The 109,276-nt window shown below is 67.9% G+C and carries 112 protein-coding genes and 3 tRNA genes; 60 read left to right on the forward strand and 55 right to left on the reverse strand.

All coding sequences use genetic code 11. The annotated features are described in order from the left end of the window. Positions 1-579: DUF4157 domain-containing protein (locus tag ACK4IU_RS01530; protein ID WP_409730940.1), on the forward strand; the 579-nt coding region annotated here is incomplete at its 5' end. Positions 580-667: 88 nt separating this feature from the next. On the opposite strand, the gene ACK4IU_RS01535 is transcribed toward ACK4IU_RS01530, so the two are convergent. Further along, the gene (locus tag ACK4IU_RS01535) at positions 668-1,390 is read right to left on the reverse strand and encodes a GNAT family N-acyltransferase (protein WP_409730942.1); all 723 of its coding nucleotides are present in this window, start codon (positions 1,388-1,390) and stop codon (positions 668-670) included. Positions 1,391-1,443: 53 nt separating this feature from the next. Between ACK4IU_RS01535 and msrB the strand changes: the two genes are divergently transcribed. Next, positions 1,444-1,836 carry a peptide-methionine (R)-S-oxide reductase MsrB gene (msrB, locus tag ACK4IU_RS01540; RefSeq protein WP_409730944.1) on the forward strand — a complete coding sequence of 131 codons (393 nt, stop codon included), beginning with the start codon at positions 1,444-1,446 and terminating at the stop codon, positions 1,834-1,836. Between the two features lie 27 nt (positions 1,837-1,863). Here msrB and ACK4IU_RS01545 read toward each other — a convergent pair whose 3' ends face one another. After that, entirely contained in the window at positions 1,864-2,361 is a 498-nt protein-coding gene (locus tag ACK4IU_RS01545) for an outer membrane protein assembly factor BamE (RefSeq protein WP_409730946.1), read from the reverse strand. 145 nt (positions 2,362-2,506) lie between these two features. Here ACK4IU_RS01545 and ACK4IU_RS01550 point away from each other — a divergent pair, with 145 nt between their 5' ends. The 8 genes from ACK4IU_RS01550 (at position 2,507) to ACK4IU_RS01585 (ending at position 7,969) form a co-directional block, all read left to right on the forward strand. Then, positions 2,507-3,079, forward strand: a complete 573-nt coding sequence (locus ACK4IU_RS01550; RefSeq protein ID WP_409730948.1) for a YceD family protein — start codon at positions 2,507-2,509, stop codon at positions 3,077-3,079. Between the two features lie 188 nt (positions 3,080-3,267). Continuing rightward, the gene (gene rpmF, locus ACK4IU_RS01555; RefSeq protein ID WP_128516887.1) at positions 3,268-3,474 is read left to right on the forward strand and encodes a 50S ribosomal protein L32; all 207 of its coding nucleotides are present in this window, start codon (positions 3,268-3,270) and stop codon (positions 3,472-3,474) included. A 24-nt stretch (positions 3,475-3,498) separates the two neighbouring features. Then, a complete protein-coding gene (gene plsX, locus ACK4IU_RS01560) occupies positions 3,499-4,635 on the forward strand; it encodes a phosphate acyltransferase PlsX (RefSeq protein ID WP_409730950.1) in 1,137 nt (378 codons plus the stop codon). Further along, the gene (locus ACK4IU_RS01565) at positions 4,632-5,603 is read left to right on the forward strand and encodes a beta-ketoacyl-ACP synthase III (RefSeq protein WP_409730952.1); all 972 of its coding nucleotides are present in this window, start codon (positions 4,632-4,634) and stop codon (positions 5,601-5,603) included. Before plsX ends, ACK4IU_RS01565 begins: the two co-directional genes overlap by 4 nt. Positions 5,604-5,692: 89 nt before the next feature. Next, positions 5,693-5,995 (forward strand): integration host factor subunit alpha, encoded by a 303-nt coding sequence (gene ihfA / locus ACK4IU_RS01570; RefSeq protein ID WP_409730954.1) that lies wholly within the window; start codon positions 5,693-5,695, stop codon positions 5,993-5,995. Between the two features lie 14 nt (positions 5,996-6,009). Next, positions 6,010-6,684: a MerR family transcriptional regulator gene (locus ACK4IU_RS01575; protein WP_409730955.1), complete on the forward strand. Its 675-nt coding sequence runs from the start codon at positions 6,010-6,012 to the stop codon at positions 6,682-6,684. 60 nt (positions 6,685-6,744) lie between these two features. Further along, positions 6,745-6,822: transfer RNA gene (locus ACK4IU_RS01580), tRNA-Pro, on the forward strand. A gap of 67 nt (positions 6,823-6,889) precedes the next feature. After that, positions 6,890-7,969 carry a 2'-deoxycytidine 5'-triphosphate deaminase gene (locus ACK4IU_RS01585; RefSeq protein WP_409730957.1) on the forward strand — a complete coding sequence of 360 codons (1,080 nt, stop codon included), beginning with the start codon at positions 6,890-6,892 and terminating at the stop codon, positions 7,967-7,969. Between the two features lie 22 nt (positions 7,970-7,991). Here the strand turns inward: ACK4IU_RS01585 and ACK4IU_RS01590 are convergent, their stop codons facing one another. From ACK4IU_RS01590 to epmA, 11 genes are all read right to left on the reverse strand, one after another. Further along, positions 7,992-8,192 (reverse strand): hypothetical protein, encoded by a 201-nt coding sequence (locus tag ACK4IU_RS01590; protein WP_409730959.1) that lies wholly within the window; start codon positions 8,190-8,192, stop codon positions 7,992-7,994. A gap of 12 nt (positions 8,193-8,204) precedes the next feature. Next, positions 8,205-8,849: an SMC-Scp complex subunit ScpB gene (gene scpB, locus ACK4IU_RS01595; protein WP_409731170.1), complete on the reverse strand. Its 645-nt coding sequence runs from the start codon at positions 8,847-8,849 to the stop codon at positions 8,205-8,207. Further along, complete coding sequence (locus tag ACK4IU_RS01600; RefSeq protein ID WP_409730961.1) at positions 8,849-9,640, reverse strand: segregation and condensation protein A; 792 nt, start codon at positions 9,638-9,640, stop codon at positions 8,849-8,851. Before ACK4IU_RS01600 ends, scpB begins: the two co-directional genes overlap by 1 nt. Next, entirely contained in the window at positions 9,633-10,628 is a 996-nt protein-coding gene (locus ACK4IU_RS01605; protein ID WP_409730962.1) for a glycoside hydrolase family 3 N-terminal domain-containing protein, read from the reverse strand. Before ACK4IU_RS01605 ends, ACK4IU_RS01600 begins: the two co-directional genes overlap by 8 nt. Continuing rightward, positions 10,625-11,626, reverse strand: coding sequence for an SPOR domain-containing protein (locus tag ACK4IU_RS01610; protein WP_409730964.1), 1,002 nt, complete (start codon positions 11,624-11,626; stop codon positions 10,625-10,627). The genes ACK4IU_RS01605 and ACK4IU_RS01610 overlap by 4 nt, the downstream gene beginning before the upstream one ends. Before the next feature lie 72 nt (positions 11,627-11,698). Then, positions 11,699-13,441 (reverse strand): arginine--tRNA ligase, encoded by a 1,743-nt coding sequence (gene argS / locus ACK4IU_RS01615; protein ID WP_409730966.1) that lies wholly within the window; start codon positions 13,439-13,441, stop codon positions 11,699-11,701. A 69-nt stretch (positions 13,442-13,510) separates the two neighbouring features. Further along, on the reverse strand, positions 13,511-13,987 hold the full coding sequence (locus ACK4IU_RS01620) for a holin family protein (protein WP_409730968.1): 477 nt from the start codon (positions 13,985-13,987) through the stop codon (positions 13,511-13,513). After that, positions 13,978-14,589 (reverse strand): holin-associated N-acetylmuramidase, encoded by a 612-nt coding sequence (locus ACK4IU_RS01625; protein ID WP_409730970.1) that lies wholly within the window; start codon positions 14,587-14,589, stop codon positions 13,978-13,980. The genes ACK4IU_RS01620 and ACK4IU_RS01625 overlap by 10 nt, the downstream gene beginning before the upstream one ends. Before the next feature lie 69 nt (positions 14,590-14,658). Then, the gene (gene ccmE / locus ACK4IU_RS01630) at positions 14,659-15,114 is read right to left on the reverse strand and encodes a cytochrome c maturation protein CcmE (protein ID WP_409731172.1); all 456 of its coding nucleotides are present in this window, start codon (positions 15,112-15,114) and stop codon (positions 14,659-14,661) included. Between the two features lie 116 nt (positions 15,115-15,230). Continuing rightward, a complete protein-coding gene (gene argC, locus ACK4IU_RS01635; protein WP_409730972.1) occupies positions 15,231-16,259 on the reverse strand; it encodes an N-acetyl-gamma-glutamyl-phosphate reductase in 1,029 nt (342 codons plus the stop codon). A gap of 317 nt (positions 16,260-16,576) precedes the next feature. Further along, positions 16,577-17,617, reverse strand: coding sequence for an EF-P lysine aminoacylase EpmA (gene epmA / locus ACK4IU_RS01640; RefSeq protein WP_409730974.1), 1,041 nt, complete (start codon positions 17,615-17,617; stop codon positions 16,577-16,579). Between the two features lie 88 nt (positions 17,618-17,705). On the opposite strand from epmA, the gene efp reads away from it, so the two are divergent. Continuing rightward, entirely contained in the window at positions 17,706-18,272 is a 567-nt protein-coding gene (efp, locus tag ACK4IU_RS01645; protein WP_409730975.1) for an elongation factor P, read from the forward strand. A gap of 162 nt (positions 18,273-18,434) precedes the next feature. After that, the gene (locus ACK4IU_RS01650; protein WP_409730977.1) at positions 18,435-19,214 is read left to right on the forward strand and encodes a formate/nitrite transporter family protein; all 780 of its coding nucleotides are present in this window, start codon (positions 18,435-18,437) and stop codon (positions 19,212-19,214) included. 100 nt (positions 19,215-19,314) lie between these two features. Here ACK4IU_RS01650 and ACK4IU_RS01655 read toward each other — a convergent pair whose 3' ends face one another. Together ACK4IU_RS01655 and murI are read right to left on the reverse strand one after the other, a co-directional pair. Beyond that, the gene (locus tag ACK4IU_RS01655) at positions 19,315-20,055 is read right to left on the reverse strand and encodes a DUF1684 domain-containing protein (protein WP_409730979.1); all 741 of its coding nucleotides are present in this window, start codon (positions 20,053-20,055) and stop codon (positions 19,315-19,317) included. Continuing rightward, on the reverse strand, positions 20,055-20,867 hold the full coding sequence (murI, locus tag ACK4IU_RS01660) for a glutamate racemase (protein WP_409730980.1): 813 nt from the start codon (positions 20,865-20,867) through the stop codon (positions 20,055-20,057). Before murI ends, ACK4IU_RS01655 begins: the two co-directional genes overlap by 1 nt. Before the next feature lie 187 nt (positions 20,868-21,054). On the opposite strand from murI, the gene ACK4IU_RS01665 reads away from it, so the two are divergent. Further along, positions 21,055-21,960, forward strand: a complete 906-nt coding sequence (locus tag ACK4IU_RS01665) for a LysR family transcriptional regulator (RefSeq protein ID WP_409730982.1) — start codon at positions 21,055-21,057, stop codon at positions 21,958-21,960. A 169-nt stretch (positions 21,961-22,129) separates the two neighbouring features. Here the strand turns inward: ACK4IU_RS01665 and ACK4IU_RS01670 are convergent, their stop codons facing one another. Both ACK4IU_RS01670 and ACK4IU_RS01675 read right to left on the reverse strand, forming a co-directional pair. Further along, on the reverse strand, positions 22,130-23,338 hold the full coding sequence (locus ACK4IU_RS01670) for an RNA polymerase sigma factor (protein WP_409730983.1): 1,209 nt from the start codon (positions 23,336-23,338) through the stop codon (positions 22,130-22,132). After that, positions 23,338-23,685: a YciI family protein gene (locus ACK4IU_RS01675; RefSeq protein ID WP_409730985.1), complete on the reverse strand. Its 348-nt coding sequence runs from the start codon at positions 23,683-23,685 to the stop codon at positions 23,338-23,340. Before ACK4IU_RS01675 ends, ACK4IU_RS01670 begins: the two co-directional genes overlap by 1 nt. A gap of 217 nt (positions 23,686-23,902) precedes the next feature. Here ACK4IU_RS01675 and purL point away from each other — a divergent pair, with 217 nt between their 5' ends. From purL to grxD, 5 genes are read left to right on the forward strand one after another with little or no spacing between them, the layout of a single operon-like run. Further along, the gene (gene purL, locus ACK4IU_RS01680) at positions 23,903-26,065 is read left to right on the forward strand and encodes a phosphoribosylformylglycinamidine synthase subunit PurL (protein ID WP_409730987.1); all 2,163 of its coding nucleotides are present in this window, start codon (positions 23,903-23,905) and stop codon (positions 26,063-26,065) included. Further along, a complete protein-coding gene (locus ACK4IU_RS01685) occupies positions 26,065-26,553 on the forward strand; it encodes a GNAT family N-acetyltransferase (RefSeq protein WP_409730988.1) in 489 nt (162 codons plus the stop codon). Before purL ends, ACK4IU_RS01685 begins: the two co-directional genes overlap by 1 nt. A 24-nt stretch (positions 26,554-26,577) precedes the next feature. Beyond that, on the forward strand, positions 26,578-26,814 hold the full coding sequence (locus ACK4IU_RS01690) for a BolA/IbaG family iron-sulfur metabolism protein (RefSeq protein ID WP_409730990.1): 237 nt from the start codon (positions 26,578-26,580) through the stop codon (positions 26,812-26,814). Continuing rightward, entirely contained in the window at positions 26,814-27,071 is a 258-nt protein-coding gene (locus tag ACK4IU_RS01695; protein ID WP_409730992.1) for a hypothetical protein, read from the forward strand. Before ACK4IU_RS01690 ends, ACK4IU_RS01695 begins: the two co-directional genes overlap by 1 nt. After that, positions 27,068-27,427: a Grx4 family monothiol glutaredoxin gene (gene grxD / locus ACK4IU_RS01700; RefSeq protein WP_409730994.1), complete on the forward strand. Its 360-nt coding sequence runs from the start codon at positions 27,068-27,070 to the stop codon at positions 27,425-27,427. The genes ACK4IU_RS01695 and grxD overlap by 4 nt, the downstream gene beginning before the upstream one ends. Before the next feature lie 37 nt (positions 27,428-27,464). Here the strand turns inward: grxD and ACK4IU_RS01705 are convergent, their stop codons facing one another. Genes ACK4IU_RS01705 through ACK4IU_RS01715 form a run of 3 tightly spaced genes read right to left on the reverse strand, consistent with a single transcriptional unit; the run spans position 27,465 to position 28,631 of the window. Next, on the reverse strand, positions 27,465-27,779 hold the full coding sequence (locus tag ACK4IU_RS01705) for an MliC family protein (RefSeq protein ID WP_409730996.1): 315 nt from the start codon (positions 27,777-27,779) through the stop codon (positions 27,465-27,467). Next, positions 27,776-28,141 carry a cell division protein ZapA gene (locus ACK4IU_RS01710; RefSeq protein ID WP_409730998.1) on the reverse strand — a complete coding sequence of 122 codons (366 nt, stop codon included), beginning with the start codon at positions 28,139-28,141 and terminating at the stop codon, positions 27,776-27,778. Before ACK4IU_RS01710 ends, ACK4IU_RS01705 begins: the two co-directional genes overlap by 4 nt. Continuing rightward, on the reverse strand, positions 28,134-28,631 hold the full coding sequence (locus tag ACK4IU_RS01715) for a hypothetical protein (protein WP_409731000.1): 498 nt from the start codon (positions 28,629-28,631) through the stop codon (positions 28,134-28,136). The genes ACK4IU_RS01710 and ACK4IU_RS01715 overlap by 8 nt, the downstream gene beginning before the upstream one ends. A 214-nt stretch (positions 28,632-28,845) precedes the next feature. Here ACK4IU_RS01715 and tkt point away from each other — a divergent pair, with 214 nt between their 5' ends. From tkt to ACK4IU_RS01730, 3 genes are all read left to right on the forward strand, one after another. Then, positions 28,846-30,861 (forward strand): transketolase, encoded by a 2,016-nt coding sequence (gene tkt, locus ACK4IU_RS01720; protein WP_409731002.1) that lies wholly within the window; start codon positions 28,846-28,848, stop codon positions 30,859-30,861. 110 nt (positions 30,862-30,971) lie between these two features. Further along, positions 30,972-31,544 (forward strand): PepSY-associated TM helix domain-containing protein, encoded by a 573-nt coding sequence (locus ACK4IU_RS01725; protein ID WP_409731004.1) that lies wholly within the window; start codon positions 30,972-30,974, stop codon positions 31,542-31,544. A gap of 99 nt (positions 31,545-31,643) precedes the next feature. Continuing rightward, positions 31,644-32,774, forward strand: a complete 1,131-nt coding sequence (locus ACK4IU_RS01730) for an HPP family protein (protein WP_409731006.1) — start codon at positions 31,644-31,646, stop codon at positions 32,772-32,774. Here the strand turns inward: ACK4IU_RS01730 and ACK4IU_RS01735 are convergent. After that, entirely contained in the window at positions 32,771-33,745 is a 975-nt protein-coding gene (locus ACK4IU_RS01735) for a DUF808 domain-containing protein (RefSeq protein ID WP_409731008.1), read from the reverse strand. The genes ACK4IU_RS01730 and ACK4IU_RS01735 overlap by 4 nt on opposite strands. A gap of 186 nt (positions 33,746-33,931) precedes the next feature. Between ACK4IU_RS01735 and gap (ACK4IU_RS01740) the strand changes: the two genes are divergently transcribed. The 4 genes from gap (ACK4IU_RS01740) (at position 33,932) to ACK4IU_RS01755 (ending at position 36,540) form a co-directional block, all read left to right on the forward strand. Then, positions 33,932-34,933: a type I glyceraldehyde-3-phosphate dehydrogenase gene (gene gap / locus ACK4IU_RS01740; RefSeq protein WP_409731010.1), complete on the forward strand. Its 1,002-nt coding sequence runs from the start codon at positions 33,932-33,934 to the stop codon at positions 34,931-34,933. A gap of 30 nt (positions 34,934-34,963) precedes the next feature. Then, a complete protein-coding gene (locus tag ACK4IU_RS01745; RefSeq protein WP_409731012.1) occupies positions 34,964-35,107 on the forward strand; it encodes a glyceraldehyde-3-phosphate dehydrogenase in 144 nt (47 codons plus the stop codon). 82 nt (positions 35,108-35,189) lie between these two features. Then, the gene (gene gap / locus ACK4IU_RS01750) at positions 35,190-36,191 is read left to right on the forward strand and encodes a type I glyceraldehyde-3-phosphate dehydrogenase (protein ID WP_409731014.1); all 1,002 of its coding nucleotides are present in this window, start codon (positions 35,190-35,192) and stop codon (positions 36,189-36,191) included. Positions 36,192-36,363: 172 nt separating this feature from the next. Next, entirely contained in the window at positions 36,364-36,540 is a 177-nt protein-coding gene (locus ACK4IU_RS01755; RefSeq protein ID WP_409731016.1) for a hypothetical protein, read from the forward strand. A 9-nt stretch (positions 36,541-36,549) separates the two neighbouring features. Here the strand turns inward: ACK4IU_RS01755 and ACK4IU_RS01760 are convergent, their stop codons facing one another. The 4 genes from ACK4IU_RS01760 to ACK4IU_RS01775 form a co-directional block, all read right to left on the reverse strand. Beyond that, complete coding sequence (locus tag ACK4IU_RS01760; RefSeq protein ID WP_409731018.1) at positions 36,550-37,560, reverse strand: sensor histidine kinase; 1,011 nt, start codon at positions 37,558-37,560, stop codon at positions 36,550-36,552. 83 nt (positions 37,561-37,643) lie between these two features. After that, the gene (coaD, locus tag ACK4IU_RS01765) at positions 37,644-38,138 is read right to left on the reverse strand and encodes a pantetheine-phosphate adenylyltransferase (RefSeq protein WP_409731019.1); all 495 of its coding nucleotides are present in this window, start codon (positions 38,136-38,138) and stop codon (positions 37,644-37,646) included. 72 nt (positions 38,139-38,210) lie between these two features. After that, on the reverse strand, positions 38,211-38,645 hold the full coding sequence (locus tag ACK4IU_RS01770) for a CBS domain-containing protein (protein ID WP_409731021.1): 435 nt from the start codon (positions 38,643-38,645) through the stop codon (positions 38,211-38,213). A gap of 56 nt (positions 38,646-38,701) precedes the next feature. Beyond that, the gene (locus ACK4IU_RS01775; RefSeq protein WP_409731023.1) at positions 38,702-39,610 is read right to left on the reverse strand and encodes a LysR family transcriptional regulator; all 909 of its coding nucleotides are present in this window, start codon (positions 39,608-39,610) and stop codon (positions 38,702-38,704) included. A 161-nt stretch (positions 39,611-39,771) separates the two neighbouring features. Between ACK4IU_RS01775 and ACK4IU_RS01780 the strand changes: the two genes are divergently transcribed. From ACK4IU_RS01780 to ACK4IU_RS01790, 3 genes are all read left to right on the forward strand, one after another. Further along, positions 39,772-41,271 carry a CoA-acylating methylmalonate-semialdehyde dehydrogenase gene (locus ACK4IU_RS01780; RefSeq protein WP_409731025.1) on the forward strand — a complete coding sequence of 500 codons (1,500 nt, stop codon included), beginning with the start codon at positions 39,772-39,774 and terminating at the stop codon, positions 41,269-41,271. 79 nt (positions 41,272-41,350) lie between these two features. Further along, on the forward strand, positions 41,351-42,001 hold the full coding sequence (locus tag ACK4IU_RS01785) for a Crp/Fnr family transcriptional regulator (protein ID WP_409731027.1): 651 nt from the start codon (positions 41,351-41,353) through the stop codon (positions 41,999-42,001). A 73-nt stretch (positions 42,002-42,074) separates the two neighbouring features. After that, entirely contained in the window at positions 42,075-42,284 is a 210-nt protein-coding gene (locus tag ACK4IU_RS01790; RefSeq protein WP_149586663.1) for a DUF2892 domain-containing protein, read from the forward strand. A 16-nt stretch (positions 42,285-42,300) separates the two neighbouring features. Here the strand turns inward: ACK4IU_RS01790 and uvrA are convergent, their stop codons facing one another. Continuing rightward, complete coding sequence (gene uvrA / locus ACK4IU_RS01795) at positions 42,301-45,165, reverse strand: excinuclease ABC subunit UvrA (RefSeq protein ID WP_409731029.1); 2,865 nt, start codon at positions 45,163-45,165, stop codon at positions 42,301-42,303. 160 nt (positions 45,166-45,325) lie between these two features. On the opposite strand from uvrA, the gene ACK4IU_RS01800 reads away from it, so the two are divergent. Continuing rightward, positions 45,326-45,685 carry a rhodanese-like domain-containing protein gene (locus ACK4IU_RS01800; protein ID WP_409731031.1) on the forward strand — a complete coding sequence of 120 codons (360 nt, stop codon included), beginning with the start codon at positions 45,326-45,328 and terminating at the stop codon, positions 45,683-45,685. On the opposite strand, the gene ACK4IU_RS01805 is transcribed toward ACK4IU_RS01800, so the two are convergent. Beyond that, positions 45,682-46,836, reverse strand: coding sequence for an MFS transporter (locus ACK4IU_RS01805; RefSeq protein ID WP_409731033.1), 1,155 nt, complete (start codon positions 46,834-46,836; stop codon positions 45,682-45,684). The two genes, ACK4IU_RS01800 and ACK4IU_RS01805, sit on opposite strands and share 4 nt — an antisense overlap. A 218-nt stretch (positions 46,837-47,054) precedes the next feature. Here ACK4IU_RS01805 and ACK4IU_RS01810 point away from each other — a divergent pair, with 218 nt between their 5' ends. After that, positions 47,055-47,522 (forward strand): DUF6647 family protein, encoded by a 468-nt coding sequence (locus ACK4IU_RS01810; protein ID WP_409731035.1) that lies wholly within the window; start codon positions 47,055-47,057, stop codon positions 47,520-47,522. An 85-nt stretch (positions 47,523-47,607) separates the two neighbouring features. On the opposite strand, the gene ACK4IU_RS01815 is transcribed toward ACK4IU_RS01810, so the two are convergent. The 4 genes from ACK4IU_RS01815 to ACK4IU_RS01830 all read right to left on the reverse strand — a co-directional run bounded on the left by ACK4IU_RS01815 (position 47,608) and on the right by ACK4IU_RS01830 (position 51,534). Further along, positions 47,608-48,165 (reverse strand): methyltransferase domain-containing protein, encoded by a 558-nt coding sequence (locus ACK4IU_RS01815; protein ID WP_409731037.1) that lies wholly within the window; start codon positions 48,163-48,165, stop codon positions 47,608-47,610. Continuing rightward, the gene (gene lpdA, locus ACK4IU_RS01820) at positions 48,165-49,562 is read right to left on the reverse strand and encodes a dihydrolipoyl dehydrogenase (protein ID WP_409731039.1); all 1,398 of its coding nucleotides are present in this window, start codon (positions 49,560-49,562) and stop codon (positions 48,165-48,167) included. Before lpdA ends, ACK4IU_RS01815 begins: the two co-directional genes overlap by 1 nt. A 76-nt stretch (positions 49,563-49,638) precedes the next feature. Further along, the gene (locus tag ACK4IU_RS01825; protein ID WP_409731041.1) at positions 49,639-50,223 is read right to left on the reverse strand and encodes a DUF924 family protein; all 585 of its coding nucleotides are present in this window, start codon (positions 50,221-50,223) and stop codon (positions 49,639-49,641) included. Between the two features lie 60 nt (positions 50,224-50,283). Continuing rightward, positions 50,284-51,534 carry an MFS transporter gene (locus tag ACK4IU_RS01830; protein WP_409731174.1) on the reverse strand — a complete coding sequence of 417 codons (1,251 nt, stop codon included), beginning with the start codon at positions 51,532-51,534 and terminating at the stop codon, positions 50,284-50,286. A 176-nt stretch (positions 51,535-51,710) separates the two neighbouring features. On the opposite strand from ACK4IU_RS01830, the gene ACK4IU_RS01835 reads away from it, so the two are divergent. Then, entirely contained in the window at positions 51,711-52,445 is a 735-nt protein-coding gene (locus ACK4IU_RS01835; RefSeq protein WP_409731043.1) for a GNAT family N-acetyltransferase, read from the forward strand. 12 nt (positions 52,446-52,457) lie between these two features. Here the strand turns inward: ACK4IU_RS01835 and ACK4IU_RS01840 are convergent, their stop codons facing one another. The 3 genes from ACK4IU_RS01840 to ACK4IU_RS01850 are packed head-to-tail and all read right to left on the reverse strand — an operon-like array spanning position 52,458 to position 57,189. Then, the gene (locus ACK4IU_RS01840) at positions 52,458-52,808 is read right to left on the reverse strand and encodes a DUF3147 family protein (protein ID WP_409731045.1); all 351 of its coding nucleotides are present in this window, start codon (positions 52,806-52,808) and stop codon (positions 52,458-52,460) included. Next, positions 52,805-53,854: a tRNA preQ1(34) S-adenosylmethionine ribosyltransferase-isomerase QueA gene (gene queA, locus ACK4IU_RS01845; RefSeq protein ID WP_409731047.1), complete on the reverse strand. Its 1,050-nt coding sequence runs from the start codon at positions 53,852-53,854 to the stop codon at positions 52,805-52,807. The genes ACK4IU_RS01840 and queA overlap by 4 nt, the downstream gene beginning before the upstream one ends. Beyond that, a complete protein-coding gene (locus tag ACK4IU_RS01850) occupies positions 53,851-57,189 on the reverse strand; it encodes a hypothetical protein (RefSeq protein WP_409731048.1) in 3,339 nt (1,112 codons plus the stop codon). Before ACK4IU_RS01850 ends, queA begins: the two co-directional genes overlap by 4 nt. A gap of 168 nt (positions 57,190-57,357) precedes the next feature. Here ACK4IU_RS01850 and ACK4IU_RS01855 point away from each other — a divergent pair, with 168 nt between their 5' ends. From ACK4IU_RS01855 to ACK4IU_RS01875, 5 genes are all read left to right on the forward strand, one after another. Continuing rightward, on the forward strand, positions 57,358-57,819 hold the full coding sequence (locus ACK4IU_RS01855; RefSeq protein WP_409731050.1) for a peroxiredoxin: 462 nt from the start codon (positions 57,358-57,360) through the stop codon (positions 57,817-57,819). Between the two features lie 75 nt (positions 57,820-57,894). Continuing rightward, positions 57,895-58,710, forward strand: coding sequence for a ferritin-like domain-containing protein (locus ACK4IU_RS01860; protein ID WP_409731052.1), 816 nt, complete (start codon positions 57,895-57,897; stop codon positions 58,708-58,710). A gap of 169 nt (positions 58,711-58,879) precedes the next feature. After that, on the forward strand, positions 58,880-60,217 hold the full coding sequence (locus ACK4IU_RS01865; RefSeq protein WP_409731054.1) for a DUF5930 domain-containing protein: 1,338 nt from the start codon (positions 58,880-58,882) through the stop codon (positions 60,215-60,217). Beyond that, on the forward strand, positions 60,207-60,713 hold the full coding sequence (locus ACK4IU_RS01870; RefSeq protein ID WP_409731055.1) for a polymer-forming cytoskeletal protein: 507 nt from the start codon (positions 60,207-60,209) through the stop codon (positions 60,711-60,713). Before ACK4IU_RS01865 ends, ACK4IU_RS01870 begins: the two co-directional genes overlap by 11 nt. Positions 60,714-60,759: 46 nt before the next feature. Further along, positions 60,760-62,166, forward strand: coding sequence for an MFS transporter (locus ACK4IU_RS01875; RefSeq protein WP_409731057.1), 1,407 nt, complete (start codon positions 60,760-60,762; stop codon positions 62,164-62,166). On the opposite strand, the gene ACK4IU_RS01880 is transcribed toward ACK4IU_RS01875, so the two are convergent. From ACK4IU_RS01880 to ACK4IU_RS01895, 4 genes are all read right to left on the reverse strand, one after another. After that, positions 62,159-62,926 (reverse strand): DUF2189 domain-containing protein, encoded by a 768-nt coding sequence (locus ACK4IU_RS01880; protein ID WP_409731059.1) that lies wholly within the window; start codon positions 62,924-62,926, stop codon positions 62,159-62,161. The genes ACK4IU_RS01875 and ACK4IU_RS01880 overlap by 8 nt on opposite strands. A 49-nt stretch (positions 62,927-62,975) precedes the next feature. Continuing rightward, entirely contained in the window at positions 62,976-64,103 is a 1,128-nt protein-coding gene (prfB, locus tag ACK4IU_RS01885) for a peptide chain release factor 2 (protein WP_409731176.1), read from the reverse strand. Positions 64,104-64,190: 87 nt separating this feature from the next. Continuing rightward, the gene (locus ACK4IU_RS01890; RefSeq protein WP_409731061.1) at positions 64,191-66,749 is read right to left on the reverse strand and encodes a penicillin-binding protein 1A; all 2,559 of its coding nucleotides are present in this window, start codon (positions 66,747-66,749) and stop codon (positions 64,191-64,193) included. A gap of 101 nt (positions 66,750-66,850) precedes the next feature. Beyond that, the gene (locus ACK4IU_RS01895; RefSeq protein ID WP_409731063.1) at positions 66,851-68,011 is read right to left on the reverse strand and encodes an N-acetylmuramoyl-L-alanine amidase; all 1,161 of its coding nucleotides are present in this window, start codon (positions 68,009-68,011) and stop codon (positions 66,851-66,853) included. 200 nt (positions 68,012-68,211) lie between these two features. Between ACK4IU_RS01895 and ACK4IU_RS01900 the strand changes: the two genes are divergently transcribed. Both ACK4IU_RS01900 and ACK4IU_RS01905 read left to right on the forward strand, forming a co-directional pair. Further along, positions 68,212-68,967, forward strand: a complete 756-nt coding sequence (locus ACK4IU_RS01900; protein WP_409731065.1) for a DsbA family protein — start codon at positions 68,212-68,214, stop codon at positions 68,965-68,967. A 128-nt stretch (positions 68,968-69,095) separates the two neighbouring features. Beyond that, the gene (locus ACK4IU_RS01905) at positions 69,096-69,431 is read left to right on the forward strand and encodes a DMT family transporter (protein WP_409731067.1); all 336 of its coding nucleotides are present in this window, start codon (positions 69,096-69,098) and stop codon (positions 69,429-69,431) included. Between the two features lie 13 nt (positions 69,432-69,444). Here the strand turns inward: ACK4IU_RS01905 and ACK4IU_RS01910 are convergent, their stop codons facing one another. Further along, positions 69,445-70,653: an MFS transporter gene (locus ACK4IU_RS01910; protein WP_409731068.1), complete on the reverse strand. Its 1,209-nt coding sequence runs from the start codon at positions 70,651-70,653 to the stop codon at positions 69,445-69,447. Positions 70,654-70,741: 88 nt separating this feature from the next. Between ACK4IU_RS01910 and ACK4IU_RS01915 the strand changes: the two genes are divergently transcribed. Continuing rightward, on the forward strand, positions 70,742-71,632 hold the full coding sequence (locus ACK4IU_RS01915) for a LysR substrate-binding domain-containing protein (RefSeq protein ID WP_409731070.1): 891 nt from the start codon (positions 70,742-70,744) through the stop codon (positions 71,630-71,632). Between the two features lie 90 nt (positions 71,633-71,722). Here the strand turns inward: ACK4IU_RS01915 and ispG are convergent, their stop codons facing one another. From ispG to hemA, 3 genes are all read right to left on the reverse strand, one after another. Next, positions 71,723-72,847 carry a flavodoxin-dependent (E)-4-hydroxy-3-methylbut-2-enyl-diphosphate synthase gene (gene ispG / locus ACK4IU_RS01920; RefSeq protein WP_409731072.1) on the reverse strand — a complete coding sequence of 375 codons (1,125 nt, stop codon included), beginning with the start codon at positions 72,845-72,847 and terminating at the stop codon, positions 71,723-71,725. A 71-nt stretch (positions 72,848-72,918) separates the two neighbouring features. After that, complete coding sequence (locus tag ACK4IU_RS01925; RefSeq protein WP_409731074.1) at positions 72,919-74,142, reverse strand: helix-turn-helix domain-containing protein; 1,224 nt, start codon at positions 74,140-74,142, stop codon at positions 72,919-72,921. A gap of 119 nt (positions 74,143-74,261) precedes the next feature. After that, entirely contained in the window at positions 74,262-75,494 is a 1,233-nt protein-coding gene (hemA, locus tag ACK4IU_RS01930; protein WP_409731076.1) for a 5-aminolevulinate synthase, read from the reverse strand. Positions 75,495-75,688: 194 nt separating this feature from the next. Here hemA and ACK4IU_RS01935 point away from each other — a divergent pair, with 194 nt between their 5' ends. Beyond that, positions 75,689-77,071: a dipeptidase gene (locus ACK4IU_RS01935; RefSeq protein WP_409731078.1), complete on the forward strand. Its 1,383-nt coding sequence runs from the start codon at positions 75,689-75,691 to the stop codon at positions 77,069-77,071. Next, entirely contained in the window at positions 77,071-77,511 is a 441-nt protein-coding gene (locus tag ACK4IU_RS01940) for an N-acetyltransferase family protein (RefSeq protein WP_409731080.1), read from the forward strand. The genes ACK4IU_RS01935 and ACK4IU_RS01940 overlap by 1 nt, the downstream gene beginning before the upstream one ends. A 53-nt stretch (positions 77,512-77,564) precedes the next feature. On the opposite strand, the gene ACK4IU_RS01945 is transcribed toward ACK4IU_RS01940, so the two are convergent. The 5 genes from ACK4IU_RS01945 to ACK4IU_RS01965 all read right to left on the reverse strand — a co-directional run bounded on the left by ACK4IU_RS01945 (position 77,565) and on the right by ACK4IU_RS01965 (position 79,980). Beyond that, positions 77,565-77,828, reverse strand: a complete 264-nt coding sequence (locus ACK4IU_RS01945) for a DUF1344 domain-containing protein (RefSeq protein ID WP_409731082.1) — start codon at positions 77,826-77,828, stop codon at positions 77,565-77,567. Between the two features lie 206 nt (positions 77,829-78,034). Further along, positions 78,035-78,256, reverse strand: a complete 222-nt coding sequence (locus tag ACK4IU_RS01950) for an RND transporter (RefSeq protein WP_409731084.1) — start codon at positions 78,254-78,256, stop codon at positions 78,035-78,037. Between the two features lie 174 nt (positions 78,257-78,430). Then, a tRNA-Asp gene (locus tag ACK4IU_RS01955) sits at positions 78,431-78,507 on the reverse strand. A 401-nt stretch (positions 78,508-78,908) separates the two neighbouring features. Beyond that, positions 78,909-78,985 (reverse strand) — tRNA-Asp (locus ACK4IU_RS01960). Between the two features lie 59 nt (positions 78,986-79,044). After that, entirely contained in the window at positions 79,045-79,980 is a 936-nt protein-coding gene (locus ACK4IU_RS01965; protein WP_409731086.1) for a pirin family protein, read from the reverse strand. 332 nt (positions 79,981-80,312) lie between these two features. On the opposite strand from ACK4IU_RS01965, the gene ACK4IU_RS01970 reads away from it, so the two are divergent. The 6 genes from ACK4IU_RS01970 (at position 80,313) to ACK4IU_RS01995 (ending at position 88,319) form a co-directional block, all read left to right on the forward strand. Then, on the forward strand, positions 80,313-82,301 hold the full coding sequence (locus tag ACK4IU_RS01970; protein ID WP_409731088.1) for a CocE/NonD family hydrolase: 1,989 nt from the start codon (positions 80,313-80,315) through the stop codon (positions 82,299-82,301). Positions 82,302-82,402: 101 nt separating this feature from the next. Next, entirely contained in the window at positions 82,403-83,998 is a 1,596-nt protein-coding gene (locus ACK4IU_RS01975; protein ID WP_409731090.1) for an ABC transporter substrate-binding protein, read from the forward strand. A gap of 10 nt (positions 83,999-84,008) precedes the next feature. Beyond that, on the forward strand, positions 84,009-84,965 hold the full coding sequence (locus tag ACK4IU_RS01980) for an ABC transporter permease (protein WP_409731092.1): 957 nt from the start codon (positions 84,009-84,011) through the stop codon (positions 84,963-84,965). Continuing rightward, entirely contained in the window at positions 84,962-85,777 is an 816-nt protein-coding gene (locus tag ACK4IU_RS01985) for an ABC transporter permease (protein ID WP_409731094.1), read from the forward strand. The genes ACK4IU_RS01980 and ACK4IU_RS01985 overlap by 4 nt, the downstream gene beginning before the upstream one ends. After that, complete coding sequence (locus ACK4IU_RS01990) at positions 85,770-87,404, forward strand: ABC transporter ATP-binding protein (protein ID WP_409731096.1); 1,635 nt, start codon at positions 85,770-85,772, stop codon at positions 87,402-87,404. The genes ACK4IU_RS01985 and ACK4IU_RS01990 overlap by 8 nt, the downstream gene beginning before the upstream one ends. A gap of 81 nt (positions 87,405-87,485) precedes the next feature. Continuing rightward, the gene (locus tag ACK4IU_RS01995; RefSeq protein ID WP_409731098.1) at positions 87,486-88,319 is read left to right on the forward strand and encodes an alkaline phosphatase family protein; all 834 of its coding nucleotides are present in this window, start codon (positions 87,486-87,488) and stop codon (positions 88,317-88,319) included. A 17-nt stretch (positions 88,320-88,336) separates the two neighbouring features. Here ACK4IU_RS01995 and ACK4IU_RS02000 read toward each other — a convergent pair whose 3' ends face one another. Then, positions 88,337-88,642 carry a hypothetical protein gene (locus ACK4IU_RS02000; RefSeq protein ID WP_409731100.1) on the reverse strand — a complete coding sequence of 102 codons (306 nt, stop codon included), beginning with the start codon at positions 88,640-88,642 and terminating at the stop codon, positions 88,337-88,339. A gap of 243 nt (positions 88,643-88,885) precedes the next feature. Between ACK4IU_RS02000 and ACK4IU_RS02005 the strand changes: the two genes are divergently transcribed. Then, the gene (locus tag ACK4IU_RS02005) at positions 88,886-90,904 is read left to right on the forward strand and encodes a BTAD domain-containing putative transcriptional regulator (RefSeq protein ID WP_409731101.1); all 2,019 of its coding nucleotides are present in this window, start codon (positions 88,886-88,888) and stop codon (positions 90,902-90,904) included. A 44-nt stretch (positions 90,905-90,948) separates the two neighbouring features. Here the strand turns inward: ACK4IU_RS02005 and ACK4IU_RS02010 are convergent, their stop codons facing one another. Next, a complete protein-coding gene (locus tag ACK4IU_RS02010; RefSeq protein ID WP_409731103.1) occupies positions 90,949-91,329 on the reverse strand; it encodes a hypothetical protein in 381 nt (126 codons plus the stop codon). A gap of 144 nt (positions 91,330-91,473) precedes the next feature. Here ACK4IU_RS02010 and ACK4IU_RS02015 point away from each other — a divergent pair, with 144 nt between their 5' ends. The 3 genes from ACK4IU_RS02015 (at position 91,474) to ACK4IU_RS02025 (ending at position 94,839) form a co-directional block, all read left to right on the forward strand. Further along, positions 91,474-92,532 carry a YcaO-like family protein gene (locus ACK4IU_RS02015; RefSeq protein WP_409731105.1) on the forward strand — a complete coding sequence of 353 codons (1,059 nt, stop codon included), beginning with the start codon at positions 91,474-91,476 and terminating at the stop codon, positions 92,530-92,532. Between the two features lie 13 nt (positions 92,533-92,545). Continuing rightward, the gene (locus ACK4IU_RS02020) at positions 92,546-94,213 is read left to right on the forward strand and encodes a peroxidase family protein (RefSeq protein WP_409731107.1); all 1,668 of its coding nucleotides are present in this window, start codon (positions 92,546-92,548) and stop codon (positions 94,211-94,213) included. A gap of 137 nt (positions 94,214-94,350) precedes the next feature. Next, a complete protein-coding gene (locus ACK4IU_RS02025; RefSeq protein WP_409731109.1) occupies positions 94,351-94,839 on the forward strand; it encodes a hypothetical protein in 489 nt (162 codons plus the stop codon). Between the two features lie 6 nt (positions 94,840-94,845). Here the strand turns inward: ACK4IU_RS02025 and aroB are convergent, their stop codons facing one another. Together aroB and ACK4IU_RS02035 are read right to left on the reverse strand one after the other, a co-directional pair. Further along, the gene (gene aroB / locus ACK4IU_RS02030; RefSeq protein WP_409731110.1) at positions 94,846-95,964 is read right to left on the reverse strand and encodes a 3-dehydroquinate synthase; all 1,119 of its coding nucleotides are present in this window, start codon (positions 95,962-95,964) and stop codon (positions 94,846-94,848) included. After that, positions 95,961-96,506, reverse strand: a complete 546-nt coding sequence (locus ACK4IU_RS02035; RefSeq protein ID WP_409731112.1) for a shikimate kinase — start codon at positions 96,504-96,506, stop codon at positions 95,961-95,963. Before ACK4IU_RS02035 ends, aroB begins: the two co-directional genes overlap by 4 nt. Positions 96,507-96,706: 200 nt before the next feature. On the opposite strand from ACK4IU_RS02035, the gene ACK4IU_RS02040 reads away from it, so the two are divergent. From ACK4IU_RS02040 to ACK4IU_RS02055, 4 genes are read left to right on the forward strand one after another with little or no spacing between them, the layout of a single operon-like run. Next, a complete protein-coding gene (locus ACK4IU_RS02040; RefSeq protein ID WP_409731114.1) occupies positions 96,707-96,844 on the forward strand; it encodes a hypothetical protein in 138 nt (45 codons plus the stop codon). Continuing rightward, positions 96,831-98,399, forward strand: a complete 1,569-nt coding sequence (locus ACK4IU_RS02045; RefSeq protein WP_409731116.1) for a hypothetical protein — start codon at positions 96,831-96,833, stop codon at positions 98,397-98,399. Before ACK4IU_RS02040 ends, ACK4IU_RS02045 begins: the two co-directional genes overlap by 14 nt. A 6-nt stretch (positions 98,400-98,405) precedes the next feature. Then, positions 98,406-99,350, forward strand: coding sequence for a site-specific tyrosine recombinase XerD (locus ACK4IU_RS02050; RefSeq protein ID WP_409731118.1), 945 nt, complete (start codon positions 98,406-98,408; stop codon positions 99,348-99,350). A 16-nt stretch (positions 99,351-99,366) separates the two neighbouring features. Then, entirely contained in the window at positions 99,367-100,671 is a 1,305-nt protein-coding gene (locus ACK4IU_RS02055; protein WP_409731120.1) for an HlyC/CorC family transporter, read from the forward strand. Here ACK4IU_RS02055 and ACK4IU_RS02060 read toward each other — a convergent pair. Together ACK4IU_RS02060 and ACK4IU_RS02065 are read right to left on the reverse strand one after the other, a co-directional pair. After that, entirely contained in the window at positions 100,643-101,209 is a 567-nt protein-coding gene (locus tag ACK4IU_RS02060) for a flavodoxin domain-containing protein (RefSeq protein ID WP_409731122.1), read from the reverse strand. The two genes, ACK4IU_RS02055 and ACK4IU_RS02060, sit on opposite strands and share 29 nt — an antisense overlap. A 67-nt stretch (positions 101,210-101,276) precedes the next feature. Next, positions 101,277-102,068, reverse strand: a complete 792-nt coding sequence (locus tag ACK4IU_RS02065; protein WP_409731178.1) for a gamma-glutamyl-gamma-aminobutyrate hydrolase family protein — start codon at positions 102,066-102,068, stop codon at positions 101,277-101,279. A gap of 198 nt (positions 102,069-102,266) precedes the next feature. Between ACK4IU_RS02065 and ACK4IU_RS02070 the strand changes: the two genes are divergently transcribed. After that, on the forward strand, positions 102,267-102,650 hold the full coding sequence (locus ACK4IU_RS02070; RefSeq protein ID WP_409731124.1) for a DUF305 domain-containing protein: 384 nt from the start codon (positions 102,267-102,269) through the stop codon (positions 102,648-102,650). Positions 102,651-102,704: 54 nt separating this feature from the next. Then, positions 102,705-103,661, forward strand: coding sequence for a D-erythronate dehydrogenase (denD, locus tag ACK4IU_RS02075; protein WP_409731125.1), 957 nt, complete (start codon positions 102,705-102,707; stop codon positions 103,659-103,661). Between the two features lie 17 nt (positions 103,662-103,678). Here the strand turns inward: denD and ACK4IU_RS02080 are convergent, their stop codons facing one another. Next, a complete protein-coding gene (locus tag ACK4IU_RS02080) occupies positions 103,679-104,881 on the reverse strand; it encodes a pyridoxal-phosphate-dependent aminotransferase family protein (protein ID WP_409731127.1) in 1,203 nt (400 codons plus the stop codon). A 100-nt stretch (positions 104,882-104,981) separates the two neighbouring features. Between ACK4IU_RS02080 and ACK4IU_RS02085 the strand changes: the two genes are divergently transcribed. From ACK4IU_RS02085 to ACK4IU_RS02095, 3 genes are all read left to right on the forward strand, one after another. Continuing rightward, positions 104,982-106,757: an ABC transporter ATP-binding protein gene (locus ACK4IU_RS02085; RefSeq protein ID WP_409731180.1), complete on the forward strand. Its 1,776-nt coding sequence runs from the start codon at positions 104,982-104,984 to the stop codon at positions 106,755-106,757. Between the two features lie 39 nt (positions 106,758-106,796). Further along, the gene (locus ACK4IU_RS02090) at positions 106,797-107,564 is read left to right on the forward strand and encodes a YgfZ/GcvT domain-containing protein (protein WP_409731129.1); all 768 of its coding nucleotides are present in this window, start codon (positions 106,797-106,799) and stop codon (positions 107,562-107,564) included. Between the two features lie 235 nt (positions 107,565-107,799). Then, entirely contained in the window at positions 107,800-108,126 is a 327-nt protein-coding gene (locus ACK4IU_RS02095) for a DUF6280 family protein (RefSeq protein WP_409731131.1), read from the forward strand. A 76-nt stretch (positions 108,127-108,202) separates the two neighbouring features. Here the strand turns inward: ACK4IU_RS02095 and ACK4IU_RS02100 are convergent, their stop codons facing one another. Continuing rightward, a complete protein-coding gene (locus ACK4IU_RS02100) occupies positions 108,203-109,204 on the reverse strand; it encodes a hypothetical protein (protein WP_409731133.1) in 1,002 nt (333 codons plus the stop codon). Between the last annotated feature and the right edge of the window lie 72 nt (positions 109,205-109,276).

Consider the following 109,276-nt stretch of genomic DNA (forward strand, 5'->3'; position numbering starts at 1 on the left):
CCCACCCCGGTTGCGCCCGGCGGCCTGCCTTGGCACGCTCGGCCCATGCCGGTCCGCCTCGCCCTCGCCCTCTCCCTCCTCCTCGCCCCCGCCGCCGGGGCGCAGGGCCTGACCTTTCCCTTCGATGCGACCGGCAGGGCGGCGCTCGAAACCGGCCTCGACATGGCCGCTGCGTCTCTCGCCAACGCCCTCGTCTTCTCCCGCGATGCCGCCTGGGAAGCCGGGACCCAGCCCATGCCGCCCCACATCCGCCAGGCGCTCCTCGCCTGGTATCCGGCCGACCTCCTCGACAGCATCGAGTACCGTGTCGGCATCGCCGAGGATTCGACCCTGCAATCCCTCGCCATGCGCTACGGCGAGGCCAATGCCGTCACCCTGATCGACACCATCGTCTTCGCCGACCCGAAGGAAGCCGAGAGCGACATCGCCCTCTGGGCGCATGAGGTGAAGCACGTCGAACAGGTCCGCCGCTGGGGCCTGATGGGATTTGCGCAGGCCTATGTCCGCGACCACCAGTCGGTCGAGGCCGAGGCCTATGCCATCGGCGCCGAGGTCAAGGCGCGGCTCGGCGGCAACTGATCCGCCGGCGCAAGTGTTAACGCCAGGTGAACGCCCGCGCGCAACCCGTTGAATTTGCTTGATCCAGAATCCTGTCCACCGTGGACAGCTAGCCCGCCACCGCCCGCAGGCTTGCCGCCCGCGCGGCCGGCACCCGGTCCACCTCGACGCAGGTGAAGACATGCAGCGTGTCCAGCTCCCGGTCCACCACCGCGTGATCCGAGACCCAGCCCCCCATCCCCAGATAGGTCCGCAAGAGGGGCGGCAGCCCCGCCAGCGCCGCCCGCCTGTCGCCAACCGGCCCGGCCTCGGCCAGCGCCACCACCTCCTCGGCCTTCCGCCCGGGCAGATGCTCCACCGGCCCCACGAACTCGGCCGCCAGCAGCGCCAGCCCCGCCCGGTGCCGCGTCCAGTCCGCCCCCCGGAACGAGGTGCAGCCGACCAGAAGCCCCGCCTGCCCCTCGTCCACGATCCGCGTCATCGCCCCCCACGCGAGCCGCAGCACGTCGGGATGCACGCCCCCCGGCGCCACGCAGAACCGCCCCATCTCGGCGATGGGCTTCGCATAGCCCGACAGCGGCCCCACATCGTAGAACCGCGCCGCATAGCCCTGCGCGAGCCCCGCCCCCCAGCCGAACAGCATCACCCGGAAATAGGCCAGCATCCCGCCCTCGCCTTCGACGACGACATGCGCCGACAGCGCATCCTGCGCGTCCTCCTCCCGGCCCGAGACACGCGGAAAGGCGGTGGACCGGAAGGCCATGACCCGCGCCATGTCGGCCCGCCCCCCGGCCAGCCGCGCGATCAACTTGCCTTTCCGGATCGGCTCCACGACTTTTCTCCCGGCCCCTCGCGGATTACATGGATCGGACAAAGGAGACCCGCATGGACAAGATCGTCAAGACCGACGCCGAATGGCAGGCCCAGCTTTCCGACCTCGCCTACAAGGTCACGCGCAAGCATGGCACGGAACGCGCCTTCACCCACGACGATTTCCCGAAGACCCCCGGCACCTTCCGCTGCGTCTGCTGCGGCGCGCCCCTGTTCGACCAGGCGACCAAGTTCGACAGCGGCACCGGCTGGCCCAGCTTCTACGCCCCCATCGACCCCGAGATGGTGGGCGAACAGGAAGACCGCAGTTGGTTCATGCGCCGGACCGAGGTGCACTGCAACCGCTGCGACGCGCATCTCGGCCATGTTTTCCCGGACGGCCCCGCGCCTACCGGCCTGCGCTACTGCATCAACGGGGTCGCGCTGACCTTTGAGCCCGAGGACTGAAAGTCCGGCCCTGCCACTGATCGACGATCACTGTCCCCGACGGCTGAAGACGTCGGCAGCCTGCACCCGACCGAAATTGCCCAGGAGCTGCTGGATGAAGGTCCGGCTCTTGACGTTCGTCTGCGTCACCCGGCGCGACAACTCGATCACCCGGCCATCCTCCAGCCCGTAGCGGGCGATGTTCTCCACCACTCCCTTGTCCGAGAAGGTCACCGCCAGAACCTGGCGGTCGACCTCCTTCGGTTCGCGCGGGCCTACGGTCTTGTAACGGCTCTGCACATAAAACCAGCCGACATCGTTGAGAAGGCCCGAGGTCGAGGGGCGTCCGATCTTCTGGCCAACCGTCTCGCGGGTATCCTTGCCGACCTCGATCTGCGCCAGGTCTTCCTCGGCTGGCACATAGCCGTGGTTGCGATAGATCGGCGAACACGCCGCGACAATTGCCGCCACGACCAGGACCAGCCCCTGCCTGCGCGCAAGGTGGCAGGCCGCAAGGACCGACCGCGCCAACCGGAAATCTGCCATCCCTGCCCTCATGCCCATAACAACGCCGGTGCCCGACGCGGGTTCTTCAAAACCCTTGGCGTTCGGGATAACAGACTAAGTGCCCCGAGTTCAAGAATGGAACGCCGCACCCGTGATGGTCCGGCCCAGCCGGAAAGGCCCCGCGATGTCCGATCCCGCCTCCGCCGCCCCCGTCCGGTTCCGCACCGGCGCACTCAGCCCTCGCAAGCCGACCCGCTTCCGCTTTCTGCCCGATGCCCCGGCCCGGGCGGCGCTGGCCGAGGATCTCGACCTGCTGGCGCTGCACGCGCTGGAACTCGTGGGCGAGATCCGCCCGGTGGGCCGCGACGAACTGGTGCTCGAGGCGCGGCTGACTGCCCGCGCCGACCAGGCCTGCGGGATCACCCTGGCCCCGGTCCCCGCCGTCATCGACGAACCCGTCCGCCGCCGCTATGTCGCGGGGCTCGCCACGCCCGAGGGCGACGAGGTCGAGATGCCCGAGGACGACACGACCGAGCCGATGCCCGAGGTGATCGACCTGTCCGACATTGCGGCCGAGGCCCTGGCGCTGGCCCTGCCGCTTTTTCCCCGGGCGCCGGGCGCCGAATTCGGCCAGGCGCTGCACGCCGAGGACGGTGTCACCCCCCTGTCGGACCCCGATCTGAAGCCCTTCGCGGGCCTGCAGGGCCTGGCCGCGAAGCTTGCGGCCAAGGGCGATCCGCGCCCGGAGGAAGGTTGATCCGACCCCCGTGCAACCGTTGCTGCGGGGCTGCGAAAAGGGGCTTGCGCCGCCCCGAAATCCGAGTATGTTCCGCGCCTCGTTCAAGCTGCGCAGCAGCATCCGTCACCTGTTGCCGAATCCGGCCGGATGGTGCTTATGCGCAAAGGAAATCCGGGGCGCATGTCCCCACTGCCCGAGGTTGAGACATGGCTGTTCCGCAGAACCGCACCACGAAATCCCGCCGCAACATGCGCCGTGCGCATGACGCCCTGGTTGCCGCGAACCCGAACGAATGCCCGAACTGCGGCGAGCTGAAGCGCCCGCACCATGTGTGCAGCGCCTGCGGCCACTACGATTCGCGCGAAGTCGTCTCGATGGCGCGGGAAGTCGATCTGGACGAAGACGCGGCGTAAGCCGCGCAACGCGCGCGTGACCCGATGGCACTCGGACCCGAGTCTGCGTCTGCCCCGGCCACCGAGCGCGTCGTCATTTCAGTTGACGCCATGGGTGGCGATCGCGGGCCGGCAGCCGTCGTTGCCGGCCTTGCCGATTCAGTCAGAAGCTTTCCCCGCCTCGACGCGATCCTCCACGGCGACGAGACGACGCTGCGCCCGCTCGTGGCCAGGCATCCCGGCCTTGCCGGCCGGGTGACCATCCGCCATGCCGAGCGCGTGGTGAAGATGGAGGACAAGCCCGCCCAGGTCATGCGCCACGGCCAGGGCACCTCGATGTTCGCCACCATCGACGCGGTGAAGGATGGCGAGGCGGCGGCGGCGGTTTCCTGCGGCAACACGGGCGCGCTGATGGCGGTGTCGATGCTGCGGCTGCGCAAGCTGCCCGGCCTGAACCGACCGGCTATCGCCAGCCTCTTTCCTACCCCCACCCCGGGCAAGATGAACGTGATGCTGGACATGGGGGCGGACGTGAAGGCCGACCCGGCGGACCTGCTGCAATACGCCTTCATGGGCGCCTCCTATGCCCGCAACGGCCTTGCCATCGTCAAGCCGCGGGTGGGCCTCCTCAACGTCGGCACCGAGGATCACAAGGGCCGCGCCGAGCTGCACGAGGCGCAAGCGCTTCTCGCCCGCAGCGCCGAAGCGGGCAGTTTCAGCTACATCGGTTTCGTCGAGGGCACCGACATCCTGTCCGACCGGGTGGACGTGATCGTCACCGACGGCTTCACCGGCAACGTGGCGCTGAAGGCGATCGAGGGCACGGCGCGGCTGGTTGGCGACCTCCTGCGCCAGACGCTGACCTCGACCTTGATGGCCAAGCTGGGCGCGGTGCTCGCCTCGGGCGCCTTCCGGCGGCTCCAGATGCGCATCGACCCGCGCCGGGTGAACGGGGGCGTGTTCCTCGGCCTGAACGGCACCGTGGTCAAGTCGCACGGGTCCGCCGATGCGACCGGGATCTCCGCCGCCATCGGATTGGCCTACCAGCTGGCACAGGTGCGTTTCCTCGAACGGCTCGCCGCGCGGGTTGCATCCGCCGAAGCCGCGGGGCAGGATGCCGCCCGTGAGGAGGCCGACCGCGACGCCGCGGGGCCAGCGACCGGAGGCAATCCGACCGAATGACGATACGCGCCGCAGTCAGGGGCGTCGGGCATTACCTGCCCGAACGTGTCGTCCCGAATTCCGAATTCGAGGCCATCGTCGATACCTCGGACGAATGGATCCGCACCCGCTCCGGGATCGAACGGCGCCATTTTGCGGCTGACGGGCAGATGACCAGCGACCTCGCCACCCGCGCCGCGACCGCCGCGCTGGCCGATGCCGGCATCAGTGCCGACCGGGTGGACGCGATCGTCGTCGCCACCTCGACCCCCGACCTCACCTTCCCCTCGGTGGCGACCATGGTCCAGGCGGCGCTGGGGATCACCCGCGGCTTCGCCTACGACATCCAGGCCGTCTGCGCCGGATTCGTCTATGCCATGGCCAATGCCAACGCGCTCATCGTCTCGGGCCAGGCCAGCTGCGTCCTCGTCATCGGGGCCGAGACCTTCTCGCGCCTGATGAACTGGCAGGACCGGGGCACCTGCGTCCTGTTCGGCGACGGGGCGGGGGCGGTCGTGGTCGAGGCCAGCGAGGGCACCGGCACCACCGCCGACCGCGGCGTGCTGGCCACCGACCTGCACTCGGACGGGCGCTACAAGGACATCCTCTATGTCGATGGCGGCACCTCGACCGGCACGACCGGGCACCTGGTGATGGAAGGCAGGGAAGTCTTCCGCCATGCCATTGAAAAACTGGCTGAAACCGCCCATGCCGCGCTCGACAAGGCCGGGCTGACCAGCGCCGATGTGGACTGGATCGTTCCCCACCAGGCCAATATCCGCATCATCGAGGGCACGGCCAAGCGCATGCAGGTGCCGATGGACCGGGTCGTCGTCACCGTGCAGGACCACGGCAACACCTCGGCCGCCTCGATCCCGCTGGCGCTCTCGGTCGGCAAGGCGCGGGGCCAGATCAAGCCCGGCGATCTTCTGGTGATGGAGGCGATCGGCGGCGGTCTCGCCTGGGGCTCGGTGGTGCTGCGCTGGTAGGCGCCTTTAAGCACGCGCCACAAGTGGTTGATATTGACTCGGAAATCCATCCGCCGCATCCTCATGCGACAAAGACGTGGGGGGATGAGATGAGCGAGAAGACACTGACCCGGATGGACCTCAGCGAAGCCGTCTTTCGCGAAGTCGGTCTCAGCCGCAACGAATCCGCACAGCTGGTCGAATCCGTGCTTCAGCACATGTCCGACGCGCTCGCCGCAGGCGAGACGGTGAAGATCTCGTCCTTCGGCACCTTCTCGGTCCGCTCCAAGACCGCCCGCATCGGCCGCAACCCCAAGACCGGCGAGGAGGTCCCGATTTCCCCCCGCCGCGTCCTGACCTTCCGCCCCTCGCACCTCATGAAGGACCGCGTGGCGGCCGGAAAGAAGCGCTGAAAGGGGCCTGAGGCGTGGACAAGTCGCCCGAGGCCTTCCGCACCATCAGCGAGGTGGCCGAACATCTCGACACGCCCGCGCATGTGCTGCGTTTCTGGGAAAGCCGCTTTCCGCAGATCAAGCCGGTCAAGCGCGCGGGCGGGAGGCGCTACTACCGGCCTTCGGACGTGGCGCTGCTGACCGGGATCAAGCGGCTTCTGCACGACGAAGGGCTGACGATTCGCGGCGTGCAGAAGATCCTGCGCGACCATGGCGTGCGCCAGGTCGCCGGGCTGACCGACGACAGCGTGACACTGGACGACCTGGCCCTGACCCCTGCCCCGCCCGCGCCCGAACCCGTGCCCGAAGCCGGCTTCATCGCCGTCGAGGAGGACAGCGAGCCCGAGGCACAGGTCAGTGCGCCACAGGCCCCGCCCGCCGCACCATCCGCCGCCCCGGCCGCCCCCGTGCAGACCGGCCTGCCGCTCTTCGACGCGCCGCCCGCCTTCGGCACGGCCACGGCAGCCCCCGCCGCACCCGCCGCGCCGCGCAAGCCCACCCGGCGCGACGACGTGACATTCGCCAGCCTGATCAGGGCCTTGCCGCCCGGCGCCCTGCGCCCCCGCACGCCCGAGATCGCCGGCATCGCGCAGCGGCTGCGCGCCTTGCGTGACCGGCTCGCCGCCCGCGCCGAAGGTGGCAGCGACTGAGCCCCTCATGCGCTTTCCCGCTTGCACCGGCCCGGAATACCGGTATGTATCCCCCCGTGTCGGGCCGTAGCGCAGCCTGGTTAGCGCGTCCGTCTGGGGGGCGGGAGGTCGAGAGTTCGAATCTCTCCGGCCCGACCATCGAAAACCCGCCCGCCTGCCCTCCGGCAGCGCGGGCGGTTTCACATCCGGCCTGCGGGAGGGCGACATGACATCCGGTGTGCTGCCCGCCCAGACCCTGCGCCGGCTGATCGCCGAAGGCGCGCTGTCCGCCGCCCCTGCGATCCGCGACGACCAGATCCAGCCCGCCAGCCTCGACCTGCGGCTTGGCTCGGTGGCCTACCGGGTGCGGGCCTCGTTCCTCGCCGGCCACGGCCGCAGGGTGCAGGACCGGCTGGAGGAATTCACCATGCACCGGGTGAACCTTGTCGAGGGCGCGGTGCTGGAAAAGAACTGCGTCTATGTCATCCCGCTCGCCGAGCGTCTGGCCCTGCCCCCGGGCGTGACCGCCGTCGCCAACGCGAAAAGCTCCTCGGGCCGTCTCGACCTCCTGACCCGCACGATCACCGATGGCGGCAGCGAATTCGACCGCATCCCCGAGGGCTACACCGGCCCCCTCTATGCCGAGGTCTGCCCGCGCAGCTTTTCGGTCCTGGTGCGCGAGGGCCAGCGGCTGAACCAGATCCGCTTCCGCCAGGGTCAGGCGGTGCTGTCGGACGCGGACCTTGCCGCGCTCCATGCCACCGACCCGCTGGTGACGGGCGAGGCGGTGATATCCGAGGGCCTCGGCTTTTCGGTCGATCTGAAGCCCGCCACGGGCACGCTGGTCGGCTACCGCGCCAAGCCGCATACCGGGGTCGTCGATCTCGACCGCATCGGCCATTACCCGGCGCAGGACTTCTGGGAAGAACTGCATACGACCGACGGCCGCATCATCCTCGACCCCGGCGCCTTCTACATCCTCGTCAGCCGCGAGGCGGTGACGATTCCGCCCGACTACGCCGCCGAGATGGCGCCCTACCTCGCCATGGTCGGCGAATTCCGGGTGCATTATGCGGGCTTCTTCGACCCCGGCTTCGGCCATGCCGCCGCGGGCGGCGCAGGCTCGCGCGGGGTGCTGGAGGTGCGCTGCCACGAGGCGCCCTTCGTCCTGGAGCACGGGCAGGTGGTGGGCCGGCTGGTCTATGAACGCATGGCCGAACGGCCCGAGACGCTATACGGCGCGGGCATCGCCTCGAATTACCAGGGTCAGGGCCTGAAACTCGCCAAGCAGTTCCGGTCGGGTTGACCGGGCCGGAGGCTCGGCGCCGCTAGCGCCACAGCCGGCGCGCGATGTTCTGGAACTTCCGCGCCCGTGCCGCAAGATCGCGCGCCTGTTTCGCCTGCTGCCGCTCTTCGGGCGTCATCTCGGCCTCGGGCTTGCCCCTGCGCGCGATGTGGTCGAGGCCTGCATCCATCGCGCTGCGGAACAGCATCCGGGTCAGCCTGTTCCAGAGCCCGTTCAGGTCCATCCTGACCTCTGTTCAGTCTTCGAACAGCTCGCTCTGCCCGGTCGCGGCCTCGTCCTCGTCGTCAGATGCCAAAGCCTGCCCGGGCGCGGGGCGGTTGTCCAGCAGGCCAGCCGCCCGCAATTCCTTCAGCCCCGGCAGGTCGCGGGCGGATTCGAGGCCGAAATGGTCGAGGAAGGTTTCCGTCACCACGAAGGTGACCGGCCGCCCCGGCGTCATCCGGCGCCGGCCGAGGCGGATCCAGTCCAGCTCCAGAAGCTGGTCAATCGTGCCCCGGCTCACGGCAACGCCACGGATTTCCTCGATTTCGGCGCGCGTCACCGGCTGGTGGTAGGCGATGATCGCCAGCGTCTCGATCGCCGCGCGCGACAGTTTCCGCGTCTCGACCGTCTCGCGCCGCATCAGGAACCCCAGGTCCGGTGCGGTGCGGAAGGCCCAGGCATCGCCCACCCGCACCAGATGCACCCCCCGCCCCTCGTAGCGTTTGCGCAGATGCACCAGCGCCTCGGCCGGGTCCGAGCCATGCGGCATCCGCGCCACCAGTTCGGCCACCGAAACCGGCTCGGCGCTGGCGAAGAGGATGGCCTCGACCATCCGCTCCTGCTCGCCCATGGGGGGCGCGTCGAACAGGCTGCCTTCGTCCTCGTGCTCCTCGCGCATCATCCGTCCTTCAACCGCAACTCGATGGGCGCGAAGGTCTCGCCCTGGCGCAGGCTGATCTGGCCCCGTTTGGCCAGTTCCAGCACCGCCGCGAAATGCGCCGCCAGCGCCGAGCGGCGGGCCATGGGACTCACATCCCAGCCCTCGGGCAGGAAGCTGACCAGCGTGGCCCAGTCCCCGGCATAGCCGATCAGCCCGCGCATCCGCTCCAGCGCCTGTTCCATCGTGAACACATGTTCGCGATCCATGACGAAGGGGCGGAACTCGTCCTTCGTGCGGATCCGCGCATAGGCGCGCATCAGATCCAGCAGCGAGGCGGTCCAGACCACCTTGCGATGATGCGTCATGTCCTCGGGCACGCCGCGGGCGAAGAAGTCGCGCCCCAGCTGGTCGCGCCCCATCAGCCGCGCCGCCGCGTCGCGCATCGCCTGCAAGCGTTCCAGCTGGAAAGCCAGATGCGCCGCCAGATCCTCGGCGCTTGGCCCCTCGTCGCCCGGTTCCGGCGGCAACAGGAGGCGCGACTTCAGGAAGGCCAGCCAGGCCGCCATCACCAGATAATCCGCCGCCAGCTCGATCCGCAGGCTGCGGGCGCGTTCGACGAAGCCCAGATACTGCTCGGCCAGTTTCAGCACCGAGATCTTCCGCAGGTCCACCTTCTGCGTGCGGCTCAGCGTCAGCAGCAGGTCCAGCGGCCCCTCGAAGCCATCGACATCGACGATCAGCGCCTCGGCCGCCAGCCGGTCCTCGGGCGCGAGGCGCTCGGGCTGATCCCAGTCTTCCGCCTCAGCCATGCGCCAGCTCGGCCAGCGCCGCCTTCACATCCACCTGCCCCACCCGTCGCGCCGCGATCGCCGCCTCGGCTCGGGCGCGGGTCTCGGGGCCCATGGTTCCGGCCGCCCCCGCCACCGCGACCATCTCGGCGAGGTCGCCCTTGCAGTGCAGCGCGATGTCCACCCCCGCCGCAATGGTCCGCGCCGTGCGCTCGGCGAGCGTTCCCGACAGGGCCTGCATGTTCAGGTCGTCCGACATCAAGAGGCCCCGGAACCCGATCTCCTCGCGGATCGCCCGGATCACCGCGGGCGATTGCGTCGCCGGGCGGTCGGGGTCGATCGCGGCAAAGACCAGATGGGCGGTCATCGCCATCGGCAGGTCGGCCAGCGCCCGGAACGGCGCGAAATCGACAGCCTGCAACTCGTCCCGCGACACGGTGACCGTGGGCAGGTCGTGGTGCGTGTCCACATGGCTCAGACCATGGCCCGGCATGTGCTTCATCACCGGCAGCACGCCGCCCGCCAGCAGCCCCTCGGCCACCGCGCGCCCGATCCGCGCCACCGTTTCCGGGTCGCGGCCATAGCAGCGGTTCAGAAGGAAGGGGTGCGTCTCGGGCCGCGCCACGTCCAGCGTCGGGATGCAATCGGCGTCGATCCCCACCGCCGCCAGTTCCGCCGCGATCACCATGGCGCGCAGGCGCATCTGCCGCTCGGCCGCCGCGACCGACCCGGCGGCCTCTACCGTGTCGAGCGGCGGCGTCCATTCCCGCCAGTGCGGCGCACGCAGCCGTTGCACGCGTCCGCCCTCCTGATCGACCAGGACCGGGGCCTCGCGCCCCACGGCCTCGCGCAGGTCATGGCTCAGGCGGCGCAGCTGGGCGGGATCCTCGACATTGCGGGCAAATAGGATGAAGCCGAAGGGATCGGCGTCGCGGAAGAACCGGCGTTCGTCCGGCAGAAGCACAGGCCCGGCACAGCCGAAGATCGCGGCGCCCGTCCCGACGCTCATTTGTGCGGAACCGGAATGCAGGTCGCGCCTTCCGAGACGAAGGCCGAGCAGAAGCGGCGTGCATCGTCCTCGCCGTCGAAGCCGTGGCCACGCAGCCGGTAGAAGGTCCGCCCGCCGCTTTCAGCCGGCTGGACGACCATCCCCTTGCCAGCCATCAGTTCCCCGAACCGCACCTGCAACTGTGCCCAGGCCGCGCGCGCCTCGTCGGCGGTGTCGAAGGTGCCGAACTGCACCAGCCGCGTGCCGGGCGCGATCGACGCCGGATCGACCTCGTTCGCCGCGGGCAACGCGGCAGCGGCAGTGGATGCAGCGGGTGCCGCGACCCGCGCCACGGGTCGCGCCCGGGGCCGGATCGAGACCGCCATCCCCCCCTCCGGCACCGGTTCGCCGGCCAGGTCGATCTCTTCCAGGTCCGGCGCGTTGTCCGCCGACGGATCGTAGAGTGCGGCATCCGGGATCTCGCCCAGGGCCTCGGCCAGGGCTGCGTCGATGGCGATTTCGGTCGGATCGGCGCTTTCGGTCGGCGGCACGGCGGCCAGCGCCAGGTCCCGGTTGCCGGCAGCGCCGCCGGTCGGTGCCGATGCCTCGGTCAGGCCGGGGGTCAGCATCCCAGCGAGTCCGGCGGTATCCTCGGGTTGCAGGTCCATCGGACGCGGCGCCAGCACCAGCCTTTCGGGCGGGGGCGAGGCGGCCCCGGTCTCCGCCAGTTCGTTCACCGCAAGCCCCTGGTGATCGGCGATGGCCCCGCCGGGGTCGGCCGGGGCGACGCGCATCGGCCCTTCCAGAGCCTGGATCACCGGGACGCCGTTCACATCCCGCACCGCAAGCCGATAGCCCCAGACGCCCAGCCCGATGACCAGGGCCAGCGAGGTTACGGCTCCGCCGATGTTGACAAGCCTTTGCAGGCGCACGGCGAGGTCGGGATCGCGCAGCCCACGCGGCGCCACGGCCTCGTCATGTGAGAAGCCGCCGCCGAAGTCATAATCCGCGTCCGCCATCTGCTGCCCCTGCCTGCGGGACGGTTGATCCGTCCCTGCACTCGCGCCTATCGCCGGCCCGGGCGCCTGTCCTCAGCGCATTTCCTCGACCGGAGTGACGCCAAGGATACCAAGGCCTGCGCAAATAACAACGCCCACGGCCCGGGCTAGGGCGATTTTCGCCGCAGAAATTGCGGTATCCTCCTGGATGAACCGCAAGCTGTCGTCGTCATTGCCCTTGTTCCACAGCCCGTGGAAGTCCGAGGCGAGCTCGTAGAGGTAGAAGGCCACCCGGTGCGGCTCGTGCCCCTTGGCGGCGATTTCCACCAGCCGCGGCCATTCTCCCAGCTTGCGGATGACCTCAAGCTCGGCCTCGTGGCCGAGATGCGCCAGATGCGCCGACGAAAGCGAGGCATCGCTCACATCCAGCCCCGCGTCGCGTGCCTTGCGCAGGATCGAGTTCACCCGGGCATTGGCATACTGGACGTAGAAGACCGGGTTGTCCTTCGACTGTTCGGTCACCTTGTCGAAGTCGAAGTCCAGCGGCACGTCGTTCTTGCGGGTCAGCATGACGAAGCGGACGACATCCGGCCCCACTTCGTCGATCAGGTCGCGCAGCGTGACGAAGGTCCCGGCGCGCTTCGACATCTTGACGACCTGGCCGCCCTTCAGCAGCTTGACCAGCTGGATCAGCTTGATGTCCAGGTTGACCCGGTTCTCCGACAGCGCGCTGACCACGGCCTTCAGCCGCTTGACATAGCCCGAATGGTCCGCGCCGAAGATGTTGATCAGCTCGTCGAAACCGCGCTGCACCTTGTTGTAGTGATAGGCGATGTCGGGGGCAAAATAGGTCCATGAGCCGTCCGATTTCTGCACCGGCCGGTCCTGGTCGTCGCCGAAGGCGGTGGACCGGAACAACGTCTGCTCGCGCGGCTCCCAGTCCTCGGGCGCCTTGCCCTTCGGCGGCTCCAGCACGCCCTGGTAGATCAGCCCGAGGCCGCGCAGGCGTTCGATGGCCGCCTCGATCTGGCCGGTGCCGTAAAGCGCCTTCTCGCTGGAATAGACGTCCATCGTGACTCCAAGCGCCGCAAGGTCGTGCCGGATCATCGCCATCATCATGTCGGTGGCGAAGGTCCGCACCTCTTCCAGCCATTCGCTTTCCGGCTGGTCCAGCAGCCGGTCGCCGTGCATGGCCTTCAGCGCCTCGCCGACCGGGATCAGGTAGTCGCCGGGATAGAGGCCCTCGGCGATCTCGGGGCTCAGCCCATGCGCCTCGCGGTAGCGTTCATAGGCCGACCGGGCCAGCACATCGACCTGCCCGCCCCCGTCGTTGATGTAATACTCCCGCGTGACCGCATAGCCCGCGAAGTCCAGCAGAGAGGCCAGAGCGTCGCCCACCACCGCGCCGCGCGCATGGGCCACATGCATCGGCCCTGTGGGGTTGGCGCTGACGAACTCGACGTTGACCTTGCGGCCCCCGCCCATCGCCGACCGCCCGAAATCCGTCCCCTTGACCAGCACCTCGCGCACCAGCCCCTGCCAGGCCGCGGGCTCGAGCCGCAGGTTCAGGAATCCCGGTCCCGCCACATCGGCCCCGGCGATCCGGGGGTCCTCCATCAGCCTCACCGCCAGCGCATCGGCAATCGCGCGGGGCTGCATCCCGGCAGGCTTGGCCAGCACCATCGCCGCATTTGTCGCCATCTCGCCATGCCCCGCGTCGCGCGGCGGCTCCACCGCGACCTGCGACAGGTCCAGCCCCGAAGGCAGCACGCCCGACGCCATCAGCGCCTGCAACTCGGCCACCACAAGCTCACGGATATCGGCGAACAGGTTCATTTGATCACATCCTCTGATACCCAAGGCCATGCCAGAGGCCCGATCAGAGGTCAAGGATCGGCGGCAGGATCACCCCCGCCGCCAATCCTCCAGCGCCGCGTTCTCCTCGGGTGCGGCCCCCGCCTCCGCCGCATAGGGCGACACCACCGCCCGGTTGCGGAAGTAATGCGTCTCCCGCGCGCCGAAGTAGAAGGCGACGATCGCCCCGAGAAGCCACCACAAGGGTTCGGGCACCGCGTTCAGCCCCACCATGCGGAAGGCGAAGGCCTGCGGATCGACCATCGCATAGACGAACAGACCGATGGTCCCGAAGGCAAGGAACGGCCGCGGCAGCCGGTTCAGCCCGTTCACCATCCGGTCGAACCAGGACAGCGCGGGGTGCTGGTATTCCTCCCCCAGCTGGCGCAGGGCCGCCATCTGCGCCTCGGCCGAATATTCCATCCGCTTGGTGGCACTGGGCACGAAGACCTCTGCCACCCCCTTCGCCGCCTCCCCCAGCGCCGTCACCGCCCCGGGCGCGCCCACCAGCTTGCCGATCACCCCCATTTGGCCACCCGTGCCCGGTGTTGCGCCTCGGTCAGCCGGTATTTCGGCGCCATGAACTCCTCGGCCCGCACGATCCAGCCGCCCTTCCCGCCATCCTTGCGCCGCGCGAATTTCCGGCTCGCCGGGCGGGCGTCGGCCAGGGCGTAATAGTAGTTCCGCCGCGCAATCGCATAGGCATCCGCCAGATGGGTCGGAGCCGCCTCATACGCCATCTGCGCCGCCCGGATCGTCTGCGGCCCAATCGTCCCGTCCGGATCGCAGGGGAACCCCATGTCGGTCAGCAGGCGCTGCAGGATCTTCACCGCATTGCCGCCCGCATTGACATACATGTCGAAGACCGACGCCTGGATCGCCTCCGGCAAGGCCGCGATCCCCGGGCGCCTGTAGTAATGCTCCAGATAGATCTCGACCGCCTGCTTGCGGGTCAGCGCCCTCACGTCGGCCACATCGATCCGCGTGTCGCGGTTCACATCGATCCCCAGACGCCGCAGCGTCCCGATGGTGACACCATAGTTGGTGGCCCCGCCTGGATCGTCCGGGTCGTTCACGAAACCGCCCTCGCGGCCCACGATCTCTTCGGCAATCTGACGAACATCCGGCATCGGCACCCCCGCTCAACCCGAGGGAAGCCTGGCAAACCGCCGTTAACGCCGCCCTTCGGCAGCGCGCGCTCAGCTTTCGGGCTTGGCGTTCGGGTCGACGTAGACGCCTTGCTCCTTCAGCGCATCGACCACTTCCTTCGGCATGTAGGTCTCGTCATGCTTGGCCAGCACTTCGGTCGCAACGAAGGTGTCGCCCTCCATCCGCCCCAGCGCGACCATCCCCTGCCCTTCGGCAAAGAGGTCCGGCAGAATGCCATTGTAGCGCACCGGCACTGTCGCATTGGTATCGGTGACGGCAAAGGAAACCTCGGTGCCCTGCCCGCGCTGGATCGAACCCTCGACCACCAGCCCACCGATCCTGAAGGTCTCGCCCGGGCCGGGCGGCGCCTCCAGAACCTGCGTGGGCGAGCGAAAGAAGTTGATCCCGTCGCGCATGGCATAGCCGACAAGCCCGGTCGCACCAATCAGCGCCACCGCCGCCAACGCGACGATCTGGACGCGCCGCTGCTTCTTCAGCCCCTTCAGACCCCGGAATTCCTTCTTCTCGCTCATTACCCGCGCCCCTTGCCGTTCTCCGGCCCATGCCAAGCCCAAGGTGGGCATACCTTGATGCGCGTCAAGTCCTACGGGAAAAACGGGGCTCAGGGGAAGACCGGCGCCAGCATCAGACCTTCGGTCTCGGGCAGCCCCAGCATCAGGTTCGCGTTCTGGATCGCCTGCCCCGAGGACCCCTTGGTCAGGTTGTCCAGGACCGAGACCACCACCGCGCGCCCCGGGATCCGGTCGCCGATCACCCCCAGATGGCAGAAGTTCGACCCCGCGATGTCACGGGTCGAGGGCAGCGACCCGAAGGGCAGGACCTCAAGGAAAGGCTCGTTTTCATACGCCTTTTCAAGTACCTGATGCACGGTCTTCGCATCGCCCTTCACATAGACCGTCGCCAGGATCCCCCGGTTCATCGGCAGAAGGTGCGGCGTGAACTGCACCCGCACGGGCCGCCCCGCGACCTTCGAGAATTCCTGGTCGAACTCGCCCAGGTGCCGGTGCTTGCCGCCCGCCGAATAGGTGTGGGTGCCGCCGGACAATTCCGCGTGAAGCAGGTTCTCCTTCAGGCTGCGACCCGCCCCCGAGACGCCTGCCTTCAGGTCGATCAGGATGTCGTCCAGGTCGATGCAGCCCGCCGCGATCAGGGGCCGCAGCGCGAATTGCCCGGTCGCCGCGTTGCAGCCCGTGCCCGCCACCAGCCGCGCGGACCTGATCTCGTCGCGGTAGAACTCGGTCAGGCCATAGACCGCTTCCTTCTGGATCTCCACCGCCGCATGCGGCTGGCCATACCACTTCTCGTATTCCGCCGGATCGCGCAGCCGGAAGTCCGCCGACAGGTCCACGATCCGCAGGGTCTTCGGCAGTTTCGCGATCACCTCCTGCGTCGTTGCATGCGGTAGCGCGCAGAAGCACAGATCGACCCCGGAAAAGTCGATCTCGTCGATCTTCTGCAACCGGGGCAGGTCCAGATGCCGCAGGAACGGAAACACCTCCGCCATGCTCATCCCCGCCTTGCGGTCTGCCGACAGCGCGACGATGCGCATGGCGGGATGCGTCGCGATCAGGCGCACCAGTTCCGCGCCCGTATAGCCCGAGGCCCCGAGGATGGCGATGCGATGGGTCATGGCGCGGCTCCCGCAGAAGAAACGCGCCTTCTTTGCGCCCCTTGCGCCCTCAATGCAAGACCGCCGAATGTCACCGGCACAATTCCGGCCTGTGGCTTGCCCTTTTCTGAAATACTCCCGCCGGAGGCATGCAACGGAGGAGACGAGGCAAGGCCGACCCCTTTCGCGCCCTCCTTGCAGCCAGCGCCTCCCCTCCCCCTTCGTGGGGAGGGGCCGGGGGTGGGGGGCCGCCGCCGAACATCCTTTCCAGATGGTTTACGTCCGCGGCCATCCTTCTGATTCAGAATTGAAATCGGAAAATGTCCACCGTGGACAGATCACGGCACCGGGGTCCACATCACGTCATCGATCCGAGGGGCGCCGGTGGCCAGCATCACCACCCGGTCGAACCCCATCGCGATCCCGGCGGCTGCGGGCATCCCCTCCAGCGCCGCCAGGAAATCCTCGTCCAGGGGATAGCTCTCCCCATAGACCCGCGCCTTCTCGGCCATCTCGGCCTCGAACCGCCGCCGCTGCTCGCCCGGGTCGGTCAGCTCGCCGAACCCGTTCGCCAGCTCCACCCCGCAGGCATAGACCTCGAACCGTTCCGCCACCCGTGCATCCCCCGGCACCTTCCTTGCCAGGGCAGCCTCTGCCGAGGGATACCGGTCCAGGATAGTCACCCGCCCCTGCCCCAGCTTCGGCTCCACCTTCTCCGAAAGGACCCGGCTCAGCATGTCCGACCAGGTATCGTCCGAGGCTCGCCGCAGCCCGATCCGGTCCAGTTCCTGGCCGAGGGCTCCGGCATCCGTGGTCCCGTCCGCCCGGATCGAGGCCATCAGATCCACCCCGGCATGGGTGGCGAAGGCCTCGGCCACCGACAGCCGCTCCGGGTCCGGAAACGGATCGCAGACCCGGTCCCGGAACCGCAGCACCGGCGCCCCCGCCTCGCGCGCGGCCAGCCGCAGGAAGGCCATCGTGTCAGCCATCAGGACCTCGTAGCCCTCGCCCACCCGATACCATTCCAGCATCGTGAACTCCGGGCTGTGCAGCGCCCCCCGCTCGCGGTTCCGCCAGACGTGGGAGAAGGCATGAATCCGGGTCTCCCCCGCCGCGAGAAGCTTCTTCATCGCGAACTCGGGCGAGGTGTGAAGGTACATCCTCCGCCCCACCCCGTCGTTGCCGATGGCCTGCGTGGAAAAGCCGTGCAGGTGCGCCTCGTTCCCCGGGGAGATCGCCAGCGCGGCCGGGTCCACCTCGGTGAACCCTTCCGCCGCCAGCCAGCCCCGGATCGCGGCCTGGATCCGGTTGCGGGTCGTCAGGACCGGGCGGCGGTCGGCGTGGCGAGAGGGGTTCCACCAGGCGGATGCGGGATTCATCTGGAAATTCCGGTTGGGATCGGTTAGGGGCGCGGGCAGATGCGGGTCCTTCAGGGACCGCGCCCCCGATATAACAAGGACCCGACCTTTGAAAGTCATCGCCTCCTCGCTCCGCAAGGGCAACGTCGTCGAGATGGACGGCAAGCTCTATGTCGTCCTGACCGCCTCGAACTTCCACCCCGGCAAGGGCACCCCCACGACCAGCGTGGACATGCGCCGGATCTCGGACGGGGTGAAGGTCTCGGAACGCTGGCGGACCACCGAGATGGTCGAAAAGGCCACGGTGGACGAGCGCGAGTACGACTACCTGTACGAGGACAGCGAGGGCTTCCACTTCATGGAGCCGAACACCTACGAACAGGTCGTCGTGACCGAGGACGTGATGGGCGGCAACAAGCCCTACCTGCAGGAAGGCATGCGCTGCTACCTCAAGACCTTCGAGGGCGTGCCGATCGCCATCGAGGTGCCGCAGAAGATCACCGTCGAGATCGTCGAGACCGAGCCGGTCACCAAGGGGCAGACCGCCTCGTCCAGCTACAAGCCCGCGATGACCTCGAACGGGCTTCGGGTCATGGTGCCCCCCCATATCGGGCCGGGCACGCGGATCGTCATCAACACCGACGACGACTCTTACGTCGAGCGGGCGAAGGACTGATCTGTCCACGGTGGAAAATCTGCGGTTTCGATGCATTGTCAGCAGCTTGGCCGCGGACGTTAGGGAATTGCAAAGGTTTGGAAAGGCATGCCGCGGGGCATGCCTTTTCGCTTTTCCGGGGGCCGCAAGCGGCTATTGTGGCACCCGAAAGAGAGGTTTGGGATGCCCAGCGACAGCCATGACGCCTACAGACCGGCCGAGATCGCGGCGCTGATCGAGACGGCAGGCGTGGCCAAGGCCGCGCTGCCCCTGCACCGGATGGCCACGCTTGCGCTTCTGGCCGGGGCCTTCATCGGCTTTGGCGCGGCCTTCTGGTGCGTGGCCATGGCGGGCGCCGACCCCGGCTTCGGGCCGCACCGGGTGCTGGGCGGCGCGGTCTTCGCGCTGGGGCTGATCCTGGTCGTCGTGGGCGGGGCGGAACTCTTCACCGGCAACGCGCTGATGGTGATGGCGGCGGTGGACCGCCGGATCACCCCCGGAGCCCTCATGCGCAACTGGGGCATCGTCTATGTCGGCAACCTGGTCGGCGCAGCAGGGTTGGCGCTGGCCTTCGGGCTGACGGGCCTTCTGGACGGACCGATGGGCGCCACGGCGGCCAAGGCGGCGACGGCGAAGGCCGCCCTGCCCCCGCTGGAAGCTTTTGTTCGCGGCGCGCTGTGCAATGCGCTGGTCTGCCTCGCGGTCTGGCTGAGTTTCGCTGCGCGCACGGCCACGGACAAGATCCTGGGGGTCCTCTGGCCGGTCACCGCCTTCGTGGCGCTGGGGCTGGAACATTCGGTGGCGAACATGTTCCTGTTTCCGGCGGGCGTCTGGGCGGGGTCCGAGGCCGCGCCGGCCGGGATTCTGGGAAACCTTCTGTGGGTCAGCCTGGGCAATGTGGTCGGCGGCGCGGGCGGCGTGGCGCTGGCCTACCGCTTTGCCTACGGCGCAATGCGGGCGTGAGGGCGGTGGGCGGATCGCCCCCCTACCACTCCCGCGCGAGGCAACGGAGGCTGCCAGGGATGGGCGCGCCGGACGGTGCGCTGTCGCGCACCCTACGATCTCACGGCGCGAGTTCCCCGGCCTCGATGCGGAACGGCAGGATGTTGCCGGGCGGCGGCAGGGGGCAGATCGCGAAATCGGTGAAGGCGCAGGGCGGCGATATGGCACGGTTGAAGTCGAGGGTGATCTCGGTCCCGGATGGATCCTCGCCGAAGAGGAAGCGGCAGGCCGGGTAGGTCTCGCCCGCCGTCGCGTCCCGGAAGACGAACATCGGCTTGCCCACCTTCCAGTGCGTCGGCATCAGGGTGATGGTCTGCCCCATGTGCCGGAAGGTCGCCCGGTGCGTGATGGTCACGGCGGCGGTCGAGCCGTCCTTCATCGCCACCTCGGCAGCCTGCGGGGCCAGGCTTTGCCACTCGGCCCGGATCGTCCAGGCCGGATCCTCGGGGTAGTGGCGCAGCGCGACCTGCGGCGCCAGCGTCAGATCGCGCACCCGCAGCGCCGGAACGCCGTCAACCGTATGGATTTCCAGCAGGAATGGATCCACGCGCAGCTGCGGAAAGGCATCGGGGACCGGCAGGAAGGGCTGCGGCGCCTGTCCCGGCCGGGCAAAGCTGGCGCCCGCCTCGGTCAGGTAGAGCGTGCCGAGGAGGTCGGGGCCGGAGGGAAGCCGCAGCCCCTGCGCCGCCCCGACCAGGTGGCGGCCGGGGGCAAGCTCGATCCGGGCGACCAGGTTCAGCCAGCCGTCCGGCGCGGTCAGGGCGGCAAGCCGCTCCGCCCGCCAGGCGGCCAGCGGCAGCATCAGGCCGCCTCGAAGATGATCTTGCGGCGCAGGAACTGGGTGGCCTTGTTCGAGACATAGGCCGGATCGCCGGTGGTCAGGAACCTGGACCGGGTGCCGGTGCCGAGGAACTGCGGGCGGCGGGTCAGGTAGTCGGCGAGGCTTTCTGCCACCAGATTGGCCTGGGAATAGACCTTCACCCCCGGCCCCAGCGCATCCTGGAAGGCCTTCTCCATCAGGGGATAATGCGTGCAGCCCAGGATCGCCGCCTCGGGTGCGGGCATCCGGCGCTTCAGCGCCTCGACATGGGAGCGCACCAGCGCCTCGGCCAGGATCTCGTCGCCCTGCTCGATCGCGTCCACCACACCGCCGCAGGGCTGGGCCTCGACATCGACGCCGATGGCGCGGAAGGCAAGCTCGCGCTGGAAGGCGCGGCTTGCCACCGTGGCAGGGGTGGCGAAGAGGGCCACATGCTTCACCGCGACCTCGCGCGGGGGCGAGTTGTCGCCCCATTGCCGTTCGGTCAGCGCCTCGATCAGCGGCACGAAGACGCCGAGCACGCGCTTGTCCGGGGGCACCCAGGTTTCCTGCATCCGTTTCAGCGCGGCGGCCGAGGCGGTGTTGCAGGCCAGGATCACCAGGTCGCAGCCCTCGGCCCAGAGGCGTTCGGTCGCGGCACAGGTCAGGTTGAAGATGTCATCGGCGGTGCGCACCCCATAGGGCGCATGGGCATTGTCTCCGAAATAGACAAAGGGCACCTCGGGTAGGCGCTTTGTCAAGGCATCAAGAACAGTCAACCCGCCAAGGCCCGAATCGAATACGCCAACTGCCATGCCTGCCGCTTTCCCTTGCGCGCGATCGTGCCGCGCCTGCCCTTTCCGAAATCATAAGATGGACCGTGGCAGGGCGAAAGACCAAAGCAAAGCCGTCAAGATGGGGACAAGCGGGCTTTACATCCGTGGGCGATTCCCTATCTGCGACGGGTCGTGCTAGGGTTCGAGTGGATTTTGGAGAATTCGGATGGACTGGGACAAGCTGAGGATCTTTCACGCGGTCGCGGAAAAGGGCAGCCTGACCCATGCCGGCGAGGTGCTGCACCTGTCGCAATCCGCCGTCAGCCGCCAGATCCGGGCGCTGGAGGAAAGCCTGTCGGTGACGCTCTTCCACCGCCACGCCCGGGGGCTGATCCTGACCGAACAGGGGGAACTTCTGTTCGATGCGACCCAGCAGATGGTGCGGCGTCTGGATGCGACGGCGGCGCGGATCCGCGACAGCGAGGACGAGGTCTTCGGCGAGTTGCGCGTCACCACGACCACCGGCTTCGGCACGCTGTGGCTGGCACCCCGGCTGGCGCGGCTTTACGAAAAGTATCCGGCCCTGAAGATCGACCTGATGCTGGAAGAGCGCGTCCTTGACCTGCCGATGCGCGAGGCGGATGTGGCGATCCGCATGAAGGAGCCGAGCCAGGCCGACCTGATCCGCAAGCGGCTGATGCAGATCCGCATGCAGCTGTTCGCCACTCCGGAATATCTGGCGGCACATGGCACGCCCGAGACGATGGACGATTTCAGCAGCCACCGTCTGATCTCGCAACATGCCGGCACACCCCAGGTGGCGGCAGGGGCGCTTCTGGTGGCGGACCTGATGACGCATGACATCCCCTCCACCCTGACGGTGAACAACTATTTCGGGGTGTTGCAGGCGGTCTTGAACCACCTGGGGATCGGGGTCCTGCCCGATTACCTGACCGAGGATTTCCCGAACCTTGTCCGCGTCCTGCCGGACGTGCAAAGCGCCGAGGTGCCGGTGTTCCTGGCCTATCCCGAGGAACTGCGCCATTCCAAGCGCGTGGCCGCCTTCCGCGACTTCGTGACCGAAGAGATCATGGCCTTCCGCCGCCGCCAGTCCGAGGATGCCGCAGCCTGATTGCTGCCATGCAGCATCTGCATAGCGGCCTTGCCCAAACGTCGGGCATTCCGGACTTGTTTGCGCAAGCATGCGGCACTATCTGAACTCTCGAAGCGGCGATGAGCTTGGCTCTTGCCCCTTCGTACCTCCCTGTTGGACTTGGCCGGGCGCAAGCTCGGCCTTTTTTTTATCGCGTCGCGTCGAGGGCGTCGAGCCGCGCCTGCAGGAAGGCGCGGTCGGCGGGCGAAGCGGCCCGGGCAATGGCCTGGGCATAGGCCCCGCGCGCCAGGCCGGTCTGGCCGGTGCGGGACAGGACCTCGGCCCGGGCGGCGTGGAAGGGTTGGTAGTCGATCAGCTCTGCCGCAATCGCATCGAGGATCTGCAATGACACATCCGGGCGCCCGGCCTCGGCGATGGCGACGGCGTGGTTCAGGCGGATGATGGCGGTCGGCTCGTGGTCGAGAAGGCGCCCGTAGAGGGCCGCGATCTGCGGCCAGTCGGGAGTGTCGCCCGCGTGCAGCGCGGCGATGGCGGCCTTGATCTGGAACGGCCCGGGGGACCGCCGTGCGATGGCGCGGTCAAGAAGCGCCGTCCCTTCCTCAAGCATCGCGCGGTCCCAGAGCCTGCGATCCTGCGCGGCGGGCGGCAGAGTGACACCTTCCGGCGACACGCGCGCCCCGGCACGCGCCTGCGTCAGAAGAAGGAGCGCGAGGCAGCCTTCGACTTCGGGCTGGTCCGGCGCGAGATTTAGCAGAAGCCTCGCGAGTAAGATCGCCTCTGCGCAGAGGTCCAGGCCAGCTTGCGGACCCTGGGCGTAGCCCGCGGTGAAGATGAGGTAGACGACGGTCAGGACCGAGTTCAGCCGGGCGGGCAGATCCTCTGGCCCCGGGATGGCAAAGGGGATACGCGCGGCGGCGATCTTGGCCCTGGCGCGCGACAGGCGCTGGCCCATCGTCGGTTCGGCGTCCAGAAAGACGGCCGCGACCTGCGGGGTGGTCAGGCCGCAAAGGCTGCGCAACGTCAGGGCAACGCGGGTCTTTTCCTCCAGCGCGGGGTGGCAGCAGGTGAAGATCAGGCGCAGGCGGTCGTCGGGGATGGTCTGGGGGTCGGGGTCCGCGGCTTCTTCGGCGGCCAGGACGGCAAGGGTGGCGCGGTGGCGGGCAAGGGTCGCATCGCGGCGGTAGCCGTCGATGGCCTTGCGCAGGGCGGCCCGCAGCAGCCAGCCCGTCGGACTGGCCGGAAGCCCCGCCCTGCCCCAATGCACCAGCGCCGCAGCGGCGGCATCCTGCAGCGCATCCTCGGCGCGCTGAAAGTCGCCGGTGCGCGCGATGAGGGCGGCCAGAAGCCGCCCCCGGTTCCGTTGCAGGACCCTTGCCAGGAGGGCCTGTGGCGACATCAGTAGTTCATCACCGGGCGCACCTCGACCGAGCCGTAGCGGGCGGCCGGAATCAGCTCGGCAAAGCGCAGCGCGGCGTCAAGATCAGGGGCCTCGATCAGGTAGAAGCCGCCGAGGTGTTCGCGGGTCTCGGCAAAGGGGCCGTCCATCGTCTCGACCTTTCCGGCGCGCTTGCGCAGCGTGGTGGCGGTCTCGACGGGTTGCAGCCCTTCGCCGGACAGAAAGGTGGCGATGCCGGGGATCCCGGACCCAAGCGTCATGTATTCGCCCATCATGGCGTCGAATTCCGGCGTGCCGGGGGCGGGCTCGGCCCCGGGCGCGGCGTAAAGCGTCAGAAGGTATTTCATCGGCGATCCTTTAGTCTGTCGGTCACGCGGCGGGATTGCCGCGCAATCCTAGACCAAGGACGCGCGGCAGGAAGAAATTTCGACATTGCCGGCGGCGGGGCACAAATTTCTTCGACGAAGAATTTTGCGGCACAGAGGGTGGGGGTGGTTTGCCCTTGCCACTCCTTTACCTTATGAGGCGGGCCAAGCCGCAAAAGTGCCTGCCCAAGGGGATGCCATGCAAGAGCCCGCCATCACGCCGGAACTGATCTCCACCCACGGAATCAAGCCCGATGAATGGGAACGTCTGCTGGACATTCTGGGGCGGCAGCCGACTTTCACCGAACTTGGCATCTTTTCGGCGATGTGGAACGAGCATTGTTCCTACAAGTCCTCGAAGATCCATCTGAAGAAGCTGCCGACCACGGGCCCGCAGGTGATCTGCGGACCTGGCGAGAACGCAGGAGTCGTCGATATCGGCGACGGACAGGCGGTGATCTTCAAGATGGAAAGCCACAACCACCCCTCCTACATCGAGCCGCACCAGGGCGCGGCGACGGGCGTGGGCGGCATCCTGCGCGATGTCTTCACCATGGGGGCGCGGCCCATCGCGGCGATGAACGCGCTGTCCTTCGGCCTGCCGAGCCACCCCAAGACCGCGCATCTGGTCAAGGGCGTGGTCGAGGGGATCGGCAGCTATGGCAATGCCTTCGGCGTTCCCACCGTGGGCGGCGAGGTGCGCTTCCATCGCGCCTACAACGGCAATTGCCTGGTGAATGCCTTTGCCGCGGGCCTCGCGGATGCGGACCGGATCTTCTACTCGGCCGCCTCGGGCGTCGGCATGCCGGTCGTCTATCTGGGCGCCAAGACGGGCCGCGACGGGGTGGGCGGGGCCACGATGGCCAGCGCCGAGTTCGACGACACGATCGAGGAAAAGCGCCCTACCGTGCAGGTCGGCGACCCCTTCACCGAGAAGCGGCTTCTTGAAGCCTGTCTGGAACTGATGGCCTCCGGTGCGGTGATCTCGATCCAGGACATGGGGGCTGCAGGGCTCACCTGCTCGGCGGTCGAGATGGGCGACAAGGGCGGGCTTGGCATCAAGCTGCAACTCGACGACGTGCCGCAGCGCGAGACGGGGATGACCGCCTACGAGATGATGCTGTCTGAAAGCCAGGAGCGGATGCTCATGGTGCTGAGGCCCGAGAAGGAGGCCGAGGCGCGGGCGATCTTCGAGAAGTGGGATCTGGACTTCGCCATCGTCGGCGAGACGATCCCCGAGGACCGCTTCCTGATCCTGCACGGCAACGAGGTGAAGGCGGACATCCCGCTGTCGAAGCTGTCCTCCAGCGCGCCGGAATACGACCGTCCTCATGTGCCGACCCCTGCCGCCGCACCGCTGGGCGAGGTGCCGCAGATCGGGGCCATCGCGGGTCTGAAGGCGCTGATCGGCAGCCCGACCTATGCCCACAAGGCCTGGGTCTTCGAACAGTATGACAGCCAGGTCGGCGCCGACACGCTGGTCACGCCGGGCCTGCCGGCGGGCGTGGTGCGGGTGCACGGGACGCAGAAGGCGCTGGCCTTCACCAGCGACGTGACGCCGCGCTATGTGAAGGCGAACCCGGTCCAGGGCGGCCGGCAGGCGGTGGCCGAGGCCTACCGCAACCTGACCGCCGTGGGCGCGCGGCCGCTTGCCACCACCGACAACCTCAACTTCGGCAACCCGGAAAAGCCCGAGATCATGGGCCAGTTCGTCGGCGCCCTGCAGGGCATCGGCGAGGCCTGCCGGGCGCTCGACATGCCGATCGTGTCGGGCAACGTGTCGCTCTACAACGAGACCGACGGCCAGCCGATCCTGCCCACGCCGACCATCGGCGCGGTGGGGCTGTTGCAATCCATGGACGAGCTGATCGCGGGCCGCCCGGAAGAGGGCGATCTGGCGGTCCTGGTGGGCGAGACCAAGGGGCACATGGGCCAGTCGGCGCTTCTGGCCGAGGCCTTCGGGATCGAGGCGGGCGATGCGCCCCCCGTCGATCTGGAAGCCGAGCGGCGCCATGGCGAGTTCATCCGCGCGCACCGCCGCCTGATCCGTGCCTGCACCGACCTGGGCGACGGCGGCCTCGCGCTGGCCGCCTTCGAGATGGCCGAAGGCGCTGGCCTGGGCGTGACACTTGAGGCGCGGGACACCCCTGCCCTCTTCGGCGAGGATCAGGCGCGCTATCTGGTCGCGGCCCCGACCGAGGATGCCGAGGCGCTGGTCGCGGCAGGCAAGGCGGCGGGCGTGCCGGTCGCGGTCGTCGGGCGCTTCGGCGGGCCGCTGGTCGATTTCGGCGGCGACAGCGCGCCGCTGGCAGACCTTTCGCGGCTTTACCGGACGGCCTTTGCCGCGGCGCTGGGTCTGTGATGCTGCGACCGGCCGGTGAGGCTGACATCGCCTTCATCCGCAGCCTGACCACGCGGCCCGACTACGCGCCCTTCATCGGCGACGCGGACGAGGCTCAGCTTCGGGCCTGGATCGCCGATCCCGCGGTCCGGGTGCTGATCTGGGAGGGTGCGGCGCGCGGCTTTGCGATTTTCCGCAGCGTCGGTCAGCCGGTGGTCGAACTGTTCCGCATCGCGCTCGACCGCGCGGGCGGCGGGCACGGCGACGCCTTCTTCCGCGCGCTGGTGGACCATGCCTTCCGCGACCTCGGCGCGGAGCGGCTGTGGCTGGATGCCAGCGCCGAGAACCCGCGCGCCGTCAGGGTCTATGCCCGCGCGGGCTTCCGCGAGGAGGGACGGCTCCGCGCGCACTGGTTCCGCCCTGCCCTGGGTCGGGCGGTGGATCTGATCCTGATGGGGATGCTGCGGTCGGAATGGCAGGCCCTTGAACCGCCCGCGCCGCAGGCCTAGGTTCCAAGGCAAAGGAGACGCCCGATGCCCATCGAAGCCCGCGACATCGAAGCCCTGATCCGGGAAAGCTTTCCCAACGCGAAGATCAGCGTGCAGGGTGACGACGGCGCGCATTTCGCGGCGGAAGTCATCGACGAGTCGTTCCGGGGCATGAACCGGGTCCAGCAGCAGCGCGCGGTCTATGCGGCGCTGAAGGGCAAGATGGATGGGCCGAACGGCGCGCTTCACGCGCTGGCCCTGACGACGAAGGCGCCGGACTGATGGCGCTGGGTGCGGGTCTGGGCGGGTCGGGCGTCGGCGGGCTGGTCACGGCGATCCTGCCGCTCGTGGGGATCGTCACCATGCTGCGGGCGCGCCGGCAGCGCAGGAACGGCACACCGCCTCCGGTGGACGAGGCCTCCGAAAGGCGCCGGGCGGCGACTTTGGAAAGCGAGCGGCGCATGGCCGCCTATCTGGCGCAAAGCCGGTCGGGCGGTCATGAGGCCGATGGGGATGACGAACAGGAGATCAGGCGATGAGCGCCGAGGCGATGATCCGCGAGACGATCGAGAAAAACGATGTGGTGCTGTTCATGAAGGGCACCAAGATGATGCCGCAATGCGGGTTCTCGTCCCGCGTGGCGGGGGTCTTGAACTTCATGGGCGTGGAATACCAGGACGTGAACGTGCTGGCCGACCCGGAGATCCGGCAGGGGATCAAGGATTTCAGCGACTGGCCGACGATCCCGCAGCTTTACGTCAAGGGCGAATTCGTCGGCGGCTGCGACATCGTCACCGAGATGACCCTCTCGGGCGAGCTGGACCAGCTCTTGGAAGCCAAGGGCGTGGCCTTCGACAAGGCGGCCGCCGACAAGATCCGCGAAGCCAACGCCTGACGCCGAGGCTGGCGGGGGCACCAGTGGGCGAACCGCCCTACCCTGCGTTGCAGGTCAGAAGCGGCGTCTCGCCCTCGGGTGTCTTCCAGTACAGGGTGGCCTCGTCACCCTTCGTCCACCAGACATAGCCGGAGCCGTCCGAGGGCCAGCCGTAGCGCGCACCTGACGCGGCCGGCTCGCCAACCAGCGTGATCTGGCGGCCATCGACATGGATCACCGCAAGGTTTTGATCCGGGCCGTTCACATAGGTCGCCGGAACCTGGACACCCCGGTCGCAGCCATAGGTCAGGGTAGAAAAGTCCTGCGCGACGGCGACCGAAGGCAGGACCGCAAGCAGCCAGAGCGCCCTCATCCGCGCACCTGTTCCTCGATCCGCGCCGCCATGGCCTCGGCCCGGGCGGCAATCTCGGCGAGGGTATCCGAGACCTGTTTCGGCACCACCGCCACATCGCGCGTAGCAACCGGACGCGCCTCCAGTTCGGCCACCCGGGCGCGCAGGCTGCGCAATTCGTCCTCGACCGCGGCGGTCTTGTCGGCCAGCATCAGGCCTGCCATCAGCAGCATCTTCGCCTCGGGCAGGCGGCCCAGCTGAGAGACGATCGGTTGCGCCTCGGCGTCCAGCATGCCCGCGGCCGCGCGCAGGAAATGCTCCTCCCCCGGCTGGCAGGCGACCTGGAACGAGCGCCCGCCGATGATGACTTCCAGATCAGGCATGGCTGGCCTCCGTCAGATGGGGTTCGAGCGCGGCAAGGATTTCGTCCATTTCGGCGATCTCGGTCAAGCGCAGGGCGCGGAGCGCCTCCAGCTCGGCCAGCATCGCCTTGTTGATCTGGCCGGGGTCGGCCACGCCAGAGGCCTGTGCGGTGCGCAGCGCCTCGAGCTGTTCGCGCAGCGACGCATTGACCCGGCGCATGCGCTGCAATTCCAGACCCTGCACGTCCAGTTCCTGCGTCAGACGGTCGATCTTGTCCTGAAGGTCACCCTTCGCCTCGCGCGCCGAGGCCGCACGCAGGCGGGCCTGCAACTGGGCGTTCAGCGCCTTCTCCTCATCGAGCTGGGCGCGCAGCTGTGCCTCGGTCGCGCCCGCCGCCGCGGCGGGGCCGGACGGCGCGGCGCGTGACAGTGACGGCAGACGGTCCAGACCCTTGCCGATCCGTTCCAGTGCCGCGGCGATCCGCTTTTCCAGTTCGGTGATTTCCTGCATCCCTACCCCCTGCACCCGGGCGCAAACCTGCGCCCGCACCCCTAGACGACCCTGTCCCGAATCGCCCGACCGATACTTCCGCCGATCTTAGCGCGAAACCCGGGAAAGGCGACCGGCCTTTCTTCCCAAGGCCTTGGGCAGCAAGCTTGATCTTGCCGGTCGCGCTGGGTAGGACGCTTGCGCGACCCCCTGCCCTTGTCGAAGGAAAAGCCCCGTGGACATCCAGACCCTCCGCCAGAAGAACCCCGACCACTGGATGCGCGCCACAGCGATCCGCGCGCTGGCGCTGGATGCGGTTGCGGCGGCGAACTCGGGCCATTCGGGGATGCCGATGGGCATGGCCGACGTGGCGACGGTCCTGTTCGAGAAGCATCTGAAGTTCGACCCCAAGGCCCCTCGCTGGCCGGACCGCGACCGGTTCATCCTGTCGGCAGGGCATGGGTCGATGCTGATCTACGCGCTGCTCTACCTCACCGGCTACGAGGACATGACGCTGGACCAGATCAAGGCGTTCCGCCAGTGGGGCGCGATCACGGCGGGCCACCCGGAATATGGCCATGTCGCAGGCGTCGAGACGACGACGGGTCCGCTGGGCCAGGGGATTTCCAACGCCGTGGGCTTTGCCATGGCCGAAGAAAACCTGCGAGCGCGCTGGGGGGCGAAGATCCAGGACCACCACACCTGGGTCATCGCCGGTGACGGCTGCCTGATGGAGGGGGTCAGCCAGGAAGCCATCGGTCTGGCGGGCAAGCAGCAGTTGTCGCGGCTGATCGTCCTTTGGGACAACAACGGCATCACCATCGACGGCAAGGTCTCGATCGCCGACATCACCGACCAGAAGGCGCGCTTTGCGGCGAGCGGTTGGGACGTGTTCGAGTGCGACGGGCATGACCCGACCGACATCGACCGGGCGCTGACGGCGGCCAAGGCCAGCCCCCGCCCGGCGATGGTCGCCTGCAAGACGCATATCGCCCTTGGCCACGCGGCGCAGGACACCTCCAAGGGCCATGGCGCGCTGACCGACAAGGCGCAGCTACAGGCGGCGAAGGATGTCTATGGCTGGCCGGGCGGGCCGTTCGAGGTTCCAGCCGACGTGAAGAAATGGTGGGAGTCGCTTGGCGCCCGTGGCGCCAAGGCGCGCGCCGAGTGGGAGGCGCGGCTGGCGGCCCTGTCGCCCGCGAAACAGGCCGAGTTCGCCCGCATCTTCGCGCTGGAGGCGCCGGCCAAGCTGGCCTCGGTCATTCGCGGCGTGAAGAAGCAGGCGGTGGCCGATGCGCCGAAGCTGGCCACCCGCGCAGCCTCGGAAAAGGTGCTGGCGGCGGTGAACCCGGTCGTGACCGAAACCATCGGCGGCTCGGCCGACCTGACGGGATCGAACAACACCAAGACGCCGGACCTGGGCGTCTTCACACCCGAGGACCGCAAGGGGCGTTACGTCTACTACGGCATCCGCGAACACGGCATGGCGGCAGCGATGAACGGCCTTGCGCTGCATGGTGGTGTGCGCCCCTATGGCGGCACGTTCATGTGCTTCACCGACTATGCCCGCCCCTCGATGCGGCTGTCGGCGCTGATGGGGGTGCCGGTGGTCTATGTCATGACGCATGACTCGATCGGTCTGGGCGAGGACGGCCCGACCCATCAGCCGGTCGAGCATCTGGCGATCAGCCGCGCCACGCCCAACACGCTGGTCATCCGCCCCGCCGACCTGGTCGAGGTGGCCGAGGCCTGGGAGATCGCGCTGACCGAGAAGACCCGGCCCACGGTGCTGGCGCTGAGCCGCCAGAACCTGCCCGCCGTGCGCAAGACCCACACCAACGCCAACATGGTTTCGAAAGGCGCCTATGTGCTGGCCGAGGCCACGGGCAAGCGCCAGGCAATCCTGATGGCCACGGGGTCCGAGGTGGAAATCGCGCTGAAGGCGCGCGCCGCGCTTGAGGCCGAAGGGATCGGCACCCGCGTCGTCTCGATGCCCTCGATGGAGCTTTTCGCCGAACAGGACGAGGCCTGGCGCCGCAAGATCCTGCCCCCCGGCCCGGTGCGCGTCGCCATCGAGGCGGGCGTCCGGCAAGGCTGGGACCGCTGGCTTCTGGGCGAGCGGGGCCGCGAGGCGAAGGCCGGCTTCGTCGGCATGTCCTCGTTCGGCGCCTCGGCACCGATGGAGCGGCTTTATGCCGAGTTCGGCATCACCGCCGAGGCAACCGTGGCCAGGGTCAAGGCGCTGCTCTGAGCCTTTGGTTTAGGATCGGCGATTAAGCGGCGGCTTAGGGCCGCCGCTGTTTTTTGGCTGACCTTGGGGGTCCTGCTGGCTAGGGTCCGACCCACAGGGAGGGTCGCCGGATGCGATTGCTGAAAACCGTTCATGGTTGGCTTGGGGTGATCGTGTTGCCCTGGGTCATCGTCATCGGCCTTACCGGCCTGTTCCTGAACCACGAAAGGCTGGTCATGGGCTGGCTGGAGGGCGAGGGCTACGACGAGGCCCAGTTCAACAACTGGCCCAGCGCGCGGGCGCTGACTGTCGGCGAGGCGCAGGCCGTGGCAGAGGCGGTCCTTCCGGGCGCCGACATCAGGCTCAACGAGGACAAGACCTATCACGGGCGCGAGGTGGCGACGTTCGACGCGGGCGAGACCCGGGTGATCGTCGCGCTGGCGACCGGGCATTACTGGGTCAAGACAGACTTCGCGCGAACGACATACGCCCCGGACGGGACGGTGCTGGAAGCCAAGATCTACTGGGAAGGCATCTTCAAGCGGCTGCATGTGCGGGGCTGGCTGACCGCGACCCTCGGCACCTGGCTGGCCGATATCACCGCCGCGGCGATGGTGGTCTTCGGGCTGACCGGAATCGTGCTGTTCCTGATGCCGCGGTTGCGCCGCAGGCAGAACCATCGGCGCATGCGTCAGGCGGGATGAGCCGCACCAGGTCGCTGCGCAAGGGCCGCCCGTCGCGGGCGGCCTTTTCATTTGCGCCGGCCCGGGTCAGGGTTCCCCGTGAGCGGGGGGAGAGGCGACATGGCGGGATGGCGGGGCGTGATGCCGGCGATGGCCGGGCCGAGGGCGCTGGACCTGGCGCGGGCCGGGTGCGGGGCGGCGCTGGGGTTGCTGCTGACCGGCCTCCTCCTACGTGGCGCGGGGATCGGCTGGCTGATCGCGCCCTTCGGCGCCTCGGCGGTTCTGGTCTATGCGGTGCCGAACAGCCCCCTGGCGCAGCCCTGGTCGGTGGTGGTGGGCAATGGCGCGTCGGCCGTCGTGGCGCTGACGCTGACTGCCCTCTTGCCCCCGGCGGACTGGGTGGTGCCGCTGGCGGTCGGCACGGCCATCGCGGCCATGCTGGTCCTGCGGGCCTTGCACCCTCCGGGGGGCGCGGTCGCGCTTCTCCTGTCGCTGGGAGGCTCGGGCGGCTGGGGTGCGAGTCTGGCGACGGTCCTCGCCGGGTCCGTGGCGCTGGTCGGCGTCGGGGTGCTGTGGAACCGCGCCACGGGTCGGGCCTATCCCTTCCGCCAACCGGCGCAGGCCGGGGCGCATGGCACCACGGACCCGGCCCCGCAGGCGCGGATCGGGGTCGATCCCGCCGAATTGCAGGCGATCCTCGAGGACTACCGCCAATCGGCGAACCTGGGCGTCGCCGACCTCGCCCGGCTTGTCGGGGCGGTGGAACAGGCCGCCGCCGCGCGGCGCCTGGAACGGTTCACCGCCGCGGACATCATGTCGCGCGACCTGGTGACGGTAGAGCCCGAGGCGCCCCTTTCAAAGGTGGCCGACCTGTTCCGCCGGCATGGCTTCACCTCGCTTCCGGTGACCGAGGGCCCCCGGCTGGTCGGCGTGATCTTCCAGATCGACCTGATCCGCCGCGCGCAGGACGATGCCTTCCGCCAGCACCACGGCCTGCTGCGCAGCCTGACGCGGCTGGTCGACAGGGGCAGGGCGCGGCCTCCGAAGGCGGGCGCGATCATGGAAACCGGCGTGGCGCGGGTCGCGGCGGACACGCCCGTCGGCGCGCTGCTGCCGCTTCTGTCCGACGGCGGCAGCGAGGCGGTGCCGGTCCTCGACGGTGCGCGCCTTGTCGGGATCGTCACGCGGACCGATCTTGTGTCGGCGCTGGCGCGGCGGCTGGCGCTGGGGGCCGCACCGGCCGAGCCCTAGTGCGCCGCGGCCTTCTTCCCGGTCAGCGCCGCCCAGAGCGGCCCGATCACCCGCGTCGCGACCGGGATCAGCAGGACGCCGAGGATCAGGCCGAACACCCCGTCCAGCGCCGCCGTGGTCAGCCAGCCGACGACGCCCGCTGCGGCCGGCACGGCATGGGCCGCGGCCTCGGCGATGTGGTGGATGGTCTCGTAGGGCCAGGGCCAGAGATGCGTGACCTCAAGCCCGTGGACGACGATGTTGCCCCCGACCCAGAGCATCGCGGCGGTGCCCAGGGTGGACAGGAAGGCCATGAGCCGGGGCATCCCCTTGACCAACCCGCGCCCGAGCGCCCTGCCCGCCCCCGTCCGCCCCGTGGCGGCCATGTGCAGGCCCACGTCGTCCATCTTCACGATCAGCGCCACCGCGCCATAGACCGCGACGGTGATGAGTGTGCCGACCACCGCCAGCGTCACCGCCTGAAGCCAGAAGCTGGGGCTTTCGATGGTGGCCAGCGCGATGGTCATGATCTCGGCCGACAGAATGAAATCGGTCTTGATCGCGCCGGCGACCTTTTCCTCTTCCAGATGGGTCGGATCCCTGGTGTCGAAATCCTTCTCAACTTCGCGGTCGGCATGGGGCGCGAAGGCGTGGAGCAGTTTCTCGGCGCCTTCAAAGCACAGGTAGGCGCCGCCCAGCATGAGAAGCGGCGTGATGACCCAGGGCGCGAAATGGTCAAGCGCAAGGAGACCCGGAAGGAGGACGACCAGCTTGTTGCGGAGGCTTCCCAGTGAAATGCGCCAGATGATCGGGAGTTCCCGGTCGGCGGAAAAGCCGTGGACGTATTTCGGCGTCACCGCGGCATCGTCGATCACCACGCCCGCGGCCTTGGTCCCCGCCTTGGCGGCCGCGGCGGCGATGTCGTCCACCGAGGCCGCCGCCACCTTGGCGATGGCCGCCACGTCGTCAAGAAGTGCGAGAAGTCCGCTCATGCCCTGCCCCGGATTGCGCTCAACCGATGATGTAGCGGCAAACGCGGGATTCGGCAAAGCGGAGCGGGGGGTTAGCGCAAACAGGCGAAGATTGCGCTAACATCATGAAACTATGTCGTTTTCCGCCTTGCATGTGATGCTGGACCGGCTAGGGCAGGACCAGCGCATCCAGAGGGGAATTTTCGCATGACCGTGACTGTCGGCATCAACGGCTTCGGCCGCATCGGGCGCTGCACGCTGGCCCATATCGCGGAATCGAACCGCAACGACGTGCAGGTGGTGGCGATCAACGCCACCGGGCCGGTGGAGACGAACGCGCATCTTCTGCGCTACGACAGCGTGCATGGCCGCTTTCCCGGCGTGGTGAAGGTGACGGAGGACGGCCTTGACCTCGGTCGTGGGCCGATCCGCATGATGTCGAGCTATGACCCTTCAGAGCTGGACTGGCAGGGCGTGGACGTGGTGCTGGAATGCACCGGCAAGTTCAACGACCGCGACAAGGCGGCGGTGCATCTGGGGCGCGGGGCGAAGCGGGTCCTGGTCTCTGCACCGGCCAAGCGGGCTGACCTTACGGTGGTCTATGGCGTGAACCACCGGAGCCTCCTGCCCGAACATCTGGTCGTCTCGAACGCTTCCTGCACCACGAACTGCCTGGCTCCGCTGGCCAAGGTGCTGAACGACGCCATCGGGATCGAGAGCGGGATCATGACCACGATCCACAGCTACACGGGCGACCAGCCGACGCTGGACCGGCGGCACAAGGACCTCTACCGCGCGCGGTCGGCGGCGATGGCGATGATCCCGACCTCGACCGGGGCCGGCAAGGCCATCGGCGAGGTGCTGCCGGAACTGGCGGGCAAGCTGGAGGGCAGCGCGATCCGGGTGCCGACGCCGAACGTCAGTGCGGTGGACCTGACCTTCATCGCGGCAAAGTCGGTCACTGTGGCCGAAGTCAACGAAATCGTAAGGGAGGCCTGCGCAGGCTACATGGGCATGGTCATGGCCTATGATCCCGAACCCAAGGTGTCGATCGACTTCAACCACACGCCGCAGTCCTCGATCTTTGCGCCGGAGCAGACCAAGGTCGCCGGGCGTTCCGTTCGCGTGCTGGCATGGTATGACAACGAATGGGGCTTCTCCTGCCGGATGGCCGACGTGGCCGGCGTGATGGGGCGGCTTGCGCAGTAGCGGGGCACGTGGCCCCGGCAGGGGACCGTCTTGACCAATACCATCGCGCTCTGGCTCGGGCTTGTCATCGTGGCGGGGATCATCGCCGACTTCGCCCTGAACGGCGGCGCAGCGCTGCTGTTTCTGGCAAGGAAGTTCCTCGACCTGATGGAATGGGTGGAATTCTGGAACTGAGACCGTCAAACTCCGGTTGCAATTCTCGCTGATATCGCTTTGTTAGCGCTATCGGGAACGCCCCAGCTTCGGAGGAAGAGTCATGGCCGTCAAGGTTGCCATCAACGGGTTCGGACGCATCGGTCGCAACGTGTTGCGTTCCATAATCGAGTCGGGACGGACCGACATCGAAGTCATCGCGATCAACGACCTGGGTCCGGTCGAGACCAACGCGCATCTCCTGCGCTACGATTCGGTGCACGGCAAGTTCCCGGCGACGGTGACCACGGGTGCCGACACGATCGACGTGGGCCGCGGGCCGATGCGGGTGACGGCGCTGAAGAACCCCGCCGACCTGCCCTGGGGCGACGTGGACATCGTGATGGAATGTACCGGCATCTTCACGTCCAAGGAAAAGTGCCAGGCGCACCTGGAAAACGGGTCGAAGCGCGTGCTGATCTCGGCCCCAGGCGACGGGGCGGACAAGACCATCGTCTATGGCGTGAACCACCACACGCTGACCAAGGACGACATCGTCGTCTCGAACGCCTCCTGCACCACGAACTGCCTGTCGCCCGTGGCCTATGTCCTGAACAACGCCATCGGGATCGAGAAGGGAATGATGACCACGATCCACAGCTACACCGGCGACCAGCCGACGCTGGACACGATGCACAAGGACCTCTACCGCGCCCGCGCGGCGGCGCTGTCGATGATCCCGACTTCGACGGGGGCGGCGAAGGCTGTGGGGCTGGTGCTGCCGGAGCTGAAGGGCAAGCTCGACGGATTCGCCATGCGCGTGCCGACGCCGAACGTGTCCGTCGTGGACCTGAAGTTCATCGCAAGGCGCGCGACCACGGTCGAAGAGGTGAACGCCGCGATCAAGGCCGCCGCCGACGGCCCGCTGAAGGGGATCCTCGGCTACACCAACGAAAAGCTGGTGTCCTCGGACTTCAACCACGACCCGCATTCCAGCGTGTTCCACATGGACCAGACCAAGGTGATGGACGGGACCTTCGTGTCGATCCTGTCGTGGTATGACAACGAATGGGGCTTCTCCAACCGCATGGCTGACACGGCCGTGGCGATGGGCAAGCTGATCTGAACCCATTGACAGAACAGGAAAAAGGGCGCCGGATGGCGCCCTTTTTTGCCGCGCAAGCCATGCATTCTGCGCATAGCCGCACCGCAGCATTGTCCGTTGTTTGCGCTAACGGGCCGCTTATCTTGCGTCTTGCGAGAAGGAAAAGCAGACCTCTCGCAGATATAGAAGGACGATGAAGATGATTTCCGTATATGAAATGCTGAAGACCGCAGCCGCCAATTACGCGCTGTACCGCAAGACCCGCGACGAGATCGCGAACCTGCCCGCCGACATCGCGCTTGACCTGGGCCTGCTCCCCGGCGACGCCGACAAGATCGCGCGCGAAGCCGTCTATGGCAAGGCGGCCTGACCGAAACGGTCAGTAGTCGAATTCCAGGCGGGCCTCGGTCCCGCCCTCCGGGCGGCGCTCCATCACCAGGGTGCCGCCCAACTGTTTGGCGAACTGCCGCGCGATCGACAGGCCCAGGCTGTGCGCCTTCTCGATGTCGAAACCGTCGGGCAGGCCCTGCCCGTTGTCCCGGATCTGCAACAGCGCCTTGCCCTCGTCCGGCCTTGCCCCCAGCGTCACGCCGATCCTGCCGGCGCTGTCCCCCGGAAAGCCGTGTTCCAGCGTGTTCGCGACCAGTTCGGTCGCGATCAGCCCCAGCGGCACCGAGACATCCGGCCCGACCAGAAGCGGATCGGCCCGCACCTCCAGCGAGACGCGATCCGCCGCGCCCGCGCTTTCCAGGATGTCGCGCCCGGTGTCGGCCAGGAACCGTGCCATGTCCACGGTCTGGCCCGAGGGGTCGTGCAGGTTGCGCATGATCCGGGCGACGAGGTCGATGCGGCGAACCGAATCCTCCAGCGCAAGGCCGGCGGCCTCGTCGCTCACCGCCCGGCGTTGCAACTTCATCAGCCCCGACACCGTGGCAAGATTGTTCGATACCCGGTGCTGCAACTCGTGGAACATCAGCCGACGCTGTTCGGCAAGGGTCGCATTGGCCTGTCGTTCGACCTCCAGCGCACGCATCGCCTTCTGGACCCCATGGATCAGCAGGATGATGGTTCCGGCGATGACGACAAAGAACGAAAGCGCCAGCACGCTGGCTCCGTCCAGCGCAAGACTGTTGAGGGGGGCGATAAAGAAATACCAGGCGGCCAGGAGGCTCGCCACGGCAATCGCGCCCCCTGGCGCCGTGCCCAGGAAGTAGGCACCAAGGATGATGGCCGGAAGGAAGGTCAGATAGGGAAACCCGGGCGGCAGCGCGCCTTCCAGCTCGTAGCGGAGGGCGAAGGCCAGTAGAAAGGCCAGCGTGGCGCCACCCCAGCGGAGCCAGGCCGGCAGAGCGTTAGGATCCCAGTGACTGATCCTTTCAGTAAGCCTCAAGCTCGTCCCCCGGCGTCCTTGCGCTGCGTTCCTGTCACGACATTCCCTGCGGTTCCGAGAGTTCAGGGCCCCGCGGCACGCCGTCAGCCCCTCCGCTTGGCTTCCAAGGAAAGCTGAACCGCGGGCGTGACGAATTTCGAGACATCACCGCCCAGGCGCGCGATCTCCTTGACCAGCTTCGAGGCAATCGCTTGCCGGCGGGCATCCGCCATCATGAACACCGTCTCGATGCTGGCATCCAGAGCGCGGTTCATCCCGACCATCTGGAACTCGTATTCGAAATCCGCCACCGCCCTGAGGCCGCGGATGATGATCCCGGCCCCCACGTCGCGGGCGCAGTCGATCAGCAGATTCTCGAAGGGGTGGACAACGATCTCGCCGCCCGTGCGGGCCTGGATCGCGCTGCACTCGGCCTCCACCATGGACACCCGCTCTTCCAGGGAGAACATCGGCCCCTTGTCGCGGTTGATCGCCACCCCGATCACCAGCCGGTCCACCAGCGCCATCGCCCGCTGGATGATGTCGATATGGCCGAGCGTGATCGGATCGAAGGTTCCCGGATACAGACCGATGCGCATGGCTCTCCTCGCCGCCCCAAGACCTGCGCACGCAACAATATTGCGCGCGCCGGTGCAAGCGATTTCCCGACGTCAGAAGCCCTTGATCATGCCTTCCAGCGCATCCTTTTCCGCCGCAAGCTCCATCAGCCGGGCCTTGACCACGTCGCCGATGGAAATCAGCCCGACCATCTCGTCGCCCTCGACCACCGGCATGTGACGGAAACGGCCGTCGGTCATCCGGCCCAGCACGCTGTCGGTGCCTTCAGTGCGGCTGCACGAGACGATCTTCGCCGTCATCAGCGATTCCACCGGATCGGTCAGGCAGGCCGCGCCGCGCTTGCCAAGCTCGCGCACGATGTCGCGTTCCGAGACGATGCCGCGTGCCTTCTTGCCATCGGCCGAAACGATCACCGCACCGATGCGGCGGGACGACAGGATCCCTGCAACTTCCTGGACCGTGCTTCCCGGCGCCACCGTAACCACCTTGAAGTCACCCTTGGATGCGAGGATTTGCTGAACGAGCATGGGACGGCCCCTCCCTCTGACCGGAGGTCAAGCGTCGGACCGGACAGGGGATTCTGTCAAGCGCAGCTTTCATCCCCCCTTAGCGCCGCCTCCAGCCGCGCCATCTCGGACCGCGCCTCGCGGGTCAGCTGGTCGGCGAAACGGTTCAGCCGGTCGAGCCGCGCGTCGCTCTCGTGCCGGATCAGCCAGAAGGCGCGGGTGAGGCTGATCCGGTCGGTCAGGATCCGCGTCAGATTCGGCGCTGCGGGCAGCGCGAAGTCGTGCACCACCCCCACCCCTGCCCCGGCCCGCAGCCAGTTCAGCTGCACCGAAACCGAGTTGGACGTCAGCACCGCCGGCCCGATCCCGATCTCGGCCAGGTAATCCAGTTCCTTGTCGAAGATCATGTCGGGGATGTAGCCGACGATGCGGTGACCTTTCAGGTCGGCGGGCGCGCAGATCGGCGGGGCGGCGGCCAGGTAGTCGCGGCTGGCAGCCAGGTGAAGGCGGTAGTCGGTCAGCTTCTGCACCGTCAGCCGCCCGGCCTCGGGGCGGCTCACGGCAATCGCCATGTCCGCTTCGCGCTTGGACAGGTTGAACACCCGCGGCAGGGCGACGATCTGTACTTCGAGCCCCGGATTGGCGTCGCAGATCCGAGCCAGCACCTGCGGCAAGAGGTAGTTCGCGCAGCCGTCCGGCGCGCCGAGGCGGATGAGGCCGGTAAGACCGCCGGGGCCGGACAGGCTCTCCTCGGCGCCGAGCGCGGCGCGTTCGGCCGCCTCGGCATGGGGGATCAGCCGCGCCCCCTCTTCGGTCAGCGCATAGCCCTGCGGGGATTTGGTGAAAAGCCGCGTCTTTGTCGCCTCTTCCAGCCGGGCGATGCGGCGCCCAACGGTGGCTGGGTCGATCTTCAGCCGCTTGCCCGCCGCCGACAGGCTTTCCGTCCGCGCCACGGAAAGGAACACGCGCAGATCGTCCCAGTCCACGGAAAACTCCTCGTGCGCTTTCGCTTCTCGTCGTACGCCCCCGACGAGCGCATGAAATGCGACGAGGGGGCGTGCGATTTTGCAAAACCCTTTTGGGAGATTGCCGCTTTGTCTGGCGTTTGTGCAAGGGTAAAAGGCGCGGCAGGCAAAGGGAGGATTCCATGCAAGAGATCGGTCACTGGATCAACGGAAAGCGCGTCGCCGGCACCTCGGGCCGCTTCGCCGATGTCATGAACCCCGCCACCGGCGAAGTGCAGGCGCGTGTTGCGCTGGCCACGCTGGCCGAACTCGACCACGCCATCCAGGAGGCCGCCAAGGCCCAGGTCGGCTGGGCCGCCACCAACCCGCAGCGCCGCGCGCGGGTGATGATGGCCTTCGGGGCGCTCATAAACGCGAACATGGACAAGCTGGCCGAGATGGTGGCCCGCGAGCACGGCAAGACCATCCCGGACGCCAAGGGCGACGTGCAGCGCGGCCTCGAGGTGATCGAGGTCTGCATGGGCGCGCCCGCCATGCTGAAGGGCGAGGCGATGGACAGTGCCGGCCCCGGCATCGACCTTTACGCCATCCGCCAACCCCTTGGCGTCGTTGCCGGAATCACGCCGTTCAACTTCCCTGCGATGATCCCGCTGTGGAAGATCGGCCCGGCGCTGTCCTCGGGCAACGCGATGATCCTGAAGCCTTCGGAACGGGTGCCCTCGACCTCGCTGTTCCTGGCCGAACTCCTGCAACAGGCCGGCCTGCCGGATGGCGTCCTTCAGGTCGTCAACGGCGACAAGGAAGTGGTGGACGGCATCCTGGATCATCCCGTCATCCAGGGCGTGGGCTTCGTCGGCTCCACACCCATCGCGCAGTACATCTACGGCCGCGCCGCGGCCAACGGCAAGCGCGCCCAGTGCTTCGGCGGGGCGAAGAACCACATGATCATCATGCCGGACGCCGATCTCGACAAGGCCGCCGACGCGCTGGTGGGCGCGGGCTATGGCGCGGCGGGCGAGCGGTGCATGGCGATCTCGGTTGCCGTGCCGGTCGGCGAAAAGACGGCCGACGCGCTGATCGAGCGCCTCGTGCCGCGGATCGAGAAGTTGAAGGTCGGCCCCTATACCGCTGGAAACGATATCGATTTCGGCCCGGTCATCACCAAGGCATCGAAGGACCGCATCCTGGGCCTGATCGACTCGGGCGTCGAACAGGGCGCGAAGCTGGTCGTGGACGGGCGCAGCTTCAAGCTGCAAGGCTACGAGAACGGCTTCTTCGTCGGGCCGTCGCTCTTCGACCATGTCACCCCCGACATGGAGATCTACAAGCAGGAGATCTTCGGGCCGGTCCTGTCCACCGTCCGCACCAAGTCTTATGACGAGGCGCTGAAGTTGGTGATGGACAACGAATACGGCAACGGCACCGCGATCTTCACCGCTGACGGCGACACCGCGCGCGACTTCGCGAGCCGGGTGAACGTGGGGATGGTCGGCATCAACTTCCCGATCCCGGTGCCCTTGTCCTATTTCAGCTTCGGCGGCTGGAAGAAATCGGCCTTCGGCGACCTGAACCAGTACGGGCCCGATGCCTTCCGCTTCTACACCAAGACCAAGACGGTCACGGCGCGCTGGTTCTCGGGCATCAAGGAAGGCGCGAGCCTGAACTTCAAGGCACTGGACTGACCGCGCCGCAACCGACGCAAGGGGGCCTCCGGGCCCCCTTTTCGCTTGCGCCGCGCCCGCCGACCGGCATGATCGCCGCATGTGGACCCTGCCCCCCGATCTTGCCTGCGACCTTGCCCCCGAAAGCTGCAAGCTGCTGACAGACCTGCCGAATCGGGTAGTCCCAAAGGGCCAGGTCCTGTTTCGGGCCGGCGATCTGGCGCAGGGCTTCGTCATCGTGCTCTCGGGCCGGATCGAGGTGCGCCTGACCGCCGCCTCGGGGCGTGAGATCCTCCTGTATGCGGTGGAACCCGGCGAAAGCTGCGTGCAGACGACGCTTGGCCTGATGGGGGACGAACCCTATTCCGGCGAGGCGGTGACGGCCTCCGAGGTCGAACTGGTGCTGATCCCCCGGCCCATCTTTGCCCGGCTTCTGGACAGCGATCCGGGCTTCCGCGCCTTTGTCCTGCGTGCCTTCGGGCAGCGCATGGCGGAACTGACGCAGCTTTTGGAGCGAGTCGCCTTCGGCCGGGTCGAGGTGCGGCTGGCCGAGGCGCTTCTGGACCTGGCTGATGGCGAGCTGGTACAGGCCACCCAGGCAGAACTGGCCGCCCGCATAGGTTCGGCGCGCGAGGTGGTATCGCGCCGGCTGGAGGCCTTCGCCCGCCAGGGCTGGGTCAGCGTCGAGCGCGGCCATGTCCGCCTGCACGACCCCGAGGAAATCCGCCGCCTGGCCGCTCAGGCAGTGTGATCTGGTCACAGACCGACTCGGTCGCCTTGTGCTATTCAGGAAGCATGGCCATGACGGCCGCAAGGAGGCTGAAATGTTCAAGACCAATGTAGGCGGCGTGGACCGCGTGCTGCGAATCGTGGTGGGCATTGCCCTGCTGGTCTGGTTCTTCGTCGACCGGGGTGAGGGCTTCTGGCACTACGCCAAGCTGATCGGCGTCGTGCCGCTGGCCACGGGCCTGTTCGGCACTTGCCCGCTCTATTCCATTCTCGGGATCTCCACCTGCCCGATGAAGAAGGCGTAACGAGTGCGGCGGCGGATCACTCCGCCGCCATTTTCCTCGGCTTGAGCAGGTCCTTCAGATAGCGGCCGGTGTGGCTGGCCGCGACCTTCACCACGTCCTCGGGCGTGCCGGTCGCCACGATCTCGCCGCCGCCATCGCCGCCCTCGGGGCCGATGTCGATGACCCAGTCGGCCGTCTTGACCACGTCAAGGTTGTGCTCGATCACCACCACCGTATTGCCCTGATCCACAAGGGAATGAAGAACTTCCAGGAGTTTCCTAACATCCTCGAAGTGCAGGCCCGTGGTCGGCTCGTCGAGGATGTAGAGCGTCCGACCCGTCGCCCGGCGGCTGAGTTCCTTCGACAGCTTCACCCGCTGCGCCTCGCCCCCTGACAGGGTCGTCGCCTGCTGGCCGACCTTGATGTAGCCAAGGCCCACCTCGCAGAGCGCCTCCATCTTCTCGCGGATCGCGGGGACGGCCTGGAAGAAGTCGCGCGCATCTTCGCAAGTCATCTCAAGAACGTCGGCGATGCTCTTGTTCTTGAACTTGATTTCCAGAGTCTCGCGGTTGTAGCGGTGGCCCTTGCAGGTCTCGCAGGTGACATAGACATCGGGCAGGAAGTTCATCTCGATCTTCAGCACGCCGTCGCCCTGGCAGGCTTCGCAGCGCCCGCCCTTGACGTTGAAGCTGAACCGCCCCGGCCCGTAGCCGCGCGCCTTTGACTCCGGCAGGCCCGCGAACCAGTCGCGGATCGGCGTGAAGGCCCCGGTGTAAGTGGCTGGGTTGGAACGCGGAGTCCGCCCGATCGGCCGCTGGTCGATGTCGATCACCTTGTCCAGATGCTCGAATCCCTTGATCGTCTCGCAGGGGGCCGGCGTCTCGTGTGCGCCGTTCAGGCGCATGGCCGCCGTCTTGAACAGCGTCTCGATGGTCAGCGAGGACTTGCCGCCGCCCGAGACCCCGGTCACGCAGATGAACTTGCCCAGCGGGAAATCGACGGTGACGTTCTTCAGGTTGTTGCCCGTGGCGCCCACCACGGTCAGCATCTTGCCGTTTCCCTTGCGCCGCGCCTTCGGCACCGCAATCTCCCGCGCGCCGGAGAGATACTGGCCGGTCAAGCTGGCCGAATCGGCGGCCACCTCGGCGGGCGTGCCGTGGCTGACCACCATCCCGCCATGCACCCCGGCGCCCGGTCCCATGTCAAAGACATAGTCGGCCTCGCGGATCGCGTCCTCGTCATGTTCCACCACCAGCACCGTGTTCCCCGCATCGCGCAAGTTCTTCAGCGTGGTCAGAAGCCGGTCGTTGTCGCGCTGGTGAAGGCCGATCGAGGGTTCGTCCAGCACATAGAGCACACCCGTCAGGCCCGATCCGATCTGCGAGGCAAGGCGAATCCGCTGCGATTCCCCGCCCGACAGGGTGCCCGCGGCGCGGCTCATCGTCAGGTAGTTCAGGCCGACATTCACAAGGAATCCAAGACGTTCGCGGATTTCCTTCAGAATGGCCCGGGCGATCTCGTTCTGCTGTTTCGTCAGCGTCGCGGCCACGCCTTCCACCCAGGCGAAGGCCTCGGTGATTGACATTTCGACCACCTGGCCGATGTGCAGCCCGGCAATCTTGACCGCCAGCGCCTCGGGCTTCAGCCGATAGCCGCCGCAGGCCCCGCAGGCGCGGTTCGACTGATAGCGCTCCATCTCCTCGCGGCTCCAGGCGCTGTCGGTCTCGCGGTAGCGGCGTTCCATGTTGGGGATGATCCCCTCATAGACCCGCTTGACCTGATAGACCCGCCCGCCCTCGTCATAGCGGAACTCGATCTCCTCGCCCTTCGAGCCGCGCAGGAACAACTCCTTGATGTTCTCCGGCAGGTCCTTCCACTTGGCCTTGAGGTCGAAGCCGTAGTGCTTGGCCAGGGCCTCCATCGTCTGGGTCAGATAGGGCGATTTCGACTTGGCCCAGGGCGCGATGGCGCCTTGCAGCAGCGTCAGGTTCTGGTCGGGCACGACAAGGCGTTCATCGAAGAACAGTTCCATCCCAAGGCCGTCGCAGACCGGGCAGGCGCCGAAGGGTGCGTTGAAGCTGAACAGGCGCGGCTCGATCTCGGCGATGGTGAAGCCGCTGACGGGACAGGCGAATTTCTCGGAATAGGTGATGCGGGTGGGCTCCTCGCCCTCTTTCAAATCGGCCAGTTCGATGACCGCGATCCCGTCGGCGAGGTTCAGCGCGGTGCGGAAACTGTCGGCAAGCCGCGTCTCGATCCCCTCGCGCACCACGATCCGGTCCACCACCACGTCGATGTTGTGGCGGAACTTCTTGTCGAGCGTTGGTGGCTCCTCGAGCTCGTAGAAGGCCCCGTTGACCTTGACGCGCTGGAAACCCTGCTTGCGCAGTTCCAGGAACTCCTTCTTGTATTCCCCCTTCCGGTCCCGGATGATCGGGGCGAGGAGATAGGCGCGCGTCCCCTCCTCCATCGCCATCACGGCATCCACCATGTCCTGCACCTGCATCGCGGTGATCGGCAGGCCGGTCGCGGGGGAATAGGGCGTGCCGACGCGGGCAAACAGCAGGCGCAGGTAGTCGTAGATTTCCGTCACCGTGCCGACGGTAGAGCGCGGGTTCTTCGAGGTCGTCTTCTGCTCGATGGATATGGCCGGCGACAGGCCCGAGATGTGGTCCACGTCCGGCTTGCCCATCATGTCCAGGAACTGCCGGGCATAGGCCGACAGACTCTCGACATAGCGGCGCTGCCCTTCCGCATAGATCGTGTCGAAGGCTAGCGACGACTTGCCGGACCCCGACAGCCCGGTGATGACCACCAGCTTGTCGCGCGGAATATCGACATCCACGCCCTTGAGGTTGTGCTCGCGCGCGCCGCGCACTTCGATGAACTTCTGTTCCGCCATGGCCGACCCCAAAGGTGCAGGCGCAAGACATAGGACGGTTTCGACGAGTCTCCAACCGGAAAAAGTGAACGTAGCATGAACATGCTGCCGACGCGAAAAAGGGGCTTCACATTTTCATCTAGCAAGCTATATAGGTGAAAATCCACAACCGAGGTGCTCCATGTTCTCCTTTCTCCGTCCGGGCCAGACCACTGCACGTCCCAGCATCGCCGAAGTCGCCGATCTGGTCGCGCAGGAAAGAATGGTTCTGCTCGACGTGCGCGAAGTCGCCGAGGCCAAGGCCTCGGGCATCGCCAAGGGCGCGCGGCTGATCCCGCTGTCGATTCTGGGCATCAAGGCCGATCCGAAGCACCCGGACTGCGAACTGCCGCACGGGCTACCCATCGCGGTCTATTGCGCCTCGGGCGGGCGGTCGGGGATGGCGGCGGATGCGCTAACCCGGCTGGGCTACGGTCCGGTCTACAATCTTGGCGGCCTGCGCGACTGGGCGGCAGGCGGCGGCCAGGTCGTCGCCTACTAGAGCCGCAAGCGGCGGGCCTTCTGGACCGCGTGAACGGCGATTCCCAACGCTGAAAGCGTGACGGCAGCGATGGTCAGCCCGGCCGGCCCGGCGCTGGCCATGAGCGTGGCCAGAACCGGCGTGCCGGTCGTGGTGCCCAGATTGCCCAGTTGCGCCACCGCCCCGGCGGCGCGGGCGCGGTCCTCGGCGCTGGCGTTCAGCTCGGGGATCGCAGCAAAGCTCGCCCCCTGCACGATGCCGAGCGCGGCCGAAAGCAGGAAGCCCCCCGCCACCATCCCGGCCCCCTGCCCCCAGAACAGCCACAGGAGCAGGAAGCCGGGGATCGCCACGGCATAGCCCGCCTGGACCAGCCGGACCGCGCTCATCCGGCCCAGGAGCCAGACCCCCAGCGTCAGCGAGACGGCGATGGAAACGAGCGGCATCCCCGCCGCTATCAGCGCGCGGTGGGTCGCGGGCGTTTCGGGCGGCAGCAGTGTCAGGACGGCGACGTAGAGGAAGGTATAGCAGCAGAACCCCATCGCCGGGGCCGCGAGGCGGGGCGAAGCGTAGATCCGGGCGTGCTGGGCCAGGAGGTTGTCCATCGGCAGCGCCTGGCCCCGGGGGTCGGGCGGCAGGGTCAGGGCGAGGATCGCCGCCAGCGCGGCCATCCAGGCGGCGTGGCCGAGGAAGAGGCCGGTCGGCGTTGCCATGGGTCCGATCAGCGCGAGGATCGTGTAGGTCACCCCGAAGAACGACGACCACAGCGTCATCGCCAGCGGCCGGCGGTGTTCGGGGGCAAGCGCGGCGATCATCGTCGGCCCGACGACAACGATGGCAAGGTGGCTTGCCCCTTCCACGATCCGGCTGGCCAGCATCAGGGGGTAGGCGGGCAGCAGGCTTTGCAGCGCCGACATCGCCGCCCCTGCCGCCAGCGCCGCGACGATGGCCCGGCGCGGGCCAATCCGGGCGACCAGCAGGCCGGCGGTGGTGCCGAAGATCAGCCCGACCATGCCGACGATCGACACGACGAGGCCAAGCGCGACTTCTCCCCCGCCGCCGTAGGTGGTGCGCAGGGTCTCGTAGAGGATCGAGATTTTCCCGAACTGGGCGGCGGCGCCAAGGCCGGCGGCCCAGAGAAGGAGGACGAGAAGCATGGGGGGAAGCGGGCGCATGGGGCAGTCGTAACCGGAACGATCGCGCGACGCCAGAGCCTGTCCCGCTTGGACAGATCGGGATAATCCTTCGGCGTCAGATGTTTGGCTGCGGGCGCCAGGGAATTCGCAAGAGTCTTCGCACGGCGACTCGGCCCGCTGCGGCCTTGTCGCAAAACGTGACTTCACAGCTTCATGTCGGACTTGCAAAGTTTTCATGAAAGTTCAGCATGGCTTTCATGACACCTCTTGCCGCCGCCCTGCTGGCCACCGCCCTTCTCCTGGCCCCCGCGGCCCGGGCCGGCGAGCGATGCGCGCTGGTCGCCGGGCTGAATCGCGTCCTGACCGACAGCACCGCCTACGCGCCGGTCCCCTGCCCCGAGATCGGCTTCTCGGCGCTGGAGGGCGCGGCGGGCCTGCGCTCGCAGGCCGGGGCCTATTTCCCCGAGACCGGGCGGATCGAGCTGGCGCCGGATCTCGACCTGACCACCGCCTACGGGCAAAGCTTCCTCCTGCACGAGATGGTCCATGCCGCGCAGTTCGCGGAAGGTGCGGACGCCCGCGCGCCCTGCCCCGCCGCGCTGGAGGCCGAGGCCTACCGGGTGCAGGCCGATTTCCTGCATCGCGCCGGGCTGACCCGCGACGCGCTGCTGACCCGGATGCTGGGTGACCAGCTGGGCACCTGCGGGGCCGCGCCGGACTACTGACCGGCGGCTCCTCGTCGGCTTCGCCGCTCGTCGCTGTAGGTTCCCCACCGACGAGGACCCGAAGGCGAACGAGGAGGCGCAGGGGTCAGTCCTTCTGCGCCATGGCCCAGGTGACAACCGGAAAATCGGGATCGTCGGTCAGGTCGTCGTCGTCGCGCAGTTCCGGCGGCCAGGGAGTTTCGAGGTTCCGCCGCGCGACATGGCGGTTGCCCCATTGGTGCGCCTGGATCCGGTCCGCGGCGAACCCGGCCTCGATCAGCAGGTTCTTCAACCCCCGCGCCGTCCAGCGCGAACAGTCCACCGGGGCGGCGTGGTAGGGGATGAAGAAGGGCACCGCGAGCCAGAACCAGCCGCCCCTGCGCAGCATCCGGTAGATGTTGCGGGTCGCGGCATGGGGGCGGTCCACATGTTCCCAGACCTGGTCCGCCATGATGAGGTCGAAGCGGACCACCTTGCCCGCCCCGTCCAGCATCGGCCCCTTGCAGGGGTCGAATTTCCAGCGGTTCAGCGCAAGATAGCTGCGGAACGGAAAGCTCTGGCCCCATTTTCCCGACAGTTCCAGCACATCCAGCCGCTCGGGGCCGAGACTGGTGATCCAGTCCCGGCTGGCCTTCTGCACCACGACGCGGTTCAGCGACCGCATCAGATGTGCAGCGCGCGTCCGTAGGCGTCGAGCACGGCCTCGTGCATCATCTCGGACAGGGTCGGATGCGGGAAGACGGTGTTCATCAGGTCTTCTTCCGTCGTCTCGAGCGTGCGGCCCACGACATAGCCCTGGATCAGTTCCGTCACTTCCGCGCCGACCATGTGGGCGCCGAGAAGCTCGCCGGTCTTGGCGTCGAAAACGGTTTTCACCATGCCTTCCGGTTCGCCAAGCGCGATGGCCTTGCCGTTGCCGATGAAGGGGAAGCGGCCGACCTTGACCGTGTAGCCCGCGTCCTTCGCCTTCTGCTCGGTCAGGCCGACCGAGGCTACCTGCGGGTGGCAATAGGTGCAGCCGGCGATGGAGTTGGGCTTGATCGGGTGCGGATGGCCGCCCGCGATCAGTTCGGCGACCATCACGCCCTCGTGGCTCGCCTTGTGCGCCAGCCAGGGCGCGCCCGCGATGTCGCCGATGGCGTAAAGCCCGGGAACCCCGGTGCGGCAGAATTCGTCGGTCACGACATGGGTGCGGTCGATCTTCACCCCCAGCGCCTCGAACCCGAGGTTTTCCACGTTGCCGACGATGCCCACAGCCGAGATGACGGTGTCGAAGTCCTGCGTGGTGACCTTGCCGTCCTGTTCGATATGCGCGGTCACGCCCTTGCCGGGATGCCGGTCCAGCTTCTTGACCGCGGCCTTTTCCAGGATCTTCATGCCCTGCTTGACGAACTGTTTCTTGGCAAAGGCGCTGATCTCGGCATCTTCAACCGGCAGGATGCGGTCCATCACCTCGACCACAGTGGTATCGGCGCCAAGCGTGTTGAAGAAGCTGGCGAATTCGATACCGATGGCGCCCGAGCCGATCACCAGAAGCTTCTTCGGCATCCGGCTGGCGACCAGCGCGTGCTTGTAGGACCAGACCAGATCGCCGTCGGCCTCGAGCCCCGGCAGCTCGCGCGCGCGGGCGCCGGTGGCGAGGATGATGTGCTTCGCCGTCAACTCCTCGCTGCCCTTGTCGGTCTTGACGCTGACCGTGCCCTGCTTCGGCAGCGTAGCAGTGCCCATGAACACGGTGACCTTGTTCTTCTTCATCAGGTGGCCGATCCCGCCCGAAAGCTGTTTCGCCACCGCGCGGCTGCGCGCGACGACGGCGGGCAGGTCGTAACCGATTGCTTCCGCCTTCAGTCCGAATTCCTTGGCGCGGTGCATCAGGTGGAAGACCTCGGCGCTGCGCAGAAGCGCCTTCGTCGGGATGCAGCCCCAGTTCAGGCAGATGCCGCCCAGATGTTCGCGTTCGACGATGGCGACCTTCAGGCCCAGCTGGCTGGCCCGGATGGCGGCGACATAGCCCCCCGGTCCGGCACCGATCACGATCACGTCGAAGCTTTGGGCAGCCATCTTTCCCTCCTCCAGAAAAAGTAGTTTGCCATTAAACTATATGGAAACCCCTAGCAACGCTGGGGCTGCCGTGGCCCTATGCATCGGGCGCATGGCTTTTCAGCCGATTTACAACGGCCATGTAGCCGCCCTCGTCGAGATATTTCTGCTCTTCCGGGCTGCTGATCCGTCCCAGCGCGGCATTGCGGGTGGGAAAGCGACCGAAGCGGGCGATAACCTCCTGGTGCGCGCGGGCGTGCAGCGCCATCTCGGGGTCCGAGGCGACGCGCTCGGTCAGAAGCCGCACCGACAGAGCCTGGTCCTCCGGGTCCTCGGAATGCTCGAAGGGCATGTAGAAGAACTGCCGTTCGGGTTCGGGCGCGCCAAGGTCCCAGCCGGCCTGCAGCGCCTTGCGGGCGGCGGCGCGGGCCTGCGGGTCGGTCGCGAAGGCCAGCGCCGTGCCGCGGTGGATGTTGCGCGGGATCTGGTCGGTCAGGATCAGGTAGGCGAGCGTGCCAACCGTGCCCTCGGCCCAGTGCTCCAGCCCGCCGTCACGGGCCGCCTGCCAGAGATCGGCAAAGCGATCGCGGCAGAGGCTGTCGATCTCGTCCCCGCCCGCATACCAGCCCTCGGGGCCGATCTCGTGAAGCCAGAAGTCCAGAAGAGCGATCGGATCGGACATGGCAGCCCCCCTTTCCCGGCAAAGACTTGCAGGGAAAGCGCGCCGGCGCAATCGAAGATGTCAGGCGGCCTTGTCGGCGGGCGGTTCGTCCTTGACGGCTTCCTCCAGCACCGCCTCGACCGCCAGTGGCGAGGCGCCCGGCGAGACGCTGCGGAAGGCGCCGGTGACGGTCGGCGCGGCGCGGCGGGTCATGCGGTAGAGCGCGTAGGCGGCAAGCGCGACGTAGAGCAGCCCGATGAACAGGAAGAAGCCCGAGGGGCCGACCTCCTCCATCATCCAGCCGGTGGCGGTGGGGCCGAAGATCGCGCCGAAGCCGTTGAGGAAGATCAGCCCGGCCGAGGCTCCAGCCATCTGCTCGCGCGGGAGGAAGTCGTTGGTATAGGCGATCAGCAACGCATAGACCGGGTTGGTGATCCCGCCCAGCACCATGCCGACCGCGACCAGCGCCGGGAAGGGCAAGGTTACGAAGGCCGCCAGCGCCATGGCCAGCGCCGCCACCGCCGACAGGCCCATGATCAGCGTGCGGCGGTCCATCCGGTCGGAGGCCCAGCCGACGGGATATTGCAGCACCAGCCCGCCCACATAGATCGCGCCGACAAAGACCGAGATCTGCCCGACCGTCAGCCCCTGCTGCGCGCCCCAGACCGCCGCCATCCCGAACATGGCCGAGAAGATGCCCCCCGTCAGCAGCATGCCCACGCAGCCCAGCGGCGAGATGCGGAAGAGCCGCGCGAAGGACACCCGCCGCGATCCGTCGAAGGCGGGGGCCGGCGTGGGGGCCAGCAGGATCGGCAGGAAGGCCAGCGAGACCAGGACCGAGGGCAGGATGAACAGGGTGAAGCCGCTCGGGTCGGGCAGGTTCAGGATCACCTGGCTGGCGATGATGCCGATCATCTGCACGATCATGTAGGCCGACAGCGCCTGGCCCCGCGTCTCGTTCGAGGCGGTGTTGTTGATCCAGCTTTCGGCGGTGATGTAGATGCCCGAAAAGCAGAACCCTGCCAGCACGCGCAGCGCCGTCCAGGCCATCCAGTCGGGATAGACCGGGTAGATCACGAGCACCGCCGAGATCAGCGAGCCGAGCGCGGCAAAGACCCGCACATGCCCCACCCGGCGGATCATCCGCGGCGCGGCCCAGGAGCCGAAGAGGAAGCCCAGGAAATAGGCCGCCATCACATAGGACAGCTGATAGGTGGTGAAACCTTCCAGGTTGCCGCGGATACCGAGGAGCGTGCCCTGCACGCCATTGCCGACCATCAGGAGCATCACCCCCATCAAGAGCGGCCAGGAATGGGTCAGAACCTTCAGCATCGCCCCTTGCGCCCCCGCGGACTGCCCGCCGCCTTCTGCCTGCCCGAACTTCGCCCGCATGGCAAGCCGCCCCCGATACCGTCCGGCAGGATTGTTTCGGGTACAGCCGGTTGAATCCCGGCGCCAAGGCCCCATCTGCTACGAAACCCATCGATTCCAGCCGCAGGAGAACCGCCATGGCGCGACCGGACAATCTAACCTCCAGAAAGCGTTTCGATGGCGTGCTGACGGGGCCGGAGCTGGCCATGGCGCGGGCGGCGGGCATGGACCTCGCCTATTGCCCGCTGCAACAGGGCTGGGTCGCCCTTGGCGCGGCCGAGGACGGAGAGACGGGACCGCCGCTGTCCTGGCATGTGGGCCGGCTGCCGCTGTTCAAGCAGATGCCGGGCCGGCCGGTGCATCCTCAGCCCGAAAGCCTGACGTTGCGAGTCTGGGTCGAGGACGACCTGCCCGCCTATCGCGCGCTGCTGTCGGACCCCTCGCTCTGGACCTGGATGCTCGAGGACCGGCCACGGCAGCTGGATGACGACACCTGCCGCGCCCTGATCGCGCTGTCCACCGAAGGCACGCACCACAAGGTGCGCGTGGCGACGCTGGCCGGTCAGCCGGTCGGTCAGGTGCGGCTGGAATACGGGGCAGATCCCGGCACGGGGGAGCTGAGCTACTGGCTGGGTGCGCCCGCGCGCGGCAAGGGGCTGGGGCGGCAGATGGTTGTGCGCTTCCTTGGCCGGCTGGCAGCCCGCCGGCCGGACATCCGCCGCATCACGGCGCGGGTGCATCCCGAGAACCGCGCCTCGATCCGCCTGCTTCAGGCCTGCGGCTTCACCCCCTGCGACCGCGACAGGCTGGGTCTGGCGCCGCGGGGGCGCGACGACGGCAGCTGGCTGGGCTTCCTGCGACAGTCGGGTTGAGCCTGGGGAGGCTCAGATCGGCAGGCCGAGGCGCGGCGCAAGCCACAGCAGCAGAAAGTACAGCCCGACGGTAACGGCACAGCCGATGCCGAGCGACAGCCAGAACCCGAGGCCCTGACGCATCAGCCAGGGCAGGATCAGGAACATCGGCAGCGAGGGCAGCACATACCAGAAGGTCGCTTCGGCATGGCTGGCGATCCGGGCCCCGTCGCCAGTATCCCGCCAGAGCCAGATCATGCCCAGAATCGACACCAGCGGCAGCGAGGCGACCAGCGCCGCGAAGCCCGGACTGCGCCGCGCGATCTCGGAGATGGCCGCGATCAGGATGCCGGACAGGATGGCCTTCAGCGCGAAGTAGCTCATTTGGTGCCCTCGGGGATCAGGAGCGAACTGTCGCCGTAGGAGAAGAAGCGGTAGCCCTCCCGGATCGCGTGGTCGTAGATGCGGCGGATGCGGCCGTGACCCATCAGGGCGGCCACCAGCATCATCAGCGTCGATTTCGGCAGGTGGAAGTTGGTCATCAGCGCGTCGGTGACGCGGAACCGGTAGCCGGGATAGATGAAGATGTCGGTCTCGGCCTCGAAGGGCTGGACCGTGCCCGAGGCATCCGCCGCGCTTTCGATCAGGCGCAGCGCGGTGGTGCCGACCGGGATCACCCGCCCGCCCGCGCGTTTCGTCGCGTTGATCTCGGCCGCCGCCGCCGCCGAGACCCGGCCCCATTCGGCATGCATGCGGTGGGTGGTCACGTCCTCGACCTTCACCGGCAGGAAGGTGCCCGCGCCGACATGCAGCGTGACCTCGGTGAACTCCACGCCCCTGTCGGCCAGCCTCCGCAGGAGATCCTCGTCGAAATGGAGCGAGGCGGTTGGTGCCGCGACGGCGCCCGCGTGGCGGGCGAAGACCGTCTGGTAATCGGTGCGGTCCTGGTCGTCGGCCGCGCGCTTGGCGGCAATATAGGGCGGCAGGGGCATCACCCCCGCCTCGGCAAGGGCCGCGTCGAAATCCTCGCCGGTCAGGTCGAAGGACAGGGTCAGGTCGGTTTCCGACTTCTCGACGACTGTCGCGGAAAGCCGGTCGGAAAAGCGGATCACCTCGCCCGGCTGCACCTTGCGCAGGGGCTTTGCCAGGGCCCGCCAGCCGCCCCCGGCGCGGGGCTCCAAGAGCGTCACCTCGACCTTCGCCACCGCCTCGCCGCGCTGGCGGGTGCCGAAGAGGCGCGCGGGCAGGACCTTGGTGTTGTTCAGCACCAGCCGGTCGCCGGGGCGCAGGATGTCCACCAGGTCGAAGACATGCCGGTCGGCGATCCCGTCCCCCTCGGCCAGCAGAAGCCGCGCATGGGTCCGGGGCCGGGCCGGCCGGGTGGCGATCAGCCACTCGGGCAGGTCGAAGTCGAAATCGGAAAGCTTCATCCGCCCGAGCCCCCTTCGGCAGCGGGCAACTTCGGCGGGCGCTGGCGGAAGATTTCGCGGAACATGCCCGGCGTCAGCACCGACAATGGGTTGACCGAGACGTTCGGCGCCTCGGCCGTGCCGGTCAGCCGGTAGTTGAAGCCGAAAAGCCCCTCGCCGCGCCGTGTCAGGATCTGTCCCACCCCGTTGACCAGATAGATCGGCGAGATCACGCCCTGAAGGTCGATCCGGCCCGAGCCGCTGAGATAGAGCCCGGCGAAGGAAATGCCAAGCGAGGCGCCGACGGCCGAGCCTTGCGTGATCTCCACGCCCGCCGGCGTCATCACGAAGGTCACCTCCCCATTGTTGAACGCGAGGCCCGACCCGTTCATCTGTTCCAGAAGCCCCACGACCGAGATCGCCGAGAGGAGTTCGGCCAGCGCCGGGGCGCCCTGCACGCGCAGACGCTCGAAGGTGGCCTTGCCGTTGTATGCGCCCTTCGGCCCGCGCGGGACCAACGACAGGTCCAGCGACCCGCCGCGTCCCTTGTCGAAGATCCCCGCCGCCGCCATGACCGCGCCGGCGTTTTCCGAGGTGATGCGGACGGCGGTGCCGCCCTTGACCGGCCCGACCATCCCCCGGATTTCGGCTGCGCCGTTGACCCCGGCAACGAAGCTGCCGTTCAGGCCGCCCTTGGAACCGAAATCGCCGCGGAAGCCGGTCAGCCGGATCCCGTCGGAGATGCGCAGCGCGTCGAGCCGCACCTTTACCGGCCCCCCGGTTCCGCCGTTGCCGTCCGGCATCCGCCGCAGGTCGAGCGTGCCCCCGGTGACCGACACATCCGGCGCGGCATTCCGGCCACGGCCGGTCAGCGTGACACCCGCGCTCAGCCAGTCTCCGGCCACGACCTTGTCGAACACTGCCTTGTCCAGCCCGCCGCCATCGCGCGTCGTGACCGTGCCGCGCGCCTCCAGCCCGGGGCCTTTCAGCGTCATGCGGTCCACCACCGGGTTTCGCGACAGTGTCGCCTCGAGGTCGAGCGAAGCCCGCGTCTTTGCCGCCTTGGACCAGCCCAGGGCATCCAGCCGCAGCGCAAGCCCGGTAAGGTTCGAGGTCAGCGTCAGTTCCGGCGGGCGGTCCTTGACCAGCGCCAGGTCGATCGCGGCCGGGCCCTCGCCCCGGACCGACCCGGCCGGCAGTTCCACCCCGAAATCGCGCAGGACCGCGTCGGACAGCATCACCGTGCCGTTGACCCGCGCCCGGCCCTTCTGTTCGGGGCCGAAGCCTTGCAGGTAGGTCAGGTCCACCGGCATCCGGTCCAGCCGACCCGCGGCCGAAAGCTTCAGGCCCTCGGTATCGACCGCGACCACGACCTCGGGCGCCGAGAGGATCCGACCCGGCACCAGCGCGGGCGAGGTGAAGTCGCGGATCTTGCCTGCGACGGTAAAGCTGACCTCCTCGAAGGGGATCTTCGGCTTCAAGGGCATGATGACCGTGGCCCGAAGCTCTGCCCGTCCGTCGCCCAGGTTGTAGGGTTGGCCGGCCTTGGAGAAGAAGCTGAAGGGCTCCTGGTCCAGAAGCGACAGGGTGGCTGTCAGGCTGGCCGAGGTCACCAGATCGACCCTTGCCGTCGCGGGCCGCTGGGTGATGTCGGGGATCTGGAACACCGTGCCGTCCGCCTCGATCCGCCCACCTTCGGGCGCGATGACATGCCCCTTCGCCAAGGCAACGATGTAGCTGCGGTTGTCCAGCGTGGAATGGCCCTTCCCGTTCAGGATCGGCGGCAGGGTGCGGACAAAGCGGACATCGGTATCCGAGAACTCGTAGGCGAGGTTGAAGACCGGCTGCGCGCCGGGCTTCAGCCGCAGCGCCGCCTGGACATCGGTCAGCTGCCCCTGTCCCACGTTCTCGGCGAACCACTCCCGCGTCCTGGGCACCACCGAAACCGGCCAGACCTTCAGCAGCCGCTCGGTCTCGATCTGGTTCAGATGCAGGTCCAGCGCCCCGGTCCAGCCCGCCTCATCGGCCGAAACCGATCCGGACAAGAGCAGCCGCTCGGTCCCCTCGACCAGGGAAAGCTGGCCGATGTCGGCGCGGAACGGGTCCAGCTTCAACCGCAGGTCCAGCGCCCCCTTGCCGAAGCGGACCGGGGCCTCGAACAGGCCCTCGGGGTCGAGCATCACCTCCTCAAAGGCTATCTGGGCTTCGATGCTTTCCGGCAAGGCTCCCGGCGCAAGCGGTTGACCGTCGCGGCCAAGCAGATCGCCATGCCCGGTGGCCTTCAACCGAAGCGATGCGCTTTCCACCGTCAGCCCGTCCAGCCGGATGCGCGCGGACGCCGGATCGTAGCCAAGCGACAGCGCCGCTCTGTCGAAGGCCACCGGCCGCGCGCCCTGCCCCGGCGACAGGCTGCCCGAGGCAAGGCCAAGCCGACCCGAAAACCCGGCAAAGCGCCCGCCCTCGTCCAGCCGTGCCTCGATCTGGCCCGAGATCGGCGCGTCGACGAAACCGAGGAAGGCCAGAGGCGGCGCCATGGCCGCAAGGTCGGTTGCGGCGATGTTGTCGACCTTTGCGGTCAGCCTGGCGGTTTCCGCCGTCTTGTCGGACACCAGCGTCAGCACCGCCTGCGCCGGATCGGTGCCGTCCAGCAGCGTGAGCCCGAGTTCCGCCGAAAGCGTGGCCTGCCCGTTCTCGATGACCAGGCGACCGTCGCCGACCTGCCAGCTGCGGCCGGCGCGTTCGTCGGTCAGCGACAGGCTCAGGCCCTCGACCTCGATCACCCGCAACGAGTACAACGCCGGGCTGGAAAACACCCGTTCGGCAGCGTCCAGAATCTCGGACGGGTCGCGCGCCCCCGCCTCCGGCATGCGATCGTCGAGTTGCAGGTCGACCGCGCCGGTCACATCCCGGCGCACCGCCAGCCGGGCGCCGGTCAGCCGCAGGTGGCTCGGCCGGACCTTGCCGGACAGAAGCGCGCCGGGATCGAAGGCCACCGTCGCCTCGGGCAGGGTCAGGAGCGACCGGCCGTTGCCGCCGATCAGGCGGATGTCCTGCAACCGGAAGCGCGGGAAGAAATCGCCCCCCACCGCCAGTTCCACACCGCCCAGCGACAGCGCTGTCCCCGGCGGCAGGCGCGCACCGGCGAGATTATCGTTCAGTCGCGACTCGATCTCGGCCACGCCCCATGTCGGCACCTGCAATGTGCGGCCGGTATGGGCCAGCGTGAGGTAGACCAGCGTCAGCGCGATCAGGACGAGGGTCAGGATCACGGTCAGGCTCAGCCGTCCCCGTCCTCGCGTCGGGCGACGGGGGGGCCGGACTGCCCGTTTCTGGCGCTCGGGCTCGGCAACGGCCATGGTCCCGCCGTCCGCTCCCGCCCTCTGGTCGTCCATCTGAGCTGGCGCCTCGCTGCCCGTGGTGCGCGCCCCGCGTCGGGGCTTGTTGATTGCTGCTCTGCTGCCTTTATCTTTGCGCGAAGACAACTAGATGGAAAGTCACATTCCCTTTTCGGCAAGGAGCCGCGCATGATTTCCGCAGGACAGACCGCCCCCGATTTCACCCTTCCCCGCGATGGCGGCGGCACGGTCACGCTCTCGGCCCTGCGGCCGGGCAAGGTGGTCCTGTACTTCTACCCCAAGGACGACACGCCGGGCTGCACACTGGAAGCCCAGGACTTCAACGCCCGCCTGGCCGATTTCACCGCCGCCGGGACGACGGTGATCGGCGTGTCGAAGGACAGCGTGAAAAGCCACGACAAGTTCTGCAAGAAACACGGACTGTCGATCATCCTGGCCTCGGACGAGGCGGGCCACACCTGCGAGGATTACGGCGTCTGGCTGGAGAAGAGCATGTATGGCAAGACCTACATGGGGATCGAGCGGACAACCGTGCTGATCGACGGCGAGGGGAAAGTGGCGCGGGTCTGGAACAAGGTCAGCGTCAAGGGCCATGCCGACGAGGTGCTAGCGGCCGCACGAGCACTGTGAAATAAACCCGGTTCGCGCAAATTCCTTCGAGGGAATTTGCAAATCTTTTCGAAAGGATTTGCGGGAGCCCGAGCGATGTCCCTCTCTCTTGCCGAAATGGCCGTGGACGTGCTGACCACCGCCGACGGCCGCGCCAAGACCGCGCTCGGCCGTTCCCATGCCGCGCGCTGGTTTGCCGCGCGCGAGGCTGGCACCCCCCTGCCCATCGGCCGGGCCGAGCCGCCCCGGCGCCCCGCCCGCCCCGACCGGCCCGAGCTGCTGGCGCCGAAGGATGTGCCCCGCCGCCGCCCCGGCAGCCGCGAGGGCCGCATCGCGCTTCTGCACGCCGTCGCGCATATCGAGCTGAACGCGGTCGACCTGCACTGGGACATCATCGCCCGCTTCACCGACCATCCGATGCCGGCCGGTTTTTACGACGACTGGGTGAAGGCCGCCGACGAGGAAGCCAAGCATTTCAACCTGATCTGCGATTGTCTCGAGGCGATGGGCAGTCATTACGGCGCCCTGCCCGCCCATGCTGGCATGTGGCGCGCGGCCGAGGACACGGCCGGGGACCTTCAAGCCCGACTGGCCGTGGTGCCCATGGTGCTGGAGGCGCGCGGCCTCGACGTGACGCCGGGCATGATCGAGGTCTTCCGCAAGCATGGCGAGACGCAGGCACTGGCCGCGCTCGAGGTGATCTATGCCGAGGAGGTCGGCCATGTCGCCTACGGGTCGAAATGGTTCAACTGGCTCTGCGGACGGGCGGGCACGGACCCCAAGGAGGTGTTCCACGCACTGGTCCGCCGCCACTTCCACGGTGCGCTGAAACCCCCGTTCAACGAGGAAAAGCGCGCCGATGCCGGCCTGCCGCCCGACTTCTACTGGCCCCTTGCCGAAGAGACTGCCTGATCGGCGGTTTCTTGCCGATGAAAAGTCCGTCCCGCGCGGAAAGTCCCTGAATATGGTCAAAATTGTTGCGGGCCTGAAATGCGGTGGATAATCAGGGTCGAACCCGGGGTGCAGACCTTGAGGTAACGTAGCGAAGCCTCTGCCAAGGCTATGAACGGATGACCCCAACGTGCTGAATCGCCTCGCCTATCGCTTTCACCAGAGCCTTGAGCGGCACTTTCCCGAGCAACGGCTGTTCCTGAAGTCCGATACCGAGACCCGCTTTATCCGCCTCCGTCCGGGGACGCAGATCATCGCGCTGGTCGGCGGAACTCTTGCGCTGGCCTGGACCATCGTTGCCACCGCCCTGATCATGATGGACTCGATCGGTGCCGGATCGGCGCGCGAGCAGTCGGTGCGCCAGCAGGCGCTTTATGAACAGCGGCTGAACGCGCTGTCCTCCGACCGAGACCTGCGCGCCGAAGAGGCGGCGCGGGCGCAGGAACGCTTCAACATCGCACTCGCCCAGATCTCGGAAATGCAGGAGAAGCTCCTCGCCTCCGAAGACCGCCGGCGCGAGCTGGAGACCGGCATCGAGGCGATCCAGGGCACGCTCCGTGAAGTCATCAAGGAACGTGACGTCGCCCGTGGCGAGGTCGAGCGGGTGACGCTGGCACTGAACGAACAATCGGGTGTCGCGACCGAGGCCGGCCGGGTCGCGGATGCGATGGCGACGCTGGAATTCCTGACCGGTGCCCTTGGTGACGCTGCCGAGGAGCGCAACGCGGAACGCGCCGAGGCCGAAGCCGCGCGCGAAGAAGCCCGCCTGATCGCCGACGCGAAAGAGGCGCTGGAACTCCGCAACGACGCGATCTTCGCCAAGCTCGAAGAGGCGCTGACCGTCTCGGTCGAACCGCTGGACAAGATGTTTCGCGAGGCCGGGATGTCGCCCGACGACCTGATCGGCGCCGTGCGCGAGGGCTATTCCGGCCAAGGCGGCCCGCTGACGCCGATCTCGTTCTCGACCTCGGGCGGCATCGTCACGCCCGAGGAAGCGCGCGCGAACGCGATCCTCGGCGGGCTGGACCGGATGAACATGTATCGCATCGCTGCGTTCAAGCTGCCCTTCGCAATGCCGGTGAAGGACGCTTTCCGCTGGACCTCCGGTTTCGGGTATCGCCGCGATCCGAAGGGCGCCGGCACCCGGATGCACGAAGGCACCGACATGGCCGGCAGCTACGGCACGCCGATTTACGCCACCGCCGATGGCGTGGTGATCCATGCCGGCTGGGACAACGGCTATGGCCGGCTGGTGAAGATCCGCCACGACTTCGGGGTCGAGACGCGGTATGCCCATCTCAGCCAGATCCGGGTCGAGGTCGGCCAAAGGGTCTCGCGCGGCGACCGGATCGGTGATATGGGCAATTCAGGCCGGTCCACCGGGACGCATCTTCACTACGAGATCCGTCTCAGCGGGGCACCGATCAACCCGATGACCTTCATAAAGGCAGCGAAGAATGTTTTCTAAGAGCCGCATCAACGAGCCCGGCCCCAAGGCTGACGCCGACAAGCCCAAAGCCCCGGAGGCCCCGATGACCAAACCCGCGATGGACTTCACCGCCTCGGCGCCGAAGGGCAAGGCGGGGGCCTCGGTCCTGTCGTCCGACCTGACCGTGGTCGGCAACCTGCGCACCACGGGCGACATCCAGGTCGAGGGCACTGTCGAGGGCGACATCCGTGCGCATCTCCTGACCGTGGGCGAAAGCGCCACCATCCGCGGCGAGATCGTCGCCGACGACATCGTCGTGAACGGCCGGGTGATCGGCCGCGTCCGTGGCCTGAAGGTGCGGCTGACCTCGACCGCGCGGGTCGAGGGCGACATCATCCACAAGACCATCGCCATCGAATCCGGCGCCCATTTCGAAGGCTCGGTGCAGCGGCAGGAAGACCCGCTGGCCAATGGCCGCCCGGGCACCGCGCCCCGGCTGGACGTGACCGCCGCCGCCGCCAGCGACGCCGAATAAGCCAGACCCGATCATGACGCTTGCGCGGGCATCGGAGGGCACTCCGGTGCCCGTTTCCTTCTGTGCGGACACCGACCGCCGGGTCATCCTCTGGGCCGCGATCCTCGCCTCGTCGATGGGGTTCATCGACAGCTCCGTCACCTCGATCGCGCTGCCCGCCATGCGCGAGGCGCTGGGGGCCTCGCTTCCGCAGGCGCAATGGATCAACGCGGCCTATCTGCTGGCCGTCTCCTCGCTGGTGCTGGTCGGGGGCGCGATGGGCGACCGCTTCGGCATCGCGCGGATCTTTTCGCTGGGCATCCTCGTCTTCGTTGCCGGATCGCTCGCCTGCGCGGTCGCGGTGACGCCGGAACAGATGATCGCCGCCCGCGCGGTCAAGGGCGTGGGGGCGGCGATGATGGTGCCGGGATCGATGGCGATGGTCTCGCGCGCCTTCCCCCGGGCCGAACGCGGCCGGGCGCTGGGTCTCTGGGCGGCGGCCTCGACCCTGACCACGGCGATGGGGCCGGTCCTGGGCGGCATGTTCGTCACCTGGGGCGGCGAGATCGGCTGGCGGCTGGTCTTTGCGCTGAACCTGCCCCTGGGCCTGGCCGCGCTGGCGCTGGTCCGGGGCCGGACGCCGGGCGATGTCGGCAAGCCGGGGGTGCGGGTGGACCTGGCCGGGGCGGGGTTGGCGACGCTGGGCCTCGGCCTGATGGCCTGGGCGCTGACCGAGGCCGCGGCGCCGGTCTGGGTGCCTCTGGCAGCCCTGGCGAGCCTTGCCGCCTTCCTGGCCTGGGAGGCGGTGACGCCTGCCCCGATGCTGCGCCTCGGCCTGTTTCGCAACCGCACGCTGAGCGTCACCAACATCGTGACCTTCGTCCTGTATTTCGCGTTGAACGGGGTGATGTTCTACCTGCCCATGGCCGCCGTGACAGCCTGGGGCGTGACCGCGCTGGAGGTGACGGCGGCCTTCCTGCCGATCTCGGTCCTGATCGGAGTGCTGTCGGCCCCGGCGGGCCGGATGGCGGACCGCTGGGGCGCGGGGCCGCTGATGGCGGCGGGCTCGGCGCTGGTGGCGCTGGCCTATGCGGGCCTGTGGCATTTCGCGCCGGACGGGCGGTTCTGGGCCCATGTCGTGCCCTTCACCGCGCTGGCGGGGGTCGGGCTGGGCCTGACCGTCGCGCCGCTGACGGCGGCGGCGATGCAGGGGGCCGAGGATGGCGAACAGGGCGCGGCTTCGGGCATCAACAACGCCGTGGCGCGGGTCGCGGGCCTGGTCGCGGTGGTGCTGCTGGGCCGGGTGGCAGCGGCGGCCTACGGGCCGGGCGCGCCCGGGTTCGGCCTTCCCGGCGAGACGCCCGAGCATCTGGCGGCGACCGGGGCGGCCTTCGGCAGCGTGGCGCTGGTGGCAAGCGGGATGGCGGCCCTTGCCGCCGTTCTGGCGCTGTTCGTCGCCCGACCCGTCAGGTGATCGCGCGGCGGTAGAGGTGCCAGCTCGCGTGGCCAAACAACGGCAGGACCACGAATAGCCCCAGGAAGGCGGGCAGCATGCCAAGGAACAGGCAGACCGCGATCAGCGCGCCCCAGCCCAGCATCACCCGGGGGTTTTCCCGCACCAGCGCGAAACTGGTCAGCATGGCGGTGACGAAATCCACCTCGCGGTCCAAGAGCATCGGCAGGCTGACCACGGTCAGGCAGAACAGAAGCGTCGCGAAGGCCGCGCCCACCGCCGTGCCGAAGGCCAGCATCGCCAGCCCCTGCGGCGACAGGAACACCGCCAGCGAGGACGAGACATTGGTCATCGTCGCGTTCCCCAGGAACAGCGCGAAGATCATGTGGGCGAGAAAGTTCCAGAACAGGAAATAGACGACGATCACCGCCGCCATGGCGGGGATCTGGCGATCCTTCTGGTGGAAGATCACGCCGAAGATCTCGGAGGCGACCAGCGGCTCGCCCTTTTCCAGCCGGCGGGAAATCTCGTAGAAGCCACAGGCGATGAAGGGCCCGAGGATCGGAAACCCGGCGCTGGCGGGCAGCGTCCACCAGACCTGGCCCTTGGTCGTCATAGCCCACACGATCAGCCAGCCGCCCAGCACATAGACCGCCGAGAAGACCAGCCCCAACAGCGGCGCCCGCCTGAAGTCCCGCCACCCGGCCGCAAGGCTGAACCGCAGGTCGGAGGTCTCGACCAGGTTGATCTCGGGCGCGGCGGGCGGATGGGTGACGCTCATGCCGCAAGTCTAAGCGCGGCGCGAAGCGTCGGGCAAGGATTTTGCAGCGTCAGTCGACGTCCGCGATCTCGCCCCGCTTCTTGCCGCTTGCGTTCAGCGCCAGCGTGGCAGCCATGAACCCGTCCAGGTCGCCGTTCAGCACCCCTTGCGTGTCCGAGGTCTCATACCCCGTCCGCAGGTCCTTCACCATCTGGTAGGGCTGTAGGACATAGGAGCGGATCTGGTTGCCCCAGCCCGCGTCGCCCTTGTTCTCGTAGGCCTCGTTGATGGCGGCGTTCCGCTTGTCCAGTTCCATCTGGTACAGGCGGCTCTTCAGCGCCTTCATCGCGATGTCGCGGTTCTGGTGCTGGGACTTGAGCGAGGAACTGACCACGATCCCGGTCGGAAAGTGGGTGATCCGCACGGCCGAGTCGGTCTTGTTGACGTGCTGGCCTCCCGCGCCCGAGGACCGGAAGGTGTCGATGCGGATGTCCTTGTCCTGCACCTCGATCTCGATGTTGTCGTCCACCACCGGATAGACCCAGACCGAGCAGAACGAGGTATGCCGCCGCGCCGCCGAGTCATAGGGCGAGATGCGGACCAGCCGGTGCACCCCGGCCTCGGTCTTCAGCCAGCCATAGGCGTTCTTGCCGCTGATCTTGTAGGAGGCCGACTTGATCCCCGCCCCTTCGCCTTCGGTCTCCGATTGCAGCTCGACGGTGTAGCCATGCGCCTCGGCCCAGCGGACATACATCCGCGCCAGCATCGCCGCCCAGTCGCAGCTTTCCGTTCCGCCCGCACCCGCGTTGATTTCCAGGAAGGTGTCGTTGGCGTCGGCCTCGCCGTCCAAGAGCGCCTCAAGCTCCTTCGCCTGGGCCACCTTCACCAGCTCGGCCAGCGCCTTCTCGGCCTCGGCGACGATCTCGGCGTCGCCCTCGGCCTCGCCCAGTTCGATCAGTTCGACATTGTCCTTCAGGCCGCTCTCGATCAGCTTGTAGGAGGCAACCGCATCCATCAGCGCCTGGCGGTCGCGCATCAGCTTCTGCGCCTTGGCCGGGTCGTTCCACAGGTCCGGCGCCTCGATCATGGCGTCGAACTCCTCCAGCCGGTGCGGCGCGGTCTCCCAGTCCATCCGCTGGGCCAAGAGCTTCAGCGTCTTTTCGATCGCTTCGACATTCGCTTGGGTTTCGGCACGCATCGGTCGGGTCCAGTCCTTGATCTCGCGGGCGGTCATAAGGGTTTGACCGCGCCCCGGCAAGGGCGCGGCCGGAAGGCGGCGTCGGTGTCAGTAAAGCCCGCCGGACGAGACGGTGCCGAAATCGGCCTTCTTCGGCACGACAACCTGCTTGCCCTGGGAATTGGTCACCGTCTTGCCCTGGTCGCCCTGGCCCTCGCCCTCGCCATAGGCAAAGAGGGGCAGATTCTCACCCATTGCAAAACCGCCGTCCACCACGTTGCCAAGGCCGATCAGCGCCTCCTCGCCTTCGCGGAAATATTCCGAGACCACGTTGTCGCCGGTGGCGTCGTCGGGCAGTGGCATGCCGGTATAGCGGTCGATCTTGCGGAAATAGCCGCCCGGCGGCACCTTGAACTCGCCACCACCGTATTTCTTGATGGCGGTCTTCATGAAGCGTTCGAACACCGGGCCGCAGAACCCGCCGCCCGAAGCACCGCCGCCCAGCGTGCGCGGCTGGTCAAAACCGATGTAGCAGCCAGCGGTGATGTTCGAGGTGTAGCCGATGAACCAGACATCCTTGGCGTCATTGGTCGTGCCGGTCTTGCCGGCCACCGGCACCGGCAGGTTGATGCCGCGCGCGGTGCCGCGCTGGACCACGCCCTGCATCATGCTGGTCAGCTGATAGGCGGTGATCGCGTTCATCACCCGCTCGCGGTTGGTGGTGATCCTGACGCCCTGCCCGTCCGGGAGATCGGCGGCGGCGCAATCCTCGCAGACGCGCTGGTCGTGACGATAGATCGTCTTGCCGAACCGGTCCTGCACCCGGTCGACCAGCGTAGGCTCAACCCGTTCGCCGCCATTGGCAAACATGGCATAGGCCGCCACCATCTTGAACAGTGTCGTCTCCTGCGCACCCAGAGCGTTCGCCAGATAGGGGCCCATCCGGTCATAGACCCCGAAGCGTTCGGCATAGCCCGCAACCGTCTGCATGCCGATTTCCTGCGCGATCCGCACCGTCATCAGGTTCCGCGACTGCTCGATCCCGGTGCGCAGCGGCGCGGGGCCGTAGTACTTGCCCGAGGCGTTCTTCGGCGTCCACAGGCCCTGCGGCGTGTCCACCTCGATCGGCGCGTCCACCACGATCGTCGCCGGCGTGAAGCCCGAATCCAGCGCCGCGGCATAGACGAAGGGCTTGAAGCTCGACCCCGGCTGGCGCGTCGCCTGGGTGGTGCGGTTGAACACCGAATCCTGGTACGAGAACCCGCCCTGCATCGCCAGAACGCGGCCGGTGTTGACATCCATCGCCATGAAGGCGCCCTGCACCTCGGGCACCTGGCGCAGCGACCAGCGGTTGAAGGTGCCGTCCTTGTTGGTGACGGTGCGGACCAGCACCACATCGCCGACCGACACCAGGTCGCCCGCGACCTTGGCCTTCGGGCCAAGCTTGCCGTCCGGCAACCGCTTGCGCGCCCATTTCACGTCCTCGGCCGGGATGAAATGGCCGTCCTCGTCGTCCATCACGCCCTCGATGCCGATCCGGGCGCTGGTCTCGCCCACCTCCAGCACCACGGCCGGGAACCAGGCGGCCACGTCGCGCGGCACATCGACCTTGGCCAGAGCCTCGCGCCAGGCCACTTCGGAGCCCAGCACCTCGGCGGGCAGGGTCTTGCCGGTCCCGCGCCACACGCCCTGGCTGCGGTCGTACTCTTCAAGGCCCTGCCGCAGCGCGGCAGCGGCGGCAGCCTGCAATTCGGGGTCCACCGTCGCGCGGATGGTCAGACCGCCGGAAAAGAACTCCTGCTCGCCGAACACGCCCGACAACTGGCGGCGGATCTCGTCGGTGAAATAGTCGCGGGGCGGAAGCGCATCGCGGAAGGCCTCGAAATCGCCGTTCTGCACCGATTGCAGCGGCATGTCCTTTTCGGACAGGTAGGTGGCCTCGTCGATATAGCCGTTCTGCCACATCTCGCGCAGCACATAGTTGCGCCGTTCGGTCACGCGCTCCTTCGCAGTCACGGGGTGATACTTGCCCGGCGCCTGCGGCATCGCGGCCAGCATCGCGGCCTCGTGCGGGGCAAGCTCGGAAAGCGGCTTGTTGAAATAGGTCTGCGCCGCCGCCGCCACGCCATAGGAGTTCTGGCCGAGGAAGATCTCGTTCAGATAAAGTTCCAGGATCTTGTCCTTGGACAGCGTCTGCTCCAGCCGGGTGGCCAGGATGATCTCCTTGATCTTCCGTTCGACGCTGCGCGAGCCGTCGAGCAGGAAGTTCTTCATCACCTGCTGGGTGATCGTCGAGGCCCCGCGCATGCTTTCGCCCCGGCTTTTCACCGCCTCGATCAGGGCAGCGACCATGCCACGCGTGTCATAGCCGTGGTGCTTGTAGAAATTCTTGTCCTCGGCCGAGATGAAGGCCTGCTTCACCAGGTCGGGGATGTCCTCGCTGGCCACGAACAGCCGGCGTTCCTGGGCGAACTCGTCGATGATCCGGCCCTCGCCCGAATAGATCCGGCTGATCGTCGCGGGCGTGTATTGCGCCAGGTTCTCGTGGCTGGGAAGATCGCGGGAATACATGTAGAAGATCCCGCCCAGCGTCAGCGCGGCAAAGATCAGCCCCAGCGTGACCGTGGTGAAGATACCGCCCAAGACATTGCCGACGAAACGAAGCACCCGGAACTCCCGCTGATTTCGACCCGCAGTATAGCAGACGCGCGCCCGCGTCAAAACCTTGGCCGGTCACAAGTGGCGGCGCGGGCGGCGTTTCGCAAGGCTCAGGGCGCGGCCAGCGCCCGCAGCGTCCGGTCCTCCCCGGACCATGCGACGATGCCCTGCACCACCGCCGCGGCCAGCCGTGCCCGCCAGGCCGGATCGGACAACCGCTTGAAGTCGCGCTCCGAGGACAGGAACCCCACCTCCAGAAGCGCAGAGGGGATGTCGGGCGATTTCAGCACCGAAAATCCGCCCGACTGGCGCGGATGGCGGTGCATGCGGATCTCGGCCGCCCTGATCGCGCCCACCACCGCCTCGGCCAGCCGGTCGTTGCGCGGCCGCGTCTCGGTCCGGGCCATGTCCATCAGCACCTCGGCCACCTGATCATCCTGGTTCGACAGGTCCACCCCGGCCAGAAGGTCGTCGCGGTCATGCCGTTCGGCCAGGGCCGCCGAAGCCGCGTCGGACGCCTCGGGCGCAAGCGTGTAGATCGTCGCGCCCTGCGCGTCGCCTTCGGCCAGCGCGTCGGCATGGAGCGACAGGAACAGGTCCGCCTCGGCCTCGCGCGCGATCGAGGTCCGGGTCTCCAGCGGCACGAAGACATCCTCGTCGCGCGTCATGACCACGCGGAAGCGCCCGTCGCGCAGAAGCGCCTCCTTCAGCTCGCGCGCGAAGGTCAGCATCAGTGCCGCCTCGCTGATCCCGTCGCGTTCGGCCCCCGGGTCGATGCCGCCATGCCCGGGATCCAGCACCACCGTGATCGGCCCGGCGCCCGCCACCGGCGGCGGCTCCAGCTGCACGGCATCCGGCAGGCCCCATTCCGGCAGATCCGGCCGCGACGCCTCGGTCGCGAAACTGGCCGCATCGGTCGGCTCCAGCCGGATGTCGATCCGCGTGGCGCTGCCGGTCGTCATCTCGGCCCGCGCCAGCCGATGCGGCCCGTCCAGTTCCAGCACCAGCCGCGACCAGCCCGGCCGGAAGGACCCCGCCCGCATCGCCAGCGCCGGGCGCACCATGGCCAGAACCTGCGCCCCCGCCCAGTCCACCTCGCGCGTGTCGATCACCAGCCGCGGCGGGCCGTCCAGCATCCGCACCCGCCAGGGCACCGGCTGGCTCAGGGTCAGCTTCAGGTCCAGCCCATCCCCCGTCGCCACCAGCGCCGAGCGCATCGGATCGACCCGGGCCAACGCCGACAGGCCCTCGGCCGCGGCCGGCAAGGGCATGAGCAGCAGCAGAATAAGACAAAGCCGGTGGATCGGTCGCATGGCCGCGTTATCGACGCTTGGGCGCGGGATGTAAATTCCGCCCCGCGCCGCTCTGGCGCCGGCGTTGCCCCCGGATCACAAAGCGGCGAGTGGCTTGTCACCAACCGGCCCCGCCCCTATCCTCGCGTCCGCCAGACCCGGCCATTGCAGGAGACCCTATGACCCGCCTCGCCCTCGGCCTGTTCGCCGGCCTTGCCAGCCTGCCCGCCTTTGCCGAGACCCAACCGGTCGCGCCTGCGATGACCGATGCGGAACGCGCCGCCTTCCGCGAGGAGGTGCGCGCCTATCTTCTGGAAAATCCCGAGGTACTGATCGAGGCGATGGATGTCCTCCAGTCGCGAGAGCAAGAGGCTGCCACCCTGCGCGACGTGCAGATGGTGGCCTCGCTGGGCGACGAGATCTTCAACAACCCCAACGACTGGGTCGGCGGCAATCCGGAGGGCGACCTTACCCTGGTCGAGTTCATGGACTATCGCTGCGGCTATTGCCGCAAAGCCTACGAGGAAGTGGACAAGCTGATCCAGACCGATGGCAAGATCCGCTTTGTCGTCAAGGAATTCCCGATCCTGGGCGAGGCCTCGCTCATGTCGGCGCAGTTCGCAATCGCCGTGCGCCAGCTGCATGGTGACGAGGCCTATGCCAAGGCGCACGACGCATTGATGACGCTGCGCGGCGAACCCACGCCCGAGACGCTGGCGCGACTGGCCGGCGACCTCGGACTGGACGGAAAACAGATCCTCGACCGCATGGGCGCGCCCGAGGTGATGCAGGTCATCAAGGACAATCACGCACTGGCCGACAAGATGCAGATCACCGGCACCCCGGCCTTCGTACTGAAGGACATGGTGATGCGCGGCTATGCGCCGCTGGACGTGATGCGCGATTTCGTGGCCGACGCCCGCTCCGACGGCTGAGCAAGGGCGGGAGGGTCGGCCGGTGGCTGTCCACTGTCCGTTCCGGCGGTGCAAGGGTCGCAGTTGAACGCGACCGTCGCCGCCGTCTCGCACAGGGTAGCGGGTAATGTCACCTATCGAGCAGGCGCATGACCCGGACCTATCTCATCCTTCTGGCAGCCATCCTGGCCGAGGTCGTCGCCACGACCGCCCTTGCCCGCTCGGAAAGCTTTACCCGGCTTGTGCCGTCGCTTCTGGCGATCTGCGGCTATGCGCTCGCCTTCTGGCTCTTGTCCTATCCGCTGCGGGTCATGCCGACCGGCGTCGTCTATGCGATCTGGTCAGGCATGGGGATCGTGCTGATCAGCACCGTGGCCTGGATCTGGTATCGCCAGGCGCTTGATTTCGCGGCGATCCTTGGACTTGCCTTCATCCTTGTCGGAGTGCTGATCGTCAACCTGTTCTCGAAGTCGATCCCGCACTAGGCCTGCACGCGGCTCATGCCTCGACCGGGACAGGCTCGGGCCGCACCGCCTGCGCGACCCAGAGCCCCAGACCCAGCACCACCAGCCCCATGCCCACCGCCGCGAAGGTGCCCGCCAGACCCAGCCAGGCCACCAAAGGCGCCGAGACCAGGGGCGAGGCGAACTGGCCCAGGAAGAAGGCCGTGGTCAAGAGGCCCGCGCCCCGCCCCCGCATCGTCGCCGGCACCCGCGCCATGAACCAGGTGGTGTAGTTGGGCATCGAGATCCCCATTCCAAACCCCGCGATCAGCGAACCCAGCAGCACCCCGTGCCAGTCGCTTGCCGTGGCATGGGCCAGAAAGCCCAGCCCGATCAGGACAAAGGACAAGCCGAAGATGGTCATGGCGCTCAGCCTGGCGCGGATCCGGCCGTACATCAGCGACACCGGGGCCGAGACCGTCACCAGGGCCGCCATCAGCGCGCCGACGACCAGCGGGCTGTGCACCCCCAGCGCCTCGAGGTGGAAGGGCAGCCGGGTCGGCGTGACGTAGAACGCGACCTGGAACAGGAAGGCGAGCGGCGCGATGAAGGCATAGGCCGCCCAGGGGAAACGGTCGGTCGTGGCGGCAAGGGCCTGCGGGCGGGCGCGCTCGGCCGCGATGCGGCGGGCATGGGGGCCAAGCGCCAGGAAGGCCAGCGCGGCGATGGGCAGGATCAGGCCATAGACCGCGAAGGCCCCGCGCCAGTGCCAGCTGGCCAGAAACCCGCCAAGCAGCATGAAGACGATGCCCGCCAGCGAAATCGCCGCGCCCTGCATCCCCAGGAACCGCGCTCGCGCCGGTCCCTGCCAGAGGTCCGAGGCCCAGGTCATGCCGAGGTTCATCGTGCCGGCCACCCCCAACCCCAGCGCCAGGCGCCCGATCAGCATGCCCCAGAGGCTCTCGGCCCAAAGGCCGGAGGTCCCCCCGATGGCATAGAGACCCGCCGTCAGGAGAAGCAGCTTCTGCCGGTCCCAGCGGTCGATCAGAAGACCCATCCCCCCGGCCGACAGCACGATGGCCAGCGAGGGCAAGGTCACGATCAGCCCGGCCAGCGTGTCAATATGGGGGATGTCGGCATAATGCGCGCGCAGGCCCGGCAGCGAGGACGCGACGGTCGCGTTCGCCATGATCGTCATCGAGGCCAGGCCCAGAACGGCAAGGGTCACCGCGCGCGAGGGCGGTGCTTCGGAAGTCGGTTGCATGCGGAATCCCTGGAACGTGTCTTGCGCACCCTGCCAAAATCCATGATCATGGACCAGACAGCTATTATTGCAAGGTGCGTTCCGAATTATGGACAATGATCTTGACCTCACCGCGCTCCGCGGCTTTCGCACCGTGCTGCGCGAGGGCTCGTTCTCTGCCGCGGCGCTGGCGCTCCGGGTGCCGAAATCCACCCTGTCGAAGCGCGTCGCGGATCTTGAGGCCGACCTAGGCGTCCGGCTGATCGAACGCTCAACCCGCACACTTCGGCCCACCCAGGAAGGCGAGGTGCTGGCCGCCCGCGCCGACCGGCTTCTGGGCGAGGCAGAGGACATCCGCCGGGCGCTCGGCGAATCCGGCGGCACCCCGCGCGGGCATCTGCGGCTGGCGGTGCCGCAAAGCTTCGGCAACCTCCTGATCGGCGCCATCGCCGCCCGGTTCCGCAAGCTCCATCCCGAGGTGACGCTGGAAATCCATTTCCTCGACCGCGCGCCCGACCTCTTGGAGGAAGGCTTCGACGGCTGCCTCCGCTTTGGCCCGCTGGAGGATTCCAGCCAGGTCGCCCGCCGCCTGACCCATGGCCAGGCGATGATGGTGGCCGCGCCCGACCTGCCCGGTCTCGACAGCCTGCGCCGGCCCGAGGATCTGGCCCGCTTCGACCTTGTCGGCCTTGCCATGCCCTGGCCGGGCGGCCTGCCCTTGCAGAACGGAGAGGAAGAGGTCGTCCTGCCCTTCGAGCCGCCCTTGCGGCTTGGCTCGCACCTGGCGGTGCGCGACGCGGTGGTGGCGGGGGCGGGCATCGGCGCCCTGCCCGGCATCGTCTGCCGCCCCGACCTCGCCGCCGGGCGCCTCGTGCGCGTGTTGCCGGACTGGTCCACACCGCGGAAGGCGATCTATTTCGTCTATCCCTCGGCCCAGTCCGTCACCGCGCGGCTGCGCGCCTTCATCGACCACCTGGTGCGGGAAATGGGCGAGGACTGATCCGGCGCGTCCGGACAACTCCTCGAGCACTTCGTGCACTCGTCGTGAGCTTCCCTGGCGAGGAGTGCACGCAGTGCTCGCCGAGCCGCGCTATTCCGCCGCCAGCTTCTCGGTCGCCTCGATCTCGGCGGCCTTCTTCTCGACCAGTTCGACGATGTGGTCGATCATCCGGTCATTCGACAGAGTGTGGTCCTGCTTGCCGGCCAGATAGACCATCCCCTTCCCCGCGCCGCCGCCGGTAAAGCCGATGTCGGTCATCAGGGCCTCGCCCGGGCCGTTCACCACGCAACCGATGATGGACAGGCTCATCGAGGTCGTGACATGCGCCAGCCGTTCCTCAAGCGCCGCGACGGTCTTGATGACATCGAACCCCTGCCGCGCGCAGGACGGGCACGAGATGATCGTCACTCCCCGGTGCCGCAGGCCCAGCGACTTCAGGATCTCGTAGCCGACCTTGACCTCCTCGACCGGATCGGCCGAGAGGCTGACCCGGATCGTGTCGCCGATCCCCATCCACAAAAGGTTGCCCAGACCGATGGCCGATTTCACCGTGCCGGACACCAGTCCCCCCGCCTCGGTGATCCCCAGATGGATCGGCGCGTCGGTGGCATCGGCCAGCTGCTGGTAGGCGGCGGCGGCCAGGAACACGTCCGACGCCTTCACGCTGATCTTGAACTCGTGGAAATCGTTGTCCTGCAACAGCCGGATGTGGTCGAGTCCCGATTCCACCATCGCCTCGGGGCAAGGCTCGCCGTATTTCTCCAGGAGGTGCTTTTCCAGGCTGCCCGCGTTCACCCCGATGCGGATGGAACAGCCGTGGTCCTTGGCCGCGCGCACCACCTCGGCCACGCGCTTCGCATCGCCGATGTTGCCGGGGTTGATCCGCAGGCAGGCCGCCCCCGCCTCGGCCGCCTCGATGGCGCGGCGGTAGTGGAAATGGATGTCGGCGACGATCGGCACCGGGCTTTCGGCGACGATCTCCTTCAGCGCCTTCGTCGAGGCCTCGTCCGGCGTCGATACGCGCACGATGTCCGCACCCGCCACGGCGCAGCGCTGGATCTGCTCGATGGTCGCCGCCACGTCGGTGGTCAGCGTGTTGGTCATCGTCTGCACGCTGATCGGAGCATCGCCACCGACCAGCACCTTGCCCACGCGGATCTGCCGCGACGCCCGTCGCGCGATGTTGCGCCAGGGGCGGACGGGGTTGTGAGTCATGGGTCGGGCTTCCCTTGCAATGCCCGCGCAGCATAAGGCGCGCGACGGCCTGCGGCAATGGGCGGCGGGGCCTACTCGCTGACCGTGGGCGCCTGCAGGACCGGCGTCGCATCCGCCGTGGCGAAATTGGCCAGATCCTGATCCTTGCTCAGATCGGCCCGGGCATAGGTCTGGGTCAGCGCCTCGGGCGACAGCTTGATATCCTTGGCGACATTGGCGCCAGGGGCGGCGGGACCATAGGGCACGCCATCCACCACAAAGTAGATGGAACCCGAATTGCCGGTGCGGAACACGGCGGCGGTTTCCAGGGGCGGCACGACATAACGTTCGCCGGCGTCGAGGATCTTCTCGAACAGCACGGTGCCGTCCGCGGCGTTGACCCGAACCCACGATGGGCGCACGGCCAGGACCTCGATCCCTTCCTTTGCCTCCGCGATGACCTGGACATCGCTGCCCAGCGCCTCGTCTATCGCGGCGTCGACGACATCGACCTCGGCCACCTCGGCGAGAACCCCGGTCTGGCGCGGATTGATCGCGGCGATGGGCCCGTCGCGCGAGGTCAGGACCGGCACGTCCAGCGCCTGCGGGCGATAGAGGCGGTCCATCACATCATTGGCGGCAGCGCCTTCTGCACTGGCCACCGCCTGCCCGGCCGGTTCGGCCGGACGGCTGGCTACCATCTGCGGCGCAGCCGTGTCGGCATTCGAAAGAGGGTCGATCTGGGCGACCACGGTCGGGGCCTGGTCTACCGGGGCAAGTTGCACGCGCTGGACTTCCTGCAGCACCGACCAGCCGCCATAGCCGATGGCCCCGATCAGGGCGACCAGCACCGCAATGGACCCGACGGCGCCAGGTTCGATCCGGCTCCAGATCGCCTCGCCGCGCGGGATGAAGCTTGCGTTCGGATCGCCCAGCGGATCGGCGACATCGCGCCGGGCCCGGGCCTTGACGATCTGCTGCGGTGCAGCGGCGGCGGAGAGGCCATGCGACACGGAATAGCCCGCCTCGGCGCAGAAACGCTCGAAGGCCCATTCCGGGTCCATCGCCAGATAGCGGGCGTAGGACCGGATGTAACCAGGGACGAATCCAGGCGTCTCGAAAGCCGATAGGTCGGCGTTCTCGATGGCCGCGATGTAGGTGGCCTTGATCTTCAGCTCTCGCTGAACATCCAGCAGCGACTTGCCCAGCGTGGCCCGCTCGCCACGCATCAGGTCGCCCAGACGCAACTCGAAGTCGTCAAAGCCCTTTGGCTTGTCCTCTTCGGTCGTCGAAGGTTTCGCCCTCCAACCGATCATGCGCGCCCTGTCCCCTTCGGTGCACCACTCTGCGCGGTCGCCTTCCCCAGCGACTCACTGCCTTGTTCTATTGGGCAATCCTTACCACAGGACAAGGCCTTTTCCACGGGGCAAACAGTTCAGGCAACCGCCTCGGCGCGATTCAGCGCACACTGCGCCCAAAGCGCATCCATCGCGCGCACCAGCCGGTCGATCTCGTCCGGCCCATGCACCGGCGAGGGAGTGAAGCGCAGGCGCTCGGTCCCCCGCGGGACGGTGGGAAAATTGATCGGCTGGACGTAGATGCCGTGGTCCTCAAGGAGCATGTCCGACAGCATCTTGCAATGCACCGGGTCGCCGACATGGACCGGGACGATGTGGCTGCCATGGTCGATGATCGGCAGGCCCAGCGCCTTCAGCCGGGTCTTCAGGATGCGGGCCTGGGTCTGATGCTGCGCGCGCAAGGCAACCCCGCCCTCGCCCTTCAGGAACCGGACCGAGGCCGCCGCCCCCGCCGCCACCGCGGGCGGCAGGCTCGTGGTGAAGATGAAGCCCGGCGCGTACGAGCGCACCGCGTCCGCCAGCCGGGCCGAGGCCGCGATGTAGCCGCCGAAGACGCCATAGGCCTTGGCCAGCGTGCCGTTGATGATGTCCACCCGGCCCATCTGGCCGTCACGCTCGGCCACCCCTGCCCCGCGCGGGCCGTACATCCCGACGGCATGGACCTCGTCCAGGTAGGTCAGCGCGTCGAATTCCTGCGCCAGGTCGCAGATTTCCCGGATCGGGCCGAAGTCGCCGTCCATCGAGTAGATCGATTCGAAGGCGATCAGCTTCGGCGCCGCCGGGTCGTCCGCCGCCAGAAGCTCGCGCAGGTGGGCCAGGTCGTTGTGCCGGAAGATCCGCTTCGCCCCGCCGCCGCGCCGCACGCCCTCGATCATCGAGGCATGGTTCAGCGCGTCGGAATAGATGATGAGGCCCGGAAAGATCGTCCGCAGCGTCGAAAGCGTCGCGTCGTTGGCGATATAGGCCGAGGTAAAGACCAGCGCGGCCTCCTTGCCGTGCAGGTCGGCCAGCTCGGCTTCCAGCGCCTTGTGCCAGACGGTCGTGCCGCTGATGTTGCGCGTGCCGCCCGACCCCGCGCCGGTGGCCTCCAGCGCCGCGTGCATCGCAGCCAGCACCTCGGGATGCTGGCCCATGCCGAGGTAATCGTTGCCGCACCAGACCGTGATGTCCTTCTGCGTCCCGTCCGGGCGGGTCCAGACCGCATGGGGAAACTGGCCCTTGGCGCGCGCGATGTCGATGAAGGTGCGATAGCGCCCCTCGTCGTGCAGGCGTTGCAGGCTGGCGTCGATCGCGTCGTCGTATCTGGTCATGCGTTCCGGTTCCTTGTGCGACGGTTCTGTCCCATCCGCCGCAGGGGTGCCTTGATGTCGGTCAATCGGCGCATCGGCGCCAGAAGGCGAATTGTCACTCCCTTCGTTCCAGCCCCTCTTAGCGCAGCCCGCCCGCTCTGGACAGTGCCAAGCCGCCTGCTAGGCTGCTTCCCGATCACATCCGGGAGAGTGAAATGCCCACCCCGTCGCTGGACGCCGTGCTTGACCGCATCGACGAAACCCTGCCGCAGTCGCTCGACCGGCTGATGACGCTTCTTCGCATCCCCTCGATTTCGACCGACCCTGCCTACAAGGCCGACTGCGCCCGCGCGGCCGAACATCTGGCCGCCGACCTGTCCTCGCTCGGCTTCGACGCCCGCGCCGCCGCGACCCCCGGTCACCCGATGGTCGTGGCCCACGGCGGCGAAGGGCGTCGGCACCTCCTCTTCTACGGCCACTACGACGTGCAACCCGTTGATCCGCTTGAGCTCTGGCACCGCCCGCCCTTTGATCCCGAGGTGCAGGAGACGCCGAAAGGCCCCGTGATCCGCGCCCGCGGCGCCTCGGACGACAAGGGGCAGCTGATGACCTTCATCGAGGCCTGCCGCGCGTGGAAGGACGTGCACGGGTCCCTGCCGGGCAAGCTGACGATCTTCCTGGAAGGCGAGGAGGAATCGGGCTCGCCCTCGCTCATCCCCTTCCTCGAACAGCACCGGGACGAGCTGTCCTGCGACCTCGCGCTGATCTGCGACACGGGGCTTTACGACGAACACACCCCGGCGATCACCACCATGCTGCGCGGTCTGTGCAAGGCGGAATTCACCATCCGCGCGGCGAACCGCGACCTGCATTCCGGCATGTATGGCGGGCTGGCGCAGAACCCGCTGCACCTGATGGCGCGGCTTCTGGCGGGCCTGCATGATTCGCAGGGCCGGGTGCAGGTGCCGGGCTTCTACGACGACGTGGACGAACTTCCCGACGCGCTGCGCCAGCAGTGGCAGGCGCTGGCCTTCGACCATGCCGCCTATCTGGCCGAGGTCGGCCTCTCGGTCCCCGCCGGCGAACAGGACCGCACGCCGCTGGAGCGCATCTGGTCGCGCCCGACCGCCGAGGTGAACGGCATGTGGGGCGGCTACACCGGGGCGGGCTTCAAGACCGTGCTGCCGTCCGAAGCCCATGCCAAGGTCTCGTTCCGCCTCGTCTCGCGCCAGGACCCCGAGAAGATCATCGCCGCCTTCAAGGCCTGGGCGGAAGGACAGATGCCCGCCGATTGCGAGATCCTCTGGCACGGCGGCAGCGACGGCGCGCCTGCGAGCGTGATGGAAATCTCCGACCCCGCCTTCGAATCAGCCCGCGCCGCACTCACCGAGGAATGGGGCAAGCCCGCCGCCTTCATCGGCTCGGGCGGGTCGATCCCGGTCGCGGGCTATTTCAAGACCATCCTCGGGATGGACGCGATGCTGATCGGCTTCGGCAAGGATGACGACAACATCCACAGCCCGAACGAGAAATACGACGTGGAGTCCTTCCACAAGGGCATCCGTGCCTGGGCCCGGATCCTCGCGCGGCTCGCGTGATGGTTGAAATACGCGACGCAACCCCTTCGGACGAAGGGGATTTCCTGCGACTCTGGCAGGGGTTCACCGAAGGCTACAACCTCACCCTGCCGGATGGGGTGACGGCCTTCACCTGGGCGCGGCTGATGGACCCCGCCAACCCCCTGACCGCGCGGCTGGCCTGCATCGACGGCGTGCCGCAGGGCTTTGCCATCCACCAGCACCACCCCTCGACCTGGGTGATGGGCGACGACGGCTATCTGGAAGACCTCTTCGTCGCTCCCCAGGCGCGCGGACAGGGGCTTGGCCGTGCCCTGATCGAGGATCTCATCGCCATCGGCCGGGCGCGGGGCTGGCAACGGCTCTACTGGCTGACCGAGATCAGCAATACCACGGCGCGCAGGCTCTACGACAGCTTCTGCGCCGATGACGGGCACATCCGCTACCGGATGCGGCTCTGAACGAAAACGGGGGCCTGCCGGCCCCCGTTTCCCGTTCCGTCGCGGATGGACGGTCACGACTTCTCGATGGTCACGGCGCTCGCCTCGTGCACCGCGCCCTTCATGTCCCAGATCACCGATACCTTCTCGCCCGCCTTCAGGCCGGGATCCTTGAACCCCTTGGGCAGGACGTAGCTGACCCCGTTGTCCAGCGTCAGGGTCATGGTCTTGGCGTCGAAGCTCTTGACCATGCCCACGGTCGTCGTCGGCGCCGCGATCGCGGCCGAGCCGATGGCGGTCATCAGGACAAGGGTGGCAGGAAGGATGAAGGAACGCATGTTCAGTCTCCGGTTTCGGCCCGCAGCGCGGGTCCGCAGTTCGGGTGTCATCCCGGTCCGTCGCGTCGGTGAGAGGTTTCACCCGGCGGACCCTGACGCCCGGCCCGTCAGATACACCCGACCGGATGTTGCGCACAGGGGGTCTCACAGAGGTGTTCCCGGCCGAAACTACCCGTGATCCGCGCAATTTTCTTGCGCCTGCGGCCCTAGCTCCGGACCAGCGCCATCCGCACCAGCTTGGCGATCAGCAGGAGCCATGGCGCCGCGTGCAGGGCGAGATCGAACCAGTCGATCGGCTTCACCAGCTCGCCCGCCGCCAGCATCTTCAGCTTCTCCCAGATATGCGGCTCGGGCAGGAACGGGGCGAGGCCCAGGGTCAGGGCGGCAAGGATCAGGATCGACAGGGGGATCTGGTCAAGGAAGGCCATGGGCAGAGGTCCGGTTCGGTCGGGCCACGCGGGCCGCGGGGTTGCAGGTGGACAGGCTATCCCTTGTGGCGCCCGGCCACCAGCCGGGAGGGGACGGTCATTCCGTCGCACAGGAAGCCACCACTGTGCGCACCGAAACGGTCCGCATCTCCGTGAACTGTGTGTGGGCAAAGCTGGCGCGGTGGACGGGGCTCGAACCCGCGACCCCCGGCGTGACAGGCCGGTACTCTAACCGACTGAGCTACCACCGCGCGTGGCGGGTCAGATAGTAGGTCGCGCGGTGGGCGTCAAGCGGGAAAGGTGCCGGCACCGCCGCCATGTTCCGCAGGGTTGGAGCCGATGCCTGCCGAAGCCGGCGCTCCGCCCCGACGGCGAGTCGCGATCAGCGTCGCCATCGACCGGGACGACGCCGGGACCGTCTCCCGCGGCGCCAGCGTCTCCACCCGGGCGCGCCTCTTCGCCATCGGCGGGATCCAGGTCTCCGCCGCAGCACTCCCCGTGCCCGGACTCGTCTCGTGTGGACAAGAGAGGAGACGCGGAGGCGGAGGTTAAGAAACCCCTAACGTCCGCGATCAATGCACTGAAATCACGACGAAATCGGGAAATGTCCACCGTGGACACCTGCTGGGCTCGTCAACCGGTCAGGGAAGGCTGGCGCGGTGGACGGGGCTCGAACCCGCGACCCCCGGCGTGACAGGCCGGTACTCTAACCGACTGAGCTACCACCGCGCGTGGAGGGCGGGATAGACGCTTCCCCCGGGGGCGTCAATGGGGGAAGCGCGGGTTTTTCACCGCTCGGGGGCGGGGATGAACTCCCGGTCGTCGCCGGGGGGCAGGGAGAAGCGGCCGTGCTGCCAGTCCCCGGCCCGCCAGGCCTCTTTCGCGGCCTCGATCTTCTCGCGGCTGGAGGCGACGAAGTTCCACCAGATGAAGCGGGGGCCGTCCATCGTGGCGCCGCCGAGAACCATCACGCGGGCACCCTGCGGGCCGGCCTTGACCGAGACCCGGTCGCCGGGGCGGAAGACGAGCATCCGGCCGGCCTCGAAGGTCTGGCCGGCGCAGGTGACCTCGCCGTCCAGGACGTAGACCCCCCGGTCCTCGTGGTCGTCGGGCAGCGGGATCGCCGCGCCGGGGGCGAGGCGGGCGTCGGCATAGAAGACCTCGGAAGGCATCTCGAGCCCCACCCTCTCGCCCCACGCATGGCCGAGGATCAGGCGAACCTGTTTCCCCTCGCCTTCCAGCTCGGGGAGCTGGTCCTTCCCGACATGGGCGAAGGCGGCGGCATCTTCCTCGCGGTCCTTCGGCAGGGCGAGCCAGGTCTGCAGGCCCAGCATCGACATCGGCTGGCGCCTCGCCTCGCCGTCGGTGCGTTCGGAATGGGTGATCCCCTGGCCCGCCAGCATCCAGTTCACGGCGCCGGGTTCGATCCAGGCGTCGGTGCCGAGGCTGTCGCGGTGGTGGAGGCGGCCCTTCAGGAGGTAGGTCACGGTCCCGAGGCCAATGTGGGGATGGGGGCGGACGTCGATGCCGTCGCCGGTCAGGAACTCGGCCGGGCCCATCTGGTCGAAGAAGATGAAGGGGCCGACCATCTGCCGCTGGGCCGAGGGGAGGGCACGCCGGACCTCGAACCCGCCGAGGTCGCGGGCACGGGGGATAATCACGGTCTCGATGGCATCGACCGAGTCGCCGATCGGGATAGAGGGGTCGAGAAGCGGGTTCCACATGGGCGTTCTCCTTTGCTGACAAAGGTAGGACCTGGGCGGCGGAATTTCATCCCGATCTGCCCGCGCGGAGCCTGTGCGGGGGTGAACAGGCCAGGGTGTCCACGGTGGACAAACGCGGGATTTCGCTTTTATTCAATGACTTGCTTGCGGGCGTCAGGAGAATGTTAACCCTGCCCGCAAGGCCCCTCCAGGGGCTCGTCGTCGCCTTCGTCGCTTCTCGCCGGGGCAGCGCCGACGAGACGCCGAAGGCGCACGAGGAGGTCTCACACGAGGCTTGAGTTGCACGAACGAATAATATCCGATGGTCCCGGAGAATCTCGAGGAGGTGGCGCGTGACGGTCCGGTCTGAATTTCCCGAGGCGATCACCGAGATCGAGGACCTGGGCATCCCCCTGCCCGACGGCACCCGCCTGTCGGCCCGGATTTGGCTGCCGAAGGATGCGCACAGCCGCCCGGTTCCCGCGGTTCTGGAATACATCCCCTATCGCAAGCGCGACGGCACCCTGCCCCGCGACGAGCTGATGCATCCCTACGTCGCCGGGCATGGCTATGCCTGCGTCCGGGTGGACATCCGCGGCAACGGAGACAGCGAAGGGCTGATGGCGGACGAATATTCGCCGCAGGAGTTGCAGGACGCCTGCGACGTGATCGCCTGGCTGGCGCGCCAACCCTGGTGCAGCGGCACGGTGGGCATGATGGGCAAGAGCTGGGGCGGGTTCAACTGCCTGCAGACGGCCTTCCTGCAACCGCCCGCGCTGAAGGCCGTCATCAGCGTCTATTCCACCACGGACCGTTTCGCCGACGACATCCATTTCAAGGGCGGCGCGCTTCTGGGCGAGAATTTCGGCTGGGGGTCGGTGATGCTGTCCTATTCCTCGCGTCCGCCGGACCCGCTTCTGCGCAACGACTGGCGCGAGACCTGGCTGCGGCGGCTGGAGAACCAGCCCTTCCATGCCCCCGGCTGGGCGGCGCACCAGACGCGGGACGCCTACTGGAAGCACGGCTCGATCTGCGAGGACTGGGACCGGATGACCACGCCGATCCTCTCCATCGGCGGCTGGAACGACAATTACATGAACACGGTCGCGCATCTTATGGAGAAGGCGCGCGGGCCGGTGAAGGGGATCATCGGGCCCTGGGTGCACCAGTATCCGCACACGGCGGTGCCGGGGCCGCGGATCGGCTTCCTGCAACTCGCGATCCGCTGGTGGGACCGCTGGCTGAAGGGAGTGCAGAACGGGGCCGAGGATGATCCGGCCTGCCGCGCCTACATGCTGCATTCCGCGCCGCCGAACCCGAGTGCAAAGCATCGGGATGGCCACTGGATAGCGGAGGCCGAGTGGCCGACGCCTCGGGTCGGCCGACAGGTGTTGCCGGTTTCGGACGCGGGCCTCGGGGTGGCGGGGGCGCTGTCCGCCAGCGTCTGCACGCCGCAGCATCTGGGGATGGCGGCGGGCGAGTTCTTCCCGATGGGGCTGAATGCCGAGATGGCGGGCGATCAGCGCACGGATGACGCGCTGTCGGTCTGTTTCGATGGCGCGCTGCTGGCCGATCCGCTGGAGCTGCTGGGGGCGGCAAGGCTGTCGCTGCGGCTGGCGTCGGACAAGCCCATGGCCGTCCTCGTGGCGCGGCTCTGCGACGTGGCGCCGGACGGGTCCTCGGTGCGGATCGCGCATGGCATCCTGAACCTCTGCCACCGCAACAGCGCCGAGGCGCCGGAACCGATGGTGCCGGGCGTGCCGGAGGACGTGGTGCTGGTGCTGGACCAGATGGGCTATCGGGTTGCGGCGGGACATCGCCTGCGGCTGGCCCTGTCCACGACCTACTGGCCCTTTGTCTGGCCCTCGCCCGAGGCCGCGACGCTGGAGATCACCGAGGCCAGTCTGGACCTGCCCGTGCATCGGGGGACGGGAACGGAATGGGAGCCGCCACCGGCCGAGACCGCAAAGCCCTGGGCGCACCGGGTGCTGCGGCCGGGGTCGGCCAGCCGCCGGGTGGAGAGCGACCTGATTGCCGGCACCCATGCGCTGGTCGTCGCGGAGGACACGGGCGACACGGAAAACCTGGACCACGGGCTGGTCAGCGGCGAGACGACGACCGAGCGCTGGGAGATCGGCGCCGATCCCCTGTCGGCCCGGGCTGAGATCGCCTGGGAGCAGCGCCTGTCGCGCGGCGACTGGCGGGTCAGGACGCAGGTCCAGACGGTGATGACCGCCACGGCGTCGCATCTGCGCATGCAGGCCCGCCTGACCGCCTGGGAAGGCGAGGCGCCGATGTTCCAGCGCGACTGGGACGAGGAGGTGGAACGCAAGTTTGTCTGACCCCGCATGCAGAAAACGTTTGGCGACACGCGGGGTTCGGGGTCTATTGATCGGCAAGTCAACAAAGAATCCCCGGCATGGGGACCAGTAGGGAGACGACCATGAACGACAAGGTGAACCAGCTGGACTGGATGGTGGCTCAGGCGAAGGCGGGCCGGATGAGCCGGCGCGAGTTCGTCGGACGGACGACGGCCCTGGGCGTGTCGGCGGGGCTTGCCTCGGCGCTGTTCGGCAAGGCGGTGCAGGCCCAGGCCAAGAAGGGCGGCGTGCTGCGCGCCGGCATGCAGGGCGGGGAATCGACGAACAGCCTCGACCCGGCGCTGGCCGCGTCCGAGGTGCCCTTCGCGGTCAACATGACCTGGGGCGAGATGCTGGTGGACGTGGCCCCGGACGGGTCGATCGACTACCGGATCGCCGAGGAGATCAGCTCGAACGCCGATGCGACGGAGTGGAAGTTCAAGATCCGCCAGGGGGTCGAGTTCCATGACGGCAAGACGGTGACGGCCGAGGACGTGGTGGCCACGCTGAAGCGGCACACCGACGAGAAGAGCCAGTCGGGCGCGCTGGGCATCGTGCAGGGCATCGCCGAGATGGTGGCGGAAGGCGACATGGTGACGCTGAAGCTGGCGTCGGGCAACGCCGACCTGCCCTATCTGATGGCGGACTATCACCTGGTGATCCAGCCGGGCGGCGGCATCGACAACCCGGCCGCCGGGATCGGCGCGGGCGCCTACAAGGTGGCGGTGAACGAGCCCGGCGTCCGCCATGTGTTCGAGCGGCATCCGAACTACTGGGATGCGGCCAATGGCGCCCATGCCGATCAGGTCGAGATCATCGTGATCAACGACAACACGGCGCGGACGGCGGCCTTGCAGTCGGGCCAGATCCACATGATGAACCGGGTCGATCCGAAGATCGTGGCGCTTCTGAAGGGTGCGCCGGGGATCACGATCGAGCATGCTCCGGGCCGGGGGCACTATGTGTTCATCATGCATGTGGACAAGCCGCCCTTCGACAACAACGACCTGCGGATGGCGCTGAAGCTGGCGATCAACCGCAAGGAGCAGGTGGAGAAGATCCTCGGCGGGCTGGGGTCGGTCGGGAACGACTTCCCGATCAACGCCGCCTATCCGCTGTTCGACGACACGATCCCGCAGCGCGAATACGATGCGGCGGCGGCGGCGGACTACTACAAGAAGTCCGGCCATGACGGCAGCCCGATCATCCTGCGCACTGCTCCGGGCGCCTTCCCCGGCGCGGTGGATGCGGCGAACCTCTTCGCGGCCTCGGCCAACGCGGCGGGCATCCCCCTGCAGGTGCAGCTGGAACCCGACGACGGCTACTGGTCGAACGTCTGGAACGTGCAGCCCTTCTGCGCCAGCTACTGGGGCGGGCGGCCGGTGCAGGACCAGATGTATTCGACCGCCTACCTGTCCACCGCGGAATGGAATGACACCAAGTTCAGGAACGCCAAGTTCGACGAGCTTCTGGTTGCGGCCCGGGCCGAGCTGGACGAGGGCAAGCGCAAGGCCATGTATTCGGAAATGGCCCATATCCTGCGCGACGAGGGCGGCCTGATCCTGCCGATGTTCAACGACTGGGTCGAGGCACGGCGCGAGGAAGTCGCAGGCTGGCAGCCGGACCCGAACGGGGAACTGATGAACGGCAAGGCGCTGATCAAGTGCTGGCTGGCCTGAGGCCCGGTCCGTGCATCCGATCATGAAACTGGTGGTCCAGCGCATCGCGCTGGGCCTCCTCCTGCTCCTCGCTGTCTCGGCGGTGATCTTCCTGGGCGTCGAGGCGCTTCCGGGCGACACCGCGCAACAGATCCTGGGCCAGTCGGCCACGCCGCAGGCGCTTGAGAACCTGCGCGAGAAGCTGGGGCTGAACGAGCCGCCGCTCACGCGCTATTTCACCTGGCTGGGCGGGGTCCTGACCGGGGATCTGGGCAAGTCGCTGACCAATGGCGTCGATATCGCCCAGGCGATCGGGCAGCGGCTGGGCAACACGCTGTTCCTGGCCGGATGCGCCGCCGTGATCGCCGTGCCGCTGGCGATCCTTCTGGGCCTGATCGCCGCGCGCTATGCCGGGCGCTGGCCCGACAAGCTGATCTCGGCCGTCACGCTGACCACGATCAGCCTGCCCGAATTCGTCGCGGCCTATTTCGTCATCTTCCTTCTCACCCAGCTTTTCCCCTTGTTCCAGCCGGTCGCCATGGTCTTTCCGGGCATGAGCTTCTGGGCCAAGCTGCACGCGATCGCCCTGCCGGTCATCGTGCTGGTGCTGGTCGTCCTTGCCCACATGATGCGGATGACCCGGGCGGCGATCCTGAACGTGATGCAGTCGGCCTATATCGAGACCGCCGAACTCAAAGGCCTGTCGCCGATGACCATCATCTGGAAGCACGCCTTCCCGAACGCCATCGCGCCGGTAGTCAGCGTGGTCATGCTGAACCTGGCCTACCTCGTCGTCGGCGTGGTCGTGGTCGAGGTCGTCTTCGGCTACAACGCGCTGGGCCAATACCTCGTCGATCACGTCACCAAGCGCGACCTGCCGGTGGTGCAGGCCGTGGGGCTGATCTTCGCCGCCGTCTACATCTTCCTGAACATGCTGGCCGACATCATCGGCATCCTTGCCAACCCGCGCCTGAGGCACCCGAAATGAGGATGCCGCTTTCCGCCCTGATCGGCCTGGTCCTGACCGGCACCTTCCTCTTCATCGCGATCTTCGCGCAGTGGATCGCGCCCTATCCGCTGGACGACAGTTCCGGCGGCCAGTGGGAAGGCTTCTCGTCCGCGCACTGGCTGGGCACCGACACCATCGGCCGCGATATCCTGAGCCGGCTGATCTATGGCGCGCAGGTCACGATCTTCGTGGCGCTGGCCTCGTCGCTTCTGGCCTTCGCGCTGGGGGCCTTCCTCGGCTTTCTCGCCGCGGTCAAGGGCGGCTGGATCGACCAGCTTCTGTCGCGGCTGGTCGATCTGATGATGGCCATCCCCTCGCTGATCGTGGCGCTGGTCATGCTGTCGGTCCTGCCCCTGAACCTGACCGTGCTGATCCTGGTCATGGGCATCCTCGATTCGACCCGCGTCTTCCGGCTGAGCCGCGCGGTCGCGGTGGACATCGCGGTGATGGACTATGTCGAGGCCGCGCGGCTGCGGGGCGAAAAGGGCGGCTGGATCATCTTCCGCGAGATCCTGCCCAATGCGCTGTCGCCGCTGGTGGCCGAGTTCGGGTTGCGCTTCATCTTCGCGGTCCTGTTCATCTCGACGCTCTCGTTCCTCGGCCTCGGCATCCAGCCGCCGCTGGCGGACTGGGGCGGCATGGTGAAGGAGAACAAGGACGGCCTTATCTACGGCAAGTCGGCGGCGCTGTTGCCCGCGGCCGCCATCGCCGCGCTCGCGATCAGCGTGAACCTGGTCGCGGACTGGATCCTGACCCGGACCTCCAGCCTCAAGGGAGGGCGCGGTGGCTGATCCCCTGTTGCAGATCAAGGGCCTGGTGATCGAGGCGACCTCCTATCCTCCGGGAGAGCCGCCGAAGACCGTGACGCTGGTGCATGGCGTGGACCTGACGCTGGAGAGGGGCCGCGTGCTGGGGCTGATCGGCGAATCCGGGGCGGGCAAGTCCACCATCGGCCTGTCGGCCATGGCCTACGGGCGGGGCGGCGTCCGGCTGACGGGGGGCACGATCCACCTGAACGGGCGCGAGATCCGGCTGGCGGATGCGCGCAGCCTGCGGCGCCTGCGCGGGCGCGAGGTGACCTATGTCTCGCAATCGGCCGCCGCCAGCTTCAACCCGGCCAAGCAGATCATGGAGCAGGTGATCGAGACCTGCCTGAGCCATGGACTGTGCAGCAAGGCCGAGGCCGAGGCCCGGGCGCGGGGGCTGTTCCGCAAGCTCGGCCTGCCGAACCCGGACACGATCGGCAACCGCTATCCGCACCAGGTCTCGGGCGGGCAGTTGCAGCGCTGCATGACGGCGATGGCGCTGTGCCCGAAGCCGGACCTGGTGATCTTCGACGAGCCGACGACCGCGCTGGACGTGACGACGCAGATCGACGTGCTGGCCGCGATCAAGGAGGCGATCCGGGACACCGGGGTGGCGGCCTTGTACATCACGCATGACCTTGCGGTGGTGGCGCAGGTCGCCGACGAGATCATGGTGCTGCGCCATGGCCGGATGGTTGAACTGGGCGAGACCGGCCAGATCATCCACCGGCCGGTGCAGGACTACACGAAGGCGCTGGTTTCGGTCAGGGGCCTCGACCATGCCGAAAAGCCCCCTGCCCCGCCGGTCTTGCAGGTGCAGAATGTAACGGCGCGTTACCGGGGCACGAATTTCGACGTGCTGAAGAACGTGTCGATCGATCTGCCGGCGGGTCAGACCCTGGCGGTGGTGGGGGAGTCGGGGTCGGGGAAATCGACGCTGGCGCGGGCGATCACCGGGCTGTTGCCGCCGTCCCAGGGCCGGATCACCTTTGCCGGGCGCGAGCTGTCGGCGGATCTGGCCGGGAGGACGAAGGACGACCTGCGCGAGATCCAGATGATCTACCAGATGGCCGACACCGCGATGAACCCGCGGCAGACGGTGGGCACGATCATCGGCCGGCCGCTGGAGTTCTACTTCGGCATGAAGGGGGCGGAACGGGACAGGCGGGTGCAGGAGCTTCTGGACCAGATCGAGATGGGCAAGGGCTTTGCCGACCGCTATCCGGCGGAACTGTCTGGGGGGCAGAAACAGCGGGTCTGCATCGCGCGGTCGCTGGCGGCGAAGCCGAAGCTCATCATCTGCGACGAGGTGACGAGCGCGCTGGATCCGCTGGTGGCGGACGGGATCCTGAAGCTGCTTCTGGCGCTGCAGGCGCAGGAGCATGTCGCCTACCTGTTCATCACCCATGACCTGGCGACGGTGAAGGCGATTTCCGACAAGATCGCGGTGATGTTCAAGGGCGCGGTGGTGCGCTACGGGCAGAAGTCCGACGTGCTGACGCCGCCGTTCGACGATTATACTGATCTCCTCCTGTCCTCGGTGCCCGAGATGGAGCTGGGCTGGCTGGAGCAGGTGATCGCGCACCGCAAGATGGAGAGCGCAGGGAACTGAACCGCCGCTCGTCGTTGGACTGCGTCCCTCCTCGCTGGGGGCCTCCCGACGAGAAGCCGAAGGCGCACGAGGAGGCTTTTCTTGACCAAATTGCTGCTCATTATCCTGGACGGGGTGCCTTACCGCAACTGGCGGCGGCTGTTCGGCAACCTGGAAGGCTGGGTCGAACAGGGCGAGGCGCGGGTGCGGCAGATGCGCTCGGTGCTGCCCTCGACCTCAGCCTCGTGCTACGCCTCGATCCACACCGGCCTGCCGCCGCAGGTGCACCGGATCTGGGACAATGCCGACATCCGGCGGCTGGAGTTTCCCGATGTCTTCGGCGCGTTGACGAAGGCGGGTCTTAAGACCGGGGCGGTGACGCACAGCTACTGGTCGGAGTTCTTCAACCGCGCGCCCTTCGACGTGGTGCGCGACATCGAATACGACGAACCCGAAGGGCCCATCACTCATGGCCGGTTCCACACCATGCACGGTTATGGGCACGCGAACCAGATGACGCCCTCGGACTACGACCTCTTCGGCACGCTGACGCGCCTCTGCGAGGTCAAGGGCATCGACTACGGCATCCTGCACACCTGCACGCTGGACAGCATGGGGCACCGCTTCTTCCACGACTGCGAGGAGATGGACCACGCCTGCGGCCATCTCGATGCGGTGCTGGCCCCCTTCATCCACCGCTGGCGGCAGGCGGGATACGAGGTGATCGTGACCGCCGACCACGGCCAGGACGCGCGCGGGCACCATGGCGGGACGGGCGAGGAGCAGCGCGACTTCGCCTTCTACTATTTCGGCACAAGCCCGCTGCCGCCCGAGGATCAGGTGCTGGACCAGCTGGCGCTGGCGCCGTCGATCCTGACGCGGATGGGGGTGCCGGTGCCCGCGACGATGACGGCCGCGCCTTTCCTGACCGGCTGAAAGGCGCGGCCGCAGGGCTATTTCGCGGCCGGTCCGAGCGTCAACCGGACTTCGGACGCGCAGGCCATGTAGCTGGCGCGGGCGGAATGGCCGTTGCCCGCAGAGGACCGGCCGGTCCGCTCTTCGGCGGCCACCCGGCGCAGCGCGAGGCAGGTCTGGACCTTGTCGGTGTAATCGGCCCTGAGGGCCTGGCATTCGGCCGAGGCCGAGCCGGTGGCGCCGGTCAGGGGGCAGTTTTCCGGCATCCGGGCGGCGGTCTCGGCCAGAAGGGGTGTGGCGCCTGCCGCGAACAGGGCAAGCAGCGACGCGATGAGGGTTTTCATCCCGATCTCCGTTCAAATGGATCTGTCTGAAAATGCGCTTCCCCTTCCCCGGATCGCGGCGAAGGACAGGGTCTGGTCTAGGGCATCAGCGTGATTTTCGCGTGACACCAGCGCCAAATCGGTAGCGGGCCGGGCAACCCTGGCGCCGGAACGCTGGATTAGGGTGGATTTCCCGATCGTCGTCTGTTGAAAGGCCGCGTGTCTCTGTGCATCGTTAACCTCCGTAATCCCGAACGGTATCGCATGTTTCGCTTCCAGGTTGATCTCCTCGGTGCCTGCCGGGTCGCGCGTGTCGCGACCGGAGAGGAACTGGCGTTCCGGACGCGGAAGACGCGGCTGCTTCTTGGCCTTCTCCTGCTGTCGCCCGGCCAAAGGATGAACCGCGAACAGCTTGCCTCGCTCCTCTGGGACCCCGCGCCCGAATCGCTGGCGCGTTCCAGCCTGCGGCAGGCGCTGCGCGAGCTGAAGGAAGTGCTGGGACCGGAGAACGAGGACGTGGTCGAGGCCGACCGCTTTTCCGTCGGTCTGAAGGCTCAGGCCTTCGACCTGGACGTGCGCCGGTTCCGCGAGCTGATCGCGACGGCGGTGCATGACCAGAACGCGCTCCTGTCGGCTGCGGCACTGTGGCAGGGAGAGCTTTTCGGCCCGGCCCAGCCCAGCGCGCCGGTCTTCGAGGCCTGGTTGCAGATCGAACGGTCGCAGCTGCGGTCGGTCCTGACCTCGGCCCTGACCGACCAGCTGGAAAAGCTGATCGCAGCCAATGCCTTCACCGATACACGCATCGCCGAGGAATTGGTGCGGGTGGAACCCAGTCACGAACTGGCGCACCAGTTCATCATGCGGTTCCACGCCCAGCGCGGCGACCAGTCGGCGGCCTTGCGGCAATACGCGCTTTTGCAACAGGCGCTGGCCGAGGAACTGGACAGCGAGCCGAGCGAGGCCTCGAATGCGCTGCTGGTCGCGATCAAGAGCGGCGAGGTCTCGTTGCAACGTCCGGCCACGGCGCCGGTGGCACCGGCCGCGCCCCTGACGCGCAGCGGCCCGCCGCGGATCACCATCCGCCCGCCGCTGACCCGCTACACCGACAACAGCAAGGACTATCTAGGCGAGGGCTTTGCTTTCCTGGCCAAGTCCTGCCTGTCACGGTTCCGCTGCTGGATCGTCATCCCCTGGCCATCGAGCGGCTTCGACTCGACCACCGCTGTGGACTTCACCGCCGTCGGCCAGGTGATCGACGCCGATTTCGCAGTGGACTGCGTGCTGGACTGGCGCACGGGCAGCGGCAAGCTGTTCGTCACCCTGATCGACTGCCGAGACGGCAGCGAGGTCTGGTCCGAGCTTTACCCGGTGGCCGAGCACGAGTTGCAGGAGGTCAGCTCCTCCGTCGCGGGCGCGGTGGCGGCGAACCTGGCCAGCCAGGTGAACCACATCACCCTGTTGCGCCACGCGCGGTCCACGCCGGGCAATCCGGTGGCCTATGACCTGTGGCTGAAGGGACACCAGTTGTCGCGGCTCTGGTCGGCCGAGGCGGATGCGCAGGCCGAGGCTCTGTTCCTGAAGGCGATCGAGCTGGATCCGGGGCTGGCCGGGAGCCACGCGAGCCTGGCGCAGGTCCTGAGCACGCGCTGCATGGTCCGGCCGGGCTATCCCAACCGCAAGGCCGATTGCGCCGCGGCCTTCAAGCACGCGCGCGAGGCCATCGCACTCGACCCCTACGATCCGCGCTGCCACATCAGCATGGCCTGGAACTGGGCCATCGCGCGGTCGCCGGAACGGGCCAATTCGCATTTCCGGCTGGCGGTGGACATGAACCCGCACGATGCCGAGACGCTGATCGCGGCGGCGAGCGGGCTGGGCTTCCTCGGCCATGTCGATCTGGCGAAGGACCTTGCCCAGCAGGCCCTGCGGCTGAACCCGATCTATCCGGAATATTACATCGCCTATCTGGCCGGCATCCACTTCATGGCGGGCGACCACGAGGCGACAATCGCCACGGTCGAGAAATGCCCCGATGGCTTTCCGGACCTCGGGGTCTGGGCGGTGGCATCCTATGCGCATCTCGGCCGGGCAGAAGAGGCGGCGCGCGCCTACGGAACCTTCCGCCGGATCGCGACGCAGATGTGGGAGGGCGGCTCTGCCCCGACCGAGGAAGAGCTGGAGGCCTGGGTGCTGGACACTCTGCCGATCAACTGGCCCGAGGGCCGGCTGGCCCTGCAGAAGGGCATAAGGCTGGCCCGGGCCATGGCGGTAGAGGCCGCCTGAGCCGGGGCCGAGGCCCGGCCCCGGACCCGCCTATCAGCGTAACTTCAGCGGCAGTGCCGCATGAAATAGCGTGCGAGCAGCACCTTGAACCGGGTCGTCTTGCCGTTGCCGTAGGACGGTTCGTCCACCACGTCGGGCACGGTCTTCAGCACGTCCGCCGAGGGGATGCGGACATGCATCCGGTTCGGCGTGTCATAGACCGGCACGATCTGCACGCTGTCGGGGATCTCGCCGTTCGGGCCGGCGCCGGGACCGTCGTAGCGGTAGCCGTTGGCATGCAGCCAGCCGCGCGTGTCGTCGTTGAACTTCTTCCATTCCGAATTCGGCGTGTCCTTGAACACGCTTTTCGCAACTCGCAGGATCGCCTCGCCGGTCTGTTCCTGGTCGGCGATCGAATTGTTCTTGAGATTGAAGAACCCCACCATTCCGCTGTCTCTCCCTGTGTCCTGGCTGTTTCCGCCCTTGCTGTCGGACCACTATCGGGCCGGTTCGTGATGCCAGCGTGAAATGCGCCGGCAGCGTCCGATTCCGTCCTTGATCCTGTCCGTCATCCTGCCTTGAATACGCGCATGAAGCAAAATCCGGCCGAGATGATCGCCAAGATGGCGCGCGCCCTGGGCGAGGATTTCCACCTCATGGCCCTGGACGCACCCGAGGCACCGCTGTTCCTGGCCGTCGCCCTGCCGACGGAAGAGGGGGTGACGGGGTTGAAGCCGCGTCTGCCGGCGGGACGGGGGCTGACGCCGCAGCAGGCGATGCTGGCGGCGGGGGCCGAGGCGCTGGAGCTGCGGGCAAGCCTGGCGCAGCACCACCTCCCGGACCTGCGCACCCTGCCGCGGCGCGACGGGATCGCCATGGTCGCGGCGACCGATCTGGTCAGCGGCGAGACGGTCGAGGTGCCGGCGCAGGAGGTCTATCTCGACTGCGCGGCGGTCCTGGGCGAGCCCCTGCGCCAGGATGCCGATTCCACCGGCTGCGCGGTGGGGCCCGACCGCGACAGCGCCTTGGCGCGGGGCCTGTGGGAATGTGTGGAACGCGATGCGGTGGCGCTGTGGTGGCACGGTCGCCGGCCCGGCGGGGCGGTGGCGACCGAGATCATCGATGCGCACCAGCCGAGGCTCTTCTGGTGGCTGCACCAGCGCGCCCGCGAGACCCGGCTGATCGAGGTGACCAGCGACATCGGCCTGCCGGTGGTGGTGGCGGTGGCCGCCGATCCGGACGGGCGGAGGGTTGCCATGGGCTCGGCCGCGCGGCCGGTGCTGGCGGATGCGGCACTCGCCGCGGTGACCGAGATGGTGCAGACCGAGGTCAGCCTCGACCATGCGCGCGAGGCGGGCGACCCGGAGGCCGCCGCCTGGCTGGCCGCGGCCTCGCTGGCCGATCAGCCGCAGTTCCGTCCGGGGCCGGAACGGGCCACGCCGCCGCTGGAGATGGCCGGGCTGCTGGAACGGCTGGGCGGGCTGGGCCAGCGGGCGCTGGGGGTCGAGATGACCCTGCCGGGCGACCCGCTCCCCTCGGTGCGGGTCCTGGTGCCCGGGCTTTGCGCGATGCGGGGCCGGACGCAGTGCCCGCGCTTTGCCCGGCTTTGTCCCGACCTGCCGCCCCCGACCCTGCCCGAACCCTTCTGACCGCGAGGCCGCCATGCCGCCGATCTCGACCCCGCACAGCCTGTTCGGTCCGGCACCCGCAGCGCCGAGGGCCGAAGCGGCGGGGGCCTCTCAGTCGGGCTACTGCTATCTGTTCCCGGATCTGGCCCAGCGGGCCGATGTCGGCTGCTTTCGCGGCACCACTCCGGCCGAGACCTTCCGGCGGCTCAGGGCCTTCGAGAAGGACAGCCGCACCGCCCTGACCACGCCGCAGGTTCTGCCGATGCGGCTGGCGCCGGTCTACACCTACTTCGGACAGTTCGTGAACCACGACATCTCGGCCCCGGTGGGCGATGTGGTCACGCGGCCCGCTCCGCCCGAGGGCACCGGCGTGATCGACGCCGGGCTGCCGCCCGGGCTGGACCGGGTCCACCGGGCCTCGCCCAGGGTGATCCTGGCGAATTTCGTCAACGAACAGGCCGAGCCCCTGGCGCTGGACAGCCTGTACGGCGACGGGCCGGACAGCGCCGACCCGGGGATCCGGGCGCTTTATGCCACGGACGGCAAGCGGTTCCGGCTGGGCAGGACCAGGCGCGAGCCGCCGGAATTCTTTGAGGAAAAGGGCCTGAAGCCCGCGCGCATCCATCACGACTGGGACGCGCCCGACATCCTGCGCCGGGACGGGCAGCCGCTGATCGCCGACCGGCGGAACGACGAGAACCTGATCGTCAGCCAGCTGCACCTGGCGCTGATGCTGGTCCACAACAAGGCCGTCGCCGCGCTGGAAGGCGAGGCCCCGGATGCGGCGACCTGTTTCGCCCGCGCCCGGCAGCTGGTCACGCTGCATTACCACTGGCTGATCCTGCACGATTTCCTGACGAACCTCCTGTCGCCTGCCACTCTGGCGACGCCCTTCGCCAACCGGGCGCAGAAGCTGCCCGGCCCGCGGCTGGTACCCCTGGAATTCACCACTGCCGCATTTCGCTTTGGCCATTCCATGGTCGGGGCCAGCTATGACTTCAACCGCAACTTCGGCCACGGCGGGCGGATCGACCGCCGGGGGGCCAAGCTGCAGGACCTGTTCGACTTCACCACCCATCGCAACATGGGCCAGCCGGGCATGGCCGAGACGCTGCAACTGCCCGACCACTGGGTGATCGACTGGAACCGGATGACCCGGACGCCGAAGGGCGCCACCGGGGCCGAGCGGATCGACCTGACCTTCGCGCCGGGGATGCTGAGCGCGATGGGCACCTCCGAGATCGCCGTGCACGGGTCGATCCTGTTCCGCAACCTGATGCGCGGCTTCCAGCGCCGGATCGCCTTTGGCCAGGTGCTGGCCGAGGCCTGCGGGCTGGAGGCGCTGGACGAGAACCAGCTGCGCGACGCGCTGCCGGAAAGCGCGCCGGGCATGCTGGGGCTGCGCGAGCTGGCCGAGGAGCTGGGCATGCTGGCCGAGACCCCGGCCTGGCTGTATGTCCTGGCCGAGGCGCGGCACCATGGCGCGGGCGAGCGGCTGGGTCCGGTCGCCAGCGAGATCATCGCCGACACGATCATCGGCCTGATGCGCCACATGCCGCAGTCGATCCTGAACCATCAGGGCGGCGGTTGGCATCCGAGACTGAGCCCGCTCAAGGGCCCAGGCAAACGGGCGCTGACCTCGCTGCGATCCTTCCTGCGCTTTGCCGTGCAGGATTCCCACATGGATGTCGCGCCGGCGTGATCGGCCCGGCAACGGGCTGGACAGAGGCAAGGTTTCGCTTCATAGACGCGCTCGTCGGGCGAGGTGCGCCGCGCCGGTCCCGGCCAGCTACGCAACGAAGATGCGCCGGTAACGGCCGAGCAGAGACGCCTTCGCCCATGACCCCTGACCCGATCCCGTCACACCCGCGGTCGCCCGCCCTGGCCCGCCGTTTGGCCCTGGTCCTGATCCTGCCGCTGGGGGCCTGCGCCGACGCAACCAGCACCATGCAGCTTTACCCGCTGTCGGGCGAGATCGCGGATGCCGATCCGACCCTGGTCATCAAGGCGGTGGCGAAGAATACCAACAGCACCTCCGGCCCCCTGACCTTCCGCCTGCCCAAGCGCGGCAAGTGCACCGGCACCTGGACCTCGCTGACCCCGCGGGTGGTGTCGAACTCGCAGGGGATGGCGCTGACGCTGAAGAAGACCGGGGGCGAGGTCGGCACCAAGCGCGAGACCGTGGCCGGGGTGAACAACGGCGAGATCTATGCCGTCTGCGACGACGGCACCCGGGTGCAGGGCACCTTCGTCATCGGGTCGGGCACGGCCAGCGGCACGGGCCAGGCCAGCGACACCAACGGCAACGTCTACAAGCTTCTGTTCTGACGGCCGTCAGGTCGGCCGGCGCCCGGAGAGGGCGTCGTCCAGCACCGCGCGGACGGCTTCGGTCGGCACGTCCTCGGCCACGAAGGCCCGTCCGATCCCGCGCGCGAGGATGAAGCGCAACCGGCCGTCCACCACCTTCTTGTCCTGCCCCATCAGCGCGATCAGCGCCTCGGCCCCCGGCAGATCGCCCGGAATGTCGGCCAGATCGACCTTCATCCCCATCGCCGCCAGATGCGCCCGGACGCGCGAGGGTTCCTCCTGGCTGCACAGACCCAGCCGCGCCGACAGCGCGAAGGCCAGCGTGCAGCCGATCGCCACGCCTTCGCCGTGCAGCAGGCGGTCGGAATAGCCGGTGGCCTTTTCCAGCGCGTGACAGAAGGTGTGGCCAAGGTTCAGGAGCGCGCGCTCGCCTTCCTCTGTTTCGTCACGAGAAACGATCCCGGCCTTCATCTCGACCGACCGCGTCACCGCTCGCAGCCGTGCGGCCGGATCGCCCGCCCGGATCGCGGGGCCGTCGCGTTCCAGCCAGCCGAAGAAGGCGGCATCGCCGAGAAGGCCGTATTTCACCACCTCGCCATAGCCCGACAGGAAATCGCGGTCGGGCAACGTGTCGAGGACGGAAATGTCGGCGAGCACGAGGCTTGGCTGGTGGAAGGCGCCGACGAGGTTCTTGCCTTGCGCGGTGTTGATCCCGGTCTTGCCGCCGACCGAGCTGTCCACCTGCGCAAGAAGCGTCGTCGGCAATTGCACGAAACGCACCCCACGGCGCAGGATCGCGGCGGAAAAGCCCACGAGGTCGCCGATCACCCCGCCGCCGAAGGCCAGCACCACGTCGCGGCGTTCGACCTTCTGCTCCAGCAGCCATTCGGTGCAGCGGGCGAGGTTTTCCCAGTTCTTCGTGCCCTCGCCCGGCGGCAGGGCCAGCGCGGCAGAGGCGATGCCCGCAGCCTGAAGCGCCGCGGTCAGCGCCGGCAGGTGGCGGGCGGCGACGGTTTCCTCGGTGACGATGGCCACACGGGGACGACGCAAGAGCGGCGCGATCTCCTCGCCCGCGCGCGCGATCAGGCCGGGGCCGATCCGCACCTCGTAGGACCGATCCCCCAGATCCACCGCAACCCTGTTCAACTTGCGTCCTCCAGCACATCCGGCCGTGATTTCAGCGCCTCGCGCACCCGTCTGGCCATCTCCTCGATGGACTTGTCCGGCTGGCTTTCCACCACGATGTCGGCCAGCGCATAGAACGGCTGACGCGCCTCGTAAAGCTGGCGCAGCGTCTCGCGCGGGTTGGGGGTGCGCAGAAGCGGCCGCGTCGTCTTGTGCCGCACGCGCTGCCACAGAAGGTCGAGGTCCGCCTTCAGCCAGACCGAGACTCCGACATCGTGAATCAGCTTGCGGTTCGCCTCGGACAGGAAGGCGCCGCCGCCGGTGGACAGGATGCAGGGCGTGCCGCGCAGGAGACGGGCGATGACCTCGGTCTCGCGGGCGCGGAAGAAGGGTTCGCCGTCGCGTTCAAAGATCTCGGCGATGGAGCGGTTGGCGGCGCGGACGATCTCTTCGTCGCTGTCGCGGAACTCCACCCCCAGCTGACGGGCAAGGGCGGTGCCGACGGCCGTCTTGCCCGCACCCATCATCCCCACCAGCACAACCGTCTTCGCCAGCCCCGCCATGTCCCTCCGGTTCCCGCCGCGCCGTTCCCGGGCAAGGACTTGCCGACAGGAAATCTTTCCCCCTCAATGGCGTGAACTCTTGCCGAATGCTATATACATTCGCACGGATACCTGCGACGGGCGCCCCGAAGGGCGGACCGGCGCGGCAACAAGCGCCCATGGGATGAAGCCCATGGCAGAAGTCGAGGAAGGGCTATCACATGGGTCGGATCATCAAGGCTTTCCTGTTGCTGGTGATTCTTGGCTTCCTCGGGCTGACCGTCTATGCCTATCTGGGCGACCTGACCCCGGTGCAGGGCGAGGTCAAGAAGCCAGTGGTGTTGAATGCGGACGGGTAGTGCCGGTGTCCTTTTCCTGATCCTGTCGCTGCAGCCGGCCCCGGCGCAGGAGGCCGGCACCACCGGCGGGCCGCTTTCGGCGATCGACTGGCTGTCGCAATCGGTGGCAACCCCGGCGACCGCCGTCCCGGAGGCTGGCACCACCAAGCCGGACGAGCCGCCAGTCGCCGCTGCCGGAAGCGCCCTGCCCTCGACTGTAACGACATCCTCGCTGGACGGGCCCTCACCAGACGGCGTGGGGCTGATCGCCCCGGCAGCGTCCGGCTTGCCGCGCAACCTTTGGGGTGCCGGCCTGACCCGCGAAATCGCCGAAAGCCTGGTCACGCATCCCGACGACGCGCTGCCGGCGCTGCGCCAGCTGTTCCTGACGATCCTTCTGGCCGAACTGGAGGCTCCGGCAGATGCCGGAGGCCGGGGCGAGCTCCTTCTGGTGCGCGTCGACAAGCTGCTTGCGCTGGGGGCGCTGGAACAGGCAGCGGCGCTGATCGAGGCGGCGGGGGTCACGACGCCCGAACTTTTCCGCCGGAGCTTCGACGTGGCGCTGCTGACGGGGTCCGAGGACCGCGCCTGCGCAAGCATGGCCAGCAAACCTCACCTGGCGCCGACGCTTCCTGCGCGTATCTTCTGCCTGGCGCGGTCGGGCGACTGGGACACCGCCGCGCTTACCATCCGCACCGCAAGCGCGCTGGGACAGATCAGCCCCGACCAGGAGGCGCTGCTGTCACGCTTCCTCGACCCCGACCTCTACGAGGGCGAGCCGGTGCCGCCGGCGCCGAACCCGGTCACGCCGCTCGACTGGATGATCTATGCCGCAATCGGCGAGCCGCTACCGACAGACGGCCTGCCGATCGCCTTCTCCTATGCCGAATTGGGGCCACGGTCGGGCTGGAAGGCCCGGATCGAGGCGGCCGAGCGGCTGACCCGCGCCGGAACCATCCCTCCGAACGTCATCCTCGGACTCTACACCGAAAGCACCCCGGCCGCATCCGGCGGGGTCTGGGACCGTGCGGCGGCCTTCCAGGCCTTCGATGCCGCCATCGCCTCGGGCAGTGCAGAGCGCGTCGCGGCCACGCTTCCCGCTGTCTGGGCCAGGATGCAGGAGGTCGAGCTGGAGGTGCCCTTTGCCACGCTTTACGCCAAGGCGCTGCTGGACCTCCCACTGGCCGGAGAGGCAGCGGCCATCGCCTTCCGGGTCGGCCTTCTGTCGCCGCAGTCCGAGACCTGGGCGCGGCAGGCCAGCCCGGCCACGCCGGAAGACGCCTTCCTGACCGCGATCGCGCTTGGCCGCGGGGCCGAGGCGCTGCCGCCCGACAGCATGGGGCGGGCGATCTCGGCCGCCTTCCGCGCCCCTGCCCCTTCGACCGAGGGACAGCGGCTGCTGGACGAGAACCGCACCGGCGAGGCGGTCCTGGTCGCCATCGACAGCATCGGGCGCGGCGTCAAGGGCGACCTGCGCGGTGTGACAGAAGGCCTGTCGATCCTGCGGCTCGCGGGACTGGAGGCCGTGGCCCGGCGCACGGCGCTGGAGTTGATGATCCTGGAACGCAGGGGCTAGGCGGCCATGCCCGACCCCGAGTCGAGCCGGTGGATCTCGACCTTCCTGGACGCAAGGGCCGCCGACCTCGGGGCGGCGCGCAACACGCAGTTGGCCTATGGCCGGGATCTTGTGGATTTCGCCGACTGGCTGAACCGCCGCGGGTCGGACCTGGCCGGGGCCGACCGTGCGGCGGTCGAGGACTACCTCGTGCGCTGCGACGCCGAGGGCCTGTCGCAGGCCACCCGCGCGCGGCGGCTGTCCTCGATCCGGCAGCTTTACCGCTTTGCCTTCGAGGAAGGCTGGCGCGCCGACAATCCCGCGCTGCGGCTGACCGGCCCCGGCAAGGCGCAGGGCCTGCCGAAGACCCTGAGCGAGGCCGAGGTCGCGCGGCTGATGGAGGCCGCCCGGACCCGGGGCCGGACGGAAGCCGACCGGCTGCGCGACACGGCGCTGTTCGAGTTGCTCTATGCCACCGGCCTGCGCGTCAGCGAACTGGTCGGCCTGCCGGTGGCGGCGGTGCGCGGCGATCCCCGGATGATCCTGGTGCGCGGCAAGGGCGACAAGGAGCGGATGGTGCCCCTGTCCACCCCTGCCCGCGCGGCGCTGGCGGCTTGGCTTGCCCACCGGGACAGGGCCGAGGAGGCCGCGCGACAGCAAGGGCGCGCGCCGTCGCGCTTTCTCTTTCCCGGCGAAGGGCGCGAGGGGCATCTGACACGGCAGTACTTCCACGCGCTGGTGAAGGATGTTGCGGTGCTGGCCGGGATTTCGCCGGCCCGCGTCACGCCGCATGTGCTGCGCCATGCCTTCGCAACGCATCTTCTGGCCAACGGCGCGGACCTGCGGGTGATCCAGACCCTCCTGGGCCACGCCGATGTGTCCACGACCGAGATCTACACCCATGTGCTGGACGACCATCTGAAGGACCTTGTCCTGACCCGCCACCCCCTGGCCCGCAAGACCCGAGACTGACCGACCGAAGGACCCAATGCCCGACGCCTCGCTTGACACCGCCTTCTGGCTGACCACCGCCGCCATTCTGGGGCTATTGGTCCTGTCCGCCTTCTTCTCCGGTTCCGAAACAGCGCTGACTGCGGCCTCGCGGGCCAAGCTGAAGGCGCAGGCCGACAAGGGATCGCGCGGGGCGAAGGCCGCGATGGTGGTCACCGAGGACCGCGAGCGGATGATCGGCGCGCTGCTTCTGGGCAACAACATCGTCAACATCTTGTCCGCCGCGCTGGCGACGGCGCTGTTGACGCGGCTGTTCGGCGACAGCGGCGTGGCGCTGGCAACGCTGGTCATGACCCTGCTGGTGCTGATCTTCGGCGAGGTGATGCCCAAGACCGTCGCCATCACCTTCCCCGAGCCGGTCGCGACCCGGGTTGCCCCGGTGATCGGGGTGCTGATCCTGGTCTTCTCGCCCGTCGTCGCCGTGGTCCGGGCGCTGGTGCGCGGCATCCTGCGGCTGTTCGGGCTGAAATCCGAGGAAGGCAGCGCCATGCTGGCCCTGCGCGAAGAGATCGCCGGGGCCATCGCGCTGGGACACTCCGAGGGCGCGGTGGAGAAGGAGGACCGCGACCGCCTGCTGGGCGCGCTCGACCTTGGCCACCGCACGGTGGACGAGATCATGCGGCACCGCCGCCAGATCGAGATGATCGACGCCGACCTGCCACCGGGCGAGATCATCACCCGGGTGCTTGCCTCGCCCCACACCAGGCTGCCAATCTTCCGCGAGAGCGACGACAACATCCTGGGCGTGATCCACGCCAAGGACCTTCTGCGCGAGGTGGACCGGCTGGTCCGCGGCGAGGACGGGTCGGTCGAGGGGATCGAGGCGCTGAAGATCGAGAAGGTGGCGATGAAACCCTATTTCATCCCCGACACGACGACCCTGGACGAACAGATGCGCGAGTTCCTGGCGCGGCGGACGCATTTCGCGCTGGTGGTGGACGAATACGGCGCGTTGCAGGGGCTGATCACGCTGGAGGACATCCTGGAGGAGATCGTCGGCGACATCACCGACGAGTTCGACGTGGTGAAGAAGGATTCGGGCCTGACCCAGACCGAGGACGGCGCCTATATCGTCGATGGCGCGATGACGATCCGCGACCTGAACCGGGCGATGGACTGGCGCCTGCCGGACGACGAGGCGAACACGGTGGCGGGCCTCGTGATCCACGAAGCGCAGATGATTCCGAACGAGGGCCAGGTGTTCAGCTTCCACGGCTTCCGCTTCACCGTGGTGCAGCGGCGCGAGAACCGGATCACGAAGCTGAAGCTGCGCCCGCTCTGAGCCGGGGTTTCAGGTCCGCCACCCACGCGTCCAACGTCGTCCCCAGCGCCGCCCAGTCGGTATATTCCTTGTCCTTGCCGGGTTCCACCGTCTCGCCCTTCATGTCCGCGATGCGGCGCATCGCCCAGGCGCGGAAAAAATCGTATTCGGAAAAGCGGAAGGCCCCGGCGACATGCTCCACCCGACCGGGGGTCCAGCCGGTTTCAAGCTCGAACTCGGCCAGGCACTTGCGCAGGCCGGCCCAGTCCTCGGCATCCTGCCCCGCGGCCGATAGCGAGACCGAGAGGAACAGCGTGGGCATCAACGCCAGGTTCACCCTGTCGGCCGAGGCGAAGCGGGTCAGCGCCTTCTGATAGCCCCCGGCATGGAGCGAGCCGGCAAGGATCGCGGCGTCGAAGCGGGCGAGGTCCAGCCCTTCGGCATCCTCGAGGTTCAGAAGTTCGACTGCATGGCCCTGCCCCGCCAGCCGGTCGGCGGCAAAGCGGGCGATCTTGCGGGTCTGGCCGTCGGTCGTGGCATAGGCGATCAGGATCTGCATGGGGCGCCCTCCTTTCGGGATGCGCGTCCCGCATATCAGGGGACGGACGGTCGCGCCCTGATCTGGCTCAAGCCGAGCGGGCCAGCGCCGCGGGGCGTTTGCCTTCCGCCCAAGCGACTGCGGCGCGACCGAAGGCCTGGAACAGCGGGCGCGAGACCGGGTCGTTGCCGGCGTTCCATTCCGGGTGCCACTGGACCGAGAGGGTGAAGCCCGGTGCGTCCTTGACGTAGATCGCCTCGGGCGTGCCGTCGGGGGCGTAGCCGTCGATCACGATGCGGGGGCCGGGCCGCGCGATGCCCTGGCCGTGCAGCGAGTTCGTCATAACCTCGCGCGCGCCCATCAGCCGGTGGAACACCCCGCCTTCGGTAAAGGTCACGGCATGGCGCAGGGCAAAGCAGTCCTCCAGCGCGCAATCGGGCGGCATGCGGTGGTTCATCCGGCCCGGCAGTTCGCGGATTTCCGGGTGAAGCGTGCCGCCGAGTGCCACGTTTACCTCCTGGAAGCCGCGGCAGATGCCGAGGAAGGGCTGGCCGCGTTCGACGCAGGCGCGGATCAGGGGCAGCGTGATCGCGTCGCGGCAGCGGTCGAAGGCGCCATGGGCGGGCGTCTCTTCCTCGCCGTATTCACTGGGGTGGACATTGGGGCGGCCGCCGGTCAGCAGGAAACTGTCGCAGAGGTCCAGCAGTTCCTCGACCGAGACATAGCGCGGATCGGAGGGGATGATCAGCGGCAGGCAACCCGCGACCTCGGACACCGCGGCGGTGTTCATCGTGCCGGCGGAATGCGACGGATAGCTGCCGTTGATGAGGTAGCTGTTGCCGATGATCCCGACGACGGGCCTTTGCCCCTTGCGCTTCACCCTTTGCACCGCTTGCGTGGTTACGTACTGGCAGAAATGATACGCCGAGGCGGCGGCAGCGGAAAGGGGTGCGGTGCGCACAAGTCGCCTCGGCCCGTGCACAGAAGGGTGACAATCGTGCCTCACGCCGAAATGAGTTTCCTTCCCATGCGGGAAGGTCGCACAAAGCGGCGGAGCAAAAATCCGAGGAGAGCGACGATGCTGAAACCCCTGACCCTCGCCGTGATGATCGCAGCCGCCGCCGCCGCGGCTACCGCGCTTGCGCAAGAGGCCTCGACCGGTCATGAGGGCCACAAGATGTCAGGCGACATGATGGCGGGCGACATGGGCCCCGCCGCGATGGCCTTCATGGAGGCCAACACCCGGATGCATGAGGGCATGGCCATCGCCTACACCGGAAATGCCGATGTCGATTTCATCAAGGGCATGATCCCGCACCATCAGGGCGCGGTCGAGATGGCGAAGATCGTGCTGGAGCACGGCAAGGATCCCGAGGTCCGCAAGCTGGCCGAGGGCATCATCGCGGCGCAGGAAGCCGAGATCCAATGGATGCAGGACTGGCTGGCGAAGAACGGCGGCTGATCCGCTTGGCATCGCGCGGCTGATGTGATCCCCTGCCGGAAACGGGAGGGGACTATGCATATCCTGATCCTCGGCGCGGCGGGAATGCTTGGCCGCAAGCTGGGCGCGGCCATCACGGGCGGCGCCCTGCCCTTCACGCGCCTGACGCTGGCCGATGTCGTGGCCCCGGCGCCGGTGCCGGGTGCGACGGTGAAGGTGCTGAACCTGGCCGATCCAGGGGCGGCGGCCAAGGCGGTGCGGGACCGGCCGGACCTGATCTTCCACCTCGCCGCCGTGGTCTCGGGCGAGGCCGAGGCGGACCTGGCCAAGGGCTATGCCGTCAACCTCGATGCCTCGCGCGCGCTGTTCGATGCGATTGCCGCCCTACCCGGCTATTGCCCGCGGCTGGTTTTTGCCTCGTCGCTGGCGGTCTTCGGCGCGCCCTTCCCGAAGGTCATCCCGGACGATTTCCATCTGACCCCGCGCACGAGTTACGGCACGCAGAAGGCGATGACCGAACTTCTGTTGTCGGACTATTCCCGCCGGGAACTTCTGGACGGGGTCGCGCTGCGCCTGCCGACGATCTGCATCCGGCCCGGCGCGCCGAACCGGGCGGCGTCCGGCTTCTATTCCTCGATCCTGCGCGAACCCCTGAACGGCCAGCCCGCGACGCTGCCGGTGCGCGACAGCCTGCGGCACTGGTTCGCCAGCCCCCGGGCCGCGACCGGGTTCTTCCTGCAGGCTGCCCGGCTGGATACCGGGCTGCTTGGCCCCAGCCGGGCCCTGTCGATGCCGGGCCTGTCGGCCAGCATCGCCGAGATGATCGAGGCGCTTCGGCGCGTCGCAGGGCAAGAGGCCGTGGACCTGATCCGGCACGAGCCCGACCCGGTGATCCAGGCCATCGTCGAACCCTGGGCCGAGGCCTGCGAGGCCAGGACCGCCCGCGACCTGGGGTTCACGGCCGAAGAGAGCTTCGACGAGATCATCCGCATCTATCTGGAGGACGACCACCCCTCGCGCCCGCAAGCCTAGGCCCGGCGCGGCGGGTCTCAGGCCCCTTCGGCCACCACCCGCGCAGCAGCAGTTAGCGCACCCGGCCCGTGCGGGATGTCGAGCGCGACGAGCCCCGCCTCCATCACCGCCAGAGCGCCAAGGGTCATGTGGGCGTTGACATGGCCCATGTGACCCACGCGCAGGAAGCCGTGATAGGCCGGGTCGGTCGAGGGCGCCATGCCGAGGCCGATCCCGAGCGTCACCCCAGCCTTCGTCTCGCACCATTCGCGCAGCCGGGTGGCATGGGGCGCGCCGAACCTTGCGGCCGTGACCGAACAGCCGCGGTGGGCCGGATCCGCCACATTCAGCGCGATGGCCGGGTTGCCCGCGCCCCAAGCCTCGAAGGCGGCCCAGACCGCGCCGGCGAGCGTGCGGTGGCGGTGCCAGACCTGCGGCAGCCCCTCTTCGCGGATCATATCCAAGGCCTCGCGCAGGCCATAAAGGTGGCTCGTGGGCGCGGTGCCGTCCCAATACTGCCAGAACTCCTCGGGTTCGGCGCGCGGCCCCCAGGCCCAGTAGGGCGTGGCAAGGTCCGACCTGCCGCAGCGCAGACGGGCAGATTCAGAGAACCAGACGAAGGCGAGGCCTGGCGGCGTCATCAGCCCCTTCTGGCAGGCCGAGACCATGACATCGGCGCCCCAGTCGTCCATGCGGAATTCGTCGCAGCCGAGGCTCGCGATGCAGTCCACCGCCAGCAGCGCCGGATGGCCCGCCGCATCCATCGCGACCCGCAGCGCGGCGATGTCGGTCCGAATCGAGCTTGCGGTATCGACATGGGTCGTCAGCACCGCCTTGATCCGGTGCCCGGCATCGGCGCGAAGGGTGGCCTCGACCCGGTCGAGATCCACCGGCGAGGACTTGCCGAAGTCCAGCACCTCGACCTCCACCCCCATGGCGCGGGCGGAATTGGCCCAGCTCAGCCCGAACTGCCCCGTGGCCAGCACAAGCGCCTTTTCCCCGCGCGAGAAGAGGTTGGCATTGGCCGCCTCCCATCCCGCATGGCCATTGCCGATATAGATCGCCACATGGCCCGTGGTCCCGGCCAGCTGGCGCAGGTCGGGCATCAGGCTGGCCACCATGTCGATCAGCGGGCCCTCATAGATGTTGGGCGAGCCGCGGTGCATGGCGCGCAGCACGCGGTCGGGGATTACCGAAGGTCCTGGGATGGCCAGATAGGGGCGGCCGGCGGCAAGGGTCATGGGGCACTCCTGAACGGGTCCGCCATGGCTAGGCCCACTGCCGCCGCAGGTCAACCGGGGCTGCTTGAGGCGGACCGTCTTTCCCGGTAAACCCCGCCTGATCCCAAGGAAGGCAGCCCAGCCCTTGCAAACCGAACGCGCCTACTCCTCTAGCCAGCTGTTCGGCCGGTTCTGGCACGACTACCTGCGGCCGCATCTGCCGCTGATGGCGCTGTCCTTTCTGGTGATGATGATCGAGGGATCGACCCTTGGCCTTCTGTCCTGGATGCTGAAGCCGCTGTTCGACGAGGTCTTCGCCCCCGGCGGATCGGGCCTGCTGATCTGGGTCGGCGGGGCGATCCTGGGGCTGTTCCTGCTGCGCGCGGTGACCTCGGTGGTCGGTCGCTGGCTGCTGGCGAAGGTGAACCAGACGGCGGCGGGGGCGATGCAGGTGGATCTGGTGCGGCACCTGCTGACGCTGGACGCAGGCTTTTACCAGACCCATGCGCCGGGGATGCTGATCGAGCGGGTGCAGGGCGACACCATGGCCGCACAGGGAGCGGCGGTGCTGGTGATCGGCGGCGTCGGGCGCGACATCGTCTCGCTGATCGGTCTGTTCGTGGTCGCAATCTCGATCGACCCGGTCTGGACGCTGGCCGCGCTGATCGGCACGCCGCTTCTCTTGATCCCGGCGGTGCTGTTGCGCCGCTATCTCTGGCGCAAGGCCATGCTGACCCGCCAGCAGTCCGGCCTGCGCGCAACGCGGCTGGACGAGATCTTCCACGGCATCCAGGCGGTCAAGCTGAACCGGATGGAGGCCTATCAGTCCGGCCGTTTCCAGCGGATCATCGAGACGATCCGCCGGGCCGAGATCAAGACCGCACTCGGCCGCGCCGCCATGCCCGCGCTGGTCGATGTCATCACCGGGCTCGGTTTCTTCGCGGTCCTCATGCTGGGCGGCAGCGAGGTCGCGGCGGGCAACCGCACCACGGGCGAGTTCATGTCCTTCTTCACCGCCATGGCGCTGACCTTCCAGCCGATCCGGCGGCTGAGCGACCTGGCCGGGCAATGGCAGGTGGCCGAGGCGAGCCTTGCCCGCATCTACACCCTGTTCGACACCAAACCCGAGACCCGCCGCCCCGCCGTCAGCCGGGCTCTGCCACCGCCGGGCGCGCCCGAGATCCGCTTCGAGGATGTCAGCTTCACCTATCCCGACCGCCCCGTGCTGGACAGGCTGAGCTTTACCGCCGAGGCCGGCAAGGTGACCGCGCTGGTAGGCGCGTCAGGTGCTGGCAAGTCCACGGTATTCCAGTTGATCTCGGCCCTGATCGAGCCGCAGGCGGGGCGCATCCTGATCGGCGGCGTGGATGTGCAGGAGATGAGCCTCTTCGACCAGCGCGCATTGTTGGCTTCGGTCTCGCAGGACGCCTCGCTGTTCGACGAGACGCTGCGCGAGAACCTGCTTGTGGGCCGCGAGGGCATCGACCACACGCGGCTTGCACAGGCACTAGCGGATGCGGAAGTCACCGCTTTCGCCGGAGCGTTGCCGCAGGGCCTGGATACACCGGCGGGTACGCGCGGCTCGGCCCTGTCGGGCGGGCAGCGGCAGCGCATCGCCATCGCGCGCGCTCTGTTGGCGGATGCCCCGGTGCTGCTTCTGGACGAGGCGACCTCGGCCCTGGACACCCGGACCGAGGCGGCGGTGTCGCAGGCCCTGGCGCGCGCGCGGAGCGGGCGGACGACGCTGGTCATCGCCCACAGGCTGTCCACGGTTCAGGGGGCGGACAAGATTGTCGTGCTCGACCGCGGCAGGCTGATCGAGGAAGGCACCCATGACAGCCTGATGGCGCGTGGCGGCCTGTACGCGCAGTTGCAGGAGGCACAACTGCGTGACTGACCCTTCCCCCTGCGATATCGCCAACGTAATCTTGCGGCCATGACGCACGGAGAGACTGCCCCCGACCGCGTGGTATGGACACTGACCGGCAAGGACGCCCTGCGCTTCCTGCAAGGTCTGGTGACGAACGACCTGCGGCCGCTGGAGACGGGTCCCGGCATCGTCTGGTGCGGGCTACTGACCCCGCAAGGCAAGTATCTGGCGGATTTCTTCGTGATCCGCCGGCCGGACGGGTTGCTTCTGATCGACATTGCCGCGTCGCTTGCCGCCGACACGCTGCGCCGCCTGACGCTGTACCGCCTGCGCGCCGACGTGCAGATTGCGCCCGCGGCGCTGCATGTCCTGCGCGGACTTGGGGCGCCGCCCGAGGGCGCCCTGCCCGATCCGCGCCATCCCGCCCTGGGCTGGCGGGCGTGGTCAGAGGCCCCGGGCACCGATCCGGTGATCGACTGGGACCGGATCCGGGTGGATCATGTCATCCCGGAAAGCGGGATCGAACTGGTGCCGGAGGACAGCTATATCCTCGAGGCGGGCTTCGAACGCCTGCATGGGGTGGATTTCCGCAAGGGCTGCTATGTCGGCCAGGAAGTCACGGCGCGGATGAAGCACAAGACCGAACTGCGCAAGGGACTGGTCCGGGTCGCCGTCGAGGGTGAGGCCCCGGTCGGCACCGAGATCACCGATGCCGAAGGCAAGGCCGTGGGTCGACTATTCACCCAGGCGGGCGGTGCCGGCATCGCCCATCTGCGGCTGGAACGCGCCGCAGGCACCCTTGCGGCAGGGCCGGCTCAGGTGACAGTCGCCTGACCCCGCCACCGCGCGGTCATGCAAGAAAATCCTTACCAAAGGTTGAAATGCTGTCGACTGTCCCTAAATCTCGTTATCGGTCCGGCAAGGGACCGACTAGATGCTGATCCGGGCGGGCTGAGCCATGCATTTTGCGCATGGCCGTCATTCCAAACCGGAAGCCCCCGAATCGTGTCCAAACCGTTACAAACCTCGGACGCCGCCAAAGACAAGAGCAAGAACAAAGGAAAGCAACATGCGTGACACAATCGACAGCACCGCCTTCAACTTCGAGCAGGGCCAGCGTGCACGCAAACTCTTTGCCGCCGTGGTTCTGGCGGCCCTGGACGATGCCATTGCCGACGACAAGAAATACGGCAACGGGCCGGACCAGATCGCCCGCTGGGCGCGCTCGCGCGACGGACGGGAAGTGCTGTCCTGTGCCGGGATCGACCCGAACGAGCGCGTGGTCAAGGGGCTGATGGAATTCGTCGCCAAGGGCGTGCGCACCTCGGTCGCGCTGAGCCGCGAGGAATCGGAACGCCGCCACGCCCTCGAGCTGGACCAGGCCGAAGCCGCCTGAGCGCAGACCAGCCACTTTGACAACAAGACGCGCGCCCTCAGGGGCGCGCTTTATTTTTTTTGCGGGACACGGCAGGTCAGTCCAGATCGCGGGCCAGAAAGGCGCGATTTATCTCGGCGCGGACCAGCTTGCGGATATTGCGGGTGATCCGTTCGCCAAGCTCGCCCTGGAGTTCGGCGCGCAGCGTCTGACGCACGATCTCTTGCAAGGCCGCCTCGTCCAGCACGGCCAAGGGCATGCCATCGACATCCACGAACTCGGTCGGCTCTGGCCCGGACGCACCTTTGTTCCCGGCAGCACTACCCGGTTGACCAGCATCCTCTTGCAGCGCGGCCTCGGTCGCTGCCTGGCGTGCGGCCATTAGCTCGGCCCGGCGGTGTACCGGCACGAAGGGAACCGGCTCATCCGATTCCGTCTCGGCATCCTCTGCCCGCTGCCGGTCAAGCGAAGGTACGGCTTCCACTTCGTCTCCGTAAGCCGGAAGTTCGGCCCCGGCCGAGCCGATCAGGACCTCGGCCTCTTCCGCGGCAAGCGCAACCTCGCCCAGAGAGGCAGGGGCCGGTTCGGCCCAGAGACCGTTCTCCCAGACCGCCTCGTCCGCGTCCGGCAGGTCGCCGTGATCGGGACCTTCGGCGGCAGCGGCCGCGCCCGGCCCTTCGGCGGGCGGCTCGGCGGCAGGCTCGGTCTCATCCTCCGGATACAGCACGACCGGGGTCAAGTCCGGTTCGAACTCTTCAACAGGATCATCTGAAATCGTGGTCAGCACGCCGATGATGTCACCCGACGTCCCACCCGGCACTGACGCAAGGGGTTCGCTGAGCGGCAAGCCCCTCTCCTCGCCCGCTGCCACGGTCTCGGTCAAGTCATCCTGGACAGTCGGGGCTTCGACCACCGGAGCGTCCAGCACCAGCGGCGCCAATGGACGAGCGTCTGGGACCACCCGCAAAGCCGCAGTCAGCATCAGACGGTCGGCATGGAGATCACGGCTGAGCGTCCGCGCGCCCAGCTCGTTCGACACCAGCCGGCGCACGGAGGATACAACATCCTCGATCTCTTCCGAGCTTAGGGGGCCGACCATTGGGAACATCCGCTCGCTTGCGCGCTCATGGTCTGAACTTAGCGCCACAACCCCCCGAATAGCAACAGAAAA

The organism is Tabrizicola flagellatus (assembly GCF_046295235.1).
Taxonomy (GTDB): domain Bacteria; phylum Pseudomonadota; class Alphaproteobacteria; order Rhodobacterales; family Rhodobacteraceae; genus Tabrizicola; species Tabrizicola flagellata_A.

Bases quoted from the DNA above. Each gene is read 5' to 3' on its own strand.
- ACK4IU_RS01860 (WP_409731052.1), top strand. From the start codon at position 57,895: ATGTCCCTCTCTCTTGCCGAAATGGCCGTGGACGTGCTGACCACCGCC.
- ACK4IU_RS01550 (WP_409730948.1), top strand. From the start codon at position 2,507: ATGTCCGATCCCGCCTCCGCCGCCCCCGTCCGGTTCCGCACCGGCGCA.
- ACK4IU_RS01565 (WP_409730952.1), top strand. From the start codon at position 4,632: ATGACGATACGCGCCGCAGTCAGGGGCGTCGGGCATTACCTGCCCGAA.
- prfB (WP_409731176.1), bottom strand. From the start codon at position 64,103: ATGCGTGCCGAAACCCAAGCGAATGTCGAAGCGATCGAAAAGACGCTG.
- ihfA (WP_409730954.1), top strand. From the start codon at position 5,693: ATGAGCGAGAAGACACTGACCCGGATGGACCTCAGCGAAGCCGTCTTT.
- scpB (WP_409731170.1), bottom strand. From the start codon at position 8,849: ATGCGCGAGGAGCACGAGGACGAAGGCAGCCTGTTCGACGCGCCCCCC.
- ACK4IU_RS02050 (WP_409731118.1), top strand. From the start codon at position 98,406: ATGCCCGACCCCGAGTCGAGCCGGTGGATCTCGACCTTCCTGGACGCA.
- ACK4IU_RS01950 (WP_409731084.1), bottom strand. From the start codon at position 78,256: ATGGCCTTCCTTGACCAGATCCCCCTGTCGATCCTGATCCTTGCCGCC.
- ACK4IU_RS01790 (WP_149586663.1), top strand. From the start codon at position 42,075: ATGTTCAAGACCAATGTAGGCGGCGTGGACCGCGTGCTGCGAATCGTG.
- ACK4IU_RS01965 (WP_409731086.1), bottom strand. From the start codon at position 79,980: ATGTGGAACCCGCTTCTCGACCCCTCTATCCCGATCGGCGACTCGGTC.
- rpmF (WP_128516887.1), top strand. From the start codon at position 3,268: ATGGCTGTTCCGCAGAACCGCACCACGAAATCCCGCCGCAACATGCGC.
- msrB (WP_409730944.1), top strand. From the start codon at position 1,444: ATGGACAAGATCGTCAAGACCGACGCCGAATGGCAGGCCCAGCTTTCC.
- ACK4IU_RS01925 (WP_409731074.1), bottom strand. From the start codon at position 74,142: ATGATCGGTTGGAGGGCGAAACCTTCGACGACCGAAGAGGACAAGCCA.
- ACK4IU_RS01870 (WP_409731055.1), top strand. From the start codon at position 60,207: ATGTTTTCTAAGAGCCGCATCAACGAGCCCGGCCCCAAGGCTGACGCC.
- uvrA (WP_409731029.1), bottom strand. From the start codon at position 45,165: ATGGCGGAACAGAAGTTCATCGAAGTGCGCGGCGCGCGCGAGCACAAC.
- ACK4IU_RS01655 (WP_409730979.1), bottom strand. From the start codon at position 20,055: ATGCTGCCGCTGGCCGCCTGGCGGGCGGAGCGGCTTGCCGCCCTGACC.
- ACK4IU_RS02090 (WP_409731129.1), top strand. From the start codon at position 106,797: ATGACGCACGGAGAGACTGCCCCCGACCGCGTGGTATGGACACTGACC.
- ACK4IU_RS01850 (WP_409731048.1), bottom strand. From the start codon at position 57,189: ATGGCCGTTGCCGAGCCCGAGCGCCAGAAACGGGCAGTCCGGCCCCCC.
- ACK4IU_RS01610 (WP_409730964.1), bottom strand. From the start codon at position 11,626: ATGGCGGACGCGGATTATGACTTCGGCGGCGGCTTCTCACATGACGAG.
- ACK4IU_RS02070 (WP_409731124.1), top strand. From the start codon at position 102,267: ATGCTGAAACCCCTGACCCTCGCCGTGATGATCGCAGCCGCCGCCGCC.
- ACK4IU_RS01690 (WP_409730990.1), top strand. From the start codon at position 26,578: ATGCCCATCGAAGCCCGCGACATCGAAGCCCTGATCCGGGAAAGCTTT.
- ACK4IU_RS02020 (WP_409731107.1), top strand. From the start codon at position 92,546: ATGCCGCCGATCTCGACCCCGCACAGCCTGTTCGGTCCGGCACCCGCA.
- coaD (WP_409731019.1), bottom strand. From the start codon at position 38,138: ATGCGCATCGGTCTGTATCCGGGAACCTTCGATCCGATCACGCTCGGC.
- argC (WP_409730972.1), bottom strand. From the start codon at position 16,259: ATGACCCATCGCATCGCCATCCTCGGGGCCTCGGGCTATACGGGCGCG.
- ACK4IU_RS01730 (WP_409731006.1), top strand. From the start codon at position 31,644: ATGGCGGGATGGCGGGGCGTGATGCCGGCGATGGCCGGGCCGAGGGCG.
- epmA (WP_409730974.1), bottom strand. From the start codon at position 17,617: ATGAATCCCGCATCCGCCTGGTGGAACCCCTCTCGCCACGCCGACCGC.
- argS (WP_409730966.1), bottom strand. From the start codon at position 13,441: ATGAACCTGTTCGCCGATATCCGTGAGCTTGTGGTGGCCGAGTTGCAG.
- queA (WP_409731047.1), bottom strand. From the start codon at position 53,854: ATGAAGCTTTCCGATTTCGACTTCGACCTGCCCGAGTGGCTGATCGCC.
- lpdA (WP_409731039.1), bottom strand. From the start codon at position 49,562: ATGGCTGCCCAAAGCTTCGACGTGATCGTGATCGGTGCCGGACCGGGG.
- gap (WP_409731010.1), top strand. From the start codon at position 33,932: ATGACCGTGACTGTCGGCATCAACGGCTTCGGCCGCATCGGGCGCTGC.
- ACK4IU_RS01805 (WP_409731033.1), bottom strand. From the start codon at position 46,836: ATGCGCCCGCTTCCCCCCATGCTTCTCGTCCTCCTTCTCTGGGCCGCC.
- murI (WP_409730980.1), bottom strand. From the start codon at position 20,867: ATGGCAGTTGGCGTATTCGATTCGGGCCTTGGCGGGTTGACTGTTCTT.
- ACK4IU_RS01725 (WP_409731004.1), top strand. From the start codon at position 30,972: ATGCGATTGCTGAAAACCGTTCATGGTTGGCTTGGGGTGATCGTGTTG.
- ACK4IU_RS01905 (WP_409731067.1), top strand. From the start codon at position 69,096: ATGACCCGGACCTATCTCATCCTTCTGGCAGCCATCCTGGCCGAGGTC.
- ACK4IU_RS02010 (WP_409731103.1), bottom strand. From the start codon at position 91,329: ATGGTGGGGTTCTTCAATCTCAAGAACAATTCGATCGCCGACCAGGAA.
- ACK4IU_RS01735 (WP_409731008.1), bottom strand. From the start codon at position 33,745: ATGAGCGGACTTCTCGCACTTCTTGACGACGTGGCGGCCATCGCCAAG.
- plsX (WP_409730950.1), top strand. From the start codon at position 3,499: ATGGCACTCGGACCCGAGTCTGCGTCTGCCCCGGCCACCGAGCGCGTC.
- hemA (WP_409731076.1), bottom strand. From the start codon at position 75,494: ATGACCAGATACGACGACGCGATCGACGCCAGCCTGCAACGCCTGCAC.
- ACK4IU_RS01780 (WP_409731025.1), top strand. From the start codon at position 39,772: ATGCAAGAGATCGGTCACTGGATCAACGGAAAGCGCGTCGCCGGCACC.
- ACK4IU_RS01695 (WP_409730992.1), top strand. From the start codon at position 26,814: ATGGCGCTGGGTGCGGGTCTGGGCGGGTCGGGCGTCGGCGGGCTGGTC.
- ACK4IU_RS01915 (WP_409731070.1), top strand. From the start codon at position 70,742: ATGGACAATGATCTTGACCTCACCGCGCTCCGCGGCTTTCGCACCGTG.
- ACK4IU_RS01770 (WP_409731021.1), bottom strand. From the start codon at position 38,645: ATGCTCGTTCAGCAAATCCTCGCATCCAAGGGTGACTTCAAGGTGGTT.
- ACK4IU_RS01585 (WP_409730957.1), top strand. From the start codon at position 6,890: ATGACATCCGGTGTGCTGCCCGCCCAGACCCTGCGCCGGCTGATCGCC.
- ACK4IU_RS01880 (WP_409731059.1), bottom strand. From the start codon at position 62,926: ATGAGCGTCACCCATCCGCCCGCCGCGCCCGAGATCAACCTGGTCGAG.
- ACK4IU_RS01625 (WP_409730970.1), bottom strand. From the start codon at position 14,589: ATGCCGGATGTTCGTCAGATTGCCGAAGAGATCGTGGGCCGCGAGGGC.
- ACK4IU_RS01710 (WP_409730998.1), bottom strand. From the start codon at position 28,141: ATGCCTGATCTGGAAGTCATCATCGGCGGGCGCTCGTTCCAGGTCGCC.
- grxD (WP_409730994.1), top strand. From the start codon at position 27,068: ATGAGCGCCGAGGCGATGATCCGCGAGACGATCGAGAAAAACGATGTG.
- ACK4IU_RS01705 (WP_409730996.1), bottom strand. From the start codon at position 27,779: ATGAGGGCGCTCTGGCTGCTTGCGGTCCTGCCTTCGGTCGCCGTCGCG.
- ACK4IU_RS02095 (WP_409731131.1), top strand. From the start codon at position 107,800: ATGCGTGACACAATCGACAGCACCGCCTTCAACTTCGAGCAGGGCCAG.
- ACK4IU_RS01670 (WP_409730983.1), bottom strand. From the start codon at position 23,338: ATGTCGCCACAGGCCCTCCTGGCAAGGGTCCTGCAACGGAACCGGGGG.
- ACK4IU_RS02060 (WP_409731122.1), bottom strand. From the start codon at position 101,209: ATGCAGATCCTGATCGCCTATGCCACGACCGACGGCCAGACCCGCAAG.
- ACK4IU_RS01605 (WP_409730962.1), bottom strand. From the start codon at position 10,628: ATGAGCGTCGGGACGGGCGCCGCGATCTTCGGCTGTGCCGGGCCTGTG.
- ACK4IU_RS02035 (WP_409731112.1), bottom strand. From the start codon at position 96,506: ATGGCGGGGCTGGCGAAGACGGTTGTGCTGGTGGGGATGATGGGTGCG.
- ACK4IU_RS01835 (WP_409731043.1), top strand. From the start codon at position 51,711: ATGGCGCGACCGGACAATCTAACCTCCAGAAAGCGTTTCGATGGCGTG.
- ACK4IU_RS01675 (WP_409730985.1), bottom strand. From the start codon at position 23,685: ATGAAATACCTTCTGACGCTTTACGCCGCGCCCGGGGCCGAGCCCGCC.
- ACK4IU_RS01825 (WP_409731041.1), bottom strand. From the start codon at position 50,223: ATGTCCGATCCGATCGCTCTTCTGGACTTCTGGCTTCACGAGATCGGC.
- denD (WP_409731125.1), top strand. From the start codon at position 102,705: ATGCATATCCTGATCCTCGGCGCGGCGGGAATGCTTGGCCGCAAGCTG.
- ispG (WP_409731072.1), bottom strand. From the start codon at position 72,847: ATGACTCACAACCCCGTCCGCCCCTGGCGCAACATCGCGCGACGGGCG.
- ACK4IU_RS01600 (WP_409730961.1), bottom strand. From the start codon at position 9,640: ATGGCTGAGGCGGAAGACTGGGATCAGCCCGAGCGCCTCGCGCCCGAG.
- ACK4IU_RS01620 (WP_409730968.1), bottom strand. From the start codon at position 13,987: ATGGGGGTGATCGGCAAGCTGGTGGGCGCGCCCGGGGCGGTGACGGCG.
- ACK4IU_RS01840 (WP_409731045.1), bottom strand. From the start codon at position 52,808: ATGAGCTACTTCGCGCTGAAGGCCATCCTGTCCGGCATCCTGATCGCG.
- ACK4IU_RS01940 (WP_409731080.1), top strand. From the start codon at position 77,071: ATGGTTGAAATACGCGACGCAACCCCTTCGGACGAAGGGGATTTCCTG.
- ACK4IU_RS02080 (WP_409731127.1), bottom strand. From the start codon at position 104,881: ATGACCCTTGCCGCCGGCCGCCCCTATCTGGCCATCCCAGGACCTTCG.
- ACK4IU_RS01715 (WP_409731000.1), bottom strand. From the start codon at position 28,631: ATGCAGGAAATCACCGAACTGGAAAAGCGGATCGCCGCGGCACTGGAA.
- ACK4IU_RS02000 (WP_409731100.1), bottom strand. From the start codon at position 88,642: ATGAAAACCCTCATCGCGTCGCTGCTTGCCCTGTTCGCGGCAGGCGCC.
- ACK4IU_RS01785 (WP_409731027.1), top strand. From the start codon at position 41,351: ATGTGGACCCTGCCCCCCGATCTTGCCTGCGACCTTGCCCCCGAAAGC.
- ACK4IU_RS01810 (WP_409731035.1), top strand. From the start codon at position 47,055: ATGACACCTCTTGCCGCCGCCCTGCTGGCCACCGCCCTTCTCCTGGCC.
- ACK4IU_RS01985 (WP_409731094.1), top strand. From the start codon at position 84,962: ATGAGGATGCCGCTTTCCGCCCTGATCGGCCTGGTCCTGACCGGCACC.
- ACK4IU_RS01685 (WP_409730988.1), top strand. From the start codon at position 26,065: ATGCTGCGACCGGCCGGTGAGGCTGACATCGCCTTCATCCGCAGCCTG.
- ACK4IU_RS02040 (WP_409731114.1), top strand. From the start codon at position 96,707: ATGGGTCGGATCATCAAGGCTTTCCTGTTGCTGGTGATTCTTGGCTTC.
- purL (WP_409730987.1), top strand. From the start codon at position 23,903: ATGCAAGAGCCCGCCATCACGCCGGAACTGATCTCCACCCACGGAATC.
- ACK4IU_RS01545 (WP_409730946.1), bottom strand. From the start codon at position 2,361: ATGGCAGATTTCCGGTTGGCGCGGTCGGTCCTTGCGGCCTGCCACCTT.
- ACK4IU_RS02055 (WP_409731120.1), top strand. From the start codon at position 99,367: ATGCCCGACGCCTCGCTTGACACCGCCTTCTGGCTGACCACCGCCGCC.
- ACK4IU_RS01935 (WP_409731078.1), top strand. From the start codon at position 75,689: ATGCCCACCCCGTCGCTGGACGCCGTGCTTGACCGCATCGACGAAACC.
- ACK4IU_RS01815 (WP_409731037.1), bottom strand. From the start codon at position 48,165: ATGCGGTCGCTGAACCGCGTCGTGGTGCAGAAGGCCAGCCGGGACTGG.
- ACK4IU_RS01945 (WP_409731082.1), bottom strand. From the start codon at position 77,828: ATGCGTTCCTTCATCCTTCCTGCCACCCTTGTCCTGATGACCGCCATC.
- ACK4IU_RS01800 (WP_409731031.1), top strand. From the start codon at position 45,326: ATGTTCTCCTTTCTCCGTCCGGGCCAGACCACTGCACGTCCCAGCATC.
- ACK4IU_RS01975 (WP_409731090.1), top strand. From the start codon at position 82,403: ATGAACGACAAGGTGAACCAGCTGGACTGGATGGTGGCTCAGGCGAAG.
- ACK4IU_RS01900 (WP_409731065.1), top strand. From the start codon at position 68,212: ATGACCCGCCTCGCCCTCGGCCTGTTCGCCGGCCTTGCCAGCCTGCCC.
- ACK4IU_RS01650 (WP_409730977.1), top strand. From the start codon at position 18,435: ATGCCCAGCGACAGCCATGACGCCTACAGACCGGCCGAGATCGCGGCG.
- ACK4IU_RS01895 (WP_409731063.1), bottom strand. From the start codon at position 68,011: ATGCCCTTGCCGGCCGCGGCCGAGGGCCTGTCGGCGTTGGCCCGGGTC.
- gap (WP_409731014.1), top strand. From the start codon at position 35,190: ATGGCCGTCAAGGTTGCCATCAACGGGTTCGGACGCATCGGTCGCAAC.
- ACK4IU_RS01590 (WP_409730959.1), bottom strand. From the start codon at position 8,192: ATGGACCTGAACGGGCTCTGGAACAGGCTGACCCGGATGCTGTTCCGC.
- ACK4IU_RS02025 (WP_409731109.1), top strand. From the start codon at position 94,351: ATGACCCCTGACCCGATCCCGTCACACCCGCGGTCGCCCGCCCTGGCC.
- ACK4IU_RS01665 (WP_409730982.1), top strand. From the start codon at position 21,055: ATGGACTGGGACAAGCTGAGGATCTTTCACGCGGTCGCGGAAAAGGGC.
- ACK4IU_RS01910 (WP_409731068.1), bottom strand. From the start codon at position 70,653: ATGCAACCGACTTCCGAAGCACCGCCCTCGCGCGCGGTGACCCTTGCC.
- ACK4IU_RS01755 (WP_409731016.1), top strand. From the start codon at position 36,364: ATGAAGATGATTTCCGTATATGAAATGCTGAAGACCGCAGCCGCCAAT.
- ACK4IU_RS01830 (WP_409731174.1), bottom strand. From the start codon at position 51,534: ATGCTGAAGGTTCTGACCCATTCCTGGCCGCTCTTGATGGGGGTGATG.
- ACK4IU_RS01855 (WP_409731050.1), top strand. From the start codon at position 57,358: ATGATTTCCGCAGGACAGACCGCCCCCGATTTCACCCTTCCCCGCGAT.
- ACK4IU_RS02100 (WP_409731133.1), bottom strand. From the start codon at position 109,204: ATGGTCGGCCCCCTAAGCTCGGAAGAGATCGAGGATGTTGTATCCTCC.
- ACK4IU_RS02045 (WP_409731116.1), top strand. From the start codon at position 96,831: ATGCGGACGGGTAGTGCCGGTGTCCTTTTCCTGATCCTGTCGCTGCAG.
- ACK4IU_RS02015 (WP_409731105.1), top strand. From the start codon at position 91,474: ATGAAGCAAAATCCGGCCGAGATGATCGCCAAGATGGCGCGCGCCCTG.
- ACK4IU_RS02005 (WP_409731101.1), top strand. From the start codon at position 88,886: ATGTTTCGCTTCCAGGTTGATCTCCTCGGTGCCTGCCGGGTCGCGCGT.